Origin of the sequence: Photorhabdus akhurstii (genome assembly GCF_019090985.1) — a bacterium.
Taxonomy (GTDB): Bacteria; Pseudomonadota; Gammaproteobacteria; order Enterobacterales; family Enterobacteriaceae; genus Photorhabdus; species Photorhabdus akhurstii.
This window is the reverse complement of sequence record NZ_CP020335.1, coordinates 2,249,186-2,364,528: the sequence shown is the minus strand read 5'-3', so window position 1 is coordinate 2,364,528 and position 115,343 is coordinate 2,249,186. Positions and strand designations below refer to the sequence as shown.

General features: G+C 40.3%; 111 protein-coding genes, 4 tRNA genes, 4 pseudogenes and 1 CRISPR repeat array (2 of these 120 running past the window's edge). Of the genes and pseudogenes, 68 read left to right on the top strand and 51 right to left on the bottom strand.

The window, feature by feature from the left end; all coding sequences use genetic code 11:
* From B0X70_RS26085 to B0X70_RS10330, 7 genes and pseudogenes are all read right to left on the bottom strand, one after another.
* Positions 1-10: pseudogene (locus tag B0X70_RS26085) on the bottom strand (phage tail protein); it reaches 897 nt to the left of the window's first position.
* 236 nt (positions 11-246) lie between these two features.
* A complete protein-coding gene (locus B0X70_RS10355) occupies positions 247-873 on the bottom strand; it encodes a tail fiber assembly protein (RefSeq protein WP_040152618.1) in 627 nt (208 codons plus the stop codon).
* Between the two features lie 21 nt (positions 874-894).
* Positions 895-1,665 (bottom strand): phage tail protein, encoded by a 771-nt coding sequence (locus B0X70_RS10350; protein WP_217471454.1) that lies wholly within the window; start codon positions 1,663-1,665, stop codon positions 895-897.
* A gap of 369 nt (positions 1,666-2,034) precedes the next feature.
* Positions 2,035-2,730, bottom strand: a complete 696-nt coding sequence (gene aqpZ / locus B0X70_RS10345) for an aquaporin Z (protein ID WP_040152613.1) — start codon at positions 2,728-2,730, stop codon at positions 2,035-2,037.
* Positions 2,731-3,096: 366 nt separating this feature from the next.
* Positions 3,097-3,534 carry a universal stress protein gene (locus tag B0X70_RS10340; RefSeq protein ID WP_036775410.1) on the bottom strand — a complete coding sequence of 146 codons (438 nt, stop codon included), beginning with the start codon at positions 3,532-3,534 and terminating at the stop codon, positions 3,097-3,099.
* 308 nt (positions 3,535-3,842) lie between these two features.
* On the bottom strand, positions 3,843-4,271 hold the full coding sequence (locus B0X70_RS10335; protein ID WP_217471453.1) for a universal stress protein: 429 nt from the start codon (positions 4,269-4,271) through the stop codon (positions 3,843-3,845).
* 575 nt (positions 4,272-4,846) lie between these two features.
* On the bottom strand, positions 4,847-5,071 hold the full coding sequence (locus tag B0X70_RS10330) for a DUF2594 family protein (protein ID WP_036775413.1): 225 nt from the start codon (positions 5,069-5,071) through the stop codon (positions 4,847-4,849).
* Positions 5,072-5,505: 434 nt separating this feature from the next.
* On the opposite strand from B0X70_RS10330, the gene uvrY reads away from it, so the two are divergent.
* The 6 genes from uvrY to B0X70_RS10300 all read left to right on the top strand — a co-directional run bounded on the left by uvrY (position 5,506) and on the right by B0X70_RS10300 (position 9,021).
* Positions 5,506-6,171 (top strand): UvrY/SirA/GacA family response regulator transcription factor, encoded by a 666-nt coding sequence (gene uvrY / locus B0X70_RS10325; RefSeq protein ID WP_036775516.1) that lies wholly within the window; start codon positions 5,506-5,508, stop codon positions 6,169-6,171.
* On the top strand, positions 6,155-7,987 hold the full coding sequence (gene uvrC / locus B0X70_RS10320; RefSeq protein WP_217471452.1) for an excinuclease ABC subunit UvrC: 1,833 nt from the start codon (positions 6,155-6,157) through the stop codon (positions 7,985-7,987). The genes uvrY and uvrC overlap by 17 nt, the downstream gene beginning before the upstream one ends.
* Positions 7,988-8,044: 57 nt before the next feature.
* The gene (gene pgsA / locus B0X70_RS10315) at positions 8,045-8,593 is read left to right on the top strand and encodes a CDP-diacylglycerol--glycerol-3-phosphate 3-phosphatidyltransferase (protein ID WP_036775416.1); all 549 of its coding nucleotides are present in this window, start codon (positions 8,045-8,047) and stop codon (positions 8,591-8,593) included.
* Positions 8,594-8,737: 144 nt separating this feature from the next.
* Positions 8,738-8,813: transfer RNA gene (locus B0X70_RS10310), tRNA-Gly, on the top strand.
* Between the two features lie 41 nt (positions 8,814-8,854).
* A tRNA-Cys gene (locus B0X70_RS10305) sits at positions 8,855-8,928 on the top strand.
* Between the two features lie 6 nt (positions 8,929-8,934).
* A tRNA-Leu gene (locus tag B0X70_RS10300) sits at positions 8,935-9,021 on the top strand.
* Between the two features lie 257 nt (positions 9,022-9,278).
* Here the strand turns inward: B0X70_RS10300 and B0X70_RS10295 are convergent.
* The 4 genes and pseudogenes from B0X70_RS10295 to B0X70_RS10280 all read right to left on the bottom strand — a co-directional run bounded on the left by B0X70_RS10295 (position 9,279) and on the right by B0X70_RS10280 (position 12,959).
* Positions 9,279-9,677 carry a hypothetical protein gene (locus B0X70_RS10295; RefSeq protein WP_217471451.1) on the bottom strand — a complete coding sequence of 133 codons (399 nt, stop codon included), beginning with the start codon at positions 9,675-9,677 and terminating at the stop codon, positions 9,279-9,281.
* Positions 9,678-9,825: 148 nt separating this feature from the next.
* On the bottom strand, positions 9,826-10,455 hold the full coding sequence (locus B0X70_RS10290; RefSeq protein ID WP_217471714.1) for a tail fiber assembly protein: 630 nt from the start codon (positions 10,453-10,455) through the stop codon (positions 9,826-9,828).
* Positions 10,456-10,679: 224 nt separating this feature from the next.
* Positions 10,680-11,310: pseudogene (locus tag B0X70_RS25955) on the bottom strand (tail fiber protein); the annotation flags it as partial.
* A gap of 731 nt (positions 11,311-12,041) precedes the next feature.
* Complete coding sequence (locus B0X70_RS10280) at positions 12,042-12,959, bottom strand: phage tail protein (protein ID WP_217471450.1); 918 nt, start codon at positions 12,957-12,959, stop codon at positions 12,042-12,044.
* Between the two features lie 817 nt (positions 12,960-13,776).
* Here B0X70_RS10280 and B0X70_RS10275 point away from each other — a divergent pair.
* The 4 genes from B0X70_RS10275 (at position 13,777) to B0X70_RS10260 (ending at position 18,762) form a co-directional block, all read left to right on the top strand.
* Positions 13,777-14,349: a serine acetyltransferase gene (locus tag B0X70_RS10275; protein WP_217471449.1), complete on the top strand. Its 573-nt coding sequence runs from the start codon at positions 13,777-13,779 to the stop codon at positions 14,347-14,349.
* A 38-nt stretch (positions 14,350-14,387) separates the two neighbouring features.
* Positions 14,388-15,296 (top strand): WaaZ-like lipopolysaccharide core biosynthesis protein, encoded by a 909-nt coding sequence (locus tag B0X70_RS10270; RefSeq protein WP_217471448.1) that lies wholly within the window; start codon positions 14,388-14,390, stop codon positions 15,294-15,296.
* 189 nt (positions 15,297-15,485) lie between these two features.
* Positions 15,486-15,755: direct repeats of the CRISPR family, unit length 28 nt; unit sequence TTTCTAAGCTGCCTGTACGGCAGTACAC.
* A gap of 931 nt (positions 15,756-16,686) precedes the next feature.
* Positions 16,687-17,361: a LuxR C-terminal-related transcriptional regulator gene (locus tag B0X70_RS10265; protein ID WP_105397809.1), complete on the top strand. Its 675-nt coding sequence runs from the start codon at positions 16,687-16,689 to the stop codon at positions 17,359-17,361.
* Between the two features lie 732 nt (positions 17,362-18,093).
* Positions 18,094-18,762, top strand: coding sequence for a helix-turn-helix transcriptional regulator (locus B0X70_RS10260; RefSeq protein ID WP_217471447.1), 669 nt, complete (start codon positions 18,094-18,096; stop codon positions 18,760-18,762).
* 1,414 nt (positions 18,763-20,176) lie between these two features.
* On the opposite strand, the gene B0X70_RS25765 is transcribed toward B0X70_RS10260, so the two are convergent.
* The gene (locus B0X70_RS25765; protein WP_336246317.1) at positions 20,177-20,443 is read right to left on the bottom strand and encodes a hypothetical protein; all 267 of its coding nucleotides are present in this window, start codon (positions 20,441-20,443) and stop codon (positions 20,177-20,179) included.
* A gap of 935 nt (positions 20,444-21,378) precedes the next feature.
* Here B0X70_RS25765 and B0X70_RS10250 point away from each other — a divergent pair.
* From B0X70_RS10250 to B0X70_RS10185, 14 genes are all read left to right on the top strand, one after another.
* Positions 21,379-22,071: a PAS domain-containing protein gene (locus B0X70_RS10250; RefSeq protein ID WP_217471446.1), complete on the top strand. Its 693-nt coding sequence runs from the start codon at positions 21,379-21,381 to the stop codon at positions 22,069-22,071.
* Positions 22,072-22,116: 45 nt separating this feature from the next.
* Complete coding sequence (locus B0X70_RS10245; RefSeq protein WP_217471445.1) at positions 22,117-22,797, top strand: helix-turn-helix transcriptional regulator; 681 nt, start codon at positions 22,117-22,119, stop codon at positions 22,795-22,797.
* Between the two features lie 298 nt (positions 22,798-23,095).
* Positions 23,096-23,773, top strand: coding sequence for a PAS and helix-turn-helix domain-containing protein (locus B0X70_RS10240; protein WP_217471444.1), 678 nt, complete (start codon positions 23,096-23,098; stop codon positions 23,771-23,773).
* Between the two features lie 280 nt (positions 23,774-24,053).
* On the top strand, positions 24,054-24,734 hold the full coding sequence (locus B0X70_RS10235) for a PAS and helix-turn-helix domain-containing protein (protein ID WP_217471443.1): 681 nt from the start codon (positions 24,054-24,056) through the stop codon (positions 24,732-24,734).
* Between the two features lie 30 nt (positions 24,735-24,764).
* Positions 24,765-24,959 carry a hypothetical protein gene (locus B0X70_RS10230; RefSeq protein ID WP_246593487.1) on the top strand — a complete coding sequence of 65 codons (195 nt, stop codon included), beginning with the start codon at positions 24,765-24,767 and terminating at the stop codon, positions 24,957-24,959.
* Positions 24,960-25,032: 73 nt separating this feature from the next.
* Entirely contained in the window at positions 25,033-25,713 is a 681-nt protein-coding gene (locus B0X70_RS10225) for a helix-turn-helix transcriptional regulator (RefSeq protein WP_036807650.1), read from the top strand.
* Positions 25,714-25,743: 30 nt separating this feature from the next.
* Positions 25,744-26,424 (top strand): helix-turn-helix transcriptional regulator, encoded by a 681-nt coding sequence (locus B0X70_RS10220; RefSeq protein WP_217471442.1) that lies wholly within the window; start codon positions 25,744-25,746, stop codon positions 26,422-26,424.
* A 28-nt stretch (positions 26,425-26,452) separates the two neighbouring features.
* Entirely contained in the window at positions 26,453-27,133 is a 681-nt protein-coding gene (locus tag B0X70_RS10215) for a helix-turn-helix transcriptional regulator (protein WP_105397800.1), read from the top strand.
* A 28-nt stretch (positions 27,134-27,161) separates the two neighbouring features.
* Positions 27,162-27,842, top strand: a complete 681-nt coding sequence (locus B0X70_RS10210) for a helix-turn-helix transcriptional regulator (protein ID WP_217471441.1) — start codon at positions 27,162-27,164, stop codon at positions 27,840-27,842.
* Between the two features lie 28 nt (positions 27,843-27,870).
* The gene (locus B0X70_RS10205) at positions 27,871-28,551 is read left to right on the top strand and encodes a helix-turn-helix transcriptional regulator (RefSeq protein ID WP_217471440.1); all 681 of its coding nucleotides are present in this window, start codon (positions 27,871-27,873) and stop codon (positions 28,549-28,551) included.
* A 30-nt stretch (positions 28,552-28,581) separates the two neighbouring features.
* The gene (locus B0X70_RS10200) at positions 28,582-29,265 is read left to right on the top strand and encodes a helix-turn-helix transcriptional regulator (RefSeq protein ID WP_217471439.1); all 684 of its coding nucleotides are present in this window, start codon (positions 28,582-28,584) and stop codon (positions 29,263-29,265) included.
* 28 nt (positions 29,266-29,293) lie between these two features.
* The gene (locus B0X70_RS10195; RefSeq protein WP_214038990.1) at positions 29,294-29,974 is read left to right on the top strand and encodes a helix-turn-helix transcriptional regulator; all 681 of its coding nucleotides are present in this window, start codon (positions 29,294-29,296) and stop codon (positions 29,972-29,974) included.
* A 29-nt stretch (positions 29,975-30,003) separates the two neighbouring features.
* Positions 30,004-30,675, top strand: coding sequence for a helix-turn-helix transcriptional regulator (locus B0X70_RS10190; protein ID WP_217471438.1), 672 nt, complete (start codon positions 30,004-30,006; stop codon positions 30,673-30,675).
* A gap of 145 nt (positions 30,676-30,820) precedes the next feature.
* Positions 30,821-31,516, top strand: coding sequence for a helix-turn-helix transcriptional regulator (locus B0X70_RS10185; protein WP_040152564.1), 696 nt, complete (start codon positions 30,821-30,823; stop codon positions 31,514-31,516).
* Positions 31,517-31,754: 238 nt separating this feature from the next.
* On the opposite strand, the gene B0X70_RS10180 is transcribed toward B0X70_RS10185, so the two are convergent.
* The 11 genes from B0X70_RS10180 to B0X70_RS10130 all read right to left on the bottom strand — a co-directional run bounded on the left by B0X70_RS10180 (position 31,755) and on the right by B0X70_RS10130 (position 42,703).
* Entirely contained in the window at positions 31,755-32,852 is a 1,098-nt protein-coding gene (locus B0X70_RS10180; RefSeq protein ID WP_217471437.1) for an aminotransferase class V-fold PLP-dependent enzyme, read from the bottom strand.
* Positions 32,853-32,936: 84 nt separating this feature from the next.
* Positions 32,937-34,292, bottom strand: coding sequence for a YhfT family protein (locus tag B0X70_RS10175; RefSeq protein ID WP_217471436.1), 1,356 nt, complete (start codon positions 34,290-34,292; stop codon positions 32,937-32,939).
* A gap of 10 nt (positions 34,293-34,302) precedes the next feature.
* The gene (locus B0X70_RS10170; RefSeq protein WP_036807627.1) at positions 34,303-34,662 is read right to left on the bottom strand and encodes a DUF2620 domain-containing protein; all 360 of its coding nucleotides are present in this window, start codon (positions 34,660-34,662) and stop codon (positions 34,303-34,305) included.
* A gap of 11 nt (positions 34,663-34,673) precedes the next feature.
* Positions 34,674-35,564 (bottom strand): phosphotriesterase-related protein, encoded by an 891-nt coding sequence (locus B0X70_RS10165; protein WP_036775454.1) that lies wholly within the window; start codon positions 35,562-35,564, stop codon positions 34,674-34,676.
* 56 nt (positions 35,565-35,620) lie between these two features.
* Entirely contained in the window at positions 35,621-36,805 is a 1,185-nt protein-coding gene (locus tag B0X70_RS10160; protein ID WP_217471435.1) for a YhfX family PLP-dependent enzyme, read from the bottom strand.
* A gap of 114 nt (positions 36,806-36,919) precedes the next feature.
* Positions 36,920-37,279, bottom strand: a complete 360-nt coding sequence (locus tag B0X70_RS10155) for a PRD domain-containing protein (RefSeq protein ID WP_217471434.1) — start codon at positions 37,277-37,279, stop codon at positions 36,920-36,922.
* 25 nt (positions 37,280-37,304) lie between these two features.
* Positions 37,305-38,210 carry a GntR family transcriptional regulator YhfZ gene (gene yhfZ / locus B0X70_RS10150; protein ID WP_040152551.1) on the bottom strand — a complete coding sequence of 302 codons (906 nt, stop codon included), beginning with the start codon at positions 38,208-38,210 and terminating at the stop codon, positions 37,305-37,307.
* 153 nt (positions 38,211-38,363) lie between these two features.
* Positions 38,364-40,061: a PTS fructose transporter subunit IIBC gene (fruA, locus tag B0X70_RS10145; protein ID WP_217471713.1), complete on the bottom strand. Its 1,698-nt coding sequence runs from the start codon at positions 40,059-40,061 to the stop codon at positions 38,364-38,366.
* A 72-nt stretch (positions 40,062-40,133) separates the two neighbouring features.
* Entirely contained in the window at positions 40,134-41,261 is a 1,128-nt protein-coding gene (fruB, locus tag B0X70_RS10140) for a fused PTS fructose transporter subunit IIA/HPr protein (RefSeq protein ID WP_217471433.1), read from the bottom strand.
* Positions 41,262-41,822: 561 nt separating this feature from the next.
* On the bottom strand, positions 41,823-42,443 hold the full coding sequence (locus tag B0X70_RS10135) for a tyrosine-type DNA invertase (protein ID WP_052105732.1): 621 nt from the start codon (positions 42,441-42,443) through the stop codon (positions 41,823-41,825).
* Entirely contained in the window at positions 42,443-42,703 is a 261-nt protein-coding gene (locus B0X70_RS10130) for a hypothetical protein (protein WP_144408158.1), read from the bottom strand. Before B0X70_RS10130 ends, B0X70_RS10135 begins: the two co-directional genes overlap by 1 nt.
* 575 nt (positions 42,704-43,278) lie before the next feature.
* Here B0X70_RS10130 and B0X70_RS10125 point away from each other — a divergent pair.
* The 6 genes from B0X70_RS10125 (at position 43,279) to B0X70_RS10100 (ending at position 49,520) form a co-directional block, all read left to right on the top strand.
* Positions 43,279-44,820, top strand: a complete 1,542-nt coding sequence (locus B0X70_RS10125) for a PTS transporter subunit EIIC (protein ID WP_217471432.1) — start codon at positions 43,279-43,281, stop codon at positions 44,818-44,820.
* 13 nt (positions 44,821-44,833) lie between these two features.
* Positions 44,834-46,192: a 6-phospho-alpha-glucosidase gene (locus B0X70_RS10120; protein ID WP_217471431.1), complete on the top strand. Its 1,359-nt coding sequence runs from the start codon at positions 44,834-44,836 to the stop codon at positions 46,190-46,192.
* A gap of 310 nt (positions 46,193-46,502) precedes the next feature.
* Complete coding sequence (locus B0X70_RS10115) at positions 46,503-47,279, top strand: MurR/RpiR family transcriptional regulator (protein WP_217471430.1); 777 nt, start codon at positions 46,503-46,505, stop codon at positions 47,277-47,279.
* A 325-nt stretch (positions 47,280-47,604) separates the two neighbouring features.
* Positions 47,605-48,078 (top strand): hypothetical protein, encoded by a 474-nt coding sequence (locus B0X70_RS10110; RefSeq protein WP_217471429.1) that lies wholly within the window; start codon positions 47,605-47,607, stop codon positions 48,076-48,078.
* Between the two features lie 13 nt (positions 48,079-48,091).
* The gene (locus B0X70_RS10105) at positions 48,092-48,769 is read left to right on the top strand and encodes a helix-turn-helix transcriptional regulator (protein WP_336246316.1); all 678 of its coding nucleotides are present in this window, start codon (positions 48,092-48,094) and stop codon (positions 48,767-48,769) included.
* 55 nt (positions 48,770-48,824) lie between these two features.
* Complete coding sequence (locus tag B0X70_RS10100) at positions 48,825-49,520, top strand: helix-turn-helix transcriptional regulator (protein WP_046394695.1); 696 nt, start codon at positions 48,825-48,827, stop codon at positions 49,518-49,520.
* 309 nt (positions 49,521-49,829) lie between these two features.
* Here the strand turns inward: B0X70_RS10100 and B0X70_RS10095 are convergent, their stop codons facing one another.
* The 3 genes from B0X70_RS10095 to B0X70_RS10085 are packed head-to-tail and all read right to left on the bottom strand — an operon-like array spanning position 49,830 to position 51,857.
* A complete protein-coding gene (locus B0X70_RS10095; protein WP_217471428.1) occupies positions 49,830-51,083 on the bottom strand; it encodes a PTS ascorbate transporter subunit IIC in 1,254 nt (417 codons plus the stop codon).
* 13 nt (positions 51,084-51,096) lie between these two features.
* Complete coding sequence (locus B0X70_RS10090; RefSeq protein ID WP_036807598.1) at positions 51,097-51,384, bottom strand: PTS sugar transporter subunit IIB; 288 nt, start codon at positions 51,382-51,384, stop codon at positions 51,097-51,099.
* A gap of 29 nt (positions 51,385-51,413) precedes the next feature.
* Positions 51,414-51,857 carry a PTS sugar transporter subunit IIA gene (locus B0X70_RS10085; protein ID WP_217471427.1) on the bottom strand — a complete coding sequence of 148 codons (444 nt, stop codon included), beginning with the start codon at positions 51,855-51,857 and terminating at the stop codon, positions 51,414-51,416.
* Between the two features lie 306 nt (positions 51,858-52,163).
* On the opposite strand from B0X70_RS10085, the gene B0X70_RS10080 reads away from it, so the two are divergent.
* Positions 52,164-53,204, top strand: coding sequence for a LacI family DNA-binding transcriptional regulator (locus tag B0X70_RS10080; RefSeq protein ID WP_036807593.1), 1,041 nt, complete (start codon positions 52,164-52,166; stop codon positions 53,202-53,204).
* A 72-nt stretch (positions 53,205-53,276) separates the two neighbouring features.
* On the opposite strand, the gene B0X70_RS10075 is transcribed toward B0X70_RS10080, so the two are convergent.
* From B0X70_RS10075 to B0X70_RS10060, 4 genes and pseudogenes are all read right to left on the bottom strand, one after another.
* Complete coding sequence (locus B0X70_RS10075) at positions 53,277-53,741, bottom strand: Rrf2 family transcriptional regulator (protein ID WP_217471426.1); 465 nt, start codon at positions 53,739-53,741, stop codon at positions 53,277-53,279.
* 205 nt (positions 53,742-53,946) lie between these two features.
* Positions 53,947-54,348, bottom strand: coding sequence for a nuclear transport factor 2 family protein (locus tag B0X70_RS10070; protein WP_036807590.1), 402 nt, complete (start codon positions 54,346-54,348; stop codon positions 53,947-53,949).
* A gap of 181 nt (positions 54,349-54,529) precedes the next feature.
* A complete protein-coding gene (locus B0X70_RS10065; protein ID WP_217471425.1) occupies positions 54,530-55,585 on the bottom strand; it encodes an alkene reductase in 1,056 nt (351 codons plus the stop codon).
* Between the two features lie 383 nt (positions 55,586-55,968).
* A pseudogene (locus B0X70_RS10060) lies at positions 55,969-56,079 on the bottom strand (TA system antitoxin ParD family protein); the annotation flags it as partial.
* A gap of 297 nt (positions 56,080-56,376) precedes the next feature.
* Here B0X70_RS10060 and B0X70_RS10055 point away from each other — a divergent pair.
* Positions 56,377-58,098 (top strand): phospholipase D-like domain-containing protein, encoded by a 1,722-nt coding sequence (locus B0X70_RS10055; protein ID WP_217471424.1) that lies wholly within the window; start codon positions 56,377-56,379, stop codon positions 58,096-58,098.
* A gap of 319 nt (positions 58,099-58,417) precedes the next feature.
* Here the strand turns inward: B0X70_RS10055 and B0X70_RS10050 are convergent, their stop codons facing one another.
* Both B0X70_RS10050 and dsdX read right to left on the bottom strand, forming a co-directional pair.
* Positions 58,418-59,749, bottom strand: coding sequence for a D-serine ammonia-lyase (locus tag B0X70_RS10050; RefSeq protein ID WP_214038982.1), 1,332 nt, complete (start codon positions 59,747-59,749; stop codon positions 58,418-58,420).
* A 292-nt stretch (positions 59,750-60,041) separates the two neighbouring features.
* Positions 60,042-61,379, bottom strand: a complete 1,338-nt coding sequence (gene dsdX / locus B0X70_RS10045; RefSeq protein ID WP_217471423.1) for a D-serine transporter DsdX — start codon at positions 61,377-61,379, stop codon at positions 60,042-60,044.
* 241 nt (positions 61,380-61,620) lie between these two features.
* Here dsdX and dsdC point away from each other — a divergent pair, with 241 nt between their 5' ends.
* The 4 genes from dsdC to B0X70_RS25950 all read left to right on the top strand — a co-directional run bounded on the left by dsdC (position 61,621) and on the right by B0X70_RS25950 (position 65,256).
* Positions 61,621-62,559: a DNA-binding transcriptional regulator DsdC gene (gene dsdC / locus B0X70_RS10040; RefSeq protein WP_036775488.1), complete on the top strand. Its 939-nt coding sequence runs from the start codon at positions 61,621-61,623 to the stop codon at positions 62,557-62,559.
* 641 nt (positions 62,560-63,200) lie between these two features.
* Positions 63,201-63,755: an Ail/Lom family outer membrane beta-barrel protein gene (locus tag B0X70_RS10035; RefSeq protein WP_217471422.1), complete on the top strand. Its 555-nt coding sequence runs from the start codon at positions 63,201-63,203 to the stop codon at positions 63,753-63,755.
* Between the two features lie 525 nt (positions 63,756-64,280).
* On the top strand, positions 64,281-65,171 hold the full coding sequence (locus B0X70_RS10030) for a gp53-like domain-containing protein (RefSeq protein ID WP_217471421.1): 891 nt from the start codon (positions 64,281-64,283) through the stop codon (positions 65,169-65,171).
* Positions 65,128-65,256 (top strand): tail fiber assembly protein, encoded by a 129-nt coding sequence (locus tag B0X70_RS25950; RefSeq protein ID WP_217471420.1) that lies wholly within the window; start codon positions 65,128-65,130, stop codon positions 65,254-65,256. The genes B0X70_RS10030 and B0X70_RS25950 overlap by 44 nt, the downstream gene beginning before the upstream one ends.
* Before the next feature lie 257 nt (positions 65,257-65,513).
* Here the strand turns inward: B0X70_RS25950 and B0X70_RS10020 are convergent.
* Positions 65,514-65,589, bottom strand: a tRNA-Lys gene (locus B0X70_RS10020).
* A 251-nt stretch (positions 65,590-65,840) separates the two neighbouring features.
* On the opposite strand from B0X70_RS10020, the gene cycA reads away from it, so the two are divergent.
* The 4 genes from cycA to xylB all read left to right on the top strand — a co-directional run bounded on the left by cycA (position 65,841) and on the right by xylB (position 71,214).
* Positions 65,841-67,247, top strand: coding sequence for a D-serine/D-alanine/glycine transporter (gene cycA / locus B0X70_RS10015; protein ID WP_217471419.1), 1,407 nt, complete (start codon positions 65,841-65,843; stop codon positions 67,245-67,247).
* Positions 67,248-67,626: 379 nt separating this feature from the next.
* The gene (gene wrbA, locus B0X70_RS10010; RefSeq protein WP_046395712.1) at positions 67,627-68,226 is read left to right on the top strand and encodes an NAD(P)H:quinone oxidoreductase; all 600 of its coding nucleotides are present in this window, start codon (positions 67,627-67,629) and stop codon (positions 68,224-68,226) included.
* A gap of 444 nt (positions 68,227-68,670) precedes the next feature.
* The gene (locus tag B0X70_RS10005) at positions 68,671-69,699 is read left to right on the top strand and encodes an NAD(P)-dependent alcohol dehydrogenase (RefSeq protein WP_217471418.1); all 1,029 of its coding nucleotides are present in this window, start codon (positions 68,671-68,673) and stop codon (positions 69,697-69,699) included.
* A gap of 3 nt (positions 69,700-69,702) precedes the next feature.
* Positions 69,703-71,214, top strand: coding sequence for a xylulokinase (gene xylB / locus B0X70_RS10000; RefSeq protein ID WP_217471417.1), 1,512 nt, complete (start codon positions 69,703-69,705; stop codon positions 71,212-71,214).
* A gap of 171 nt (positions 71,215-71,385) precedes the next feature.
* On the opposite strand, the gene putP is transcribed toward xylB, so the two are convergent.
* The gene (gene putP / locus B0X70_RS09995) at positions 71,386-72,870 is read right to left on the bottom strand and encodes a sodium/proline symporter PutP (RefSeq protein ID WP_217471416.1); all 1,485 of its coding nucleotides are present in this window, start codon (positions 72,868-72,870) and stop codon (positions 71,386-71,388) included.
* A gap of 487 nt (positions 72,871-73,357) precedes the next feature.
* On the opposite strand from putP, the gene putA reads away from it, so the two are divergent.
* Entirely contained in the window at positions 73,358-77,338 is a 3,981-nt protein-coding gene (gene putA, locus B0X70_RS09990) for a trifunctional transcriptional regulator/proline dehydrogenase/L-glutamate gamma-semialdehyde dehydrogenase (protein ID WP_217471415.1), read from the top strand.
* 107 nt (positions 77,339-77,445) lie between these two features.
* Here the strand turns inward: putA and B0X70_RS09985 are convergent, their stop codons facing one another.
* A complete protein-coding gene (locus B0X70_RS09985) occupies positions 77,446-77,796 on the bottom strand; it encodes a GNAT family N-acetyltransferase (RefSeq protein ID WP_217471414.1) in 351 nt (116 codons plus the stop codon).
* Positions 77,797-77,825: 29 nt separating this feature from the next.
* On the opposite strand from B0X70_RS09985, the gene B0X70_RS09980 reads away from it, so the two are divergent.
* Positions 77,826-78,866: an IS630 family transposase gene (locus B0X70_RS09980; protein WP_217470325.1), complete on the top strand. Its 1,041-nt coding sequence runs from the start codon at positions 77,826-77,828 to the stop codon at positions 78,864-78,866.
* 4 nt (positions 78,867-78,870) lie between these two features.
* On the opposite strand, the gene B0X70_RS09975 is transcribed toward B0X70_RS09980, so the two are convergent.
* From B0X70_RS09975 to B0X70_RS09960, 4 genes are all read right to left on the bottom strand, one after another.
* Positions 78,871-79,104 carry a hypothetical protein gene (locus tag B0X70_RS09975; protein WP_217471413.1) on the bottom strand — a complete coding sequence of 78 codons (234 nt, stop codon included), beginning with the start codon at positions 79,102-79,104 and terminating at the stop codon, positions 78,871-78,873.
* A gap of 650 nt (positions 79,105-79,754) precedes the next feature.
* Complete coding sequence (gene fliZ, locus B0X70_RS09970) at positions 79,755-80,267, bottom strand: flagella biosynthesis regulatory protein FliZ (RefSeq protein ID WP_011146218.1); 513 nt, start codon at positions 80,265-80,267, stop codon at positions 79,755-79,757.
* 52 nt (positions 80,268-80,319) lie between these two features.
* The gene (locus B0X70_RS09965) at positions 80,320-81,042 is read right to left on the bottom strand and encodes an RNA polymerase sigma factor FliA (protein ID WP_036775524.1); all 723 of its coding nucleotides are present in this window, start codon (positions 81,040-81,042) and stop codon (positions 80,320-80,322) included.
* Positions 81,043-81,288: 246 nt separating this feature from the next.
* Entirely contained in the window at positions 81,289-82,353 is a 1,065-nt protein-coding gene (locus B0X70_RS09960; protein ID WP_217471412.1) for a FliC/FljB family flagellin, read from the bottom strand.
* A 274-nt stretch (positions 82,354-82,627) separates the two neighbouring features.
* Here B0X70_RS09960 and fliD point away from each other — a divergent pair, with 274 nt between their 5' ends.
* From fliD to fliT, 3 genes are read left to right on the top strand one after another with little or no spacing between them, the layout of a single operon-like run.
* The gene (gene fliD / locus B0X70_RS09955; RefSeq protein WP_217471411.1) at positions 82,628-84,049 is read left to right on the top strand and encodes a flagellar filament capping protein FliD; all 1,422 of its coding nucleotides are present in this window, start codon (positions 82,628-82,630) and stop codon (positions 84,047-84,049) included.
* A gap of 12 nt (positions 84,050-84,061) precedes the next feature.
* A complete protein-coding gene (gene fliS / locus B0X70_RS09950) occupies positions 84,062-84,472 on the top strand; it encodes a flagellar export chaperone FliS (protein WP_036807537.1) in 411 nt (136 codons plus the stop codon).
* On the top strand, positions 84,472-84,849 hold the full coding sequence (gene fliT, locus B0X70_RS09945; protein WP_036807533.1) for a flagella biosynthesis regulatory protein FliT: 378 nt from the start codon (positions 84,472-84,474) through the stop codon (positions 84,847-84,849). The genes fliS and fliT overlap by 1 nt, the downstream gene beginning before the upstream one ends.
* A gap of 345 nt (positions 84,850-85,194) precedes the next feature.
* On the opposite strand, the gene B0X70_RS09940 is transcribed toward fliT, so the two are convergent.
* Positions 85,195-86,001 (bottom strand): DUF2829 domain-containing protein, encoded by an 807-nt coding sequence (locus B0X70_RS09940; RefSeq protein WP_217471410.1) that lies wholly within the window; start codon positions 85,999-86,001, stop codon positions 85,195-85,197.
* A 415-nt stretch (positions 86,002-86,416) separates the two neighbouring features.
* Here B0X70_RS09940 and B0X70_RS09930 point away from each other — a divergent pair, with 415 nt between their 5' ends.
* Complete coding sequence (locus B0X70_RS09930; protein WP_214038974.1) at positions 86,417-86,539, top strand: type II toxin-antitoxin system MqsA family antitoxin; 123 nt, start codon at positions 86,417-86,419, stop codon at positions 86,537-86,539.
* Positions 86,540-86,566: 27 nt separating this feature from the next.
* Here B0X70_RS09930 and fliE read toward each other — a convergent pair whose 3' ends face one another.
* Positions 86,567-86,878 (bottom strand): flagellar hook-basal body complex protein FliE, encoded by a 312-nt coding sequence (gene fliE / locus B0X70_RS09925; protein WP_046395721.1) that lies wholly within the window; start codon positions 86,876-86,878, stop codon positions 86,567-86,569.
* A gap of 284 nt (positions 86,879-87,162) precedes the next feature.
* On the opposite strand from fliE, the gene fliF reads away from it, so the two are divergent.
* From fliF to B0X70_RS25115, 15 genes are all read left to right on the top strand, one after another.
* Positions 87,163-88,866 (top strand): flagellar basal-body MS-ring/collar protein FliF, encoded by a 1,704-nt coding sequence (gene fliF, locus B0X70_RS09920; protein WP_217471409.1) that lies wholly within the window; start codon positions 87,163-87,165, stop codon positions 88,864-88,866.
* Entirely contained in the window at positions 88,863-89,855 is a 993-nt protein-coding gene (fliG, locus tag B0X70_RS09915) for a flagellar motor switch protein FliG (protein WP_036783277.1), read from the top strand. Before fliF ends, fliG begins: the two co-directional genes overlap by 4 nt.
* On the top strand, positions 89,848-90,552 hold the full coding sequence (fliH, locus tag B0X70_RS09910; RefSeq protein ID WP_105395737.1) for a flagellar assembly protein FliH: 705 nt from the start codon (positions 89,848-89,850) through the stop codon (positions 90,550-90,552). Before fliG ends, fliH begins: the two co-directional genes overlap by 8 nt.
* Positions 90,552-91,916 carry a flagellar protein export ATPase FliI gene (gene fliI, locus B0X70_RS09905; RefSeq protein ID WP_036807514.1) on the top strand — a complete coding sequence of 455 codons (1,365 nt, stop codon included), beginning with the start codon at positions 90,552-90,554 and terminating at the stop codon, positions 91,914-91,916. The genes fliH and fliI overlap by 1 nt, the downstream gene beginning before the upstream one ends.
* A 41-nt stretch (positions 91,917-91,957) precedes the next feature.
* Positions 91,958-92,401 (top strand): flagellar export protein FliJ, encoded by a 444-nt coding sequence (fliJ, locus tag B0X70_RS09900; protein ID WP_046393985.1) that lies wholly within the window; start codon positions 91,958-91,960, stop codon positions 92,399-92,401.
* The gene (locus B0X70_RS09895) at positions 92,401-93,741 is read left to right on the top strand and encodes a flagellar hook-length control protein FliK (protein WP_217471408.1); all 1,341 of its coding nucleotides are present in this window, start codon (positions 92,401-92,403) and stop codon (positions 93,739-93,741) included. Before fliJ ends, B0X70_RS09895 begins: the two co-directional genes overlap by 1 nt.
* Before the next feature lie 213 nt (positions 93,742-93,954).
* Positions 93,955-94,431 (top strand): flagellar basal body-associated protein FliL, encoded by a 477-nt coding sequence (fliL, locus tag B0X70_RS09890; RefSeq protein ID WP_036807505.1) that lies wholly within the window; start codon positions 93,955-93,957, stop codon positions 94,429-94,431.
* A gap of 5 nt (positions 94,432-94,436) precedes the next feature.
* Complete coding sequence (gene fliM / locus B0X70_RS09885; protein WP_105395740.1) at positions 94,437-95,441, top strand: flagellar motor switch protein FliM; 1,005 nt, start codon at positions 94,437-94,439, stop codon at positions 95,439-95,441.
* Positions 95,434-95,853, top strand: a complete 420-nt coding sequence (gene fliN / locus B0X70_RS09880; RefSeq protein WP_011146202.1) for a flagellar motor switch protein FliN — start codon at positions 95,434-95,436, stop codon at positions 95,851-95,853. Before fliM ends, fliN begins: the two co-directional genes overlap by 8 nt.
* Before the next feature lies 1 nt (position 95,854).
* Complete coding sequence (fliO, locus tag B0X70_RS09875; RefSeq protein WP_217471407.1) at positions 95,855-96,307, top strand: flagellar biosynthetic protein FliO; 453 nt, start codon at positions 95,855-95,857, stop codon at positions 96,305-96,307.
* 49 nt (positions 96,308-96,356) lie between these two features.
* Complete coding sequence (gene fliP, locus B0X70_RS09870) at positions 96,357-97,073, top strand: flagellar type III secretion system pore protein FliP (RefSeq protein WP_217471710.1); 717 nt, start codon at positions 96,357-96,359, stop codon at positions 97,071-97,073.
* A gap of 20 nt (positions 97,074-97,093) precedes the next feature.
* Positions 97,094-97,363: a flagellar biosynthesis protein FliQ gene (gene fliQ, locus B0X70_RS09865; protein WP_011146199.1), complete on the top strand. Its 270-nt coding sequence runs from the start codon at positions 97,094-97,096 to the stop codon at positions 97,361-97,363.
* A gap of 2 nt (positions 97,364-97,365) precedes the next feature.
* Positions 97,366-98,148, top strand: a complete 783-nt coding sequence (gene fliR / locus B0X70_RS09860) for a flagellar biosynthetic protein FliR (protein WP_065389477.1) — start codon at positions 97,366-97,368, stop codon at positions 98,146-98,148.
* Positions 98,149-98,329: 181 nt separating this feature from the next.
* Positions 98,330-98,737, top strand: a complete 408-nt coding sequence (locus B0X70_RS09855) for a cytidine deaminase (RefSeq protein WP_040154662.1) — start codon at positions 98,330-98,332, stop codon at positions 98,735-98,737.
* Positions 98,738-99,135: 398 nt separating this feature from the next.
* The gene (locus B0X70_RS25115; protein WP_246593486.1) at positions 99,136-100,662 is read left to right on the top strand and encodes a phage tail protein; all 1,527 of its coding nucleotides are present in this window, start codon (positions 99,136-99,138) and stop codon (positions 100,660-100,662) included.
* Here the strand turns inward: B0X70_RS25115 and B0X70_RS25110 are convergent.
* Positions 100,604-101,407, bottom strand: a pseudogene (locus tag B0X70_RS25110) (phage tail fiber protein); the annotation flags it as partial. The gene B0X70_RS25115 and the pseudogene B0X70_RS25110 sit on opposite strands and share 59 nt — an antisense overlap.
* Before the next feature lie 824 nt (positions 101,408-102,231).
* Here B0X70_RS25110 and B0X70_RS09835 point away from each other — a divergent pair.
* Complete coding sequence (locus tag B0X70_RS09835; protein WP_217471406.1) at positions 102,232-102,516, top strand: CopG family ribbon-helix-helix protein; 285 nt, start codon at positions 102,232-102,234, stop codon at positions 102,514-102,516.
* Between the two features lie 74 nt (positions 102,517-102,590).
* On the opposite strand, the gene B0X70_RS09830 is transcribed toward B0X70_RS09835, so the two are convergent.
* Positions 102,591-102,788 carry a zinc ribbon domain-containing protein gene (locus B0X70_RS09830; protein WP_157297619.1) on the bottom strand — a complete coding sequence of 66 codons (198 nt, stop codon included), beginning with the start codon at positions 102,786-102,788 and terminating at the stop codon, positions 102,591-102,593.
* A 355-nt stretch (positions 102,789-103,143) separates the two neighbouring features.
* On the opposite strand from B0X70_RS09830, the gene B0X70_RS09825 reads away from it, so the two are divergent.
* From B0X70_RS09825 to B0X70_RS09800, 6 genes are all read left to right on the top strand, one after another.
* Positions 103,144-103,701 (top strand): LemA family protein, encoded by a 558-nt coding sequence (locus B0X70_RS09825; protein WP_217471405.1) that lies wholly within the window; start codon positions 103,144-103,146, stop codon positions 103,699-103,701.
* Positions 103,702-103,718: 17 nt separating this feature from the next.
* Entirely contained in the window at positions 103,719-104,600 is an 882-nt protein-coding gene (locus B0X70_RS09820) for a hypothetical protein (protein WP_214038967.1), read from the top strand.
* An 11-nt stretch (positions 104,601-104,611) separates the two neighbouring features.
* Positions 104,612-105,148 (top strand): LemA family protein, encoded by a 537-nt coding sequence (locus B0X70_RS09815; RefSeq protein WP_040152474.1) that lies wholly within the window; start codon positions 104,612-104,614, stop codon positions 105,146-105,148.
* 5 nt (positions 105,149-105,153) lie between these two features.
* Complete coding sequence (locus B0X70_RS09810) at positions 105,154-105,564, top strand: hypothetical protein (RefSeq protein ID WP_040152459.1); 411 nt, start codon at positions 105,154-105,156, stop codon at positions 105,562-105,564.
* A 439-nt stretch (positions 105,565-106,003) separates the two neighbouring features.
* Positions 106,004-106,264, top strand: a complete 261-nt coding sequence (locus B0X70_RS09805) for a type II toxin-antitoxin system RelE family toxin (protein ID WP_036807473.1) — start codon at positions 106,004-106,006, stop codon at positions 106,262-106,264.
* Between the two features lie 77 nt (positions 106,265-106,341).
* Entirely contained in the window at positions 106,342-106,716 is a 375-nt protein-coding gene (locus B0X70_RS09800) for a type II toxin-antitoxin system RelB family anti-toxin (protein WP_011146193.1), read from the top strand.
* Between the two features lie 307 nt (positions 106,717-107,023).
* On the opposite strand, the gene B0X70_RS09795 is transcribed toward B0X70_RS09800, so the two are convergent.
* From B0X70_RS09795 to B0X70_RS09760, 8 genes are all read right to left on the bottom strand, one after another.
* Positions 107,024-107,944 (bottom strand): hypothetical protein, encoded by a 921-nt coding sequence (locus B0X70_RS09795; RefSeq protein WP_217471404.1) that lies wholly within the window; start codon positions 107,942-107,944, stop codon positions 107,024-107,026.
* A 117-nt stretch (positions 107,945-108,061) separates the two neighbouring features.
* Positions 108,062-108,982, bottom strand: coding sequence for a hypothetical protein (locus tag B0X70_RS09790; protein ID WP_217471403.1), 921 nt, complete (start codon positions 108,980-108,982; stop codon positions 108,062-108,064).
* A gap of 138 nt (positions 108,983-109,120) precedes the next feature.
* Positions 109,121-110,014, bottom strand: coding sequence for a hypothetical protein (locus B0X70_RS09785; protein ID WP_246593485.1), 894 nt, complete (start codon positions 110,012-110,014; stop codon positions 109,121-109,123).
* 109 nt (positions 110,015-110,123) lie between these two features.
* Complete coding sequence (locus tag B0X70_RS09780) at positions 110,124-110,984, bottom strand: hypothetical protein (RefSeq protein ID WP_246593484.1); 861 nt, start codon at positions 110,982-110,984, stop codon at positions 110,124-110,126.
* A 62-nt stretch (positions 110,985-111,046) separates the two neighbouring features.
* Positions 111,047-112,639 carry a hypothetical protein gene (locus B0X70_RS09775; protein WP_217471401.1) on the bottom strand — a complete coding sequence of 531 codons (1,593 nt, stop codon included), beginning with the start codon at positions 112,637-112,639 and terminating at the stop codon, positions 111,047-111,049.
* Positions 112,640-112,648: 9 nt separating this feature from the next.
* Positions 112,649-112,918, bottom strand: a complete 270-nt coding sequence (locus B0X70_RS09770; protein WP_110091297.1) for a type VI secretion system PAAR protein — start codon at positions 112,916-112,918, stop codon at positions 112,649-112,651.
* Between the two features lie 25 nt (positions 112,919-112,943).
* Positions 112,944-113,786 carry a DUF4123 domain-containing protein gene (locus tag B0X70_RS09765; RefSeq protein ID WP_217471400.1) on the bottom strand — a complete coding sequence of 281 codons (843 nt, stop codon included), beginning with the start codon at positions 113,784-113,786 and terminating at the stop codon, positions 112,944-112,946.
* Positions 113,779-115,343, bottom strand: partial view of a type VI secretion system Vgr family protein gene (locus tag B0X70_RS09760; protein WP_217471399.1) — the 3' portion only. 412 nt of this gene lie beyond the right edge of the window; only the last 1,565 of its 1,977 coding nucleotides appear in the window; the start codon falls outside the window, past its right edge; its stop codon occupies positions 113,779-113,781. Before B0X70_RS09760 ends, B0X70_RS09765 begins: the two co-directional genes overlap by 8 nt.

Here is a 115,343-nt window from a genome sequence, read left to right as displayed (position 1 = left end):
TTTTACTCATATACCTTCCCCAAATTAAATAATGCTTATTTATAGTCAAAAATATTCAACATCTTAAAATATCCTTATTAACCTCCCTCCACTTTTGGCGAAAATAAATCTAAAATCGATAACCAGATTAACTTTACGAATCAGAGTTCATTTTTATATGGACTTTTATACGAATTTATTTAATCAAAGCACTGATAAAAAACCAGTGCTTTGTTAATATCTGAGGATTATAAAACTTTAATGATATTATTCTTGCGGCTGTTCAGGCCAATCAATATCTGGCGCCGATGAAGCATCAACCCGACGCAGTAATACCAAATACTTTTTCCAATCTAACAATAGCGCTTTTTCCGCTTCCGATGCCATTTCAGTTTCAACCGCATATTGCAATACAGTGATGGCATCTTCAGCTTGCCGACGGAAAATAGCACGTTGTTGTTCTGCCTGCTCAATTTGACTGACTTTTTGAGCTTCAAAGTCCGTTACCCATTTTTCACCATCCCATTGATCAAAATCGGTGGACGGTTGCTCGAATGTTAATGTTTCTGGTAATTCACCCAGTGCAGCCACTTCTTCCTGTGCGCCTGCTTGCGTGTTGTAAGCTATTTTTCCACGGTGGTCAGGGACAATTTCCCAATAACTTCCGTCCTCGCTGCGACGCACAGCCATATCATCAGAATCGGGAAGGTCTGGCGCGTCTAAATAAGAATGCGCTGACACACCTACACCTTCCGCAACATATTCTAAATCAGAGCCAGAGAATTCTCTCGAATAGGGATTAACATGATAAACTTTTATCCAGCCGGCTTGAATTGCTAATCCGTCTTCACCTAATACAGCGGTTTTAGTATCTAAGATATTTTCTTGTGTCATTATTATTCTGCCTTTACGATATTATTCTGCTTTTACGATATAGTTAAATGCGATATTACGGGGACGATTTTCATTCGCAGTAGGTACAACGCGAGAAGCATCGATTCCCAATTCACTAAATCGATCCTGGGCCATAGATTCATATGTAGTACCGACATTAAAATGACTGTTGGGGTCGGTTCCCGAAGTATAAAAAGCACCACCGGCGGTACTGAACATACGTGATGAAACTCCAACAGTTCGTCCGCTTACACTACCAATAATGTTCCTAATAGCATCCCTCTGATGAGTTAAAATTCCACGACCATTATCAACACCACGCCCATCATCCCAGCCACGAATAAACTCGCCTCTTAAATCAGGTAATCTGCTGTCAGGATAAGCTTCTGCTAACTTCGGATACTGTGATCGACTAAAAGCGGAACCATTACAAGTGAAATAACCGGAAGGTGGATGAGGCAACGGCCAAGGAATAGGAGAGCCAACAGGGGTGCTGGAAATATTTGAAACTTTCTGCTCTAAAGCTTTATCTAAAGCGCTATTGAATCGCACAGTAAGCTTAGCTATATCACCATCATCCAGTACATCCTCACCAGATTGTGTCGCAATAAAATTAGCCACAACAGATGCTATTGTTGAGGATTGACGTAATACCTTATTTAATACATGAGTAGAAACATTCTCAGGTGGAAATCCCGTTCTTAGATTCTGACTTTCTTCATATTTTTCTTGACTCACTACATTAGCATTATCACTAATAGAAAAGGCTTTAAAATCATTTTTTTGGCTCATATACTCCTCTTACATTCAATAATATCATCCAGTAATCAATATATTAAATAATCGTACAGATAGCCTCTATCAATTGACGCTAATTATAGTCTAGTTCAGGAAAAGAATAATGAAATTTATTTTATAACTTATAGGGTTAATTATTTTTATATAATTGGCAGTAATAAATCATCCAACACTCCAACACATTGCAATAAAATACATCCAGATTTATTTGCATTTGTCATCTGTTACCTTATCTTTGCCATTTATAACTGCAAATCTTCATGATAATGTTTCCTACCTTTATTAAAACAGACGAAAAAATAACAATGACAAAAAAGACCACACTACAGCGTGGCCTTAAGCAAGGTAACTCACCAGTAAAAATTATTGTTTTTCAGCGAAAAATAATCTGTAAATTCCCCCGCCAACAATCCCACCAATAATCGGCATCACCCAGAAAAACCATAACTGCTCTAAAGCCCAGGTATTCTGGAATATAGCAACAGCCGTGCTTCGTGCCGGATTAACTGACGTGTTGGTAATAGGAATACTAATCAAATTAATTAAAACCAACGCCAAACCGATTGCTAATGGCGCAAAACCCGGAGGTGCTCGTCTATCTGTCACGCCAATAATGACAATTAAGAAAATAGCCGTTAAAACAATTTCAGCCACAATAGCTGATTGAAGTGAGAATCCACCCGGTGAATGCTCGCCAAAACCATTTGATGCAAAGCCACTCGTAGTCGCATCAAAACCTACCTGCCCACTGGCAATAACATATAATACTGCCGCGGCAAGAACACCACCGATAACTTGAGAAATAATGTAAGGAATAATTTCTACTGCCTTGAAACGACCACCAGCCCAAAGACCAATTGTTACAGCGGGGTTAAAATGCCCGCCAGAAATATGCCCAACAGCATATATCATCGTTAATACTGTTAAACCAAATGCCAAAGATACACCGACAAAACCAATCCCTAATTCAGGAAATGCAGCAGAGAATACAACACTACCACATCCCCCAAAAACCAGAACAAAAGTTCCAAGCAATTCAGCTGCTAATTTTCTTAACATGTTTTGTCCTCATCCAGTTATCAAAACGAGTCACCTTGCTGAAATTAACTATAGCCAATAAATTAAAATCATGCTTATTTTTACTATAACCGTATAAGCCACTGATTTTTGTGGTATCTTTGCCTGATATTCACTTCAAACCGTGATTTAAAGCAACATCTATCCTGTACAGATCAACTTTTCGGTGAAAAATGGATAACTTAAAATCAATTATCGCCAAAATAAGTTCAATATTCTGTTTTAACAATAGAAAAATCCGATGCAAAATACCTGCACCGGATTATCACGTCAGTATTGAATAACATAATACCTATTAAGCAACGAGTACTATGTGAAAACTGGTTTTTTCACTGCTGAACAAATCATTCATCTGACTACCAAAACTGAAATATTTGCATATCCGACAATCCCTGAAGCGTTTGAACCTAATAAATGGGTGGAAATATTAGGTCGCCGGGAACCAATAACAATTAAATCTGCTTTAATCTCATCTGCTGTCGATAATACTTTATCCCTCGGTGAGCCAAAGGCTACGGAGAAAGAGACTCGCTCTTTTGGCAAGTCTATTTTCTCAGCCACTTTTGACAATTCCTCTTCTGATCTTGCAATAGATTTCTTGGCAAAAGAGTTGAGCAAGTCATATTGGTAACTATAACTAATTGAAAATCTTGATATATCAGGAACGGCATGGAAAAGATGTATATTAGCATCAGATAACTTCGCCAAATACTCTGCATGTGCAATCGCTTTATCGGTCAATTCATCTTCTGAAATATCTACCGGTACTAAAATCGTTTTGTACATACGCACTCCTATATTTATATACCAAACCTAACTACTTTAATGAGTATATAAAATACTCCATTATTTGTTGTGAGTTGTTTAACTAAATCAAATAAATTACGGTATAGCTCTATTTTCAATCACTCAGAGTCAAGATGCCACTTATGCAATATTCGATGAATGAAAGGCGTTACAACAAGCCCCAAGGTAATAAAGAACACACTTTCCAAAAATACCCCATATATCGCAATAAAATATTTACCGGATAAGTTATCTAGCAAGCCATCCGAAGATGGCTAGCCAATCTCTCCCATTACGTTTCAATTACCTTATCTGATAACCAAAACAGATGTTGTCGAATATTTAACAACACCAGATGCATTAGATCCTAGCAAGTGCGTTGTAATATTGGGCCTTCTAGAGCCAATAACAATAAGATCAGCATTAATTTCTGTCGCTGTTGATGTTATTTCATCTCTTGGCGACCCAAATGCAATGGAATAGGATAACCTGCCATCAGGAAAATCGATGGTATCAAGCAGCGTTTTCAAATCATCTTCGGCTTTAATTGTCGCTTTATCCTTAATTTCATCATATCCCAACGAATATGCATTAACAATTGCTGATGAAATTGGCAGTACATGAAGAATATGGAGCCTCGCACCTGTTTTTTTCGCCAAAGACAGTGCATGCTTAACCGCTTTACTCGTTAGTTCATCTTCTGAAATATCTACCGGTACTAAAATAGTTTTGTACATACGCACGCTCCTATATTTACATACCACATTTACATACCAAACCAGACTACTACATTTAGTATACTCTATATCCTGTTAATTACTATGAGTTATTCAACTATATAGATGCAATGATAAAAATCAAGAAAATCACTTATATTTCATATCGATATAAAGACATCACCCATACCATTCACATAGAATTAACATTTATAAAAGTAAAAACTAATCATTATCATAACAATGAATCTATTATTGTTTGTCATCAATGATGATTACATTACTTATCTGCAAAAGAAAAAGTTAATTGATACCTTTTTTCAATATATCATTCTGTATATAACGATAAAATAACAATTATAATTTAAAGATTTTTCACAAATCATTCTCCTTAGCGCCCCTTTCTCTATAACCGGACAATTAATATTATTTTTAATTTGTTTATATTACATCTTTAGTTTCATATAGTTATACTAATTTAATGCGCATAATAATATATTTTACAAAAAAACATTATGAAAATAAATACTGTTCATTTCAACCTGTAGCAAAAGTGGGATGTACAGGGGCAATAACATTAACCCCTGAGACCTACCTCACTGCCGATATAACGCTTTTATTTGATGAACCGTATTTTCAAATATCTTAGCCTGTTTTTCATCTCCCATTTCTGCAATAACACGCTCCAAATTCAGTACAACTTTCCCTGCATGAGCTTGCCCCATAGTTTTAAGAATGGAAGCCAACAGAACTTTCAAACATGTCACCTCTGTTGCCAGAGTTTCAGTATCGGATGAAGGAATTAAAACGATTTTATTCATAGTCGTTACCCGTTTACGTATTAATTACGTTATGAAAATAATAATTATACCACATAATTCATCCCCTATTTTTATACATTTTCCAAATAGATCTACGCCAAAAAGCGTTAAATTATTGTTAAAACCATTTATTTTATAAATATTTATTTAGTTATTAATTTCATCATAATCAGAATAGGCAGAATATTCCCATTACAAATAAACAGTACTTGTCATCGTATAAAATAATTCTCTTTTGTCTTTGGAAGAGATAAGTATAATATTCACATTCCTGATGAACTTTTAGGATAATTTATCTATTCTATTGTTTTATATAATCTTTACTAAAAGTCAAAAAATAGACAATTGAAGTTAACTCTTTTGAAACAAATTCAATACACAAGCAATGTCAATGAAGCTCATGTATGAGCATAGAGCCAGTTGGAGATACTTTTTTGATAAATGTTTTGTTAGTCGATGATCACGAGCTGATCAGGGTTGGTGTAAAACGTATTCTTGATGACGTAAAAGGGATAACAGTAACAGGAGAAGCTAACTGTGGTGAAGAAGCGATAAAGTGGTGCCGGGCTAATAAAGTAGATATCGTGTTAATGGATATGAACATGCCAGGCATGGGCGGCCTGGAGGCAACAAAAAGAATCCTGCGTTATTGTCCCGATGTCCGAGTCATCATGTTGACTATCTATACTGAAAATCCTTTGCCAATGAAGGTGATGCAGGCCGGCGCCAGAGGATATCTCAGTAAAGCTTCTACCCCTCAGGACATGATTAATGCAATCCGCGCAGTTAATGCCGGCCAGCGTTATATCGCTCCCGATATTGCTCAACAGATGGCCCTTAGCCAAATTAGTCCACAGAAAGACAATCCATTAAGTTGTCTGTCTGATCGTGAATTACAGATTATGCTGATGATCACGAAAGGACAAAAAGTGAGTGATATCTCTGAACAACTTAATCTTAGCCCAAAAACCGTCAATAGCTATCGTTACCGGATGTTTAGTAAACTCAATATCAGCGGTGATGTAGAATTAACACATATGGCAATACGTTATGGGCTATTTGACACAGAGAGTCTATTAAATAGTGACGGAACAATTTGATTCAAAAACATTTTTACAAACAGTAACCAGTCAGCCTGGTGTTTATCGTATGTATGACGCCTCAGGTACGGTTATTTATGTTGGTAAAGCCAAAGATTTAAAAAAACGGCTTGCCAGTTACTTTCGTGCGCAGGTCGCCAGTCGTAAAACCGAATCTCTGGTTAAAAATATTGTTCAAATAGATGTTACTGTCACGCATACCGAAACAGAAGCACTGCTATTGGAGCATAATTACATTAAGCTCTATCAGCCCCGATATAACGTTTTACTGCGAGATGACAAATCCTACCCTTACATTTTTCTCAGCGCGGATAAACACCCACGGCTGGCAATGCATCGGGGAGCTAAACATTCTAAAGGTGAATATTTCGGCCCGTTTCCAAATGCTCATGCAGTACGAGAATCATTAATCTTACTGCAAAAACTTTTTCCTATCCGACAATGTGAGGATAGTGTCTACCGCAATCGCTCGCGGCCATGCCTGCAATATCAAATTGGCCGCTGCCTTGGGCCTTGCGTTAACGGGCTAGTAAGTGAAGAAGAGTATCAGCAACAAGTTGATTATATTCGTCTGTTCCTTTTAGGCAAAGATCAGCAAGTTTTAACCAGATTAATTAACCGAATGGAACAAGCCAGCCAGCAACTGAAATTTGAAGATGCTGCAAGATATCGTGATCAAATCCAGGCCGTTCGTCAGGTCACTGAAAGACAATTTGTTTCAGGAACAGACGATGACCTGGATGTTATCAGTGTTGCCTTTGAAGCGGGTATGGCTTGTCTACACGTACTGTTTATACGTCAAGGCAAAGTACTGGGCAGCCGGAGTTATTACCCTAAAGTCCCGACAGGGACAAAGCTTGATGAGATTGTACAAACATTCCTTGGCCAATTTTATTTACAGGGCAGCCAGAATCGGACTTTGCCCTCAGAAATTTTGCTGGATTTTACTCTGCCGGAAAAAGATATTTTGTCTGATTCTTTATCTGAAATATCCGGGCGGAAAATTCATATTCAAACCCGCCCTCGTGGAGACAAAGCCCGTTATCTGAAACTTGCTCGCACAAATGCAACCACCGCCCTAACTACCCGCTTATCGCAACAATCAACCATTCATCAAAGATTAGACTCTCTCGCCAAATTGGTTAAGCTGGCAAAAATTCAGAGAATGGAATGTTTTGATATTAGTCACACTATGGGGGAACAAACTGTTGCATCCTGTGTCGTTTTTGATAGCAATGGCCCACTACGTTCCGAATATCGGCGCTATAATATCAGTGGTATTACTCCCGGTGATGATTACGCTGCCATGAATCAAGTATTACGCCGTCGATATGGAAAAGCATTAGATGAGTCAAAAATTCCCGACATTATTTTCATCGATGGAGGTAAAGGGCAATTAGCTCAGGCAATAGATGTCTTTCAATCTCTTGATGTTGGATGGGATAAAACGCGCCCTCAATTGATAGGCGTTGCCAAAGGCAGTGATCGCAAAGCTGGGCTTGAAACACTATTTTTCACGACGGAGGATAAAGGTATCGCATTACCGCCGGACTCTCCCACTCTGCATGTAATTCAACATATTCGTGACGAATCACATAATCATGCAATAACCGGGCACCGCCAGCGCAGAGCTAAAGTTAGAAACACCAGTACACTGGAATCTATTGAAGGAGTCGGCCCCAAACGCCGACAAATGTTACTGAAATATATGGGAGGTTTGCAGCCTTTACGCAACGCAAGTGTCGAAGAGATCGCAAAAGTACCGACTATTTCTTATGCATTAGCAGAAAAAATTTATAATGCATTGAAACACTAAGTACATTGATGCACCATACTTATAAATTCCACTATAGCCAGATAGTTAAGAAGCACTATGCAATTAAATATACCAACATGGCTCACTCTATTTCGTATCGCCCTGATCCCATTTTTTGTCCTGGCATTCTATTTGCCATTTACATGGGCGCCGATGGTTTGTGCCACAATTTTTATTGTCGCTGCGGCGACAGACTGGTTTGACGGCTTTCTCGCCCGCCTTTGGAAGCAGACAACCCGCTTTGGCGCATTTCTTGATCCTGTCGCGGACAAAATCATGGTTGCTGCCGCATTAGTCTTAGTTTCCGAGCATTATCATACGTGGTGGATAACCCTCCCCGCAGCAACCATGATAGCGCGTGAAATTATCATCTCTTCTCTCAGAGAATGGATGGCCGAATTAGGCAAACGCAGTAGTATTGCCGTTTCTTGGATGGGTAAGGTAAAAACGACAGCGCAGATGGCGGCGTTAGTTGCTTTATTATGGCGCCCTAATTTTGAATTCGAATTGGGCGGATTCATATTACTTTATGTTGCCACGGTGATGACATTTTGGTCAATGTTTCAATATGTAAACGCGGCCTGGTCTGATTTGCGTGAAGCTTGATCGAAATGACGTAAAAACCATCGAACAAACACAGCGTAACAATAATTGTGTTGACTCGATACGTGAAGTAAGTAGAATGCAACGCATCGAACGGCACATGAGATTTACGAAAACAAATAAGTAAATCAGCCAGTTCAAAGCGGTGCGGGAATAGCTCAGTTGGTAGAGCACAACCTTGCCAAGGTTGGGGTCGCGAGTTCGAGTCTCGTTTCCCGCTCCAAGTTACTGGTCAGGATTATGGCAAGTAACTAAAGATAGAAAGGCGCGTTGGCAGAGTGGCCATGCAGCGGATTGCAAATCCGTCAACCTCGGTTCGACTCCGGGACGCGCCTCCAGATTCAGCCCAGGTGGTGAAATCGGTAGACACAAGGGATTTAAAATCCCTCGGCTGTAAGGCTGTGCGGGTTCAAGTCCCGCCCTGGGCACCAAATGAAAACTTGCTGTGAAACAGTGAGTTAGGGAAAAGAAAAGGCCACCGCAAGGTGGCTTTTTTGCATTGTGCGATGGCCTGAAAATGATGAAGTGGCGGCACTTTGGCGGCGCTGTATAAATATACATTATCTATTTCAGGCAATCTCTTCCCCCTCAAAACATCATCAGAAAAATATTTTTCACATAAAAAAGTTAAGTAATAATTGCTACATTGCTGTGAAACCTATTTACTGACAGAGTTAGCAGAAAATTATTATCTTTTTATGCAGTTCATGAGCTTTTGTAGGAACAATTTTTTTATTTCAGGTTGGTTTGATTTAGCCCATGACGGATTTTCTAAATCGGTTGGAAGTAAGTACAGACGATCATCGTCATCAACAACTTTTGCATTAAGTTTTTCGGCTATCTGTAACATCTTACAATATAGGGCTGTATCGGGGTGTTTTGTATATATGTTCCCATCAGACCAATTCAGCCAAGGTTCTTCATAGACGCTCTTCCCTGTCCATCTAGCATGAAACTGGCCATTTCTTTCATCAATGAATAATTCGCCATCCTCAGCCACTAATGCGAGCCACTCATCGCTACTAATCTGGCAATCTTCATTCATTGAGAAGCATTCAGCTCTTGTTATATGAAGCTCCCACCCCATAATTACTCCTTAATTATCTGAAAAATACAGCAGTAAAAGGCCACCGCAAGGTGGCTCAGACCGCTGACAAACTACATTTAAAATAACGAGGGTTGTTTCTTTTTTCGTGATGGAAATCACTATTCACTATATCCTTTCATTATACTTTTTACCTCGGCTGTTCTGGCCATTCAATGTCGGAAACCAGCGAAATATTTACTCTATTGAGCATTATCCTGTATTTTTTCCATTCCAACAGAGCAGCTTTCTCTGCTTCGGTAGCGATATCTAAATCAACAGCATCTTGCAGTAATGCAATGGATTCATTAGCGTGTCGCAACAAAGCCATACGCTGCCGCTCCGCTTGTTCAATCTGATCTGCTTTTAGAGCGACATTATCAGTGACCCATTGTGTGCCATCCCACTTATCAAAATCGGTGGTAGGTTGCTTAAAGGTCTGAGTTTCAGGTAATTCACCCAGTTCAGTAATTTCCTGTTGAGTTCGTGTTAACGTATCGTAAGCGATTTTTCCGCGATAATCAGGTACTATTTCCCAACGCTTACCATCTTCACTTCGACAAACAGCCAGGTCATCAGAATCGGGAAAATCTGGTGCATCTAAATAAGAATGCGCTGACAAACTGACGCCGAGCATAACATATTCAATATCAGCGTTAGTAAATTCTCTTGTTATTTGATTAGTATGATAAACTTTTATCCAGCCGGGTTGAATTGCTAATCCGTCTTCACCCAATACGGCAGCTTCATGTTGCTCTAAAAAGTTTTTTTGTTCTGTCATTACGCTGCATGCTGCTGCTCTCACTATGTAGTTAAATGCTATGTTACGGGGCCTTGATACCCCTATAAATGCGGAATTCGCAGTCCAGTCTGTCTGAGCTTTATAATATACAGCTCTTACCGAAATATTGTTATTTTGGGGAATATCCCACTGCAATTTTTTGCGCTCATTGAGTGAAGGGGTAATAATAAAATGACTGGCCCGATCAGCATTCTGTATCAAATAAGCCCCTTCCTGCCACGACAATATTGAACGCGATGGATCTACATTTCTACCACTGTCCCAGCCACGGATAAACTCTCCCCTTAAATCGGGCAATCTGCCGTCAGGATAAGCTTCTGCTAACTTTGGGTACTGCAATTTATTAAAAAATGCACCGTTACAAACAAGGTAGTTGATAGGTGGATAGGGTAACGGCCACGGAATGGGGGAACCCACAGGTATATTAATTTCTTCACGTAACGAACTTATTATTTCCTGAGCAAGCTTTTGTGTAACAGCCAATGTATTACTATTGCCAATCACATTTGTAAGCTGAACAATACCTTTTTGTGTTAATGAAGCATCGGGAACCTTTGTTGCCATTTTTTGTTCCAGCGCTCCATTTAATTGGGCGTTGAGTTTCTCTATATTTCCATCATCCAGAACATCATTGCCAGAGTGTGTGGCGATAAAATTAGCGACTACAGAGGATATCGTGGAAGACTGACGTAATGCCTTATTTAGCATATCAGTGGTAATACCATCTCGTGGAAACCCAGTCTGCAAATTCTGATTTTCTTCATATTTTTCTTGGCTAATTATATTAGCATTATTGCCAATAGAAAAAGCCTTAAAATCACTTTTCTGACTCATGTACTTCCTCCTTAATAAAAATAATATTTTTTATAATCAACATATTTAATTACTGTAAAAACAATCCGCCTGTAAATCATTAAAATTAAAGTCTAGTTCAGAAAGAGGAGTAATACAGCATTCCTATTTATTAGGAGATTGACTGTTTTTATATCATTAGCAGCAATAAGCAATTCAATATCTTAAAATCGGAAATATATCCAAACCATTTATATTTAATATCTGGAAACTATTTTTCTCCTATTCCTTCTATCTCTTCCTGCAACTCCTTCTGTTTTAAATTCCAAACTGAATCTTCCGGCATTCGGACACGAATATCTAAACGACAGCATTCTGGAATGTCACAGGAATCCCTATCTTCATAAAACACACATTCATTGTTCTCATCGACACACTTGAGCCGCCAGTTCTGAAAATGGATTGGCAAGTGAGAATGTTGGTTTTTTAAGCTGCCTGTGCGGCAGTACACAGTTATTGCTGGGTTGAAAGCAACCGCCTCATTTTCTAAGCTGCCTGTGCGGCAGTACACTGTTGCATATTAACCCCAATCTACTGAATGTTAAAGAATAATCATTATAAAAAATAAAAAACCCTTTTTTACGGGGTGAATAATATTTATTTAAAAATCAATAAATTAAAATTTGCCGTTAAAAAAGGGTCAAAATTTCTTTCATTTAAGTAGAGCACCCTCCCCTTCTATTTTTGGTTCAAAAGGTACTTCTATTCAGCCATTATGCTGCTCTCACTATGTAATTAAATGCTATATTGCGGGGGCGGTTCTCTGAGGCCACAGGAACAACACTTGATGCGGCGAACCCAAAACCGTATGCAGTGTATACAGCATCCCGGGTAAAATGATCCACTGATTTAGGATTACCATCTACACCCATTCCAAGAGTTTCACTAGCATAAAAAGCCCCTTTTGTTGCCAGATGATAGTTTGATGCTATTGCCCCAGGAAATGAGCCCTCAATATTTCTGATAGCATCCCCCTGGTGAGTTAAAACTCCACGGCCACTATCAATACCTCGACCATCATCCCATCCGCGGATAAATTCGCCTCTTAAATCAGGTAATCTACCATCAGGATAAGCTTCCGCTAACTTCGGATACTGTAATCTATTAAATGCTGAACCATTACAAGTGAAATAACCGAATGGTGGGTGAGGTAACGGCCACGGAATAGGAGAGCCGACAGGAATTTCATTGGCTGTTTTAATCCGGTTATCTATCTCTTCACGGGTATATTTATGTAATGAATTTATTACTTCCTGAACAAGCTTTTGTGTAACCGCCAATGTATCGCTATTACCAATCACATTTGTAAGCTGGACAATACCTTTTTGAGTTAATGAGGCGCTGGGAATGTCTGCTGTAATTTTCTGTTCTAACGCTTTATTTAATTGAGCGGTGAGTTTGGCTATATTTCCATCATCCAGAACATCATTGCCAGATCCTGCCGCAATAAAATCAGCCACGACAGATGATACCGTTGATGCCTGACGTAATACCTTATTTAACAAGTGAGTGGGAACATTATCTGGTGAAAATCCAGTCTGCAAACTCTGATTTACCTCATATTTTTCTTGGCTGACTACATTCGCATTATCACTAATAGAAAAAGCCTTAAAATCATTCTTGTGATTCATACACCTTCCTTAAATTAAATAATGTTATTTCACAATCAACACATTAAATTATTATAAAAACACCCCATTACAACTCACGCCAATTAAAGTCTAGTTCAGAAAAAAAGTAATGCACTGTTCTTATTACTTATAAGGTTAACTATTTTTGTATAATTGACTACAATAAGCAACTCAATGTCCTACACTGAATATTTTGGTATCTGAACACGAACATCCAAACGGTAATGTCCAGTATTAAAAACCGCATCCAGAAGTTTATTCATTAACACTAATTTCAATATTATTATTGATGCTTTTAACTACTGATAATTTAAAAATATTCCCAATTTTAATTAATATGGTTTGAGTATAAACGATACCAAACTTAGTATCTTTCCAACGGTGAATAATTCCTGCCACTTAGTGCCGTTAACTTATAGGCATCACAACGGAAAGACCAATATCAGATAGCGGTGGATTCCACTAAAATAATTTTTAACCCGTATAGCGATCAAGAAAATCTACAATTCCCCGGATATACGTCTCATTGCCAACCCAGTAATTCCCCTGTTTTTTCTGCGAGATGGTTTGACTGGATTTACGCTGTTTGCACTTGACAGTGACTTTTTTGGGACTCATTTCAAAAGGTTGAGTGGCTAAAAACCTGCCAGAGATAACATGCAGCATAGAAATTATATGATAGCTAGCCTGTATTTTGTGAGCACCAATCCACATATTCTACGTTTGCCAAACTAATCTATTTGGCTGAATTTAACATTTTTAATATAATCCACCTGAAAAATGATACAACTAGCCAATACAAAGTATTAACAGAAAAATGAACAAAACATCACCACAAAAAGAAGAGCTAAACCATTTAAAGGCATGTTTACTCAGTGAAGTTATCTGTTCACGAACATCATTTTCATGGCCCAAAGCAGTCCATCGAGCCCTTAAATGTCCAGATCGCAGGTTCTATTTCTGGTGGAGAATTGCTAATTATTTATACAGGACAAATAAAGCCAAGAAAATCTCTATTCATATAAATAGAAATCTAAGGAATAAATATGGATGTGATTTAGGATTAGGGTCCTATATAGGGAAAAATTTTCGTATATCTCATTATGTTGGCATTGTTATTTCTCGCACATGCATTATCGGTGATAATTTTCATATCTTACAAAATACAACCATTGGCGTTCTTAATGAAGATGTTGATGGAACAATAAGGATAGGCAATAATGTAAAAATAGGCGCAAACTCTTGTATTATAAGTGACAATATAACAATTGGGGATAATGTCTACATCGGTGCAATGTCATTTATTAATAAAGATATCCCTGCTAATTGCATTGTATATACTCCTAAATCTCGAAATGAGATAAAGATAAAAACAGTAAAAAACAATTAACCAAATGTTACACCTTAAAATAAAAATGGAATTACAATATGTTTTTTAAATACAAATATCTCTTAAAATTGGGCATACTCTGTAAGCAGAATATAACAAAATCAATATACAGAAATATAGCCAGCAAAAGAATGAAACACAACATGAACTTTTGGCCTCACATAAAGATTTCAAGAAACATTAATGGTAAAATCAACTCAGTTTCGTTCAATAAGAAAAATATAAGCATCAATGAATTCCCCAAAGAATCAGAAAAACCATTAATCATTATTGCATCTGGACCGTCAGTATCTACCATCAAAACAGATTTTTTTGATGATACTAAATTTGATGTTATGGGCGTTAACGGCTCGTATGAACTATCACCAAAGGTGAAATTCAAATATCATGTTATAATTGACAGAACATTCATTCTAAATAGGAAAAATATTGTTTTAAACATACTAAAAAATAATGAATTAATACTCTTCACAACAATGGATTGCCTCAACGACATCTTAATTCATTATGGTTATCTTGAATTGAAATGTAAGGTAATTATTATTGAGAATATTGATCAACCCGTTTATAAAGAGGAAAAAGAACTTTCTGAGATAAAGAGTGATGAAATAATAATACAAAATGGTGTAGCATTCTCATTGAACTTGAATCTTGGATTTTATAACGGAACAACAGTTGCATATTCCGCTCTGCAAATAGCATTGTTTTTAGGCTATAAAAAAATATATTTCGCAGGTTTAGATATGAACAATTTTTCAAAACCAAGATTTTATGAAACTCAAAATGACAAACTCGATACCAAATTAAATAATAACTTACACGATTTCATCATTCCTTGTTTCAACCTAGCTCATGAAATAGCAATAAGCAAAGGAGTTAAAATTTATAATCTATCGAAAAATAGCGCTATAAATTCATTCGAAAAGTTGGATTATAGGGAAATTTAATCTGATAAAGCTTGCGTAGCTTCATGTAAAACGAGAAAAACCTCAATTAAAACTCAAGCTCATTTATACTCTACCTCATCCTTGAGGTAGAGTATTTACCAATCTCAATATGAAGCCAATATTTTCAGTCTTATCACTCGATAGAAATTCCTTGCTTTTATAACTCTAAACTACACCTAGAACTTTAAGAATTTAAACTGCCTGTACGGCAGTGCACACCAGTATCTCATCTGACCAGTTTTCGGGTTTGTTTCTAAGCTGCCTGTACGGCAGTACACACAAGGCTTAAGTGTTGATTATAAGCACCATTTTTCTAAGCTGCCTGTACGGCAGTACACTACAAGCATTGTCTGCGGCATTAATCGGCATAGTTTCTAAGCTGCCTGTACGGCAGTACACAAGGGAGTACCTTCGTACAAACGTACAATTTATTTCTAAGCTGCCTGTACGGCAGTACACTGTTACATATTAACCCCAACCTACTGAATGTTAAAGTGTAATCATTATAAAAAATAAAAAAACCTTTTTTACGGGGAAAACAATATTTGTTTAAAAATCAATGAATTAAAATTGGTTACTAAAAAAGGGTCAAAAATTAGGTCAAGAGAGGCTCAAGTTTTTAAGTTACCACTGACGCAACTTTCTTAGCTAACGATTACGTTTCAATAAATCTTCTACCTTATCTCATTCATCACTCAACAAAATTGATTTTTTCCCATTCGGAGATATGGGGATATAAGGTAATAACGGCTGTAAGATCTGAATTTTACCTTATACAGATGCTCTCTGTAACAATATATCCTTCATATCGGCCTGATCTTTCAGTAGTTACTATGGAAAAAAATAAGTATTACCGACTATCATTGACCATTCAGAAAAAATATCATGATTAAATAATTTCTCTAAAAAATAATATTTAAAAATATATTTTCATTTATTTAAAATTTTTCGGTTAAAGAATAAATAATTTAATTATTAGTATATTTTTTCTTTAAAAACAAATTGTTTCTCTATGCCATAGAATAAATCTATTTTAAGTGAAATTATTACTTAAATTATTTAGATAATCTCTTAAGTAATCAGCAAGGATTTACTATGCGAAATATAAAAAGTAAACTGAGCAGTATCACTTTAACCTTAAGTTAAATTAAGAATAAAAATAGAGTCATTTAAAAACATAAATTATATTTGATAATATTAGAATATGAATAACAATACCTCCACCAAGATAAAACATACTTTGAAACGATGCCAAGTCATCTTACTAAAAACTCACTCATTCGGAAGCTACCGCAAGAGAAATAACCACCCTCTTCTACACCTTATCAATATTGATCACTTAGGGTCGCAAAGTATTATAAACCTATCATCAGCTATACAGGCATTAATCATGAAAGAAATTAATGGAACATATGTTTCACCACAAATAATAAACACGATGGAAGCAAGCAATGAGCCGTGGGGAATCAAAGATAAAAATTCACGCTTTATTTATGGTAACCTGGCCTTAAAATCTATTCAAAACATTCCAATGTCATTTAATTATGAAGGATTTTTTGATGACGAACTTCCCTGGAGTGGATCGGAGTTTTCGAAAGAATTTATTGATCATGATAAAATTGTAATGACAGAAGGAAAGAGAGTTTGTTCGCTCGAAACCTATACATATGGAAAAGAAAAAATCTTATCGTCTTACTTCCAAGAGAAATTACCACTGTATAACGATGCAAAAGAGTGCATAGGTATCTTTTTTCATGGATGGAAAGCCAAAGATTTTTCATTAATTAATCTATATCAATATTATAATGATCTACCCACATCTATTATATTCCAACCACCAACAGATACTTTTACCCAACGTGAATGGGATATTATTTTTTTCTTTTTGCAAAAATACACCAGGAAACAGATTGGAAAAATATTAAATATTGCTTATCGTACAGTTGAATCCCATATGACCAATATATATTACAAGATAGGTGTCAACTCCAGTCAGCAACTGGAAGAATATTGTCTTATCAATAATTTTAAACGCTATGTACCGGAAAGGTTTTTACTATCTTAATAACACTATTTCCTATTTTTAGTCACAAAAAACATGATTACATAGTTTATCTCTGCCAGTATGATGTAATCCCATCATCAATGGATAATGATATTATCTCAAATTATACTGGCAGCATTTTCATATATAAAAACATTAGTTACACAAACACTTAACGCTTATTTTATTTCTAAGATAAATAATCATTTTCTGTTATATTCCATCACATTTAAAGATTACCTATTAAATGAAAATAAATTTCATTAACAGAAATAATCGGCCTTTTCTCTCTATAATAAAATACTGTTATTTTAAACACCATAAGTAAATCATTTCAATAATTACTTGAATAGTTAAATGGTATTATACCAACTAAAAAATACAATCAAAACAATACCGTTGTTGAACTAATTTACCTGTACAAGAAAGTAATAATCTCCCGGGAAAAGTGATTACCCCCCCTCCCGATTCTCTACCAATATCGACATTTTTCTAAAAATAACGATATTTTGAGATTTTCAACTGATAGATTACCCCCATCTATTGTAGAAAATGCCGTTAATTATATTAAGAAGATTCACCCCAAATAACATCTACAATGACATATACAATTAAACTATTCTCGTAATGAAAATATCCATGATAATTATTTTCTGGAAAAGTCTGTCATTGCGGGTAATAAAGTATTAAACTGACAGTATGATTCAAACATATCACAAATTAAACACAAATCAGGTAAAAAGGAATAATAAGATGAGTAATCACATAACTATATCATCTCAAATTATTAACACACTGACCTCAAGCAATGATCCTTGGGGAATCAAAGATAAAAATTCATGCTTTATCTACGGCAATATGGCATTAAAATCTCTCCAAAATTTTTCAAATTCATTTGAATTTGAGGGGTTTTATGAAAATGAACTTCCTTGGGATAGTGCTAAATTTGCGGAAGAATTTATTAATCATGACAAAAAAGTAATGGAAAAACAACAGAGGATATGTTCAATCGAAACCCATGTATTTGGCAGAGAGCAAGTTTCATCATCTTACTTTTTCGAAAAATTACCTTTTTACCATAAAGATGGAGATTGCATTGGAGTCATATTTCATGGCTGGGAAGCGCAAAATTATTCATTAGCCTATTTACATCAATACCATGATAAACTACCCGCTTCAATTATGCTCCAGCCACCAACCGATCTTTTTACTCAACGTGAATGGGATATCATTTTCCTCTTCTTACAGAAAAATACCAGAAAACAGATTGGACAAATACTAAACCTAGCTTATCGCACTGTTGAATCTTATATGACTCGGATATACCGTAAGATAGGTATTAATTCTAGCCAACAACTAGAAGAGTATTGCCGAACCAATGATTTTAATCACTATATACCGGAAAAATTTTTATTGTCTTAGATTACGTATTTATTCCCGTTTTTTACATGCTGTTCTTATCCATTATTAATGGAGAAAATAGCCAGCTCTGTTGGGATATTTTTATTTAAAAATATGATAGTTATACTCAATAATTTTTAAAAGTTATATATGAACCCAACAGGGCTCCCTTTTCCTTATTACCATTCAGTGAACAAATACATAGGATAGATATTCATAATGATGGTTTATAAAAGAGAAAGAATTCTATTTTATTTATACAAATGCTGAACCTACTAGAGACAATAAATTACCTAAAAACTTTAATATTATTGAGTATACAGAAAAATAATTATCTACATTAGTTAATCATTTCTTACGCCAAAGAAATCGCTCACAATCAAGCTAATATGGATTTTATTACCAGCTTCCTTGCGGACAAATAATTTATTTATTACATGTTAATACTAATTTTCATTATTAATAGCTATAATTTCGTATACAATAGAATAAAATATTACCGTTGAGTGTATTTACTTAGCAAGATAAATAATTTTATATAAAATAGTCTTCTATATTATATTTATTCATTCTTAAATCCTCTTTATAAAACAGTTACACATCTAATTAATAAGCATGTATTTTTTGACGAGCAAGTTATCACCCTCTATTGCATGAATTTACCTGGATAACTATATTCAATCAACTTACTGAATTTAAATTTATATCTCAGCAATATTTGTCACTATTTTCATTAGTGAGTTAAATGGATTATAAATTCAAATCTTAACAATTAAATTTTATGTCCAAAAGAAGAGGAGTGATATTATAAGTAAGTAGAAAAATAATTTTTTCACCTCAAATAATTAATACGTTAGAGCAAAATAATGAGCCGTGGTGAATAAAGGAAAGATATAAATTTTTTATTTATATTAATCAAGTATGTAAACATGTTCAAAATATTCCAAATTATTTTGACTACAAAGGGCTTTATAAAGATAAACTTAAATCCACTTCAAACAATTTCACCGGTGGTTCATCCAAATACACATATACCAAATGAACTTCAAGATGCTTGAGTCGTCAGACGTAAAAGTATTTAAATTCAATAACATAATCGTTTTTCAAACATGCACTTTGAAGTATCTTGAGTATATACCGGCAGCATATTAGGAATAGGGAGCATCACTACCTACTTTATCCAAACCACTTTCTCGGCTGACATGATAGCCCAGAGCCGTCATCCTGCTGATTTTTTCATCTTCTGATCCAGTAAAAATGAACACGAGTCGGTGCCTTATCGAACCGTTCGACAATTTCACTAAGATGATATCGATTTAAGTAATCCTCTTCGCCCTCATTCAATCCTGATAAATAAAACAGTTCCATTAATCCGACTGTCAACGAATTCGGTACCTCCATCCTGCGACCAGCACTGATACGCATCAGCAATGCCTCACCACACTGCGGGTAGTTGCAGCCACAGCGGTAACAACGGCTTCGGCCTTATTTTTGCCACCGTTAAACACCGTTTATACCACGGTAATTTTTTATCCTGCGGTTTATCCGGTTCGGGCAGGTGTTTGTTACCCCGCGGAGGCTGTTCGCGCTTTGGCGCCGTTATTGACGTGAAATATGATATGCCACCGGCAATAATATACGTGCCGGGACGCTTACCACAGGTGGTTTTGTCACCAACGAGTAGATAATACTCTATTGCCATCTATCTATTCACTCCCTATTTACTAATCACATGAAACGTTGGTTTAATCGAAATTTTTACCATATTATTACCACTTAAGCATTAATTTATGATTGATAATGCGAAAAATTTTTTTAAAAAAATATATAAATATTATGAAATTGATGAAAATCGAGTCAATATTTTGTCTCTGACGTTACCCCACCAGTATCGTCAAAGCAGAAAATCATTGATAAAAACCGCAAGAAATAGGGTAAGAATCTGATTGTGACAAACATCTAAGTGGAACTTGAAATGCAACTTTATATCTCGAGCTATACCATTTTAAGTAAGTTTTTTATTTAATTATTCTTCAAAAATTTAATTTCATAGAATTTACCTAACCTTAATTTTATTTAAGAATAACTATTGTCAACAGCAGACAAATTCAGACGCGGTTTTTAGGCTGAAAACTCCATATAGTTGATTATTCTGACAATTCCACAATATATTTTACCAGATTAAAATGACCAATATATGCCGTTTAAAAAGCATTCTTTAATTGATCGAATATTATTCCGATTAAATGCCATTTTTTCGCCTTTATTCTGCTCCAAAGATAACACCTTCTATTTCATTCTATTACCGGTCATCGTTATAACAACCACTCTTTCATACTTCGGTTAATGACAGAAAGTTTTTGACCTACATCACTTAATTAATTATGACTTAAAAATTCCATTCATTAATTTTACTGTTTAGTAATCAAATTAAAATGTTTCCATACAAAATAGTACTTTACGTTATATTCATTAATGTTAAAAGTCTCATTGTTTAACAATAAAAGGTTTAATTAATAAATATATGTATTTTGACGAGCAAGTTATTATATTCTATTATATTACCAAGGCATTCTAAGTATAATTAGTTAGCAAACATGTCAGATAACAACCGAAATAATCGTTCAGGAGTCACCAATGCAACATATAAAAAACAGACCTAACAATATCACTCCACAATTAATTCATATGTGGGAAAACAGTGATGAACCTTGGGGAGCTAAAGATCTCCAATCAAGATTCATTTATGCCAACTCCGCCTTTTATCAACTACTCAATTTGCCGGAAGAGTTCGATATTAGCGGGCTTTCAACAGGTGAATTACCTTCACCTATTGCAGAATATGAAAAAGAATGCCACAGTCAGGATCAAAAAGTTATTCAAACAATGCAACGCGTTAGTTCACTGGAAACGCATCCATTTGAAGAACATAAGATTAAACAAATCTATCTTTGTAATAAATACCCACTTTGTGATGAAGATGGCAATTGTATTGGGATCATTTTTCATATGTGCAAAACCCAAAACTTTTCTACTGCTTACTACCATGAAAAAATTCCTCCGGCAACGTTGGAATTTATCGCCCCTAATGACAAATTGACGCAAACTGAATGGGAAGTTCTCTTTCTGACCCTGCGCTCATTAGATGAAGATAAAATCGGTGAAGAGTTAATGATAAGTACCGAAGATGTGGTTAATCATATTCAATCGATTTACCAAAAATTTAATTTGCCACTACATGCAGAATTGGAAGATTTCTGTAGAAAAAATAAACTTGATCTTTATATCCCAGCAAGATTCGTCACTCTTGGTAGTTTAGAGTTAAATTGATTATAAGATTAAATATCAATGGCTAGAGAAAAAAGGAGTAATAACATGGATAATAAATTAATTATTTCATCTCAAGTTATTAATACATTGAGGCAAAGTAATGATCCTTGGGGAATAAAGGATAAAAACTCATGCTTTATTTATGGTAACCTGGCATTAAAATCTCTTAAGAACTTTTCAAGTTCATTTGAATTTGAAGGACTTTATGAACACGAATTACCTTGGGATGGGGCCGAATTTGCCAAAGAATACATAGATCATGATCGAAAAGTTATGGAAAAAGAAGAAAGAGTATGTTTGCTTCTAACACATACTTTTGGAAAAGAACAAATTCTGTCATCTTATTTTTTTGAGAAATATCCTCTCTATCATGAAGACGGAAGCTGTATGGGAACGATATATCATGGTTGGCAAGCTCAGGATTTCTCATTCACCCGACTATTTCATGGAAAATTGCCAGCCAATATTATGTTCCAAACACCAACTGACCTCTTTACTCAACGGGAATGGGATGTTATTTTTCTCCTATTACAAAAATATACCAGTAAGCAAATCGGTAGAATGTTAAATATTTCCTACCGTACCGTTGAAACCCATATCTCACGCATATATAAACGCATTGATGTTCACTCTAGTCGTCAATTGGAAGAATATTGTCGCACAAATGATTATGATCTCTATGTACCAGAAAGATTTGTGCATCCAGAAAGCAGAATGTTTCTTTAACACTTAGATTACAAAGGAGCTTTTACTAATATGAAAAAGAGCTATGCAATATTACCTCAAAATATTAACACCATAGAAATGAGCAATGAACCGTGGGGAATACAGAATAGCTCTTCGAACTTTATTTACAATGACTCTACTACAAAAAATTTATTCATACTTTTACACAACTATTTGATCATAAATGGTTCTATAATCATGAATTATCCTAAGTTATGGGACAGTCGTGAGTTAAAGTGATTATAAGATTAAACAGCAAAAACCTGATTTTAAGGCTAGAGAAAAAAGGAGTAATAATATGGACAATAAATTAATTATTTCACCTCAAATCATTAATATAATGGAACAAAGTAATGACCCTTGGGGAATAAAAGATGAGAATTCATGCTTTGTTTATGCCAATCAGGCATGTAAACGTATTCTCAATATTTCATGTTCTTTTGACTTTGAAGGGCTTTATGATCATGAACTACCTTGGATCGGGGCCGAATTTGCCAAAGAATACATAGCTCATGATCAAAAGGTGATGGAAAAAGAAGAAAGAGTATGTTCCCTTGAAACTAATACATATGGGAAAAAACAAATTCTATCATCTTACTTTTTTGAAAAGTCACCTATTTACCATGATAGTAACTGCATGGGAATTATATATCATGGTTGGCAAGCTCAGGATTTCTCATTCACCCGACTATTTCGTGGGAAACTGCCAGCATCTATTATATTCCAGCCACCTACTGATCTCTTTACTCAACGAGAATGGGATGTTATTTTTCTGTTGTTACACAAATATACTAATAAGCAAATCGGTAAGATGCTAAATATTTCCTACCGTACCGTTGAAACCCATATCTCACGTATATATAAACGAATTGGTGTCCACTCCAGTTACCAATTAGAAGAATATTGTCGTACGAATGATTATGATCTCTATGTACCAGAAAGGTTTGTGCATCCAGAAATCAGAATATTTTCTTAATTCTTATATTACAAAGGAGCTTTTACTGATATGAAGAAGAACTATGTAATATCGCCTCAGATTATTAACACCATAGAAATGAGCAATGAACCGTGGGGAATACAGGATAGTTCTTCGAACTTTATCCACGACGATTCTGCTACAAAAAATTTATTCGTACTTTTGATCATGAAGAGTTCTATAATCATGAATTATCCTAGGTTATTGAGTAGTTGTGAGTTAAAGTAATTACAAGATTAATAATCGAATTTTAAGATTAGAGAAAAAAGGAGTAATAACAATGGATAATAAACTAATTATTTCACCTCAAGTTATTAATACAATGGAGAAAAGTAATGATCCCTGGGGAATAAAAGATGATAATTCATGCCTTATTTATGTTAATTTGGCATTAAAATCTCTTCATAATGTTCCAAGTTCTTTTAACTATGAAGGGCTTTTCGATGATGAAATTCCTTGGAATGGTGCTGAATTTGCTAAAGAACACGTGACTCAAGATAAAATAGTGATGGAAGAAAAAAAAAGAATATGCTCACTCGAAACGCATCTATTTGGGAAAGAACAAATTCTGTCATCCTATTTTTGTGAAAAATATCCTCTTTACCATGAAGACGGAAGCTGTATGGGAACCATATTTCATGGTTGGCAAGCTCAGGACTTTTCATTCACCCGGTTATTTCATGGAAAACTTCCGGCATCTATATTATTCCAACCACCGACCGATCTTTTTACTCAACGGGAATGGAATGTTATCTTCCTCCTGTTACAAAAATATACCAGTAAGCAAATTGGTAGAATGTTAAATCTTTCCTACCGTACGGTTGAAACCCATATTTCACGTATATATAAACGCATTGGTGCTCACTCTAGTCGCCAATTAGAAGAATATTGTCGCACCAATGATTATGATCTCTATGTACCAGAAAGATTTGTGCATCCAGAAAGCAGAATGTTTCTTTAACGCTTAGATTATAAAGGAGATTTTACTGATATGAAAAAGAACTATGCAATATCACCCCAGATTATTAACACCATAGAAATGAGCAATGAATCGTGGGGAATACAGGATAGTTCTTCGAACTTTATCTACTGTAATTCAGCGACAAAAAAACTTACTCGTGGTTTTAAACAACCATTTAGCTATGAAGAATTTTATGATCATTCATTATCCCAAGCTATGGGATAGTCATGAGTTGAATTGATGATAAGATCAAACATCGAAAATCTAATTTTAAGGCCAGAAAAATAGGAGTAATAACATGGAAAATGAATTAATTATTTCGCCTCAAGTGATTAATACCATGCAGCAAAGCAATGAGCCTTGGGCAATCAAAGACAAAAACTCATGTTGGATTTTTGGCAATTTGGCATTTAGGCAAATCCAAAATCTCCCAGATTTATTTGATTATGAAGGGAAATATGATAGTGAACTTCCGTGGAATGGTGCTGAATTTGCCAAAGAATTCGTTATTCACGATAAGAATGTTATGAAACAAGAGAAAAGAATATGCTCACTTGAAACACATACATATGGGAAAGATAAATTTCTATCATCTTATTTTTCGGAAAAATATCCAATTTATAATGATGAGAACGAATGTATCGGTATCTTTCTCCATGCATGGAAAGCCCAAGATTTCTCATTCACTCGCTTATTTCATGGAAAACTTCCGGCGTCTATATTATTTCAACCACCGACTGATCTTTTTACTCAACGGGAATGGGATGTTATTTTCCTCATGTTACAAAAGTATACCAGTAAGCAAATCGGTAGGATGTTAAATATTTCCTATCGTACGGTTGAAACCCATATTTCACGTATATATAAACGCATTGGTGCTCACTCTAGTCGCCAATTAGAAGAATATTGTCGCACCAATGATTATGATCTCTATGTACCAGAAAGGTTTGTGCATCCAGAAAGCAGAATGTTTCTTTAACACTTAAGTTACAAAGGAGCTTTTACTGATATGAAGAAGAACTATGTAATATCGCCTCAGATTACCAACACAATGGATCAAAGTAATTCACCTTGGGCAATAAAGGATAAAAACTCATGCCACATTTATGTCAATCAGGCATGTAAACGTCTTCTCAATATTTCATGTTCTTTTGACTTTGAAGGGCTTTATGACCATGAATTACCCTGGGATGGAGCCGAATTCGCCAAAGAGTACATCGCTCATGATCAAAAGGTGATGGAAAAAGAAGAAAGAGTATGCTTGTTCTTAACACATACTTTTGGAAAAGAGCAAATTCTGTCATCTTATTTCTTTGAAAAATACCCTCTTTATCATGAAGACGGAAGCTGTATGGGAACAATATATCATGGTTGGCAAGCTCAGGATTTCTCATTCACTCGGCTATTTCATGGAAAATTGCCAGCCAATATTATGTTCCAACCGCCGACCGATCTTTTTACTCAACGGGAATGGAATGTTATTTTCCTCCTATTGCAGAAGTATACCAGTAAGCAAATCGGTAGAATGTTAAATCTTTCCTATCGTACTGTTGAAAATCATATCTCACGCATATATCAGAGAATTGGAGTTCATTCCAGTTATCAATTGGAAGAATATTGTCGCACTAATGATTATGATCTCTATGTGCCAAAAAGATTTGTACATCCAGAAACCAAAATGTTTCCTTAACCATTAAATTAAAAGGAGTTCTACTAATATGAAAAAGAACTATATTATCTCACCTCAGGTTATTAACACAATGAAGCAAAGTAATGAGCCGTGGGGAATCAAGGATAAAAACTCATGCTTTATTTATGTCAACCAAGCATGTAAACACGCACAAAATATTTCAAGCTCTTTTGACTATGAAGGGCTTTATGATTATGACCTTCCCTGGGATGGAGCCGAATTTGCTAAAGAACATGTTATTCAAGATAAAATAGTGATAGAAAAAGAAGGAAGAATATGTTCACTTGAAACACATCCATTTGGAAAAGAACAAATTTTGTCATCCTATTTTTGTGAAAAATATCCACTTTACCATGAAGATGGAAGTTGTATAGGAACGATATTTCATGGTTGGCAAGCTCAGGATTTCTCATTTACCCGGTTATTTCGTGGGAAACTACCAGCATCTATTATATTCCAGCCACCGACCGATCTTTTTACTCCTCGGGAGTGGGATGTTATTTTCCTTTTTCTACAAAAATATAACAGCAAGCAAATCGGTAGAATGTTAAATCTTTCCTATCGTACGGTTGAAAATCATATCTCACGCATATACCAAAGAATTGGTGTTCATTCCAGTTATCAATTGGAAGAATACTGTCGTACAAATGATTATGACCTCTATGTACCAGAAAGATTTGTGCATCGGGAAAGCAGAATGTTTCCTTAACCATTAGATTAAAAGGAGTTCTACTAATATGAAAAAGAACTATGTCATCTCACCTCAGGTTATTAACACAATGGAGCAAAGTAATGAGCCGTGGGGAATAAAGGATAAGAATTCATGCTTTATTTATGCTAATCAAGCATGTAAACATGTTCAAAATATTTCAATCTCTTTTGACTATGAGGGGCTTTATGATTATGACCTTCCCTGGGATGGAGCCGAATTTGCTAAGGAATTCATGATTCACGACAAAATGGTGATGGAGAAAGAAGAAAGGATGCGTTCGCTTATAACACATGTACATGGAAAAGAACAAATTCTTTCATCTTATTTTTTTGAAAAATATCCTTTTTATCATGAAGACGGAAGCTGTATAGGAACGATATATCATGGCTGGCAAGCTCAAGATTTCTCATTCACCCGGCTATTTCGTGGAAAATTGCCAGCCAATATTATGTTCCAGCCACCGACCGATCTCTTTACCCAACGAGAATGGGATGTTATTTTCCTTTTTTTACAAAAATACAACAACAAGCAAATCGGTAGAATGTTAAATCTTTCCTATCGTACTGTTGGAAATCATATCTCACGCATATACCAAAGAATTGGAGCTCATTCCAGTTATCAATTGGAAGAATACTGTCGCACGAATGATTATGATCTCTATGTACCAGAAAGATTTGTACATCCAGAAACCAGAATGTTCCCTTAATCATTATATTAAAAGGAGTTCTACTAATATGAAAAATAACCATGTAATATCACCTCAAGTTATTAATACAATGGAGCTGAGTAACGAGCCTTGGGGAATAAAAGATAAAAACTCATGCTTTATTTATGCCAATCAGGCATGTAATCGTGTTCAAAATATTTCACGCTCCTTTGACTATGAAGGTCTTTATGACTATGACCTTCCCTGGGATGGTGCCGAATTTTCTGAAGCGTACATGACCAATGATAAAATTGTAATGGAAAGAGAAGAACGAACATGTTCGCTTGTAACTCATAAATTTTTTAAAGAACAAATTCTGTCATCTTATTTTTTTGAAAAATACCCTCTCTATCATGAAGACGGAAGTTGTATAGGAACGATATATCATGGTTGGCAAGTTCAGGATTTCTCATTCACCCGGCTATTTCGTGGAAAATTGCCAGCAAATATTATGTTCCAGCCACCGACCGATCTCTTTACCCAACGAGAATGGGATGTTATTTTCCTTTTTTTACAAAAATATAACAGCAACCAAATCGGTAGAATTTTAAATATCTCCTACCGTACGGTTGAAAATCATATCTCGCGTATATACAAACGGATTGGTGTCCACTCTAGTTACCAATTGGAAGAGTATTGTCGCACCAATGATTATGATCTCTATGTACCAGAAAGGTTTGTGTATCCAGAAAGTAGAACGTTTCCTTAATTCTTTAAATTAAAAGGTATTGTTACTAATATGAATAAGAACTATGCAGTATCACCTCAGATTATTAACACAATAGAAATGAGCAACGAACCGTGGGGAATACAGGGTAGTTCTTCAAATTTCATCTACGATAATTCAGTTACAAAAAAATTCATTCATAATTTTAAAGAATCATTTGATTATGAAGGATTTTATGATCATGAATTGCCCTGGGATGGAGCCGAATTCGCCAAAGAGTACATAGCTCATGCTCAAAAAGTGATAGAAAAAGAAGAAAGAGTACGTTCACTTATAACATGTACATTTGGAAAAGAACAAATTCTTTCCTTTTATTTTTTTGAAAAATACTCTCTTTATCATGAAGACGGAATCTGTATGGGAACGATATATCATGGCTGGCAATCTCAGGATTTCTCATTCACTCGACTCTTTCATGGAAAATTACCAATAAATATTATGTTCCAGCCACCAACCGCTCTCTTTACTCAACGGGAATGGGATATTATTTTCATCATGCTACAAAAGTATACCAGTAAGCAAATCAGTAGAATGTCAAATATTTCCTATCGTACGGTTGAAACCCATATCTCGCGTATACATAAACGGATTGGTGTTCACTCTAGTTATCAATTAGAAGAATATTGTCGTACCAATGATTATGATCTCTATATGCCAAAAAGATTTGTGCATCCAGAAAGCAGAATGTTCCCTTAACCATTAGATTAAAAGGAGTTCTATCAATATGAAAAACAACCATGTAATATCACCTCAAGTTATTAATACAATGGAGCAAAGTAATGAGCCGTGGGGAATAAAGGATGAAAATACACGCTATATTTATGTCAATCGGGCATGTAAGCGTCTTCAAAATATTTCAAGTTCTTTTGACTATGAGGGGCTTTATGAGCATGAATTGCCCTGGGATGGAGCCGAATCTGCAAAAGAATACATGGCCCATGATAGAAAAGTAGTGAAACAGGAAAAAAGAATATGTTCACTTGAGACACATGTACATGGAAAAGAACAAATTCTGTCATCATACTTTTTTGCAAAATATCCTCTTTATCATGAAAACGGGAGCTGTATGGGCATTATATATCATGGTTGGCAAGCTCAGGATTTTTCATTTATCCGGCTATTTCATGGAAAACTGCCGGCATCTATATTATTTCAGCCACCAACCGATCTCTTTACTCAACGGGAATGGGATGTTATTTTCTTCATGCTACAAAAGTATACTAGTAAACAAATCGGTAGAATGTTAAGTATTTCCCACCGTACTGTTGAAACCCATATTGCACGAATATATGAAAGAATCGGTGTTCACTCTAGTTACCAATTGGAAGAGTATTGTCGCACCAATGATTATGATCTCTATATGCCAAAAAGTTTTGTCCATCCCAAAACCAGAATGCTTCTTTAACCTTTAGATTAGAAGGGATTGTTACTGATATGAAGAAGAACAATGCAATATCACTTCAAGTTATTAATACAATGGAAATAAGCAATGAACCGTGGGGAATAAAGGATAATTCTTCAAACTTTATCTACGGTAATCCAGCTACAAAGAAATTTATTCATAATTTTAAAGAGTCGTTTGATTATGAAGGGCTTTATGATCATGAGCTGCCTTGGGATGGCGCTGAGTTCGCCAAGGAGTTTATTATCCACGATAAAAATGTCATGGCTAAAGGCGAAAGAGTCTGTTCATTTGAAACCCATGTATTTGGACAAGGGCAAACTCTGTCATCCTATTTCTGTGAGAAACTGCCTCTTTATCATAACAATGGTAATTGTATGGGAATTATGTACCATATGTGGCAAGCCAAGGAGTATTCATTGACCTACCTATACCAATATTATGATAAATTACCCTCATCCATTCTACTCCAACCACCTTCTGATCTTTTTACTCCACAGGAGTGGGATATTATCTTTCTCTTCTTACAGAAGCAATCTAGAAAACAGATCGGGGAAATATTGAATATCGCCTATCGTGAGGTTGAAGAGCATACGGCAAGGATATATCGTAAAATCGGGATTCACTCTAGTCAGCAGTTGGAAGAATATTGCCGTGCCAACAACTTTAACCATTACATCCCAGAAAGGTTTTTATTGTCTTAGATTACGTATTATTTCCCAGTTTCTACACACTACCTTTGTTAATTATTTATTGATAAAATATACGGCCCTATGGAAATAGGCTTTTTTCAACGGAAAATTTCCATCCAATAGTTTAAAAAAGCAATAATTATCTTAAAGGATATTTATGAATAAATCAGGATTAAAAGAAGTCCCTTTGATTACGCCTCAATTTACACATATATGGGACAAAAGCCCTGATCTTTGGTTTGTAAAAGATAAGGAATCGCGTTTTATGTACGCAAATACCAAGTTTATTAAAGCCAATAAGTTACCGGAAAACTTTAATGTTATCGGGTATACCGATTATGAATTACCAACACCAGTTAATGGTTTCGCCCATTATTTTAAAGAACACGATCGCAGAGTCTTAGAATGTATGCAACGAGTATGCTCTGTCGGCACTTATCCTCAAGGTAATGGTCGACCGCCTAAATCCTATTTTTGCGAGAAATACCCATTAATGGGGGAAGATAATCAATGTATGGGCATCATTTCCCATGCCAGAGAAATAGAACACTTCACAGTGTCCCATTATATTAAGAATAATACCCCAATATCTGCCTGTCCCAGACCACCTAATGATTTACTAAATGAGAAAGAGTGGGTGGTTATTTTTCTATTTTGCTGCGGTATGAATAATAATGATACGGCCATTGAAATGAATGTTTCATGCCATTCGGTGGAAAAACATTTTGAAAGTATCTACGAAAAATTATCGGTCAGTTCACTGACAGAGTTACGAGCACTTTGCAAAGAGAATGGCTATGACCTCTATATGCCGCCAAGGTATTTTCTATCTATAGGCCATTTTATATTATAAGTGATTTATTTTACTATTAACTGTTACTCACCTCATTGATTAATTTTATTGATAATTAGGAATGCAATTAATGATATCGCCGACTTTTACATTAATTCAAGGTTTATAAGCCTTGATATCGATTTCCCCATACTCAGAAAATATTGCACATATTTTGGATGACAGACGATATATACCGCCGATTGTGGCGGATGTTGCTGCATCCAGAACAATCTTCTGCCTCTATTTTAGCCTTTTATTACAGCAAGGCGACGGCCTGTGCACAGCTTTGACTCAGGAGCCTTATCACTGTCTCAGCACCGCTTCGATTGGGATTTATCCTTATCATCCGTTTCTCTAACGAGGGATCAGACTGACGGAATGTACCGGACAACCGGTAAAACAGCGGCGGTATGTCGAATTTCGATTCGGCGCCCACCGGATAAGGCAGCGCACCAAGCTTATGAGCAACATGAAGTACCTGTTCGGCAATCTCATCATAAAACTCCACCAGCAATACTTTCGATTGCGCATTGGCGATAAGCACCCGTTTTACCTGTGGAATAACTCCCTGATTAAGCCGGACCACTAATGTTTCATTCACCTGAGCCTGTACAGCATGCATCACCGGGGCAAATACCAATCCACGTAATACCTCCAATGCCTGAAATCCCTGTACCTGACTGCCACCGGAATACATATTACGCCGGATGCGCTCTATTGCCGCTTGCTGGCCGACTACGACACCAACACCTTGCGGACCAAACAGTTTAAAGCTGGAGAAGGCCGATAACGCAGCCCCCCATTCACAACCGATATGTTCCACTTTCATGGCTGCATAGTTATCGTCAACCAGAGCCGGTAGTGATGTAGCATTTAGCAGTGATATAACTTCTGCCAATTCATAAGCATCATCAATTTTCTGTCGCGTGTGTTGTACTAACCCCGCCACCGGCGAATGTTGCAAAATCGCAGCTCGGATTTGTTCAGATTGATTGAAATCGGCCCGTACCAGATGCAAACCCATTTGCTCGGCAGTAACCGCTGTCGAAGGATATAACGGCGCATCATGAACCAGCAGGCTATCGCCCGCGTTAAGTAATGCCGCCAGCCCACAACGTATTGCGCCGGTTCCCGCCCCTTGCACTAATACAGCCGCTTCGGCGGAAAAGAAATCTGCGATAACCTGTTCAACACGTTGTGTCACTTGTGGCCGATTCAATCCCGGCACCAGCCCTAAATCTCCGGTGGTGAGAAAATCCGCACCGGGAAAATGGCGGCAAATAATATCAACTAAACGAAACTGTTTGTGCTGCGCCTGTTCCATGCTCAGACTTGGTAATGGATATGTGTTCAATATCTGTTCTCTCGCACTATCTGTTTTCCCTAAATTCCCCCCCTCTATTTTTATCATCACAAAATAAAGGGGAAATTAATTCAATTAACTGATGCCCACCAGATAGATGATGTTAGCTAGTACACCCACCACAATCGTTGCAATAGGCCCAATCGCCATTTCAACCAAAGGACGTTTAGCCGTGCGGTTGAGTAAATAAATGCCCGCCACCACCATGAAGCCCATGCCCGGCAAAATGGCATTGGAAGCCATCATTCCCCCCACCAATAGGGCAACTTCCAACATGCGGGTAATGACGGTACGAATATGTTCACCACAAGCTTTAACGCCAGGATATTTATCCAACCAGATAGCAATTCTTGCCAGTAGTTTGATTTCCATAAACATAATCACACTGCCAGCAATGAAGGCAATCCACAGATTATTGGTCACTAATCCCGCGACAAATACAAATTTCATGCCGACCGGGCTATAAACCCCTGTAGCAATGGCGGTCATACCAACCAACGGCACAAAGCTGATAGCTCTGGCAAGCGCCACCAGCATAGCGTTAGCCCCTTCCCCCTGCGCCATCAGTTGCAGTGATACCGGCCCTTCCGCCAGCAGACTAAGCGACATCGAAGCCGCTACAGCGGTCAATCCTCCACTGAATACCAGCAACCAGATGTTATTTTGAATACGCTGTATCCGCGTGGAAAATAATCCAACCAGCATCTCGTTCGCGCCTTTGGCCGAAGCAGATCCCTCGCCAGCTTTGGGTGCACGCTGTTTCATAGCAAAATAGAACATTACTATCATCGAAATCAGTAGGGCCATCCCGTTAGGGTCCAATTGCACCGGTTTGCTCAGGGCGCCGCCAAAACTCAATGATCCTACGGCTTTCGTCGTGATATACCCCACCAATGTCGCAATCAGCACCCATATTCCTTTGCCATATCCATATTGATAGGCCACCACAATCGCAGGAAACAGTGCAAAGCAGGCCACGATAGGATCGCCGACTTTACTCAGGTTGCCCATGAAATTAACCGGCAAATGGGCAAAGATATCGACAACAGATCGTAAACCGGTCATCAGGGCAACGGCATATAGCGCCCCCAAGATAGCGGAAAGTATGAAACCTTTTTTACTGTTTGCACACCAGGTACCAATAACATCGGTTCCCAATAATAAACTATGCACCAAAATAATCGGGGCGGTCAGCGAGAACGGAATACCAAAGCCGATAACCAGACCAAAACTTAGGGCAAAACTGGTGGCCGCCAAGGTTTTACGATTCATACGCCCTTCCAGATGTTCCGGCATTAAAGGACGTAGCCCATCATGAAATACCGCAATACCACGGTTAGCCATCATGGCAGATATTCCACCGATCACCGCTAACAAACCGGCCTTAAATGGATCAATTTCCATTAAACGAGTGAAAAATTCATATTCCATTTTCCTGTCCTCATGAAGAAAAAATAGCCCCGATAACAACTGGAATAACCGCGTCTATATCCTGACCAGTAAAACCAAATGCGATTTTCCCCGCGTTAACATGGGCAATAATTTCTTCATCAGGCAGGATCTTGCCTGGCATACTGATGGTCGCGCATTTATCAATACCAACAATAGCAATTACCATCGCCAAAGCGCCTCCACCTGTATTACAGGCCCCCAAATAGTAATCCGCATTACCACTCTTAAGCGCTATCGCGGCATCTATGTCGCCCATCACGGTAATGGACGAGACTTTATCCCCGGCCAGACGGCGTAAAGTTTCAGCAATTTTTTCTTTCTCAATTTGTCCTCCAATAACAAATCTCATATGTTTTTCCTTTAGTTGAAAAATAGCGTTGGGTTATCACGTAACATCAAATCAATATCGGTTTGCGTTAATCCAGCCTCTTTTAACATCGGCACAAAGGTGGTGATCAAATAGGCAAAACCATTGCCGCCATTAGCTCTTAAGTGAGAACGACGGGTAATATCCATCGATAACATGACGCGGTTAAGTAAGCCACGTTGGGCCAAGGTCTTTAACATAGCGATCCGCTTTTCATCCGGGTAGTAATCGTTTTTGCCAATCGTGTCGAACTGGATGTAGGCACCCTGCTCAATGATACGCAAAATATTGTCCAGATTATCTTTAAGATCACAGTGACCAATAACTACGCGTTCAGCATCTACACCGTGCTTTTTCAATAATTTCAGTTGTTCAAAACCCATCGTGCTTAATGTCGTATGCGTCGAAACAGGCCGCCCAGTTTCCAGATGGGCTATAGCCGCAGCATGGAATACTTTCTCTTCATCAGGCGTAATTACTCCTTTGCTGGAACCAATTTCCCCAATTACTCCGGCTTTCAACGTTGTACCATCGATACCCTGTTCAATCTCAGTGATCATTTCATCCGCCAGTTGTCGAGCGGTGGTATGTGCTACATGCTCAGGAAAAAAGGCAGATTGGTAATAGCCAGTAGAAACTATTACATTAATGCCGGAGTCCCGCATCAGATCCAGCATAAACTGTGGGTTACGTCCCATGTAACGATTGGTCATCTCCACAATATTGTGTACACCCAAGCTGACCAGTGTTTTCATCTCTGCACAAATCAGGTCGTACTGATCCAATCGGCAGTCAATGTTGTTTTTAAATGATGATAAATCGAGATGCAGGTGCTCATGCGCATAGGTATAGCCAGATGCGTCAATTCTGTTTTGCTGAGTCATAAGTAAGACGGTCCGAAGATAAAAAGAGGATGAAGGTGAAGAGGATGGAAGTGCATCTATTCACAGGTCATTTTTTCTCCATTAATCAGAATAGGGTTTCCCTGGCTGTCATAAAGCCCTTCCAATACTGGGTGTCCTGACTGAATACCGCTAACCAACGCCACATCACTGCGAGTAGCAAATATCTGGGTGCGAAAGCACAACATAACAGCACAACCGACCGGAAATTCACCGCTCAGGGGAAAATGGTAATCAATACTGGCGTCATCCATCGGTAACAGGCGAGTGGAGGTGATCTGACCGTTTGGCAGGAATATCAGTGCATTATGCGCCCGTCCACGACGATAATAACCGCCGCCATAACAGTAGCTGTTGCCGTTAAATCGGTGAGATATTTCTGTCAGATAGAGCATAGCAATGCGTTCTGGTTGTTCTCCCCGATAATTGGCAAGGATTGTTCCTGTTAGCGCATGTCCCGGCTCGGTATGGGTAACACCATACTTTGCCAGTAACGGCAGTGTGCTACAGCTTGACGCCGACGGCGCATTTATCTGCGTCACCTCAACCCCTGCCTGTCGTAAAATGTCCTTTGCTTTCAGTAAAGTAAATAAGTTTGGCGCCGGCAGTGTCTGCTGCTGGACGTCTTGCCACAACAAGCAAGGAAAATGTGTCAACCCTGTCAGTTTTACACCGGGCATTGCCATAATGCGCTGAACGACGGCGCTCAATTCCGATAAATGAAAACCCGCTTCCTGACCAGGATATAAATGATCATGATCATCATAGACTTTCAGCATAATACGTTGCACATTTCCCTCACGTTGAGCCAGACTGGAAATTTCCTCCGCTTTTTCTAACGAAAATACTGTGATCACTTCCGGATGTTGTTGCATCACTGAAGAGAGCATATTGCGAGGGATCTGTACCAGATGGCCTACATGAGTCACCGGGATCTTCCCGTTCATCAAGACTCTGGCTTCTTTAAAATCCACCGCAGTGACGCCCTGATAACCCAGTTCTAGCAGTTTACGTGCCAACCAGGCGTTACGACCAACCTGTTTGGTCATCAGATAGAGAGCAATACCATGACGCTCCGCTACCGCAAGTAATCGTCTGGCATTGTCTAAAACCTGATCAACGTCAATAACATAAGTATCTGGTAGTAAGGCTCCTTGCGCCCATAACATCTGGGCTGCCTCAATTAGTGCCGGATTTTGTTTGTTCAGCGCATGCATAAACATGCTGTACCTCCTGTACTTCTTCGGCGATCAATGCCACTATAAAAACCTAGATGTTAAATCATCATTTTTTTGAATATTTGATGGAAAAAAAAATTTCCCTCATCTCTGTTGGAGTTACCACTGCCCCTTAGCCGCCCAAAGGCTAAACAAATTTACCAGAAGGTACCCCTCCTCACAGGGATGTAATTGCACGTCAAAATGTGCCAACAGCGAAGCGTTAATCTCTTGCAAATGAGAAAAAACACTCGATTGACGCACTTCCATCAACAGCTCAATATCCATTGAACTGATTTGTTCTCCCCGGCGTGAGCGCATCAACGCATTAGCCATATGTGTTATTACTGTTTCCCCTAGCGCATTCCTGACTGGAATTTTCCAATCATTTTCAAGCTGCGCCACAACCTGTAGCATGCCATCATAGATATCCTTATCAATGACATTTCCCTGACAGAGTAGATTCAGTCGATTTTCCATTTCGTGAACCTCCCTACATGCCAAATTAATAACTTGGGTCCTGCTGGCCTGCCAATACACGTTGTTGATGGGACAACAACTCTGTTTTATTCACCATAGTACGTACAAGTTGTTGAATCAGAATGTCATCAGTTCTGGTTAAAACCACCGCCTCGGAAGCTTGGATAAAACATGCGCTTCCACGGAGCGGCACTGCGATAAGCTCCCTAGAACTAAGTTCAATTTCTCTGCTAACGTTCCAGATCACCGCGTCAATGTCACCTTTCGCCACTTTATACAAGCTCTCGTGGTAAGAAATATCCACCAACGTGATATCCTGCCCGGCAAAGTACACTTCAGTCATGATCTTCTGGTCGGCAGAACGATGATCCAGCCCAACACGACGAATATTATGTTCACCCCCTTTGCGATAAATCAGTTGGTGTGCGCCAACATAGGTCTGTGGCCCCAATTCAAGTACAACGCGGACATCACCCTGCTCCAGATAAGTCTGCGCCGCCAAATGTGATACCACCGCCAAGTCATAAATACCGCTACGCAAGCATTCCATCCTGGCATCTGAACCTCTCATATGGGCGAAGTAAAACGGAATGCCCTCAAATTGCGCTTTCAAGCCGCTCGCCAATCCCTCATACAATCGGGTATAGGGCAGCGGCATCGCACAAACCACGTTACTAATGTCAGCATGGGCTAACAGCGCTTTGTGATCCACACTAACCAAATAGCTGCCATTGCGCCCCCGCCGTTCCACGTAAACCGCGCCAGAACTCTCCAGTTTTTTTAATGCAAACTGAACTAGCCCAACAGATAACCCATAGTCAGATGACAGCTCTTCAATCGTCTTCAACCGATTACCGCAATGCTCACCTAGCAGATAACGCGCCAGACACGCCTGAGCAACCCCCTCTTTTTTTAACAAACCGCGACTCATAATAATTCTTCATTTTTTTGAATGTATTTATATCTAATTTAAGCAGGCAAATAACAATCGGAAAATAGCAAAAATGCGAATGAGGTCACGAATAAGTAGATAATTTCCTGTAATTTCAATGAGTTTAATTCAATAACTAATAATTTCTGTTTTTTATGCTTTAGTTGTGGTCGTTTCTGGACGCTCAATTTCTGGGCGCTTAAGCAGTGCATAGATCAATCCTGCCAACAGGGTACCGATAATAATCGACATCAAATAACCCAATATTGGTGTGATAGCTCCTGGGATCAACAGTACAAACAGGCCACCGTGCGGCGCCATCAATTGCGCACTCACTGCCATAGAGATCGCTCCCGTCACCGCGCCGCCAACGATACAACATGGGAGCACTCGCATCGGATCGCGGACAGCAAAAGGAATCGCGCCTTCGGAGATAAAACACAGGCCCAACACCAATGCGGCTTTACCACTTTCCCGCTGAACGTTATCGAACTTCTGCCGGGCAATCAGGGTCGCCACCCCCATTGCCAGCGGTGGAACCATCCCCGCGGCCATAATGGCAGCCATTGGCGCATAGGCTTGCGAACTAAGCAAACCGACACCAAACGCATAGGCCGCTTTGTTTATCGCTCCCCCCATATCAGCACACATCATTCCACCCAAAATAGCCCCTAGCAGGAGCGCGTTGGTTGTCCCCATATTAGAAAGCCAGTACGTTAGCCCCGCCATGATACCGGCGACGGGTTTACCAATAACGTAAATCATAATCAGACCGGTGATCAGGCTGGCAAATAGCGGAATGATCAAAATCGGTTTCAACGCTGCCATACTCTGCGGCAATTTCACCTTGGTACTGAGAAACTTCGCTACGTAACCGGCGAGGAAACCCGCAATAATACCGCCAAGAAATCCCGCGTTGGTGCTAGTTGCCAGCATGCCGCCAATCAAACCAGGCGTCAGACCTGGGCGATCAGCGATCGAGAAAGCAATGTAACCTGCCAATACGGGGACCATCAGGGCAAAAGCTGAACCACCCCCAATTTGCATCAATGCGGCTGCCAATGTACCCGGTTCTTTAAATGCAGTGATGCCAAAAGCAAATGAGAGCGCGATACACAGACCACCCGCCACCACCATCGGCAACATATAAGAGACGCCGGTCAACAGGTGACGATAGATGCCGTTATTCTTTTCTCCTTGTCCGCTTTTAGTACTATTCTGCATACTATTCTGCCCTGTCGGCTGGAAAGGTTTAGCTTCGACCAGCGCTTTATCAAACTCTTGCGCTGTTTTCTTCAATGCCAGCCCGGTGGAGGTACGGTACATAGGTTTTCCTGCAAATTTCTCCAGATCTACGTCAATATCTGCCACGATCAGCACCAAATCCGCTTTTGCCACCTCTTCCGGTGTAATAACATTGCCCGCCCCTACCGAACCGCGGGTTTCCACCTTTACCCACCAGCCGCGCTTTTTGGCTTCGATTTCGATAGCTTCCGCGGCCATAAAGGTATGTGCCACACCAGTAGGACAAGCAGTAACCGCGACAATGCGTTTTATATCACCACCGCTGTCAGTTGCCGGTATCTGGTGCGGTTGTGCATCGGTTTTTGCCTGCTGAAAGAAATCTTTCGGCGCATGCAATGCCTGTTCCGTATCGCCGAGATAAACAAGCTTACCGTTCAGTGCGTTATCGGTGGGAACGCAATTGCCGGTCACGACCACCAAATCGGCTTCGGCTGGATCTTCTGTTAGTATCAGTCCGTTTTCCTCCGCAGAGGCGCTGAGAATTGTTTTCACCAGATAACTTCCGGCAAGTCCGAGTGAAGGATCAATGATAAGCAATGTTTTCATCATGCTTCTCCTGCTATTAGCTAAAAGAGTTGTAGATCGACGCGCGCCATTTTCACAGCCAACTGGGGATTTTTACTTACACGGCCCTTCCCCCAAACCGGAAATAATCGCTTCACCAATGGCAGCTATCGCCTGCTGCGCATCATCGCCATTAGCAGTAATATGAAGCCGGTGCCCTTTTTTAGCGCCCAATGCCATGATTTTCATCAGACTACGGCCATTTACCGGTTGACCGGCGCCATCAAGGTTGATAATGGTAATTTCACTGGAAAATTGCCGAATAACATTAACCAACACGGCGCCAGGGCGAGTATGTAAGCCATGTTCGTTGCACAGGACAAATTCTCCACTGGATATCGCGCTCCGCGCCTGTACGCCACTGGTCAGTAATGCCAGCACTGTCGGCGCATCAGCTTTCAGCAAACATTCCGCTTTTTGTGCTAATAACAAGTTACCCAGGCGATGTAACACGTTTAGCGGCTGGTCGTCAGCAACCGCAACGGTCAATAACATCACCACCGGTTCGTTGTCCCGCGTGAACAATCGGCTCACTGCCACAGCGCTGGTTAAATTACCGTCGGGACTATCGCTTAACCAAATGCCCTGCCCAAGATCCAATGGCTTACTGTTAATCACTTTGCTGACAAAAGTTGTATCCACCGCCCCCACTTGCTGTAACCGCCCGGCATTTAATGCCTGTAGCGTCATCAAATCGCGGGCGTTAACATCTAGCGTAATCAGGCTGGTATCGAATTTAAACTCAGGCTGCTGAACTTCGCCCATTAGCAATCTATGCAGCGCCTGCGCTGACTTAACAGTTTTTAGCTGTTCAGCAATACGATCATCGCTCAGTAGGTGCGTTAACTGACGCAGTAGTGCCAAATGCTCATCGGAACGTGCGGCGATACCAATAACCACATAACACATCGCCCCTTGATCCCATTCAACACCCTGTGAAAAGTGAAATACCTGTACATCGGTTTTCATGACCAGATCGCGAGTATCTAGCGTGCCATGTGGAATGGCGATACCGTTGCCAAGGTAGGTAGAAATTTGATTTTCACGTTGCAACATGCCGTCAACATAGGCATCGCTGACATTACCATTAGCGGCTAGCATAGCCGCTACCTGACGAATAGCATCCTCTTTACTGGTTGCAATTGCGCCAGTATGAATATTTTGCAGAGCCAACTGGAACATAATTTTCTCCCTATTACCAAAAATAGAATCGTTTCAGTTTACGCAGAGAAAAAAGCATTAAGTCCATAAAAAGAAAAAGAGATAAAAAAACTGAAACGTTTCAACGAGTGTGAAACATGAATAATTTTCATTCAATACTTATGTGAAATAAAATCGCAATTTTTTGAGATTACTCACATTTTTCCTGCCATCACTTTTTGCCTACCTCCCCCAAGGGATTTGGTAAACCAATAACTTTGCCATTCACCAACCCTCCTAAATTGGTACAGACCTACGTCAGAACGGGTAGTTAAAGAAATAAATTATTAAACCAAAATCGATAAGATATTAGGGAACGACTAGCAGAATGAGTTACGCCGGAGAAATATCATTTTTTCCAAGATCAGGAACAATTATTTGAAAAAATGCTGTATGAAAGGTCTGATATTATTTCAGAAATTTGTCAACGCGATACTTTATTTTTACAGACAGATCTTTGTCATCCCTATTCTCTAAATACAATCACGCTGTTTAAGAGGGTTTTTATGTATGCGCCTTAACAGGCGCATACATCAGAATCGCTTATTCAGTTGAACAAGCATTTTCCTGTGGGACATAATCAAAGTGTAATTCTCGTTGCCGATTCCTTTTTACACCCCAAACACCGTGGAAACGCTCCGCATTACTGGCGGTATATCGTACAGTATGGCGAATATTACTGTGCCCAAGATAATCTTGTATCAACCGAGTATCTATCCCTCTATCTGCCAGCGCAAAACCACAGGCATGGCGCAACATGTGCGGATGCGAATCTATGGAAATCTTAGCCAATCGTCCGAATTGGTTAATAAGTTGATAAACGCGCTGGCGAGTCAGTGCGTTTCCGCTGCGTGACAGAAACAACCAATCACTTTCTGCCCCTCGGAAGGTTTTACGGACTTTTAACCACTCCTTGATCGCTTGGATCTCATAACCCAAAAGAGGATGAATAGTAGAAAATCCGCCTTTTAAACGCCGGATATACAAACTGCCATCATCCAAATCCAGATCAGATAACCGTAGATATCTGGCTTCACTAACACGTAAGCCATGAACAAAGCTCATGTATACCAGACAATAGTCGCGCTCCCCATTAGGACTCTTTTTCGCCACTTCCAGTATTCTTTCCACTTCGTATTGCGTTAGATGTCTTCGTTGACCCATTATGGTCTATCCCAAATATTCTTTATTTTAACGCATGTAACACACTGCGTTATCTGTAACTGATTGAGACCCAGAACCAACCCTAAATCCCCCATAGTAAATAAACCTGCGCCGGAATGGCGGCAGATGACTGTATGAAACTCCTGTTTCTGTACTTGATCTATGTTCAAGCTGCGTAACGGATAGATATTCAATGTCTGTTCTCCGGTAATTCCCCCTATTCTTACCATCCCTAGGTTAAAAGAAAAATAGTGATTCAATTAACCGATTCCCACCAAATAAGGCTTTTCGGCTAGAAATACCAACAAAAATCACTGCAATAAGTTCAATAACCATTTTAACAAAAGGACGTGTCAGTCGATTAATTTCTGGTTCAAATCACTAAGGAAGGATGTTGATGCAGCGATGTTTGTCGGCTTTCGATAAACATTCAATCTCTCTATCTCGCCGGAGAAAACCCGGCCGACAGTAAATTTAACAAACTGGTAACATGAGTAGATGATCCTCTATGTAGAATGATTTGGTATATCAGCTAGATACAATATTCAGCTTTCCAAATCACCCCCAGATTTCAGCCATGTCACCACAATGATGTTATTTACTATCTAAACCCCGAACATTATGACTCATTATTGTCCTCTTCCGCCAATCCTTTGTAACAAAAATTGATTTGCGAATGCACTCACACGTTTAAAAGTTACATGTTACTTTTTCAGTCATTTGTTATTTAAAACAATCGGATAAGTGTCATTTTACCTTCCTGAGCTGTTATTCTTAATCTGTATCTTTAGTTTTATGTAACCAAATAATATTTCTAGCAAGGAACAGAAGTTTAATGAAAAGGATCATTAATGCGTTGCAAAACCTTGGCAAATCTTTGTACGGCCCGGTGCTAATTCTCCCTATCGTCGGGCTATTTATTGCTTTTGGCAATGTATTGGGAAACGGTAACCTTGCAGAATATTTTCCATTTTTAAACCATTGGTTAGTTCAGCAATCTGGGAAATTGATCTCCCAATCTGCTGTTTCAATATTGAGCAATCTGGCGTTGATTTTTGCTGTTGGAATCCCTATCGGGCTGGCAAAACGCAATAAAGGTTATGCCGCATTGATCGGTCTGGTCACTTTCGTTATTTTTATCAATGCTATGCACGTTACTTTAGCATTACAGGGAAAATTGGCGGCAGAAACGCAAATGCGCAATGTTGGCCAAGGCATGGTTCTGGGTGTGCAAGTGTTGGAAATGGGCGCTTTTGCCGGGATACTGATCGGTGCATTGGCTGGTTATTGCTATAACCGCTATTCGTCAAAACAGTTTAATGGTGTGATGGCAATTTATTCCGGGCACTGTTTTGTCGCCATTCTGATGATCCCTCTGGCCGTTATATCGGGTTACTTAATGAGTGATATTTGGCCCTATGCACAACGGGGCATCGGCGCCCTTGCTCACGGTATTCATGAGTCCGGGCCATTTGGCGTCGCCATATACGGCTTTCTGGAACGCATTCTGATCCCATTAGGCTTACATCATCTGGTTTATACGCCCTTTTTGTATACCGAATTAGGAGGCGTTGCAGAGGTATGCGGCACTGTACATCAAGGAGCACGCAATATCTATTTCGCTGAAATGGCTTGCCCGACTGTACATCAACTCAGTAACAGTGTGGTATGGGATGCGCGAGGGATCAGTAAGATGTTTGGCCTGACTGCCGCTGCGCTGGCAATGTATGTGACTGCCCACCCAGCAAAGAAAAGTGCGGCAAAAGCTGTTCTCATCCCTGCCGCTATGACCACTTTTTTGTTAGGCGTAACCGAACCACTTGAATTTTCTTTCCTGTTTGTTGCTCCGCTACTGTTTGGCGTTCATGCCCTGTTAACTGGTTTAGGTTTTATGCTGTTCTATCTACTCGGCGTACATGCTATCGGCGCTAACGGTATAATCGACTTCATACTATATAACTTACCGCTCGGCACCGAAAAATCTAACTGGCCAATGTATATCGCCGTAGGGCTAATCATGTCGGTGATTTATTTTTTCGCATTCCGTTTCCTGATTTTACATTACGACCTGAAAACCCCTGGACGAGAAAGTGACGATCAAGAAACACGCCTCTATAGCAAGAAAGAGTATCAAGTTGCCGATGATGACAAACCAGGACAACAAATCATCTGCGGATTAGGCGGTACAGCGAATATTGTCGCTATCGACAACTGCTACACCCGACTGCGCATAACGGTATATGACACCACGCTCATTGACGAAAACAGGCTTAAATCGACCGGCGCAAAAGGTGTCATCTGTCAGGGAAATAACGTTCAGGTAATTTACGGTCTGCACGTCAAAAAGATACGTGAAGCTGTAGAAGAAGCACTTTAACAGGAGCATAAATATGGCTAGCGCCCCTTTCGTTTTAACTATCGCCGGCGGCGGTAGTACCTATACGCCAGGTATCGTAAAAAGCCTGATGGTACGGCTAAACGACTTCCCACTAGCGGAAATTCGTTTGTATGACATCGATACTCACCGGCAAGACACCATTGCGCCGGTAGTGGAAAAAGTGATACGTGAGCATAGCCAGACGATTCGCTTTGTCGTAACAAACGAGGCAAAAACCGCTTTTAGCGGCGCCCATTTTGTCTTTGCCCAAATACGCGTTGGTCAGTACAAAATGCGAGAACAGGACGAAAAGATCCCCTTACGTCACGGCGTAATTGGTCAGGAAACCTGTGGTCTTGGCGGATTGGCTTACGGCCTGCGTACTATCATGCCAATGGTGGAACTGATCGATTTGGTGGAGCGCTATGCAGATAACGCTTGGATCGTAAATTACTCTAACCCCGCCTCTATCGTTGCTGAAGGAATACGCCGTCTACGTCCACAAGCCAGAGTACTCAACATCTGTGATATGCCAGTGGCCGCTATGCGCAATATGGCAGCAATTTTAGGTGTGGATCGTCACGATATCACCGTCGATTACTTTGGTCTGAACCATTTCGGCTGGTTTACCAAAGTGTGGGTGAACGGAAAAGATCATTTGCCTGAATTGCGTCGTCATATCGCCCAGCATGGCCTGCTGACTGCTGATGCAGCACAGACAGACCCGCAACATGCTGATCCGTCATGGGTTAAAACCTGGCGTAATATCAAGCCGATCATGGACCATTTTCCTGATTATGTGCCTAATCCCTATTTGCAATACTATCTGATGCCAAACCACATTGTTGAGCACCAAAATCCTGACTATACCCGTGCCAACGAAGTGATGGACGGTCGGGAAAAGAAGTTGTTTAAAGCAGCGGCTGAGTTTAAACGCACAGGCATTTTACCCGACGCTTTCCATGTCGGGGTGCACGGCGCTTTTATTGTTGACGTAGCATGCTCACTGGCTTTTGATTTGCGTCAGCGCCATCTGGTGATTACCGAGAATAGGGGCGCTATCGCTAACTTACCTTACGATGCAATGGTGGAAATACCCGCTTACATTACCGCTCAAGGTCCTGAACCAGTACGTATAGGGAACGTCCCCCTGTTTCATCAAGCGCTGCTAGCGCAACAACTGGCTTCAGAACAGTTGTTAGTGGAAGCCGCATTAGAAGGTAGCTATGAGAAAGTGCTGCAAGCCTTCACACTGAATCGTACCGTACCTACTATGCAACAAGCCAAAGCGATTCTGGATGAAATGATCGAAGCTAACCAAGGTTATTGGCCTACACTTAACCAAGCCTGGCACCAAGGTGAAGCAATTTAACCAATATTTAACCTATAATCTGCCTTTTTTACATAAAAAAGAAGATTTTTATGCGAGCCGGCTCACTGTCCGGCAATCATTATCTTGTGGAGATTAAGAAAATTCACCACAATTCGATTATCGAACAGCCGAACATACATACCCTATGGATTTCAATATGCATCGCGACGGCGAGGGAGCGAATCCCCGGGAGCATAGATAACTATGTGACCAGGGTGAGCGAGTGCAGCCAACAAAGAGGCAACTTGAAAGATAACGGGTATATGATATGGCTGCCTGCTATCACTGGATAAATAATGGATAATAGATAATGGATAATCGGTTAACCCCCTTGTTACAGCGCAGCGAAAAAATAACTCGCGCGGAATACCGCGTATTATCCTATTTAACCGCGCATCCATTGTTAATTGGGCAAATTACAGTACGTGAGCTGGCAAAAGCCACGTTCATTTCTCCCGCCACTATTATGCGTCTATGCCAGAAACTGGGATTCAGTGGCTATAGTGAATTTATTTGGTACTGCAAACAACTGTTGTCCGGTGGAATGTCCATTTTCGGGAATACACAACCCCATCATGATGAGATAATTCCTGATGCATTTGAACACTTCGTGACTAATTACCGTAAAACTTTCACTTTGGTCACACCAGAAAGAATGTCGTGTTTTAGCACGCTGCTACGTGAGAAAGAGAGTTTTTTTCTCTATGGTGCTGGTTTTTCCGGGCTATTTGTCAATTATTTGACGCAAAAATTGCAAGTGCTAGGGAAAACAGCTTTTAGATCCGACCCAGGAGATAGCCGTAAAATCTTCCTAAGTAATGCGATGAAATATGAAGTTTTTATCGCTATCTCTCGCAGCGGTCAGACAGAACAGGTGTTGGATAAAGTACGCATTGCTCATAATATTGGTATGACAGTCATTGCATTCACCCGCTCATCTGCTAATCCATTGGCTTCACTAGCTGATGTGCACTTTGCACTATATGACGAGGCAATTTATTTTGATGCGGAAATCAACGAGATCACTTCATTCGAGTCTAATCTTATCATGCTCATTGATTTATTATTATTACAGGCAACGTCTTAATTCACAGAACAAAAACCATACAATATGATCTCGACAGCCAAGGAAAATAAAAATACAGGAAAGGATGTTAACTATTAAATCAAACTGGCATGAAACGATTTAAATAATTTTAGTACTAAACAATACTGATGTTTATATATTCTCATATAGAGGTATTTTTACATAAAATAATAAACTATTTGATTAACGGATTTAGGTAAAAATCGATAAATTTTATCTTTATACGAATTAATTATTGCAATCTGTTATATAATCAGGTTATTTTAAATGGAATCAATAGAAAAACTCTTCAGATAATGATTAAAATACTCATTAAGGAGTTGTCATGTTAAATATAAAAAACAAACAAAATAATATCACTCCGCAATTAGTTTACCTGAGAGAAAAAAACTATAATCTTTGGGAAGCTAAACATTGCCAGCCAAAATTTATCTATGCCAATCCGTTTTTTTACCAACAACTCAACTTATCTAAAAACTCTGATATTACCGAACTTTCAGCAAGTGAATTACCTGCACCGATTACAGAAGATAAGGATTCACAGCACTGTCTTGGTACGCTCTTTCATGTAAATAAAGCAAAAGTTTTTTCTCTAACCTGTCTGTTTTATGGAAAATTACTAGCATCCGTTATGTACCAAACACCATATGAACTTTTTACTCAAGTTAAGCATGCTATTATTTTCCTCTTTTTACAAAAATATACTATCCAAAAACTAGAGGGATATCGTTGTCTCAATGACTTTGAGCTCAACGCATCAGAGAAATTTTTGCAACAAGAAAGCATGATGTTTTCCTAAATCAAAATATTACATGAATATGACTAGAAAAAATTCCACTACTTCGCTACAAATAATCAATACCCTGGAAGTAAGCAATGAACCTTGGGGAATAAAGGATAAATCTTCCTGCTTTCTCTATGGTAATGATGCATTAATTAAACTCCAAAATATGAATGCAAACTATGATTATGAAGGTAAATACGATAGTGATATCCCCTGGAAAGGCAATGAATTTGCCAAAGATTTTATTATACATGATTTGCAGGTCATAAAAAATAGAGAAAGTATTTTATCATTAGAGACACATGTATTTGGCCGAGATAAAGTTTTATCATCTTATTTCCAAGAGAAATTTCCATTCTATGATGATAAAGATGAATGCATCGGTATTCTTTTCCATGCCTGGAAAGTTCAGGATAATTCATTGACTCGGCTATTTCATAGTAAACTGCCTGCTTCTATTAGGTTTCAATCACCAACTCATCTCCTTACTGAACAGGAATGGGAAATTGTTTTTCTTTTTCTACAAAAATATAATAGAACACAAATCTGTCAATTACTCAAAATCTCAGATAAAACCATAGAGGAATATATAAGAAAGATTTATAATAAATTGAAAATTAACTCAGATTCACAATTGGAGGAATATTGCCGACTAAATAGTTTTGATCTCTATGCGCCAAAAAGGTTTTTATTGTCTTACTTATAAATATCGTCTATTTATTCAAATTTTTTATAAGGTAATAATGTTATAAAGGTCAAATATGAGTCAATCAGGATGTAAAAAAGTCCCTTTTATTACTCCTCAATTAACTAATATGTGGGATAAAAGCTCAGAACCGTGGTTTGTAAAAGATAAGGAGTTCCGCTTTATTTATGCAAATAAAATGTTTATTAAAGCTAATAAATTACCTGAAAATTTTGATATTATTGGGTATACTGATAAAGAGTTACCTTCACCCGTTAATCAATTTGCTCATCTTTTTGAGGAACATGATCACAAGGTATTGCAGGGTATGCAACGAATATCATCTCTTAGCACTTTCCCTCAAACCAAAAACGAGCAAACTACATCCTATTTCTGTGATAAATATCCATTAATGGATGAAAATAAACAGTGTATTGGCATAATTTCTCATGCCAGAGAAATACATAACTTTACCGTATCTCATTATATGGAGAATAATATTGCTATATCAATCCGATTTCAGCAACCTAACAATCTATTAAAAGAAAAAGAATGGATAATCATTTTTTTATTCTGCCGTGGAGTTAGCAATAAATATATCGCTGACGAAATGAAAATTTCATATCGCACTGTGGAAAAATATTTCGAAAGTATCTATGAGAAACTATCAGTTAACTCAGCTATTGAGCTAAGAACACTTTGCAAAGAGAATAATTATGATCTTTATATTCCCCCCAAATACCTTCAATCCATAGGCCATATTTTGCTATAAATAATCGATTTCATTGCTACATATTTCTCTCTGACCTGTTTAATTAACCTGGATTTTGCTTAAGTTCCCCTAATTAATATATGGATAACAATTTGACAAATTAAAATAAAGGGCTAAAAACGTGACTAAATAATCATTTTTTTGAAAATTTGCATTCTTATTTCTGTTGAAGACTTTATATGAAAAACGATGAAACCAAGAGATTTTTATGAGCATTGACCGATGCCTTACCACAGTCAAATGGTTTACATCAACATTTTGGCAAGAGACAGGGTGTTTTAACCCCCTGTTTCACTGCCAAATCCACAATCAACGAACAATAATACCTAACAGAATGCCCAACGCACCAAAATCAGCATCACTGAATGTCGTGTTGGCAATACCAATATCCCCCAAGACGGGCAACAGGAACACGGGTAAAAAGGTGATCAGAAAGCCCTGAGCAAAAGCCCCGAGAATAGCGCCTCTACGCCCCCCTGTCGCATTACCAAAAACTCCAGCCGCTGCACCAACAAAGAAGTGTGGCACTACGCCGGGAATAATAACTGTCATACCTAGTGCATACAGTATAAACATACCGATAACACCAGCCACAAAACTGCTTAAGAACCCTACCAATACTGCATTAGGCGCGTAAGGGAAGACAACCGGGCAATCTAATGCTGGTTTAGCATTTGGTACCAGTTTGTCAGAAATTCCTTTAAACGCGGGAACGATTTCTGCAATGACCATTCTCACACCTTGCAGAATAATGTATACACCAGCGGCAAAAGTAATAGATTGCATTAGCGAGAACATAAATCCATTTTTCCCACCACTGACTTCTCTCACAAAATCACTACCAGCGAATAAACAACTGATCATAAAAATAATCGCCATCGTAAAAGAGATGGCAACCGGTGTATCACGCAGAAACAGCAAGCTTTTCGGAACATTCATCTCTTCTGTTGAATACGCTTTATTTCCCAGTTTACTGCCAATAAAACCAGATAGGACATAGGAAAGCGTGGAAAAATGCCCAATGGCAACATCATCAGAACCTGTTACTTTCTTCATATATGGATGGGCAATCGCCGGGAAAAAAACCATAGCAACACCGACAACCACAGAACCAATAGCCACTAGCATAGTGCCTTTAATCCCTGCTGTTGCCAAAATCACCGCGACCATCATGGACATAAATAATGTGTGGTGCCCGGTCAGAAAGATAAATTTCCACGGGGTAAAACGTGCAATTAAAATATTAATCACCATAGCAAAGAACATGATCATTGCCATTTCTTTACCAAAACTTTTCTGCGCAATGGAAACAATGGCTTCGTTGTTTGGCATTACCCCCTGAATACCAAAAGCGTGTTGGAAAATCTCAGCAAAATCCCCCAGCGAAGAGACGACTAATCCAGCCCCCGCTCCCAAGATCACAAACCCCATAATGGTTTTTATAGTGCCTTTGATACATTCCGTCACCGGTTTCCTTTGCATGATCAAACCAATAAGCGCGATAAGACCGACCAAAATCGCAGGTTCTGATAGGACACTCATCAGAAAATGGAAAAATTCCATGACGTCCTCCCAGTTACAGTGCGCCAAGTTCTGCTAATGCCGCGGACAAACGTACTTTCATTGCCGATTTATCCACCATATTGTCCAGTGCAACAATTTTGCCATCGACGGCCTGCACAACTAGTTGTTCCGTAATATCTTTAGTACCGACAAAAATATCGCTTTGAGTTGCTTTTGCTGACCCTAGATCGACGTGATCAACACTGGCATCGATTCCCATCTCTTTCAGAATACTTTTGATACTCATTTCCATCATCAAACTGGTACCTAACCCATGCCCGCAAACGACTGTGATTTTCATACTGTTTCCCCATAGCAAAAAATAGCGACTTAATACTGGTTAACCACGGCAAGAATCTCTTCTTTACTTTTGGCACTCATCAACAATGCAACATCCTGTTGATTATCAAACAACTCAGCAAGCTGAGCGATCACCTCAATATGACTATGGCTGTCAGTTGCTGCTAGGACAATCAACAACTTGATCGGATCATTTTCCGCAGACCCAAACTCCACTCCCTTACTAATCACGGTTAACGCTAAAGCTAATTTATTGACCCCTTCTTCCGGTCTGGCATGTGGCATAGCGATTCCGGGACCGACAACATAATAGGGACCAATTGCCTCATGCGAACGATAAATAGCATCAATATAGCGAGAAGAAATGGCGCCATTTTCCACCAAAGGCTGACAAGCAACCGCGATTGCTTCGCGCCAATTTTCAATATCCGGTATCACTTGGATCACATCCTGGGTAAGTAACCTCTTTAGCATCAATTCCCCCTGACAAAAATCTCATTCCGCTCTACCTACTTTCTGCCCTCTGTCTTCTATCTTCTGTCTTCTGTCTTCTGTCTTCTGTCTTCTGTCTTCTGTCTTCTGCTAGTGATATTAGTCACAAATGATAGCGCTATCTATGATCGTAATTCATTATTGTGATAGCGCTATCATTTGTTATCTGATTAATTCACCAAAAAGCGAAAGTACATTCATGGTTTTTTCCCACGAATTGCCTGAGATCAGGTAGAATCCCATCGTCAAATTCATAGCAGTTAATTAAAAAAACAGAAAAATATTTTGATGAAAAAGACACGAAAACGCCGTAATACAGGGCGAGTAACATTACAAGATGTTGCTAAGTATGCCGGTGTCGGTTCAATGACAGTTTCACGCGCATTGAGAACACCAGAAATGGTATCGGATAAATTACGAGAAAAAATTGAACAAGCCATACAGGAATTGGGATATATCCCAAATGGCGCTGCCGGCGTACTCGCTTCAGGTCAAAGTAATATTATCGCGGTGCTTGTGCCCTCACTGACAGATAAAGCCAGCGCTACATTTATACAGTCACTGCAACAAGTGCTGAATAAACATGCTTTTCAAGTTTTGCTTGGATGTCATGAATATGACCATAATAAAGAAGCCGAAATTATCATGACACTACTGCAAAGCAATGCAGCAGCACTGGTGATTTTCAGTTCGCAATTGGCAGATAAAACCTACAGCAATATTTCTCATATCAATATTCCCATTATTAATGTTGCAGGCTCTCATCAACAACAAACAGCAATTAATATAGAAACCGATTTTTCCGCGGCCGCCTATACGTTGACTGAACATATGTTAAATAATGGCCGCAAGCATATCGGTTATATTGGCGCCCAAATGGACAACCGTTTACGCAATCAGCAAATTAATGGCTGGCATAAAGCCATGCTGCATCACTATCAGAATGCTGACCAAAATATCACTACCTCGGATACGGCTAGCATGCAATTTGGCCGCCAGGCAGTTACTGAGATGTTATTACGTCAACCTGAACTGGAAGGTGTAATTTGCAGTCATGAAGTGATTGCCTTAGGTGTCATATTTGAATGTCAGCGACGTCTACTTAAAATACCTACTGATTTGGCTGTTGCTTGTCTGGAAGGTTCAGATAACTGTGACCATACACAACCAACACTGACATCAATTCGCATTGATTATCCCCAAATAGGCAGGGACACCGGAAAATTACTAATAAAACTGCTCAATCAACAAGGTGAAGATGAAACAAAACATCAAAACAACCAATATCACCTATTTTCGTATAAGTTCGAGCCCAGGCAAAGTGCTTAACAAAAAGCGCTTAACAAAATGATAACGCCATAATGAGACATCCATTGTGATTAAAGCCTGTAATCGTGGTAACTATTTTACCTGCTGGCATAGGTCATGCGAGGTGAAAGGAAAACCCGCGCAATCCTCGACCTTATTTACTATGTCAGCCACCGTCGTTTCAGCTAAAGCGGTTTCTAGCACACAGGTAACACGCGAAAATTCATCTTCTAATACTGGCGTGATATTGTGCCCAATATAACACTTGGGATTAGGTTTAGAACGGTGCAAGGTAAAGTACTGAGGATCTTCAACTGCGCGATAAATATCTAACAATGAGATTTGCGTCGACGGCCGGGCGAGTAACGCTCCACCGCCCTGCCCCATTTGCGAATAAGTCAGACCAGCCTCCGCAAGAGCGCCTAAGAGCCGACGAACAACAGTCGGGTTAGTATTCACACTTTTTGCGATATCCTCAGAACGCACAGCTTGTCCGTGGTGAAGCGCGATATCGGTGAGAATATGAATAGCAACAGCAAAACGGGTAGATGTTGGCACTGGAAAATCCTGTATACCTTAAGGATGTTACGGAAGAATAGCAAAATATGAACAAAAAGGCCGCGTAGTATGTCACTAATTTCGTCACATAACAAGAAATGAAATTCAGAATGTTAACTTGCCTGATTAACATTCCTACTCCTCCCGTTTTGCCATCGTATGCCATTGTTCGGCTCAGTTAATATTACAAGCATGGCAACCGACGTTACCGAATAGAATAATCTGCATGAGCACGTTCAATTTTAAGCGTATCGGCAGTTTGTTGTAATTTAACTAACCGTCCATCCCGCACTGTCCATATATGAACGAAACGAGCAATGAACCGCTTACCACTCTTCACTCGCCCCAAATAATTCCCCAGAACAATGACATGATCATCTGATTCAAAATATTCAGAACTGTCCACAACAAAATCATCAATATCATTTAAAAATGGCACAAAGAAATTATTTAGTATATCTTCGATTCCTTCATAAATCCCACCATACCGAGATCCTTCAGTAATATCCCAAATAACATCACTTGCCATGATCTGGCGAAGAACATCAATATCACCCATAGAGTCATAAAAACGGCGAACAATAGATACATTTAATGAATCTGACATTATCATTCTCCTTCAAATTATCCTGCAATGAAATATGACCGGCTCTTATAAAATGAGCCGGCCGGATATCTTGGGACATTCAACCAAAAAGCGCCATTGACGCTTTAAATTAACATCCCCGGAAAACAATTCGAACATCTTTCATGTTAGGCTATCCATTGCGGGTAAGATATCCCCTTACCTAGGTAAGCGCTGGATAATCAGTATAGCCTATAGCGCCAGGAACCATAAAAGTTTCCGGTTGTTGTTCATTAAATGGCGCTTCAATTAAAAACCGGTGAGGTAAGTCTGGATTGGCGATGAATAATTGACCAAAAGCCACTGCATCAGCCTGGCCGTCAGCAAGAACTTGCTCGGCACTTTCTTTAGTAAGTTCCTCGTTAGCAATATAAGTTGACCCAAAAGCTTCTTTTATCACCTTACTTAAATCACCATCAACCACAGCATCACGTGAGAAGATAAAAGCAATACCTCGTTTACCAAGTTCACGTGCTACATATCCAAACGTCGCCACAGGATTAGAATCCGCCATAGAGTAGTAGCCGCCACGTGGGGATAAATGCATACCAACACGTGATGATCCCCAAACCGAAATACAAGCGTCTGTCACTTCCAGCAGTAATCGCGCCCTATTTTCGACTGAACCTCCGTACTGATCTGTACGCAGATTAGCATTATCTTGCAAGAATTGATCGAGCAAATATCCATTGGCGCCATGTATTTCTACTCCATCAAACCCTGCCGTTTTCGCATTTTCCGCTCCGCGCCTGAATGCTTCGACAATACCGGGAATTTCCTCAGACTCAAGCGCCCGTGGAACTACGAAAGGACGTTTTGGACGTAATAAGCTAACATGACCATCAGCCGCAATTGCACTTGGCGCCACCGGCCGTTCTCCATTAAGGAAAATAGGGTCCGATATCCGCCCTACATGCCAAAGCTGTACAAAAATACGCCCACCGGCAGCATGCACGGCATCCGTGACCAATCGCCAACCAGCAACTTGTTCATCTGACCAAATACCCGGCGTATTCTCGTAGCCAACTCCCTGTGGGGTTACGGAAGTCGCTTCACTGATAATCAAACCCGCGGAAGTGCGTTGAGCATAGTATTCCGCCATCAACGCATTAGGGACACGTCCCTCTCCTTCTGCACGGTTGCGTGTCAAAGGAGCCATAATGATGCGATTTGGCAAGTCGAGATCACCAATGCGAATTGGGTCAAAAAGTGTAGGCATATCTTTTCTCTCATATAGATTAATAAATGCACTTCGTTGCAAATCATCAATAGATGCATAGCCAGGTCATACCAGAAACAAACAGCGTTAATTAGGGAGTGTGAACTTTTTCTCTTGATTCTGTTTCTCTTGATTCTGTTCCCGAGTCTTTAGTAGCAGGCTGCTTCTCTGACGTGAATTAATGTAACTTACACAGTTACATAATACAACAAAATAAAAATGTCAGATATTAAAATATTTGCAAGATAATAATGTTATGACACAACAATGACTTTGCTTGAACATGATATAAGCTGCTTATAGCCTTTGATTTGAGTTAATAAATGAGTGGCATAAAAAAGGCCACGCAATACGCAGCCTTGAAATGCTCTTTAATAGAACCTCTATCCAATGAGTTTTCTTTTTGCCAGCAAAGAATCAAGGATAAAAGAGTACGGCAAATCAGGGTTATCCTCCGCAATGCGACCAATCTTAGTCCAATGTTCAATTTGCTTAGATAGCCATAGTTTAATTTGCCCCTCTGAGATTTTGTACTACATGCGATATAAAACGCATTTGTATGAAATGCAACATTTTATCGCACTATGCAATCATTGATTTCGATATGTCTATTCCCATGATAAACATCCTTTAATGAATAGACGCAATAACCTAATTTGAAAATACGTGATCCCAGTTTTATCTTTTTTAGCCTCCCCCTATCAAAAATTAGTTATGATTATAAATGGTTTGTCTGATGCTGGCAGGCTGTTGGTTGATATGTAAAAAAATTGTTGCCGGAGGATACATATATGAATTTATTGGATGGTTTACAAAAAAAACTGGACGGTTACTTTCATAAAACAAGTGAAATCAACTATGTAAAAATATTTGATACTTCCAAAATATGGGGATTTCCTTTTGGAAAAGAGATAATGCCACAGGCTATTAAAAGGGAAGCAGAATTTGAGGATGCTATTGTAAGTATTCTGGAAAAAATGCGTTATCGCTGTGATATTTCCTCCTTAAATGCCCCGGATGCAGAGTGGAGAAAAGTTATCCTATCAGCTATTGATCGCGCATTTACCAAAAAAATAAACAGGAAGGACAGAACTCAAATAAGGTTCTTATTTGCTCAAACACCGACATCTTTGTTAAACGGTGTGAATTCATACTTCGAAGGCACCCCTGAATATCTGGCATTGAAAAGTGATATTATTCAATTAATTCAGGAAAGGAGAAAGCATTGGGAGTGTATACCTGAAATATGGATTGGTCGGTTTTTCAGAATAGTAGATGGGCTTAAAGTATCATTACAGAAGAAGGTGCTACCAGAGGAAATGTTTCCAGAAGATGACACCAGAATGACATGGAATCATACAAAAATTATCGCAGTTGATGGAATTGAGTCATTTGTCGGGGGCCATAATTTAAATATGGATCTCTTTAAAAATTACCCTCCAGTTCATGATGTCTCTGTTAAAGTTATAGGAACGGCATCATTAAGCTCACAATTATTTTTAAATAACATGTGGGAGTCTGATACAGACCTCTTAACTAAAGAATTCTTTGATATAGATGAAAATAAATGGGTTAATGCAAATGGTATTGTGGGAAAGCCAAAAGATCCATTAAAAAAAGAGCACATTACTAAATATATAGACAGAAAAAAAGAAGAATGCCTAAAAAATCCACCTAAGGACCCAGAATATAAGAAAGCAAGCAGGATATTATCCGTAGGTAAATATTGGTCTGGGCCTGATATGCGAACAGATTATAAAAAAGGCTCTGAAATAATGAAAGAGTTTATAATAAAGAATGCAAAGAAGAAAATTCGCATGTCCCAACAGGATCTTGTCAGTGCATGGAAAAAACAGTGGCGAGATCATCATGTGTGCCGATGGTTGATCGAAGCATTACTTGCCAACCCCGAACTGGAAGTTCAAGTTGTTGTATCGCCACTTGATGCAGCCGCAGGCGCCGCTGGTGATCAATATTCTTTTGGTTCTGGCGCCAAAAGAACGTTTGAAATATTTAAATACTATTTAACACATGACGAGCACACCGATGAGAAGCTGGAAGATCCGGATGGAATCAGGCTAGCCGCACTGAAAAGAATAGAGATTGCCCCTTTTTTCTTTACAGACAAAGTACCTGAAGAGCTTTCGATTGAAGGTACTACATACAAATGGCCAACCCCGGATGAAAATTCTTATACTGCTACGCTAAAAGAACCGCCTCTTGCTGAAAGACCTCCACAGGTAGGTTCTATAGGACGCCCATTCCGGTCTTTAATTAAAGCAAGTGGTCCAGTATATCCCAAAGTTGCCCCTGCTCCTGGGAATCATGCAAAAGTAACAATAATTGACGATGAACTCTACGTGGTTGGTTCTGATAATCTCTACCCGGGATATCTTTCAGAGTTCAACTATCTTATTGAGGGAAAAGATGCGGTAAAAACTTTCATCGAATCCTACTGGGAACCATTGTGGAAATATTCAAGAACACATTCATTTAATTATAAAAATGTTTGATGTAAGCAACCAGTGTACTGATATATTCCCGCCAACTGCTGGCGGGAATATATACCCGTCATCTTTCAAGTTGCTTCTTTGTTGGCTGCACTCACTCACCCCGGTCACATAGTTATCTATGCTCCCGGGGATTCGCTCCCTTGCCGCCGCGATGCATCTTGAAATCCATAGGGTATAACTTGAAAAATATTAAGAAAATGACTTTTCAACGTAGGAAACCAAATCAACGCGTTTTTCAGTAATAACCTGGAGGCCAGCAGGACATTGGACCTGAGAAACCAGATGCCGATAACCGGATCGCCCCTGTGAAAGACGCCAATTAGATTTTGGCTGTCGCTAAATACTTTGTCATTTCATCATCGGGCACCATACCGCCGCCGGTTGCCCAAACCAGATGTGTAGCCTGCTTCATCTGTTCTACTGAAAGGTTTTTGTTATTCAGATAATCACGGTTTCCACTCACACGAGCGGGACCCGCCATACCAGCTAATGCCGACGGCTCTAACCGGATACCCTCATCACGATTCAGTAACCCCAACAGATTATACATTTCCTGATCTTGAATAGTATAAAATCCATCCAGCAAACGTTCCATCGCACGCCCAACAAAGCCAGAAGCCCTGCCTACCGCAAGACCATCAGCAGCAGTGATATTGTCGATACCGATGTCCTGTACACAAATATTGTCATGCAAACCAGTATATACCCCCAATAACATACTGGGAGAATGGGTAGGTTCAGCAAAAATGCAGTGCACATGATCACCAAAAGCCAATTTCAGTCCAAATGCAACACCACCGGGACCACCACCAACGCCGCACGGCAAATAAACGAATAATGGATGATCTTCATCAACCACAATATTCATCTGCTCAAACTGCGCCTTTACCCGTCCACCTGCGACAGAATATCCCAGAAACAACGTTTGGGAGTTTTCGTCGTCGATAAAGAAACAGTTCGGATCAGATTCGGCTTCTTTACGCCCTCTGGCTACAGCTACCCCATAATCCAGTTCGTGTTCCACGACATTGACCCCATGCGAACGTAGCTTTTGCTTCTTCCATTCACGAGCATCGGCAGACATATGCACACTGACATTAAAACCCAGTTTCGCACTGACAATACCAATGGACAGCCCCAAATTGCCGGTAGAACCTACAGCAATGCTGTATTGATTAAAGAACCGTTTAAATTCTTCCGAGAATAGTTTGCTGTAATCATCGTTTTTAGAAAGCAGCCCCGCCTGTAATGCCAATTTTTCCGCGTGAGCTAACACTTCATAAATTCCACCACGGGCTTTAATCGAACCTGAAATTGGCAAATGGCTGTCTTTTTTAAGCAAAATTCTTCCCGTGATACCCACACCATAATATTGTTCCAGTGTTTTCTGCATCGTAGGAATAGCCACTATTTCTGATTCAATAATGCCATGTGTGACGGCTGTTTCCGGGAAAGCTTTACATAAATAAGGCGCAAAACGATCCAGGCGTGCTTTAGCATCCCTGACATCATCAGCGTCCAAACTGACAAAAGGCAATCCCTCTTTAAAGGTGGTGTTACAAGGGTTAAACCAAAAGATTTCCTCTAATTCCATTAAATTTTTTACTAACGGATATTCATTTAGTAATTGCTGAATTTCAGTACTTTTCATGTATGTATTAACCCAAGATAAGTGTTTCCCTGGTATATAAAACAACTCTTACTTGCTTGATTATTAGAATTTTTATTATATTCAATATGTTATGTTTACTACAACTTCCTACAATATATCAGCACATCATACTTTGTTTATTTTTTATCTTCCCCTTATTTTAATTACTACGTTAATGTTCATTTTGTTTATTATTTTAGCTATAAAAGCTGCCTGTTTTACAGGCTTCCCTGGTATTGACACTTCGCACGTCTTATTCTTATTTTTCAAGTTGAGCTGTTACTTCTTTCCATTACACAATAGTAGAAAGAAGAAACGTCCCAACCAACGCAACTACAGACGCAATAAATGTCGCAGTTGTGTAGTACTTAAAAGTTTCACTGAGCGTTGCTCCGCAATATTGCTTAACCAACCAAAACAGTGAATCAGTCACAATAGTACAGCCGATAGCACCAGAACCAATTGCCAATGTAATGATTTCGGGGCTAATATCTGGATATAACGGCAACATAGGCGAAACAATCGCTGTTGCGCCCATCATTGCGACTGTTGCTGAACCAACCGCCGCATGCAAAATAATAGCAACCAACCAAGACAAAAGAATTGGGTGCATATCCAGACTCGACAAAATAACGGCTAACGTATCACTAAGGCCGCTTACTTTTAAAATACTATTAAATGCTCCGCCCGCGCCGATAATCAATAAGATATTAGCGATGGAGGAGAAACAATCTTCTGTTTTCGTCAACAGCGTATTCATTCCCATATTTTGCTTGATGCCCAAGGTGTAATAGGCAACAAAGGCGGCAATAAACATAGCTGTAATAGGATTACCAATAAATTCCAGCACCGCATAAAACATGGTGCCTTTTTCTATATTTAATTCAGCAATCGTTTTAATCAACATCAACCCAATTGGCAATAACACCGTACACAATGTCATGCCTAAAGAGGGTAAATTCTCTTCTTTACGAACTGCAATTTCAGAAAATTCAGCCGGAACCGATTTAAAAGGCAGACGGCTGCCGAGAAGCTTCTGAAATAATGGACCACCTACCAAAGCTGCAAATAGACCAACTATCAGCCCATAAACAATCACCGAACCAATATCCGCACCCAGTTTATTCGTCACAAATAATGCAGCCGGGTGTGGAGGAACAATACAGTGAACCGCCATCAACGCTGTACATAATGGAATCGCTAATTTCAGCAGTGACGTATTGGTTTTCCTGGCAATAGAAAATGCCAGTGGAATTAACAATACCACCCCTACTTCGACAAACAGCGTAATACCACAAACCAAACCAATCAGTACCATAATGATGTCAGGTGACAACCACCGGCATTTTTGCAATGTGATACCAATACGCTCTGCCGCGCCGGATATCTCCATCATCTTACCAAGAATGGTTCCCAGACCAATCACTACAGCCAAAAAACCTAACGTATCTCCGACCCCCCTTTGAATGGCGCTCACCATTTCAACAGGGTTCATTCCCATTAAGACACCGACATAAAAACTGGCTAACAATAGCGCGAGAAAAGGGTGAATTTTTAATTTAATTATCGTAAATACGATTAACACAATACTTGTAAGTAACGTACCAATCACCCAAGGTTGTGAATCCACTTAATCATTCCCCACAGTCAGCCTCTGTTCGTCATACGAATTTTCATTATTGAATATGAATATTCAATTTTTGACAAATGATTAATACATAGCCATGCATGAATCAGATTGAGCCAATTCAGTGATACTGATCAAAATTTTCACTTTATTTGCGATTTAAATCACTAAAACTATCTGAAACACACCGCCTTAATGATACGGTTGCATTATCCGTCGTCGATGAATTAGAAACACTATAAATATGTACACAGATGATAATTTCATGGTTGTAAATAAGTTACTCAATGGAAGCCAGTTATCAAAGCTGCATACATTTGAGATAGCCGCTCGCCACTGCTCCTTTGTTCTGGCCGCTGACGAATTAGCGATCAGCGCCAGCGCAGTCAGCCATCGAATCAGTTCTCTGGAACAAGAATTGGGATTCAAACTCTTCCAACGTTTTCACAGAAAAATTGAATTAACCTGTGAAGGAAAGCGTTTATTTTGGACAATTAAATCGACGCTGGAACATCTCAATCAGGAAATTTTGGAAATAAAAAATCAGGAGTTATCGGGTAATCTGACTATTTACTCCCGCCCGACCTTTACTCAATGCTGGCTAGTGCCTAAATTGGCTGATTTTAATCAGCTATATCCATCCATTAACCTGAACATCTTAGTCGGTAACGAAAATGTGAATTTTCGCGGTTATGGTATCGATCTTGCGATTTATTTTGATGATATTATATCCAACGAGTTATCACATCAATACCTGATGAGTGAATATATTACCCCGGTATGTAGCCCGCAATATGCCGAAAAGCATAACCTAATGGGAAATATCGATAATCTACAATACTGCACACTATTACACGATAAACAAGCATGGAGCTATGACTCCGATACCAAAGAGTGGAATACATGGGCAGAACACTTTAACGTTACATTGGACCCATCACACAAGTGTATTGTCTTTGATCGCTCCGATTTAGCTGCTGTTGCCGCAATACACCATGCGGGTGTTGCAATGGGCAGAAAAAATATGATTTGGGAAAAAATTGAAAACAATGAATTAGTCGCCCCCTTTCCTAACACTGAAGTATTATGTAAACAATATTACTATACCTGTACCCTGCCTCAACAACAGAATGAGAAAGTCAACGCCTTTGTCCAATGGTTAAAATCAACTATAGACGAATAAAAATATAGCCAACCATTAACGGATATAACAAACCTGCCTTGTTTTAAGTGGTGATTGAGCTTTAAGTGGCGATAGTGAGTCGCCACAGAAATTTAACATCGGATTCTATCCTATCATTAGTAGCAGTTATTTCATTTAGCGCTGCTGCTAAAAGTCAAGTCGATGTCTCAAAGATCTTTAAAAAGATTAAAATCATTGAATAATTTCATGACTACAAAGTAAATATTGTTGATAATTTCACAGACTGAAAGTCAAAATTGTCGATAATTCCTCTAACTCACCTGAAAAATGGAAATTTATTAATTCATTTCCTGATGACAAAATTCAGTCTTCTACAAAATTCCAGTCTTATTAAGTTAATCTTAACCCCTTGGTAATGAATAAATATTGCAGCAGTAGAGATAATTCTATCGACCACAATAACCATTTATTATTGCCACATTTTTACTGGAATTTCTTTATCACTATTTCTATCCTTAAAAAACCAGCAATAATGTAATGATTTGAAAATAACATCTAAATTTAATCAAAAAATATATACTGATGATGTAAGTTATGATATTTATCACAACTGCTAGTAAGCAAATCGTTTAAATGAGTTATAAAGTCGTTTATTTTAGAAGTATATAGAGTGTAATGAAATGCAAAAATTGTTATTAAGCTGTGGAGTTATCTTTTCTGTATCTGTGATAACTTTACCTGTCCAAGCTGAACAAAATACAGCTTCTATCGGATACGCCTACGTGAAACCACAAGATGTAAGTGCACTAAATGGTGCAACATTGAGTTACCGATATGAGCTTGATGATCAATGGGGGCTATTATCATCATTTACCTTTGCTAAAGGAGATGATAAAGAGACAACAAAAAATTATCACTCAAAAAGTGATATTAAGTATTATTCATTAATGGCAGGCCCAACCTATAGGATTAATGATTATGTTAGCTTATATGGTCAACTGGGATTATCCAGGATTAATGCAAAATCCTCCACTCACTTTAGTACTGGAGATACCGAAAAGGATGAAGCAAGCAAAAACACGTTAGGTTGGGGAGCGGGTTTTATTATCAACCCAACCACCAACACCTCAATTACCGCCGGTTATGAAGGTAGCCGTTTTAGTATTAAAGATGGAAACGAGAAAGATCATTTATCTACTAACGGTTTTAATATAACTGTCGGCTATCGTTTCTAACTTAATCAATGATCAATGTATCATCACCAAGGTTGAATATCGTATTTACAACCTTGGTGGTTTTCAAAAATATTGAATAGAAATAATTACTTATAATAAAAAACCGGTAAATACCTAGAATTAAAGATAATTGGACTAATTCTGCTATTACGAACTACAAACAATTAAGAAATAAAACCAATAAGGACTTAGAGAAAACAAACAATAACTTATAGGTGCTTTTACACTAGTCATTTTAATCAAGTTAGAAAGCATTATCAGAAAAAATGATAGAAACAAACCGAAGGGATGAAAGAGAAATAACTTCCAAACGTTGAATATATATGATTCAAATATATTTTTATTTACAATACTTTTGATTTTTTATTTCCATCAACAATATAAAAACAGTTAATCTTCTGATCTAATAAAAACATATCATTATTCTTTATCTGAACTAGACTATGGTTGATACAAATGATGAGTAATCATCTGTACAACAATTTAATATATTGATTATAAATCAACATTATTTAAGGAATATATATGAGCCAGAAAAATGATTTTAAAGCGTTTTCTGTTAGTAATGACGCTAATGTAGTTCACCAAGAAAAATATGAAGAAAACCAGAGTTTGCAGACTGGATTCCCACCAAATACTATTTCTATTGATTTATTAAATAAAGTCTTACGCCAGTCGTCAATTATATCATCTGTTATAGCTGATTTTATCGCTACACAATCTGGCAATGATATTCTAGATGATGGAGATATAGTTAAGATCACTGCTCAATTAGATAAAGCGTTAGAACAAAAAATCACAACAGCAGCGCCAAATGCCTCATTAACCCAAAAAGGTGTTGTTCAGCTTACAAATGTAGTTGGTAATAGTGACACATTAGCTGTTACGCAAAAACTTGTTCAGAATATAATAAACTCATTGAATGAAAATATTAATGGTAAAGTACCCAATACTCGTAAAATCAATGGAAAAGTGTTATCCAGTGACATTAGCATAAACTCCAGTGATGTAGGGAGTTATGATAAATCTGAATCAGACGGGAAATATCAACCACGTGGTAATTATCAACCTGTAGGACTGTCGTATACTAAAGATGAATCTGATTATCGCTATGGCAGTAAAAATACAGCTTTAAGAGCTGCAAATGGTTGGTGGAAATGTGGTGATACCGGGATGATTTATCAATGGGGACGAACGCCTAGTAGTCTTAGTGAGTCATCCGCTAGTTACTCCTTCCCTATCGCATTTCCTAGTGCTTGTGCTATAGGAGTAGCAACACCTGATTACTATAAATCTGAAAAAGGTTCCCTTTCTGCATACTTTAACATTATTAACAATGCGGTTTTTAGATTAACCCTTGATCAAGCTTCAAATGATCAACCCGCTGGAGTTTTTTGGCTTGCTATTGGATGGTAAGGAATGCATGACTTTGCAGACTTGGAAAAAATACCGAGTCATGCTAGATCGGATTAATAATTCAAAAATACCAGAGATTGATTGACCAAATCTACCATTATAATTACCAAAAAGGCCGGGAACAGAAGAACACTCGGCCTAACAATTTTATTTATTTGTATTAGATGATTCATTAATTTCCTTGGGAGATAGTCCTCGTTGATAAATTATCCCAGTATCACTACATCATCTTTTAAGAGCATATAAAAAATATCAAATCAGACCCGATATGATTATGACACACGAATAAGTTACCTAGAAAAATAAGTTGTCAGTGAAATATTCACAACTCATTAATTTGATTGGTGGGTTGTCGGGGGCTCGAACCCCGGACCAATTGATTAAGAGTCAACTGCTCTGCCGACTGAGCTAACAACCCAATACGAGTAATTATTCCTCTATACAAAGCTGTCGTCAATATATTATAGCCACTTTTTTCCGAACGAATAATTCATACTCAATTCCAACAGCATTAACAAGTTAAATTGTAACCAATTTGTTTTTAAAGTGAGATCAGGCTGTTATTACTATAGTAATCTGTGTCACAATATTTTTCGCAAACATCATCATATAAAGGCCACTTAAAGAGCCGTAACAATTTACCGAAGAAAATATTGGATACTACATACTATGGCAGAAAATATACACACCTCACTTTCCGCTAAAACCGGGGAAACGCAGTTGCAACGCAATCTAAGCAACCGGCATATACAACTTATCGCTATTGGCGGCGCCATCGGCACGGGTCTGTTTATGGGATCAGGGAAAACAATCTCTCTCGCCGGACCATCGATCATATTCGTTTATATGATTATCGGTTTCATGCTGTTCTTCGTGATGCGAGCAATGGGTGAACTATTGCTTTCGAACCTGAATTATAAATCATTCAGTGATTTTTCCGCTGATTTACTCGGGCCTTGGGCAGGTTTTTTCGTCGGCTGGACTTACTGGTTCTGTTGGGTCATTACCGGTATCGCCGATGTGGTCGCTATCACGTCCTATATCAGCTATTGGCAACCGGATTTTCCACAATGGCTCACTTCCCTACTCTGCGTTTCACTATTGCTCTCCCTGAATCTGGCTACAGTGAAATTATTCGGAGAAATGGAATTCTGGTTCGCCATGATAAAAATCGTTGCCATTATCGCTTTAATCGCGACAGGTGCTGCTCTGATTGGCATGCATTTTCAATCTCCAGCCGGTCATACCGCTTCATTGGCAAATATATGGAATGATGGCGGATTCTTTCCCAAAGGATTAAGCGGATTTTTTGCCGGATTTCAGATAGCCATATTCGCCTTTGTGGGCATTGAATTAGTGGGTACTGCCGCCGCGGAAACTAAAGATCCAATGAAATCCCTTCCCAGAGCCATTAATGCCATTCCGATTCGTATTATCACCTTCTACGTGCTGGCGCTGATAATTATTATGTCAGTCACACCGTGGCGTTCAATCATTGCAGACAAAAGTCCTTTTGTTGAGCTGTTTGTTCTCATCGGTTTACCCGCAGCCGCCAGTATCGTGAACTTTGTGGTATTAACCTCTGCCGCCTCTTCAGCCAACAGCGGTGTTTTCTCCACCAGCCGTATGCTATTTGGGTTAGCAAAAGAAGGCGATGCGCCACAGCAATTCAGCCGCCTTTCACGCCGTTCTGTACCCGCATCGGGGTTAATTTTCACCTGTTTATGTTTATCCTGTGGTGTGGTGCTGATTTATTTAATTCCTGATGTTATGCATGTATTTACCTTGGTAACCACCGTTTCAGCCATTCTGTTTATGTTTATCTGGAGTATGATCCTATGCTCATATCTGGTTTACCGGAAACGTCGCCCGGCATTACATAAGGCTTCAACCTATAAAATGCCATTGGGTATTATCATGTCATGGGTCTGTCTGGCATTTTTTGCATTTGTTCTGATATTACTCACTTTACGGGATGATACCCGCCAGGCATTAATCATCACGCCTATCTGGTTTATGGTTTTAATTATCGGTTTTCAAATTGTAAAAAAACGTAGAACACGTTTGTACAGTTAACTTATTCAAATCCTTAATATCTATATGACCTGTTGGAATAATACTCCACAGGTCTTTTTTATTGCTGCAAGCTGAAAAATTACCACTACACTTAACTCTACCGGTTAAGAAAATCTTCCTTACAAAAGCATTAGGCAATTTTCATAGCATGATCATTTCACCTTATTCCATCAATAATATTTACCCAATGGATTTCAAGATGGATCGCGACGGCAAGGGAGCGAATCCCCGGGAGCATAGCAAACTATGTGACCGGGGTGAGTGAGTGCAGCCAACAAAGAAGCAACTTGAAAGATGAAGGGTATTGATGAATTTAAATAACAGGCTGCTATTATTGTAAACTTCGCAGCCACTTTTTAACCTTGTAGGAGAAAGTAATATGACTAAAATTCTTGTGCTTTATTATTCCATGTATGGTCATATTGAAGCGCTGGCATCCGCAGTGGCAGAAGGCGCTAAAAAAGTCGCTGACGTAGAAGTCACGATTAAACGCGTGCCAGAAACCATCCCACCAGAAGCATTTACCAAAGCAGGTGGTAAAGTAGATCAATCTGCTCCGGTTGCATCCGTACAAGAGCTGGTTGATTATGATGCCATAATTATCGGCACCCCAACCCGCTTTGGTAATATGGCCGGCCAAATGAGAAACTTTCTAGATCAGACCGGCGGCCTGTGGGTCGAAGGTAAACTGTACGGCAAAGTCGCTAGCGTCTTCACTTCCACAGGCGTTGGCGGTGGTCAGGAGATGACGATTACTTCAACCTGGACAACACTCGCCCACCACGGCTTTATTATTGTACCGATTGGTTATGGTATTCCTGAAATTGGCGATATCTCGCAGATGCAAGGAGGAACACCCTACGGCGCCAGTACTATTGCTAACGGTGATGGTTCTCGCATCCCCAATGAAAATGAATTGAAGATCGCTCGTTATCAAGGTGAGCATGTAGCGAAGATCGCTAAAAAACTGAAAGATTAACATGATACGAAGGCGAAGCGACTGAGCTGACGCGCCAGACTCTGGAGGTAAGGCTTACTGATGCGATGCATAAACCCACTTTCCGGATCGGTTGTGCTCACCTTCGTCTTTTTCTGCCGCCCCTTTATGGCTGACCTGAACATATCGAATTCAAATATCCAAGCAATTTACTCTTGAATTTAATATGCCTTTCGAAAAAAACCATTATTTTTCAATATAAGGTTGTTTATTCATACTTATATTCTTATTATTGAAATTGATATCATTATATTGTCAATATACATATTAAAATAATGACCAAGTGGACAATTCACTTTTTAATATTGACACAAAAACATCACCATTTAATAAGACCTTAACTTAAATCACATAAATATAATAATTTTCGATCTAATATCCCTCCAAATAAATGATATCGGTAATATCAAAATAAGAGGACAGATCATGAAAGCATTAGTATTAGAAAAAGCAGGTCAGATTTCAATTCAAGACTGGGAAGCCCCCGAAATAGTGGGTGAAAATGATGTTGAGATAAAAATTCATTCGGTGGGAATTTGCGGCAGCGATGTGCATTATTACCAATACGGGCGTATTGGGCCATTTGTTGTCGAAAAACCGATGATCCTCGGGCACGAAGCATCAGGCGTCATCACAGCAGTAGGTAAAAATGTGACTCACCTAAAAACTGGCGATCGTGTCTGTATGGAACCTGGCATTCCTAATCTGCAATCACCACAATCACGGACAGGTATTTATAACTTAGATCCAGAAATCCGTTTCTGGGCGACGCCCCCTATTGATGGCTGCTTACGAGAAAGAGTTATTCACCCAGCGGCATTTACGTTCAAATTACCTGATAATGTCAGTTTTGCCGAAGGTGCAATGGTTGAACCATTATCTATCGGTATGCAAGCAGCCACAAAAGCAGAAATTAAACCTGGAGATATCGCATTAGTTGTTGGTGCCGGCACGATCGGAATTGTTACCGCACTTGCTGCATTAGCCGGTGGTTGTTCTGATGTCATTATTTGTGATGTGTTCGATGAAAAACTAGAAATTGCAAAGCAGTACCCAGGTCTCCACCCTGTTAATAACAAAGTACTTGCTGAGAAAGTTAACGCATTAACCGATGGTAATGGCGTCAATATTCTCTTTGAATGTAGTGGCGCAAAACCGGTCATTGCCACTATTTCAGAACACATTGCACCAGGAGGAATAGCTGTTCTGGTCGGTATGCCTATTGATCCAGCACCACTTGATATTGTCTCTGCTCAAGCTAAAGAGATCACATTCAAAACTATTTTCCGCTACGCAAATATGTATCCTCGTACTATCCGTTTACTGAGTTCTGGCAAGCTCAAAGTAACCCCCTTATTATCCGCAACCTATAAATTTAAAGACAGCGTTCAAGCTTATGAACGAGCCGCAGAGGGTCGCCCGACAGATATCAAAATTATGTTGGAAATGGAGTAACGCATGGCGCTCTACGCTGGTATCGATTGCGGTACACAAAGTACTAAAGTCATTATTGTCGATAGCCAAAAAGCGCATATTTTGGGGGAAGGCAGCTCGCCTCATCCAATAATTAGCGACTCAAACGGCCGTCGTGAACAACAGGTTCACTGGTGGACAGAGGCATTGGAGAGTGCCTTTTCTCAAGCGATTGAGCAAGCAGGAATTTCTGGTACAGAAATTGTCGCTCTTGCCGTATCAGGTCAACAACACGGTTTTGTTCCTCTGGATGCAGAAGGCCATGTTTTAGCACCGGTAAAACTGTGGTGCGACACTGAAACAGCTGTCGAAAATCAGGAAATTATTGATGCACTCGGTGGTACGCAAGCTGCTTTAGCACAACTCGGATTAATGCCGCAAACAGGTTATACCGCGTCTAAAATTCTTTGGTTCAAAAAATACCATCCTGAATTATGGGAAAAGCTGGATACCGTTTTATTACCTCATGATTATCTCAATTATTGGCTAACAGGCAGATTAGTCGCCGAATATGGTGATGCTTCAGGAACCGGATTACTGAATATTCGTAAACGCGAATGGGATAACCAAACTGCCCAATTAATTGATCCGGATGGCCGTCTTTGGCATGCATTGCCTGAATTGGTTTCCGCTGAGACCTGTATTGGCACAGTAAGGCCCGAAATAGCAAGAAGATTAGGGCTTTCACCGACAACCAAAGTTGCGTCTGGCGGGGGCGATAATATGATGGCTGCAATTGGAACGGGCAATATCATTCCCGGCATCACGACCATGAGTTTAGGCACCTCTGGCACCCTATTCACTTACTCTGACAAACCAATTGTCGCTGATTCTGGAATGATCGCGGGTTTCTGCTCCTCTAATAATGGATGGCTACCATTGATTTGCACGATGAATGTGACTTCAACAACAACCACTATTCAGAAGCTGTTTAATATGGATATTCAGGCTTTTAATGACACATTGAACCAGAGTAAACCCGGTGCTAATAGTTTGATGATGCTACCGTTTTTTAATGGTGAACGTGTCCCGCCACTTCCCCACGCTAAAGCGAGCTTCCATAACTTGGATACTAGCAATATGAATCAACAAAATTTCATTTTGGCGGCAGTTGAAAGCGCCACCTACGGGCTACGTTTTGGTATTGAATTATTTCGCAAACAAGGGATTGAAATTAATGAGATCCGTTTGACCGGCGGTGGCGCTCGCAGCAAAAAATGGCGACAAATTGTAGCTGATGTCATGAATACGCCGGTTATTTGCGCCACTAATCAAGAAGCGGCCGCCCTAGGTGCTGCCATTCAAGCGATGTGGTGTGATTCCTTGACAGAAGAAAAAGACAAACAAGCGCAGCTCGCCCACCTTTGCCAACGTTTTGTTCATCTTGATGAGGAAACCCGCACCGTTCCAACTCCCGAAACAGTCGCATTATATGACGTGCTTTATCAAGATTATTTATCTCTGTTGACTGCTGAATATCCCGAGGTGAAGCTATGACAACATTGGCCGCCAATAATTCTCCTAGTGAATGACTCAAAGTTACCGTCATCCAATAATTTTTCATGATGAAAAAACAAACCTCGCTATTTTAAACGAGGTTTGTTAGTGGTCTGGTGAAGGCATTTCGCCTTCACACTTTTTACCTTTATTTCAATACCTTATCTCAATTCATTTAGTCTTGTATTGCGCCTCAGCATCAATAAAACGCTGTTGCGCTGTTCTGCTCGGCGCTTTACCCAACAGACTCACAACCACGATCGCAATAGAAGCTAAGATAAAGCCAGGAATAATTTCATACAACGCAAACCATTGGTACTTCATCCATACCAATACCGTAACGGCCCCTACCAACATCCCCGCTAATGCGCCATTACGAGTCATACGTTTCCAGATAACAGAAATCAGTACCACCGGGCCAAACGCAGCGCCAAATCCAGCCCATGCATTACTAACCAAAGCCAGCACTTTATTGTCCGGATTGGTTGCTATCACCATCGCAATAACCGCCACCAGCAACACCATGAAACGCCCTACCCACACCAACTCTTTCTGACTGGCAGATTTACGGATAAAGGGTTTGTAAAGATCTTCCGTCAAAGCACTTGCACACACCAGCAACTGACAGCTTAAGGTACTCATCACCGCGGCCAAAATAGCGGAGAGTAAAATGCCTGCTATCCACGGATTAAACAAAACAACCGCCAATTCCATAAAGATACGCTCACGGTTGGCTGTGACCGGGCCAGACAGTTCAGGATGCATCTCAAAATAAGCAATACCGAAGAAACCGACAGCAATCGTACCTGCCAGACATAACACCATCCAAGTCATACTGATACGACGAGCCTTACGGATAGTATGATGAGAATCTGCCGCCATAAAACGCGCGAGAATATGCGGTTGACCAAAATAACCCAACCCCCAACCTAGCAACGAGATAATGGCAATAAAGTTCAACCCTTTAAACATGTCCATATAAGCCGGACTTTTTGCCGCTATCATCGCCAGAGAGGTATCAACGCCACCCACAGAGAAAATAACGATAATTGGGGTCAAAATAAGCGCAAAGATCATTAATGAAGCCTGAACCGTATCGGTCCAACTGACCGCCAGGAAGCCGCCAAGGAAAGTATAAGCAATCGTTGCGGCTGCACCGAGCCACATGGCTTTCTGATAACTGATACCGAACGTACTTTCAAATAACAATCCTCCGGCAACGACGCCAGAAGCACAATAGATAGTAAAGAAGATCAAAATAACCAACGCAGAAATAATACGTAGGATCTTACTGCTATCGTCAAAACGACTGGTGAAATAGTCCGGCAATGTTAGCGCATTATTATTGACTTCGGTCTGGATTCGTAACCTGCCTGCCACCAATTTCCAGTTCAGGTAAGCGCCTAAAGCAAGACCAATGGCTATCCAGCTTTCTGAAATCCCCGCAAAATAGACTACGCCAGGCAAGCCCATTAATAACCAGCCACTCATATCCGAAGCACCGGCAGACAAAGCCGTTACCACGCTACCTAATCGCCTTCCTCCCAAAATATAATCATCAAAATTTTTGGTTGAGCGATAAGCCAAAAAACCTATCAACAACATACCAGTAATGTAGACAATAAAGGTGATTAGCATTGGTGTATTTACTGTCATGCAAGTTCTCCATAGTGTTATCTGTGTTTTGCAAATCCGCAGTTCTCCTGGGTACACAGAGTTTTCCCTGTCAGGTTCAGGAACGTTGCACCTGATTGCACCTAAAAATGGTCCATAATTCTAAATTGAAATAATTATTTTTGTAACCAATTAGAAAGTTACAGTGAATCCTAGATTAGCATCAGGTAATTTAACAACTAATTAACGCCATTTTTTACAAGAAACGTCTACTGAATCACATTTATTTGCTTTAAAAATTATACTTTTTAACCATTTCAGGGTTACACCCCTATATTTCACTACAAAATATTAAACCAATGTGTATCAATCAAATAAAGTCACAAAAATAAATATATCCACCTAATTATAATAACTAGATTAATTTCACAAAAATAAAACAAGCGATTCTCATAAGGTTGCACAAAGTTGCAACATGTCAGATATTATCATGCAATTTTAGATAAACCTTACCTATTAAGGAGCAAGGATGGGTAGTACAACAATGGGCGTGAAGCTTGATGAAGCAACGCGCGATCGCATTAAAGCTGCGGCACAACGGATTGACCGCACTCCACATTGGCTAATTAAACAAGCTATTTTTAATTACCTTGAACGTCTTGAAAATGATGAACAGATCGCTGAACTCTCTGCTAATCAAGATATTAAAGAAGAGAAGATAATCGCCGAAGAAACGGCACCAGATTCTGCTCATCAACCTTTCCTCGACTTCGCAGAGCATATCCTGCCTCAATCAGTAAAACGTTCCGCAATTACTGCGGCCTATCGCCTGCCAGAAACACAAGCAGTTCCCATGTTGCTACAACAGGCGCAATTACCAGAAGATCAGGCACAAGCAACTCATAAGCTGGCTTACAGCATTGCAGAAAAACTGCGTAACCAAAAAAACAGCATTGGTCGTTCAGGTCTGGTTCAAGGGTTATTACAGGAATTCTCGCTCTCATCTCAGGAAGGCGTTGCGCTAATGTGTCTTGCGGAAGCCTTGCTCCGTATTCCTGATAAAGCCACTCGCGATGCGCTAATCCGCGACAAAATCAGTAACGGCAACTGGCATTCCCATCTGGGCCAAAGTTCATCCATGTTTGTCAATGCAGCAACCTGGGGGCTGCTGTTTACCGGCAAACTGGTTTCTACCCACAACGAAGCCAAACTCTCCAATTCGCTGAATCGCATTATCAGTAAGAGCGGAGAACCATTAGTGCGTAAAGGCGTAGATATGGCAATGCGCCTGATGGGTGAACAGTTTGTTACCGGAGAAACCATCGCTCAAGCGCTGGCAAGTGCACGTAAACTGGAAGAAAAAGGGTTCCGTTACTCCTATGATATGTTAGGTGAAGCCGCTTTAACTGAGGAAGATGCTCAGAATTATATGGTTTCCTACCAACAAGCAATTCATGCTATCGGTAAGGCATCTAACGGCCGCGGCATTTACGAAGGACCGGGAATTTCCATTAAGCTTTCAGCCCTGCACCCGCGTTATAGCCGTGCTCAATATGAACGCGTCATGAACGAGCTATATCCACGCCTGCTTTCCCTGACATTACAGGCACGCCAATATGATATTGGTATTAATATTGATGCCGAAGAAGCCGATCGTCTGGAAATTTCTCTCGATTTGTTGGAAAAACTCTGTTTTGAACCACAACTGGCTGGCTGGAATGGCATTGGTTTCGTTATTCAGGCTTATCAGAAACGCTGCCCCTTTGTTATCGATGCAGTCATTGACTTAGCACAACGCAGCCGCCGTCGGTTGATGGTGCGACTGGTAAAAGGCGCTTACTGGGATAGCGAAATTAAACGCGCTCAAATCGATGGGCTGGAAGGCTATCCGGTTTACACCCGCAAAGTTTATACTGACGTTTCTTATCTGGCTTGCGCCCGCAAATTATTGTCAGTACCCAATCTGGTTTATCCTCAGTTCGCTACCCATAACGCTCATACTTTAGCTGCCGTTTATCATATGGCCGGCCAAAACTATTATCCTGGTCAATATGAGTTCCAGTGTCTGCATGGCATGGGAGAACCCTTGTATGAACAAGTGGTCGGGAAAATCGCTGACGGTAAATTAAACCGCCCATGCCGTATTTATGCGCCAGTAGGCACTCACGAAACACTGTTGGCTTATCTGGTCCGTCGCCTGTTGGAGAACGGCGCTAACACCTCCTTCGTCAACCGTATCGCCGATACCACATTACCACTGGATGAACTGGTCGCTGATCCGGTGAACAAGGTTCAGAAGCTGGCCGAAACCGAAGGTCAAATCGGTCTTCCACATCCGAAAATTCCTCTGCCTCACAATCTGTATGGCAAAGATCGCGCAAACTCAGCCGGTCTGGATCTTGCCAACGAACATCGTCTGGCATCTCTTTCCAGCGCGCTATTAAGTTCTGCCACCGAAGAACGGTATAGCGAGCCACTACTGGGCGGCAATTATCACCATCAAGGTGAATTACCGGCCGCTAAACCAGTTATTAACCCGGCGGCACCTTCGGATATTGTCGGCTATGTTCGTGAAACCACTGAACAGGAAGTCGGTCATGCGCTTGATGTCGCAACAGAAGCCGGCGCAATCTGGTTTGCGACTCCCCCATCAGAACGAGCTGCTATTCTGGTTCGCGCTGCGGAATTGATGGAAAACCAGCTGCAACCGTTATTAGGTATTTTGGTTCGAGAAGCCGGCAAAACCTTTAATAATGCAATTGCCGAGGTACGCGAGGCGGTCGATTTTCTCTATTACTATGCGGGACAAGTTCGTCATGATTTCGCTAATGATACCCATCGTCCACTGGGGCCGGTTGTCTGTATCAGCCCGTGGAATTTCCCATTAGCCATTTTTACCGGGCAGATAGCGGCTGCATTGGCTGCCGGTAACAGTGTATTAGCAAAACCTGCGGAGCAAACCCCATTAATTGCGGCAACGGCAGTCAAAATACTGCATCAAGCAGGTATTCCCCACGATGCATTGCAATTATTACCTGGCCGAGGTGAAACCGTTGGTTCTCTTCTGGTGGGAGATGAGAGAGTACGCGGCGTGATGTTTACCGGCTCCACCGAAGTGGCTAGTCTGTTACAACGTAATATTGCCGGAAGACTCGATGCACAAGGGCGCCCAACCCCTCTGATTGCCGAAACCGGTGGTCTGAACGCCATGATTGTCGATTCTTCCGCTCTGACAGAACAAGTTGTTACTGATGTGGTCGCCTCTGCTTTTGACAGCGCCGGTCAACGTTGTTCCGCCCTGCGTATCCTCTGTATTCAAGATGATGTTGCAGAAAGAACCCTCACCATGCTGAAAGGCGCCATGTCTGAATGCCGGATGGGTAATCCTGAGCGCCTGTCCACCGATATCGGCCCGGTCATTGATGCGGAAGCCAAAGCCGGTATTGATCGCCATATTCAAGCAATGCGTACCAAAGGACGCACGATTTATCAGGCAGCACACGATAATGTGGTTGACAATCAAGAGTGGGATCAAGGCACTTTCGTTAAACCAACGCTGATTGAATTGGAAAATTTCAATGAATTAAAACAAGAGATTTTCGGTCCTGTTCTGCATGTTGTCCGTTTCAAACGTGACGAGCTGGATCAATTGCTGGATCAGATTAATAACTCCAACTATGGTTTGACCCTTGGCGTCCATACCCGTATTGATGAAACGATTGCACAAGTTACCGCTAAAGCGAAAGTCGGCAATCTGTATGTCAACCGCAACATGGTAGGCGCTGTTGTTGGCGTGCAACCGTTCGGTGGTGAAGGCTTATCCGGTACCGGGCCGAAAGCAGGCGGCCCGCTCTATTTGTACCGTCTGCTCTCTTGCCGTCCTCAAAACGCGATCAACCAAACGTTGGAACGTCAGGATGCTGAATATCCACTGGATGCCAATGTTCGTCTATCGCTGATGACCCCTTTTGATGCATTGACAGAATGGGCGACCAAGCAGCACAACGAAGAGCTAAATCAGTTGATTCAACAATATAAATTGCTGGCACAAGGCGGCACTACCCGCCTGTTGCCGGGGCCGACCGGCGAACGCAATACCTACACTCTGTTACCTCGTGGTCAAGTGTTGTGTCTGGCGGATAATCAACAGGATACATTCATTCAACTGGCAGCAACATTATCTGTGGGCTGTCAGTTACTATGGCAAAATGATGAACTACATCAGCAACTGTTTCGTCAATTGCCAGATAGCGTCCGTAAATCAATCAATTTGGTTCAGGACTGGCAAAGTGAAGATACGGTATTCGAAGCGGTTATTTACCACGGCGATTCTGATCAATTGCGCCAAGTTTGCGAACAAGTCGCTCAACGTAAAGGCGTTATCATTTCCGTACAAGGTTTTGCCCGTGGAGAAACTAATCTGCTGTTAGAACGTCTGCTACATGAACGTTCACTGAGCATTAACACCGCAGCGGCGGGGGGTAATGCCAGTCTGATGACTATCGGTTAATTTCGGCTGTAGCTAAGGGGAGCACATCAAAAATGTGTTCCCCAAGAATCTAAGCTTAATCACCGGTTGTTTGCCCACAGTCCATTACTGTTTCAGTATTCCTTTATTCATATTTCTTTATTCATATAGTATTCATCTATCAGTTCACCATTTATAAATAGTGAGCCAGTTCTGATGCCAGAAAAAATAAAACCTGATGACAAATACCGCTTTATTGCCAATGTGTTTTTTATTGCAACGGTTAATTCAAGTCTGCTAATTCCATTTTTCCGGGACCAATCTTGCGCTTTGTCGAGTAGATTTCTCGCTATGCCTTTGTTTCTATATTCTTTTTTTACTCCAAGAACAATAGAACCCAGATGCCTGTTTCTATTACATACTCCTCTAAATAAATTTTCAAAATAATAGATCACTGGAAGGGAACTCAGTCCGATTTTTGCGATCTGATCAATTGCCAAAAATCCCAAACCTCAACACGGACTGAGTGATGCCTATCATAGCACCCATACCTCAAAATGAATGCCAGAAAATGAGAAAACTTATCCACAAAACCCGTGATAAGAACTATTCCCGTCGATTGACGGCGTTATTGATGCTCAATGAGGGATTGACGGTGACTTATGTCGCCAAAACCCTTCATGCCGCACGCTCTTCCATCAATCGTTGGGTTGAATGGTTTACATTATATGGACTCGAAGGACTCAACAGTTTACCGGCTGGCCGACCTGCTGTCTGGGATCTCACCCCTCTCTATAGCCTGTTGCTTTTCTTATTACAGCAATCTCCCCAAGAATTCGGCTATCTTCGCTCTCGCTGGAGCCTTGAGCTTATGACTCATACTCTTAATGAATTACTCAACCTCTCTCTGACACAAAGTGTCCTCTATCGTTATTTTGCTCAGGTGGGAATTGTCTGGCGCAGAGCGGCGCCCACGGTAAAACAACCTGATCCTGAACATGAGGAGAAAATGGCAAAGATCGCAGAAGCCAAAGCGAATATTTCAGAAAAACATCCCGTTTTCTATGAAGATGAGGTGGATATTGATTTCAACCCGAAAATCGGCGCGGACTGGTGTTTCAAAGGACAACAAAAACGGGTTATCACCCCGGGAAAAAATGAAAAACATTACCTTGCGGGTTGCCTCAATGCTCAGACAGAGCAAGTCACCTATGTTAAAGGAATAAAAAAGAACTCTGATTTATTTATCAAAATGTTAGATGAACTGAATCATCAATATCCCCATGCGGAAACTCTCACATTAATCTTAGATAACTACGGTATTCATAAAAGTCAGAAGGTAAAGGAGTGGCTGGCACGACATCCCAAATTTACCCTGTTGTTTTTACCCGTCTATTCACCGTGGCTAAATAAAATAGAACGGTTATGGCAATCGCTCCATGAGACAATAACGCGAAATCACCGTTGTCAATTTATGTGGCAGTTGCTTAATTATGTTGATGCCTTTTTGGCATCGTTTTCATCACAGCAAAAACCAGGAAGACAAAAAATGAGTGTAGCACTATTATGAAATCTTATTTAGATATAACAATAAATCCAACAATACTTTTGTTATCTTCACATATTAACATTTGCCTGTCTTTTCCTAATCCTTTTATTATATCCGCCTGTTCTTCAACGCTTGTTTTTCTTTCCCCCGGCTCAAGTAACATAAATTCCGATGTGTTATCCAAATCATTTAAAAAGACAACCAGACTGTTTGCGTCTTCTACGTTAACTTCTCTAAAAATAAATATTTCTTTTTCCATAGCAAATACCATATTAATGAAATTAACATATACAATATATTGCCATATACAAAAGTCAATAAGATTTAAGATGATGTTAGGCTAATTAATGGTGAGACAACTGAAAAGATAACAAGGCAAAATAAGTTGGTTCCTATAGCGATATTTAAAATAACTACTTTCATCACCTCCGCAACCCCAACCCAATGAAATAATAACAAAAAATCTTGTGACAAATAGTTAATCCGCAACCATTATATAGAAAATAATTAAGCCTATTATCGTCCCTGTTATTAAAAGCCAAGCTTGTATTATATTATTATCTCTTCTTTGTCGATTTTATCAAAATAAGTCCATTGGCTTGCTGAGAGGATTAATAAATCATTCATCATCTCATCTGTAAGGGATTTTTATTTTCACGTCTGAAAGATAAAAAATATGCAAATATTCTCCAATCGAGATGATATCTCCTTTTGTTTGCCTAACGTATAAACTCTTCTACACGCCCAGACGGGCAATTAAACCGAATTAATGAAGAAAATGAGTTGCATGATTATGCATAATGAAAACAACCTCGTTATTTTTAACGTGGCTTGTCAGCGGTCTAAGGGGAACACACCAAAATGTGTTCCCCCAAAATTAATCATCTCTTTGCTGTTTATATTTCCAGCTTAGTGACCGCCCTGTTGCCAGCTCAAATACTGTTCATACTTGCGCAAAGCAATGTTGTAGTTACTGAATGCCGACTGTGACAGCTTTTCACTCAGTTTTTCCTGAATTTTCTCTGTTGTGAACTCTTTTACAGGGTAATTGCTTGAAGTGAGCAATTCATCCAAACGTCGTAAACGAACCACATACTCACGAACAGTACTATGACTCATTTCAGTCTGTTCAAACAGGTACTGTTTGAACGACATGATGTCAAAATAATCTGTCTCGCTATTGCAATAAATCTCACTGCAAAAACGACATAACGCGACAAATTTATCTTGCAGCTCATCCCAAGTCTTGTCATCAATCAACTCCGTCATCTCGGAGATGGACTCTTTGTTGATCACTTGGCCATTAAAAACCAAAGAGATACGGTCAAGAGCTTTGTGACAATGCAAGCAATGAGTTTGACTATGTTTGTAGTCTTTAATGTAACGGCTGAGCGGCCGTTTCTTTTGTGTTGTAACAGACATAAGAGATAAGCCCTGTGTGTAGTCTTAAACAAAAAACAAATAAGCAAAAAAGTTACTTTTCCGGATTTAAGCGTGCCCGCAAGCGTTTAATCGCCTGGCTGTGTAGCTGACTTATACGGGACTCCCCGACTTCAAGTACTGCGCCAATCTCTTTCAGATTAAGTTCTTCCTGATAATACAGCGTCAGAACCATTTTTTCTCGCTCAGGTAACGAATCAATAGCTTCAATTACCCGTTGACGAACGTCACTCTCCAGCAATTGTTGTAAGGGATTAGTTTCATGCCCCTCTTCAATGACAGGTTCACAGCTTTCACCATGAATTTCATGCCATTCGTCATACGAAAACAATTGACTGTTATTCGTATCTAACAGTATCTGCCGATATTCTACCAGATCAATCTTTAATTCTTTAGCAACTTCCTGCTCACTGGCTGGACGGCCTAAGTCTTGCTCAAGTTTACGGATGATTTGCGTCACTTCGCGCGCATTACGGCGCACGCTACGCGGAGCCCAATCGCGGCTCCTTAACTCATCCAACATTGCACCTCTGATGCGTTGTACCGCATAAGTGGTAAACGCGGTTCCTTGTAAGGAATCAAAACGTTCCACCGCATTTAGTAAGCCGATTCCCCCGGCCTGAAGTAGATCATCCAGCTCCACACACGCGGGTAACCTAACTTGTAGCCTTAACGCTTCATGGCGAACTAATGGTACGTAGCGCTTCCAGAGGCTGTTTTTGTCCATCACGCCTTCGGCGGTATACAAATCGCTCACAACAACAGACACCTTTGGAAAAAGAGACTAACCATCATTATCCAATCCCCTAACAAGGGCAATCGTTTGAACAATGTAGTAAAAACGCTTCTTTTTCACCTATGCGAAATTTATTGTCTGCCTAATAGTATCACAAATTTTAGGCTGTTCCTGATAAACTCCTAAAAAGAAGGACCGGCGAGCCGATCCTTGATTTTATTTGGATTTTTATGTGAATCAGGTTCACATATTGCCCTAACTGAGCGATTAACGCAGCAGAGACATTACATTCTGAGGCACTTGGTTAGCCTGAGCCAGAACCGCAGTACCCGCTTGTTGCAGAATTTGACCACGGCTCATGTTAGACACTTCGGTCGCGTAGTCAGCATCTTCGATACGGCTACGAGCGGCGCTCAGGTTGTTAACGGTGTTGTTCAGGTTGTTAACGGTAGATTCCAGACGGTTCTGGATAGCGCCCAGAGAACTGCGCAGGCTGTCAACTTTTGCCAAAGCCTTGTCTAAAGTATCCAGAGGATCTTTTGATGTTTCTGGTTTGATTTCATCCGATGCAGTGACTTTACCATCAGTACCGACTTTAGCTTTATAATACTTTGTACTACCTGAACCATCTTTACCTTCTAATACATATTCACCAGTCTTCGCTTTGCCTTTATCATCAACCGCTTCATAGACTTTATGGCCAGACAGATTTTTACCAGCAACAGAAGCTTCAGTAAAATCAAGTCCTTTCTTAGCACCAGCAGCACCGACTTCTTTTATTTCTGTACCATGTGGAACTTCCTTAGAAACAGTGAATTCCTTCAGTCCCAGAATCTCGCTGTCAATTTTTTCCAGATTAATTTTGATAACTTCGTTATCGTTAGCACCAACCTGAATAGTCATTTCGTTCTTTTCACTTAGAACATGAACACCGTTAAATTGAGTCTGTTTAGAAATACGATCAATTTCCTTTAAACGCTCAGTAACTTCTTCCTGGATAGATTTGGTATCACTCGCAGAGTTGGTTTCGTTTTTCGCCTGAACAGCCAATTCACGAATACGTTGTAAGTTGGTATTAATTTCGTTCAGCGCACCTTCGGTAGTCTGTGCAATAGAGATACCGTCGTTAGCGTTACGTGCTGCCTGAGTCAGACCTCTAACATTTGCAGTGAAACGGTTAGCGATCGCTTGACCAGCCGCGTCATCCTTCGCGCTGTTGATACGCAGGCCAGAAGACAGACGCTCAATAGCGCTACCCAAAGTACCCTGGGATCTATTCAGGTTATTCTGAGTCAGCTGGGAGAGGATGTTAGTTCCGATGACTTGTGCCATAGTTAGAGTTCCTTTTTAAAATCAAGTCGATATATAAGTTTGGGGTTTACCCACGGTGTTCATCACCGCCAACAGTTTTATCGGCGCCCCTCAAAGAACCTTTAATTTTTCTTGAAAAAACTTTTTCTTTTTTATCACATTGCCTTGATAAGCCAAACAGCGTCGGTTCTTCACGACTATTCCTACCATAGAAAAATTATTTTTATTAGTAAACTTTTCTAAAAACTTACCGATAACCGGTTCAATAAAGATTTACTAATAAAGGAGTCAATAAATGGCTAGCATTTCTTCATTAGGCGCCGGATCGGGGATGGATTTGGGCTCTATATTGGATAAACTTCAGGCAGCAGAACAAAAGCGTTTAGTCCCTCTGACACAACAGCAAACCAGTTATAAAGGTAAGCTAACCGCTTTTGGTACGTTAAAAGGCAGTTTAGAAAAGCTGGAAACCGCGTCTGAGTCACTGAAAAAGTTCGATAAACTTAATACAACCACTGCCAGCGAAAAACATGATGCATTCGTTGCCAGTACTGATTCTAAAGCCAGTCCAGGTAACTACAGTATTGAAGTTAAACAATTGGCACAGGCGCAATCATTACAAACAGAAAAAGTTCGTAATATCAAAGAGCATATCGGTGAATCTTTGGGCGAAGGTAAAACCCGGACAATTACCATTACTCAGCCTGGCGAAAAAAAGCCGATGAAAATCGAGCTGACAGACGGACAAACATCCATTATTGAGATCCGTGATGCCATTAATAAGCAGGAAGGTAATGTCAACGCCAGTATTATTAAAGCCAAAGATGGCGAAAACTATTTAGTGCTGACGGCCAAAAAAGCGGGCACTGAATCGGTGATGACCATCACTGTTGAAGGTGATAACAAACTTAGCGAGTTTCTAAACTATCCGGGTACAACGAGTAAACTCACTCAAACGGTTGAAGCGAAAAATGCGAAATTGACCGTCAACAAAATCGAAATTGAGCGTCAGACAAACCATATTACCGATGCACCCGAAGGCGTTAAGCTGGATCTGAAAAAAACGACTGAGGATAAAGATAAACCAGGGGAACATAAGCCAGAAATACTGGTCATATCCCGTGATATTGAGCCGATGAAAGAGGCGATTAAAAACTGGGTTGATGCTTATAATGAATTACAAACGACATTTGATTCACTGACCAAATTTAAGCCAGTAAAACAGGGTGAAGAACCGTCGAAAGATAATGGCGCTTTATTAGGCGACAGCACATTACGCGGAATACAGAACCAACTAAGAGGCCAGATTTTCAGCTCTCAGGCAGCTAATGATATTCCAACCCTGAATAAGCTGGGCATTAAACAAAAGCCTGACGGCAAGCTGGAAATTGATAACGAAAAACTGGAAAAAAATCTAAAAGAAAAACCAGCTAATGTGAAAGCGTTCTTTATGGGTGACGGTAAAGAAACGGGTTTTGCCACTCAGACACATAAGCTATTAAAAGATGCTCTGGATAGCCATGAAGGTACCTTAGTTACCGCGACTAATGGCATTAACAAGCGTCTAAAAACCCTTGAGAAACAAGTAGACAGGACGAAAGAAAATATTAACGAAACAATTGAACGTTATAAACGCCAATTTTCACAACTGGATAAAATGGTCTCTTCCTTGGGAAAAACCGGTAACTTCCTCTCACAATTACAGCAAATGAGATAATTAAAGGAAATTATGTATCAACGTTCGGCAAGTCAATTGTATGCCCAGATAGATATGGAGAGCGAAATTATGAACGCCTCTCCCTATCAGTTGATTCAGATTTTGTTCAACGGGGCGCTTAGCGCCCTGCGTCGAGCAATTATTCTGATGGAACAAGGTAATATCGCGGAAAAAGGCGCAGCTATTTCCAAAGCGATCAATATCATCGATAATGGCCTCAAACAGGGGTTAGATAATGAAAAAGGTGGAGAGCTGGCACACAATCTCGCTTCCCTTTACGACTATATGACCCAACGTTTACTCCACGCTAATTTACGCAATGATGAGCCAGCCATTACCGAAGTAATAAAGTTACTCACCGAGATTTCAGACGCTTGGCGGCAAATTGGCCCTCATTACAACGCCAGTCAGGATATTGTTTAATGGATAATAAAATGGATCTTTTGTCAGCTTACCAACAGATCCTAAGTTTAAGTGAGCAAATGCTTAATTTAGCTAAAAATGAAAAATGGGATGAACTTGTTGATATGGAAATCACCTACCTCAAAGCAGTAGAAGTGATCAGCCACTCTTCAATATCATCGACGACTTCTCTTTCGTTACAGCAAAAAATGACCAACATTTTGCAGATAATTTTAGATAATGAAAATGAGATTAAAAAACTACTACAGAAAAGACTTGATGAATTAAGTAAACTCATCAAACAAGCAAGCCAACAGCAATTAGTAAATGATAGCTACGGCCAATTCCCTGTTGAACCCTATCATAATACCCTTATGAACTCTACGGAACAAAAATAATTGAGAAATAAAGGTGATGTACTCTCATCACCATTATTTACCCATTTTGTGAGCTTGGTTTAGGATGTATTGATTTCAATTCAGATTATAAGGAATAGATAAGAAATCTTGGTGATTAAATTGCGTCTGTTGAGCGTGAAAATTTTAACTTTCTCTTGTGTTTTTTAAGGATAAATACTATTTTTATCATAATTTACCTAATATCAAATAAAGAAAACAACCTCTCATCAGAATAAATGTAAATTGGATTTAACTTGTGACAGCAGATACGAAAAAGGCCGCTATAAAGCAGCCTTAAAATGTTTTAATACAGCATTAAATTAAAAATATGGCTATCTATTTAAATTAATCATCAAAAAAATTGAATTCAATTTCAAAGGTTTTACCCACTGATGAAACAAATAATTCTTCTAACGCTGATGAATCTTCAGTCTGCTTATACAATAGAGTAATAACATAATATATTTCAGCCACTCCTAAATCATATTCTTTATTTAAACATTTGATGATTAATCTTTTTGAGCCAAGTTGTTCTTTAATTTCACTAGAATTATTTTTTTCACTAATAACAAAGCGATGTGGCGGAGAACGATTAGAATGAGCCACACTGAATTCTCTAATATTTTTTGGAATTAATGTATTATTACTAATTTCTTCCCACCTTCCCATACTATAATCAGTGGTAGTACCATGTATATCAGCATAACCGAAATACTGAGATTTATGTTCACCGACAGTCAATCGCGCTTTCAGCTGATATGCAGGTTTGGCAGGTGGTTTTGGTTTAGGCTTCACTGTTTCTTTTACAAATTCCCAATCACAAGCCATCATATCTTCTTGCGTTGGCTGCCACGGTACAAAGTTACCGTGCTCATTGCGTAGATCAATATGCGTCAAATAATCATATTTAGTGCCAACGGCGACACCATCAACAGAGTAAGCACTACCTTCTTCTATTGTTAAATCATTCACACGAGGAGTAATAGCCAAATATACCTTTTTATCGCGCCAAACAGAACGAGCGACAAGCTTGCGTAGTTTTAATTGAATCAAAGCCCAAGAAAAAGAACCAACCGGAGCGATAACACCGTGGCATTCATATTGCTTAGGATCAAACTGGCATTCATTTTCAGGCTTAATAACCTCAGACATATTATTTCCTTATATCTATAAATAATTAAAAATTAAACCACATGATTTAACTTTTAATCTATTATTAAACATTCAGTAAATTTTTATGAATTAATGCAACCGGCATAAAACTAAGATTCAATTATAACAGGATATACCGCTCATTCTCCTTATCGTTTTTTGATACTTATCAACAAATTAACATTAATCTCAGAAATTGGAGTTAAAAATTATTATTCGAAACCGTGACACCTTAAATATTTTATTGACTATGAGTTTTACAACATTTAATTAAATCGCTAACTACAACAAGCATTCAACCAAAACATACGGTAAAGTTGCAAATTCAGTTAACCACAATAAACACGGCTAAAAAACCAGATGATATGAACGCTCCGAGTTGGAAATTTCATCCGTTAAAAGGGGCTTTAACAAAATGGGCAGCGCTGAAATGTGGACAGAAATGCAATCTCAACACAAAAGACCAGAAATAAAACCGATGGAATATCCTGTTTGCAGCGCCGCGGAATTTATCCACGACACTCGCGATCTGTCTTAAACTATAGACATCAATAGCTTAATATACCTACACCTGCATATTCATAATCTCCTGATAAGAAGCCACCAGCTTATTTCTTACCTGGACGCCCATTTGCAAAGCGATACTGGATTTCTGCATCTCCACCATCACATCATTCAATTCAACACCGGGTACACCCAGGGTAAAATCCTGAGTTTGTTTTGTCGCATTTAAACGTGTTTGATTAATTTTACCAATAGCCGCCGTTAGTTGACTGGCAAATCCACCCTGTAACGGCATGGGTTTTGCGATACTGGCTGCCTGTAGCGCCTGAGCCTGCATCTGTTGCAGCACGCCTTCAATTGCTTGAATTGACATAAAAACCTCGTGTTAAACCACCCTATAACCTACGCAATTCAATGCCATATTAACCCAAGGTTTATACGGCATATTTTCAGACCGCCACCCTAACATAGCCCTCTCGATCTAAAGCGGGTAATTAAAGTAAAAAGTCAGGGCTTATTGTGCCATTAAAAGATGAGTGAACAGCGAATAATGACAAAACTGAAAATAGGAAGAATTTTTTCGCTTGCGTATGGGGAGTCTGTTTTGTTACGCCACGCTTTTAGTATTCATGTTGAACAGCAAGGCAAGGATCGTCTATGAGTGCCGCAACAACCGACGTTGAAAATCAAACTAAAGGTTTCAGTGCTATCATTAACCAGATAAAAGCTGATCCTAAAGTGCCATTATTAGTTGCCGGCAGCGCAGCCGTTGCGATTGTCATTGCCCTTTTCCTGTGGTTACGCAGCCCCGATTATCGGGTGCTTTACAGTAATCTGAGCGATAAAGATGGTGGCGATATTGTCACCCAACTAACCCAATTAAATATCCCTTACCGTTTTGCCGAAAATGGCGCTGCGATCATGATCCCTGCCGAACAGGTGCATGAGACACGGCTAAGATTGGCGCAACAAGGGTTGCCTAAGGGTGGGGCTGCGGGATTCGAGCTACTCGATAAAGAAAAGTTTGGCATCAGCCAATTTAGTGAGCAAGTTAACTACCAAAGGGCATTGGAAGGTGAACTGTCACGCACCATTGAATCTTTGGGGCCGGTGCAAAATGCCCGTGTTCACCTTGCACTGCCAAAACCCTCGCTGTTTGTCCGTGAACAGAAATCGCCCTCAGCGTCCGTTACTGTCGGATTACTGCAAGGCCGTACTTTGGATGAAGGCCAGATAAACGCCATCGTCCATATGGTATCCAGCAGTGTCGCCGGCTTACCGCCGGGCAATGTCACCATCGTTGATCAGACCGGACGTCTGTTGACACAAGCCGACGCCACCGGTCGCGATCTGAATACCAGTCAACTGAAATACATTCAGGAAGTGGAAAATCGTTTCCAGCATCGTATCGAAGCGATTCTAACCCCGGTTGTCGGTCGTGGTAACATTCACGCCCAAGTGACGGCACAGGTGGATTTTTCACGCCGTGAAGAGACGGCGGAAGAATATAAACCGAACCAACCCCCTAATCAGGCTGCGGTTCGCTCAAAACAGTTGAGTGAAAGCGAGCAGAGTGGCGGCTCTCAGGTCGGCGGTATTCCCGGTGCGCTTTCCAATCAGCCTAGCCCGCCACCGAGTGCGCCGATTGATAAACCGAATGCCAAAGATGGCAATAAAAACGATAAGAGCGATAAGAAAGCATCATCCGCAAGTAACAGTAATGAGCGCATGGTGAACAATAATCGCAATAACCGCCGTGACGAAACCACAAACTATGAAGTGGACCGGACTATTCGCCATGTGCAACAGCAAGCGGGCGGTGTTGAACGCTTATCCGTCGCCGTTGTCGTCAATTATGTCACGGTAGAAGGCAAAAACAGCCCGGAAACTCAGGCGCTAACCCCTGAGCAATTGGCAAAAATAGAAGCGCTGACCAGAGAAGCGATGGGCTTTTCTAAAGAGCGTGGCGATAGCTTGAATGTGGTTAACACGCCATTTACTGAAAGCAAAGAAAATATCGAGGTTATTCCTGTCTGGCAGAACCCGGTTCTGCTGGAAAAAGCCTTCGATTTTGGCCGCTACCTGCTATTGATTCTGGTGGCATGGCTGCTGTGGCGCAAAATGGTGGTTCCTCAACTTGCTAAAAAACGCGCCGCGGAAAAAGCCGCCCTCGAAGCACAGAAAGTTCAGAAAAGACAAGTGACTGAATCTAGCGCGGAAATGGATGAAAAAACGCGCCAGAAACTGACACGTCAACGAGTCAGTGCTGAAATTCAAAGCCAACGCATTCGCGAGCTGGCAGAAAAAGATCCTCGCGTAGTGGCGCTGGTGATCCGTCAATGGATGAGTAACGAACAATGAGCCTGAACGGAACAGAAAAAAGCGCCGTCATGTTAATGACCCTGGGAGAAGATCAGGCGGCCGAGGTGTTTAAACACCTGAACTCCAGGGAAGTCCAGCAACTCAGTATCACAATGGCTGGTATGCGCCAAATCTCTAACCAACAACTGGTGGATGTTTTGGCTGAATTTGAAGAAGATGCCGGTCAGTATGCGGCACTGAGTATCAACGCCAGTGACTATTTGCGCTCGGTGCTAATTAAAGCGCTAGGTGAAGAACGCGCTTCCAGTCTGCTTGAGGATATTCTCGAATCCCGTGAAACCACCACCGGTATTGAGACCCTCAACTTTATGGAGCCTCAAATGGCAGCCGATATGATCCGTGAAGAGCATCCACAGATTATCGCCACCATTCTGGTTCACTTAAACCGCGGACAGGCAGCCGATATCCTGGCGCTGTTTGATGACAAATTACGCAACGACATCATGCTGCGTATTGCCACTTTCGGTGGCGTACAACCGGCGGCACTGGCTGAACTGACAGAAGTGCTCAATAACCTGTTGGACGGCCAGAATCTCAAGCGCAGCAAAATGGGCGGCATTCGTACCGCGGCTGAAATTATCAACCTGATGAAAAGCCAGCAGGAAGAGAATGTCATCGAAGCTATGCGCGCCTACGACAACGAACTGGCACAAAAAATCATCGATGAAATGTTCCTGTTCGAAAACCTTATCGATGTGGATGACCGCAGTATCCAGCGCCTGTTGCAGGAAATCACCACTGACTCCCTGCTCATTGCACTGAAAGGCTGCAACCAGCAACTGCGCGATCATTTCCTCAACAATATGTCTCAACGTGCCGCAGAGATTATGCGCGATGACCTGGCAAACCGTGGTCCGGTGCGGATGTCGCAAGTGGAGAGCGAACAGAAAGCGATTCTGCTTATTGTTCGTCGTCTGGCAGAAAGCGGCGAGATTATCCTGAATGGTGGCGACGATAGCTATGTCTGATAAGTTAAACAAGGCTGACTGGCAACCCTGGAAACCAAACGAGCTGACACAGTGGGAAAAACTGCGTGCCAAACCCGAGCCCGTTGATGACTCACAGCAAGATTCTGAGCGTAATGAAATCCTTGAACAGGCGGCAATGCTGGATAACCTGAAAGAACAGGCTCGACAGGCAGGTCATGAACAGGGATTTACCGAAGGTCAAGCACAAGGTTATGAAAAAGGCTACCAAACCGGCTTAGAGGCCGGTCTGGAACAGGGACGAAAAGATGCCATTCAGCAGCAGCAACCTATCACCGAGCAATGGCAAAATCTGCTAGCGGATTTCCAACATTCACTGGAAGGACTGGACACGATCATTGCCTCCCGCTTGATGCAACTAGCACTGACCGCCGCAAAACAGATCTTGGGCCAACCGGCGATCTGTGATGGCACTGCCCTACTCAATCAAATCCGTGAATTTATTCAACAGGAACCAATGTTGAGTGGTAAACCCCAATTGCGGGTTCACCCACAAGATATGCCAATGGTTGAGCAACAATTAGGCAATACGCTCTCACTACACGGCTGGCGCTTACTGGCAGATAACAAGCTACATCCTGGCGGTTGTAAAATCAGCGCAGAGGAAGGCGATTTAGATGCCAGTCTGGCAACCCGCTGGCATGAATTATGCCGACTGGCGGCACCGGGGGAATTGTAATGACAGCAAGACTCGGGCGCTGGCTGGCGACACTGGATGCTTTTGAGAAGAAATTAGCGAAAACTTCGCCGGTTCGTCGTTATGGGCGTCTGACCAGAGCGACCGGGCTGGTTATGGAGGCAACAGGTTTACATCTGCCTCTTGGGGCAACCTGCCTGATTGAGCGACAAAATGGCAACAATATTGAAGAAGTTGAAAGTGAAGTTGTCGGTTTTAATGGCGAAAAACTTTTACTGATGCCGCTTGAAGATCTGGAAGGGATTGTACCCGGCGCCCGGGTATACGCTCGTCCGTACAGTGAAGATTGTGGCAGTGGCCGCCAGTTACCCCTTGGCCCGGAACTGTTAGGACGAGTTTTGGATGGCGCCGGTCGTCCACTGGATGGTTTTCCTTCACCGGATACCGGCTATCGCGCTCCACTCACCACACCGCCAATCAATCCTCTACAACGTACGCCAATCAGTGACGTACTGGATGTCGGCGTGCGGGCGATTAATGCCCTGCTGACCGTAGGTCGCGGGCAGCGTATGGGGTTGTTTGCCGGTTCCGGGGTCGGTAAAAGTGTCCTGCTTGGCATGATGGCCCGTTACACACAGGCTGATGTGATTGTCGTCGGCTTGATCGGTGAACGTGGCCGCGAAGTTAAAGACTTCATTGAAAACATCCTTGGCGCCGCTGGCTTAGCCCGCTCAGTGGTTGTCGCCGCACCCGCCGATATCTCGCCTCTGTTGCGCATGCAAGGCGCCTCCTACGCCACCCGTATCGCCGAAGATTTTCGTGATCGGGGTAAACATGTATTGCTGATTATGGATTCATTGACCCGTTACAGTATGGCGCAACGTGAAATTGCCCTGGCAATTGGCGAGCCTCCGGCAACCAAAGGTTATCCGCCTTCGGTTTTCGCCAAACTGCCAGCGCTTGTGGAACGTGCAGGGAATGGGGTAAACGGTGGCGGCTCAATTACCGCGTTCTATACCGTACTCACCGAAGGTGATGATCAACAAGACCCGATAGCCGATGCTGCCCGAGCAATTCTGGATGGACATATCGTCCTTTCCCGTTCGCTGGCAGAATCAGGACATTACCCGGCCATTGATATTGAAGCCTCTATCAGCCGCGCGATGACCTCACTCATTGATAAGCAACACTACCGACGGGTACAGCAGTTCAAACAACTACTCGCAAGCTATCAACGTAACCGTGATCTGATTAACGTCGGTGCTTATGCGGCTGGCAGTGATCCGCTACTGGACAAAGCCATTGAACTTTATCCCTACATGGCGCAATTTCTACAACAAGATATTGAAGAACGTAGTGAATATGAAGCGGCCTGCATTCAATTACAACAGTTGTTACCTACGTAACGTAACGATTTCTGTGTGTTGCCATTAAAGCGAGGAATAAGATGCAGCAACAATCACCTCTCATGACCTTGCGTGACCTAGCACAAAATGCAGTGGAAAAAGCCGCCACTCATCTGGCGCAAGTTCGTCAGAACCATCAGCAAATGGAGCAACAACTCGCAGCATTGATGGGCTATCAGGATGAGTATCGGGAACGCCTGAACGATACGTTGAGTAACGGTATGCCGTGCACCACCTGGCAAAATTATCAGCAATTCATGAAAACGCTGGAAAAAGCGATTGAGCAGCACAAATTACAGCTCAATCAATGGCAACAGCGGCTTGATACCGCTTTATCACAGTGGCGGGAAAAACAACAACGCCTCAATGCTTTCGATACTTTGCAACAACGGGCAGATAACAACCGAAGATTACATCAGAACAGAACGGAGCAGAAACAGATGGATGAGTATGCCCAACGTAGCGCACAACGGAGAAATAAATAATGAATCTCACTCTTTTGCCTGCCGACCTGAAACCGACAGAAAACCAACCAGCACGTAGTGATTCACTCACTGATGCCGATCAGCCTTCGGCTTTTGCTCAGTTTCTTAATTTGGAAAATGAACTGGCGCAAAAAGGTGCGCTCAAACCAGAAAAAGCGTCATCCAAGGAAGAAGAGACTACAGATGATACAGACAACGGTTTGTCGCCGCTATTATCTATTTCCAACGAACTATCCATTTCCAATGAATTATCTATCGCAAATGAATCATCTATTTCACATGAAATATCAACGGAGTCTATTACCTCCTCGCAGATTCCCCTTGATGTAAAAGCCGATGCAAACAAACAACTGGTTTCCATTGATGAGAAACTTATGTCAGCGGAAGAGCTGGCGGCAAGTTTACCTATACAATTATCCGGGTTAGCCATCAAATCAGAAAATCCGAAAAGCGGCCTCCAGCCTGACGGACTCATCAAACATAATGATAAAAACCGTCAAATTAGCGCTCAAGAATTAGTCGCCACAGGATTATCGACTGAGGAAAACCCTCTGACAGCGATTCCAGAACAGCTAAAACAGGAAGCAGAAAAAGCGGAAATGCCTTTTAAAGCCAAACCTGAAAACGGACTGGTGCAACATGCTCCAGTAAAATCCAAGCTTGCCTCAGCAGCTATTCAACACGGTATTCAACCTGAAAGTGCAACGCAAAATCATTCTCGCGAATCCGCACTGATTCAGACCACCGCTCAAGCTGAGAGCCAGCACGCACCAGCCGCCACTGAAAACCAGCAAAACGGGCAAATCTCCTCTGTAACAACCTCTCCCCTACTCTCCGCAGGGCACAATCAGACAGCCCAGTTTCAATTATCCAGTGCCTCTACCCCTTTACTGAATGCCCAGTTGGGTAGTGAAGAGTGGCAACAACAATTAAACCAGCAAATTATTTTGTTCAATCGCAACGGCCTGCAACAAGCAGAGTTACGCCTACATCCACAAGAGCTAGGAGCCTTGCAAATCCGTATGTCCATTGAAGATAATCAAGCGCAATTACATCTGGCATCGGCTCACAGCCATGTCCGGGCGGCACTGGAAGCTGCATTACCTGGACTTCGCCACGCACTGGCGGAAAGCGGCATTCAACTGACCCAAAGCAGTGTCGGCAGTGACAACGCCAGTCCGTGGCAACAAGAACAACGTTCTGATTCACAACATTCAGGCGGAACCGCAAGTCGTAATGCTGATACCACTTCAGAAAACCACTCCGCTACTGAATCCACCGTACGTTTAACCCCTCATCAACTGGCGTCGGTTCGGGGAGGTGTGGATATTTTCGCCTGATAGTGAGTGCAGCCAACAAAGAGGTAACTTGAAAGATAACGGGTATAAACCAGATTCACAACAAACGAACGAGTTAGTAGTTTTTTCCCCGTTTGTTCCAGCTATTGCCGACGGAAATACGCGGGATAATGATTATCGATATTGATGGATAAGTCAGTCCGCCACGGAACGCGAGGGCACTTATCCGCAACAAAAACAGGAATTTGTCTGTCCATGTCTGACTATAGCTACGAGCATAAACGCAAAAATCCATTTGGGATGATACTGTTAGTACTGATTGCCGTTATCGGCGTCGCCATCGGGGGATACAGTTGGTGGGCGCTTAAACAGGCAAAAGAGAGTGATTCTACAGCATCCAAAGTCATAAAAGTCCCTGTCTTTATGACTCTGGAACCTTTCACCGTCAACCTGATCGACAATGAAGATCACTTTGACCGAGTGCTCTATATCGGCGTGACTTTACGTTTAGCCGATGAAAAAACTCGTCAGCGCTTCCATGAGTATCTGCCGGAAGTTCGTAGTCGTATGTTGTTACTACTATCACGCCAGAAATCGGCAGATCTGGCGCATGACAGCGGTAAATTGCGTCTGATGGACGACATCAAGCAAACACTTCGCCCAACCTTGGTGCCCGGTGAGCCGGATCAGGTCATCACCGATGTGCTGTTTACCACGTTTATTCTGCGATAATCACCATGAGTGACAATATTCTTTCACAGGCAGAGATTGATGCTCTGCTCAATGGCGACAGCGCCAGTGACGACGCAGAAAATACCGCGTCCAAGGAAAATGAGGTTCGCCCTTATGATCCCAATACCCAACGCCGTGTTATTCGGGAACGTCTGCAAGCACTGGAAATTATTAATGAACGCTTTGCCCGTCAGTTCAGGATGGGGTTGTTTAACATGCTCCGCCGTAGTCCTGACATTACCGTCGGCGCAATAAAAATTCAGCCCTATCATGAATTCGCCCGTAATTTAGCAGTACCGACCAACCTTAATCTGGTTCATCTAAAACCGTTGAGAGGGACAGCGCTGTTTGCATTCGCCCCAAGTCTGGTTTACATCGCGGTAGATAACCTGTTTGGTGGTGACGGACGTTTCCCGACCAAAGTAGAAGGCCGTGAATTCACCCACACTGAGCAACGAGTGATTAACCGGATGTTACGCATGGCGCTGGATTCCTATCGTGACGCCTGGAGCGCCATCTTCAAAATTGAAGTGGAATACATTCGCTCTGAAATGCAGGTGAAATTCACCAACATTACGACATCACCGAACGATATTGTGGTGACAACGCCGTTTCAAGTGGAAATTGGCGCGTTGAGTGGTGAATTTAACATCTGTATTCCGTTTGCCATGATCGAACCCCTACGGGAGCGCCTCACCAATCCACCGCTGGACAATGTGCGGCAAGAAGACAGCCTGTGGCGGGAAAGTCTGGTAAAACAGGTTCAACATTCAGAGCTGGAATTAATCGCTAACTTTGCTGATATCCCGCTGAGGCTGTCAAAAATCCTGCAACTTCAACCGGGCGATATCTTACCTATCGATAAACCCGAACGCCTGATCGTTCACGTCGATGGCGTGCCCGTACTCACCAGTCAGTACGGAACATTAAACGGGCAATATGCCCTGCGTGTCGAACATCTTATTAACCCTGTTTTAAATGCTCTGGATGAGGAAAAGCCCAATGAGTGATGCTAAGCAACCCACAGATACCGCTGCAACCGGATCTGCCGAAGATATGTGGGCAGAAGCTCTGGAACAACAGGCCGCGCAACAACAAACCTCGGACAGCAGCGCGGCAATATTTGAATCTCTGGAGCCTCAGGATGCACTGGCCCACTTATCGGATATCGATCTGATTCTGGATATTCCGGTCAAACTATCCGTAGAGTTGGGCCGGACAAAAATGACCATCAAACAACTCCTGAGACTGTCTCAAGGTTCGGTCGTTTCCCTTGATGGCCTTGCCGGGGAGCCGTTGGATATTTTAATCAATGGATATCTGATTGCTCAGGGTGAAGTTGTGGTTGTATCCGATAAATACGGTATTCGTATCACCGATATCATCACCCCTTCTGAACGTATGCGTCGCCTGAGTCGTTAATATGGCTTTCCAGCCCTCTCTGCATAATGGCGCGGCACAACCTGCCGCGCAAACCCAAGCGGTTACTCAAGTCGCCACATCCGCGCCGCTTCCCGCAGGTCAGACGCTGATGCAAGTCAGCAGCGCGCTGGCGGGAGTGTTGCTGTTAATCTTCACCCTCACTTGGTTAATACGCCGCATGGGGCTGTTTGCCAACAAAGGAAAAAGCCAGCAACAATTAAGTATCAAAGCCAGTTGTTCTCTGGGACAGCGTGAACGCGTCGTCATTGTGGAAGTTGAAGATAACTGGCTGGTACTGGGCGTCACTGCTCAGCAAATCAATTTATTACACCAGATGCCAATACCTGAATCCAACCGCGATACCACCGAAGGGCAAGCGATAAAACCGGCACTGTTTGGTCAGATTTTAAAAAACACGCTGATGCGACAAGGCAAGAATGATGAGAAAAAGTAGTTCTCTCTTTATGACAAGGGATAAGTTTGCATTGTCATGCCGCCTGGGGATGATACTCGCTGCGCTTATTTTACCAATGGATGCCGTGGCACAGTTACCGGGCATAATCAGTCAGCCGCTGGCAAACGGCGGACAAAGTTGGTCATTGCCGGTTCAGACGTTAGTTTTCATTACCGCCCTGACTTTTATTCCCGCCGCCTTGCTTATGATGACCAGTTTTACCCGCATTATTATCGTGTTGGGTTTATTGCGGAATGCTTTAGGCACCCCATCGGCACCGCCTAATCAGGTTTTACTTGGACTGGCGCTATTTATGACGTTTTTCATTATGTCACCGGTTTTCGATAAAGTTTATCAAGATGCTTATCTGCCTTTCAGTGAAGATAAAATCAGTCTGGAAACCGCATTAGAAAATGGCGCCAAACCATTACGGCAATTTATGTTGCGTCAGACAAGGGAAAACGATTTAGCGCTATTTGCTCGTCTTGCTGATCAACCGCCATTTGAAACCGCCGATTCCGTTCCTATGCGAGTACTGATGCCGGCATTTATCACCAGCGAATTGAAAACCGCTTTCCAAATTGGTTTTACGCTGTTCATCCCATTTCTGATTATCGACCTGGTGGTCGCCAGCGTATTAATGGCATTAGGGATGATGATGGTGCCCCCCGCCACCATCTCACTGCCCTTCAAACTCATGTTATTTGTACTGGTTGACGGCTGGCAATTACTATTGGGTTCTCTGGCACAAAGTTTTTACGGTTGACCTGAAAAGAGGCAAACATTATGACTCCTGAATCAGTCATGGCATTGGGAACAGAAGCCATGAAAGTCGCTCTGGCGCTGGCTGCGCCGTTGCTGTTAGCGGCTTTATTATGTGGTTTAATCGTGAGCTTGCTGCAAGCGGCAACACAGGTTAACGAAATGACACTCTCATTTATTCCCAAAATTCTGGCGGTATTTGTCACTACCGTTATCGCCGGACCTTGGATGCTAAACCTATTTCTGGACTACATGCGTGAACTCTACAGCAGCATACCAGTGATAATTGGCTAATTATGATCTCTTTTAACAGTGAGATGCTGATCCAGTTCGTCAGTGAATTTTTCTGGCCGCTGGTTCGGGTGCTTGCGCTGTTCAGCACTGCGCCATTATTCAGTGAAAAACAGGCGCCTAAGAAAGTCAAAATCGGGCTGGCAGTGATGGTAACACTGCTTTTGATGCCAAACCTGCAACCTGCGCAAGTGCCTATTTTCTCTGTTGCGGCATTCTGGGTGATGCTCCAGCAAATCCTGATTGGGGCATCCCTTGGCCTGACGATGCAAATTGCCTTTGCCGCCGTGCGTCACGCCGGTGAAATAATTGGTTTACAGATGGGGCTTTCATTCGCGACCTTTTTTGATCCCTCCGGCGGCCCCAATATGCCTATTTTGGCACGAATCTTTAACCTCTTGACCTTACTGTTATTTCTGGCCTTTGACGGTCATCTATGGCTATTATCGGTTCTGGCAGATACATTCCGCATTATTCCCGTACAACCATTGCAACTCAGCGCCCAAGGATTTTTACTACTAGCACAAAGCGCCAGTATGATATTTATCAACGGCATGATGCTGGCTCTGCCATTAATTACGCTGTTATTAACACTGAATTTATCATTGGGGATTTTAAACCGGATGACACCACAACTCTCCATCTTTGTGGTCGGTTTTCCGTTAACACTGACTACCGGTATATTAGTACTCACGCTTTTAATCCCGATGTTAGCGCCATTTACCGAGCGTATGTTTAGTGAATTATTTAATCGGCTGGCAGTCATTATAAGTGGAATGGTTATTTAAAGGCATTTTTTAAACAAAGTTTATCTAGAAAAAACCTTCCGTATTTTATACGATATAAATCGTACTGTTTTATGCTATAATATCTTATCGATAAGTAAAAGAATGCGTATTTTAATTACTTTCAGAGATTTTATTAACACAGAAAAATAAAATAGGTTAACGAGATAGGAGCAGTAAATTAATGAATATAGAACAAGAGCTATATCATGCCGCAGTTAACTTAATTGAAAAACGATACCCAAAGGGATGGGGTGGCGCTGCCGCGGTACGGACAGAATCGGGCAAAATCTTAACCAGCATTGCCCCTGATACCAAAAATGACGCCTTATCCCTTTGTATGGAAGTTGGCGCCTATTTAGAGGCGCATAAACTGAATGAAGCGGTAACACACTCTTTATGTCTCTGCCGCGAAGATGCCGGTTGTGAATATATCATTTTGACACCCTGTGGAATATGTCAAGAACGTCTGGTTCATTGGGGAGGCTCCGTAAAAGCGGCGGTAACTAATGAGAAAAACGAGCTGTTATTTAAAACCATACGTGAACTGCAACCTTATCATTGGTCAGCCGTTAATGGAGAAAAGCTCTAATATATGTGATTTATTTTAACTTAATTATTTTCTTTTATTTTTAAGTATTCCAAATAATTAATACTCAGTACCACAGTTGTATTTTCTTTTTTCAACAAAATAGACACTCATCGGAAAGCTTAATTCGTTTAGATTCTAAGCATTCTAATTATCAAAAGAAGTGCAGATTTTTAATTTCTATGGCTATAGCATTAAATATTTCGGGTATATTTTGATTGCAAAATATCAGGTTATTTATTACTACCAACTGTACAAAAATAGTTAACCATCTGAGTTATAAGAACATTTAATTATTCCTTTTGTGAATTAAACTATAATTAACGCGAATTATGACAAATCATCTACCATAATTCAATATGTTGCTTATGAAATAATATTATATAATTTAAGGAAAAAACATGAGTCTCAAGCCCCAGAATGATTTTAAAGCCTTTTCTATCAGTAATAATGCAAATGTAGTGAGCCAAGAAAGATATGAAGAAAGTCGGAGTTTAAAAAATGGGTTTCCGCCAGATAATGTGACTACTCATGAATTAAATAAGGTGTTACGTCAGTCGTCCACGATATCCTCTGTTGTTGCTAATTTTATCGCAACACACTCCGGAGGAGATGATGTTCTGGATGATGGTGATATAGCTAAACTCACGGCCCAATTAAATAGTGCGTTAGAGAAAAAAATCACAACAGAAATTCCCAGTACCTCATTAACACAAAAAGGGATTGTTCAACTCACTAACAAGACAGGCGATAGTAACACACTCGCGGTAACGCAGAAGCTGGCTTCCGATATAAATGATAATGCTAATAATAAACTGGCAAAAGACCGAAACGGCGCAGACATTCCTGATAAAAATGAGTTTGTGAAAAACCTCGGTTTAGTGGAAACCGTGGAATTGGCTAAAAGCGCTGCTCCGAAAAAATCTCGTGATGCGTTTACATGTGGCAGTCTAGACGTAGACGCAGATCATGAATATGCAGGATTGAGATTGATAAAAAAGGACGGAAAATATGTACAGATAGCAACTAATCCCGATGGTCAGGACCCATTAACCATCTATTATCGTGACAATGCAGGTAATACCATCTATTACGCAAATTTACAGAAGAAATCCGGCACGTTAGCAACACTTGATGATGTTATTAACACGGATGGCGGAGTTGTTGGTGAAAATTCATATTCTACGATAAATAACTTTGATAACGTTCGTCCAAACTCAACATATTTCGGCTATGCCGGAGTAATGAATGCTCCGGCCGAAACTGGGTCGGGAATTAGATTTTCACATTCAGCGACTGGACCATTTAAATTGTACGATTTAATGATCCACTCAGCGTATGGAAGCGGTACTTTATATTACAGGTCGAAAAACGGCGATGGCGCTGGCAAATGGAATCCGTGGTACATGATCTGGTCAACACTCAACGCTAAACCTGACTCTAATGGATTCCTCAAGAGAGCCTCCCCGATTATTGAAATCTACCCCAATGGCACATTCTCAACTAACGAAGAATCAAAGGGAGCAGAAGTCACAAAAGAAGGAGTTGGCATTTACCATATATCTAATGTTTGTGGCTATAACTTAGATATGGCTTGGGGAGTGCACGGTGGTATCTCAGTACCGAAAGATAACAACAACCTAGAGTTAATTTTTGTTGATGACAGAGTGCAGAGTGACGGCTCTGTCATCATTGAAACCTTTCATCGTCAGCACTTACATTTACCAACCCGTTTTCAGAACTGGCGACTTAAATGTATCGATGAGAACAATGAACGTGTTTTCTACAAAGATGGAGAGCCTTGCAATATTCCTGAACACTGTAGATTAGATGTTAGAGTCCAAATGCCTGAAGATTCAGTGTGGAACGTTAAGCAGAGGGAGATGCAGGATCATCATCAGATGCCGGCAGTTGTACCCGAACATTAAGCACTCGCCCATCGGGGATGTCGCATAGCTCACCCTCATTGTAATAAACGACTTCCCCTGTTGCAGTTATACTTTTGACGCGCTTATTTTGTGCAAATTTCGGCGCGTCTGTATTTTGACGATGGTAACACTCAATTGTTATATCACCACTGGATGTATCTACATATTCATTAACCCAGATAAGATTTAACCCGTTGCTGTCTGCCGGGACGATGGTACCACCGTGAATTCCCCATGCTCCATCTTTGGCAAAACCATTACAACCGCTGATGCGATATTTCCCTGTTTCTATCCGCATAACAGTCACCCCTTCAGCTTCGCTAGTTAACTCATAAGTTCCGTCTGGGTGAATATCTACAACTGGGCTGGAGACTCTCAGATTGCCGTTAGCGTCCGGCTTTGCGTTGTAGTCCCTACGCCAACCGGGTCGATAATCTTTACCGTGATTAATATAAGTAAATTGTACGCTTGCGATACCGTTTCCGCTTGTTGTCGTCGGTGTTGTAACACGGATAGTCATTGCAGATTCTACGCCCATAACTTCAACCACAGCCCCCGCAAGACAGATATTGCCGCAGCCTGTATCGTTGATTATGCGATTGCTGGCATATGACCATGAGCCTTTGCACACCCAGTATGGAACATCAAAGGCCCCGTTCTGCTTAAGCCATACGATAAACTCTTTAGTAGTCCATGTTCCACCGCCGGTATTGATCGAGCCGCTATAAGCACGACATGCCCCCACATCCCCCGCACTCAAACTGACATCCCCACTCAACGCCTTGCCATTAATTTTCCGGCTATTCGGCACCGCATAATTGGCCTTTTGCACTGTTTCTGTTAAACCGAGGTTTTATATAACCATCAACTGACATCAATCATTAGTTAAGCAACATTTAAACGGTATGGAATAGTGTCAAAATCAGATTCATCTGTATGTCAATTAATGACCAAAATGACGATTTACTGTGAAAAGTAGTGATAAGATCAAATTGTAAGCGAAAAAATAAAGCCGACTAGTTCAAGCTTCATCCTCAACCCTACCCCGAAGGTGGGATTCTACTTTTGTATGGAAATAGGCGCCTATTTAGAAACTCATAAACTGAATGAAGCGGTAACACACTCTTTATGTCTCTGCCGTGACTTACTTTATCGCCAAGTATTAACTATTTCCAATGGTTAATACTTGGTTATATTAAATGCAATCATCTTTATATTTTAACAAATATTATCACCAAGATACTAAACCAATAAATCAATCATCAAGATATGTTAATTTAAAACTTTAATAAACTAGAATTAAAAGCAATAATTATCATCTTCATTTATTAATTTAACCAAGGATTTTCAATATATTATTTAACTTATTAAAGATACTTTAAATAAATAATTCACAATATTATTTATGAGAATAAATAAGAGACAATAATAAATTTTTTACAATAGGTGACACTATTCGGATTTAATTTTATCTAAATATTATATTTTACCGTCCTTCTGGTAGTATTCTACTCATTTAAGTACTACACTGTACTTACTTTGTAACACATTACGATGGAATCATTAGCTATGAGCGAAACTACTTTTACCTTTAGGGTTGATGATACCCTGAAAAATGACTTTACCGCGGCAGCGAAATCACTCGATCGCAAAGGTTCACAGCTACTACGTAACTTCATGCGCGATTTCGTGCGTCAGCAACAAGAAGCGAGCGTTCATGATGCTTGGCTCCGCAGACAAATAGAAATAGGCCAAGCTTCTGCCAATGCCGGCAATCTAGCGCCAGCCGACCAAGTTGAGGCTAAATTTTTAGCCCGCCGCAAAACCACACTCCGCCGTTTTGAGGCCAAGTAATGTAATTATTCTGGACGCCAGAAGCCATTCAAGACCGTGAAGAAATATATAACTACATTGAGGCAAGTAACCCTTTAGTAGCTATGCCCTGCTGTTTGATATTTAATGTGGCATTGATGTCTCTTATCATGTTCAAGACCGTATTCAGGGCAGTGCCAGAAACGCACTTTTAAGGGTATTTCCGGTATTTTGTCACCACAGCAACGACACGTTTTCAAACTGGCGTACCATTGTTCAAACCTGACGATATACACGCCTTTCTGCATATCCATTAATTCATTTTTCAAAGTGTTAAAAACGATAAAAACAACGGTAAAACGTTATACCGATTAAAACCATAATTAAAACAATAACTTTTAATAACAGTTTAAAACCTGCCTGTCATAAAGCCCAGGGTGGGATTTAATTTTTTTCTTGCCTTAGATTCACATAGTAAATGCAATTAAATCTTCTTTTAAAAAATTGCATTTATTGAATTAAATCTGTCCTCGATATAGTATGCTTAATACTCTTGTATTCTCATTTCTAAATGATTATGGCAGGTTAAACCAAGTGGGGGGCTACCCCAGTCAGCAGGGAGGGCATGACTTATATAGTAAATATAACCGGATTTTCGTGGAGAAAAAGATGACAGTAACCACTATTATTATCTCTCTCATTGCTGTAGGACTTATCGGCTGGGGGATCACAATTTATAACCGGCTGGTTGCTCTGAAAGAGCAGACAAGCAATACATTTGCCAATATCGATGTTATTTTAAAACAGCGTGCAGAACAGATCCCGCAGCTTGTGACCGTGCTGGAAAAGTCTATGGAACATGAACGTGATATTTTTACTCGGTTAAGTGATGCACGGCAGGGATATCTTAATGCCAATACCCTCACGGATAAAATCAAAGCCTCCAATGAAATGAGCAATGCATTCCGATCTGTACTGGCGGTAGCTGAAAACTATCCGACATTGATTTCAGGTTCCCAATTTTCACAATTGCAGACATCGGTGACGGATCTAGAAAATAAAATTGCTCATCGCCGCGAAATGTTTAATGATGCAGTAACGGAGTATAATACGGCGATTTATCTATTCCCTGATCTGATTTTTGCCCGCATGTTTCATTATCAGAGGCTGCCTTTGTTAGAAATCAGTCAGACAGAAAAAGCCTATGACGGTATCAAGTTTAAATAAATCAGATGGTAAACCTTATGATGACTATGATATTTTTTACTTTTATTTTTGTTTTCTCCTGTGTATTAATCTTTTCGTTTGGGAAAAACGCGGCAGAGTATTATAGACAAGCACGGCAGTCCGGTAAATTTGCCAGCAAGGAAATTTGGAAAGTGATTTTAGGCTCGGCGGCTATTGCCATTTTTCTGATTGCCTTTTTTGTTTCACCCGGCGCCTTATTTGGCTTAATTTTATTACTATTTATCTATAACGGTCTGAAAACAACACCGGAAAAAAAATTCCTTAAATTTCAGAAAATTTTGCCCACATCAAAAATCCGTTCAATCGCTATGGGCTTGGTAAAAGTAGAAGGAAGAATAACAGCGGGAACTCACTTTAAAAGCCCTCTGAGTAGAAAGCTATGTTATGGCTATCGCTATTATGAATATGATATCACAGAAGATTCAGAAGGCGATAAACGTTATTCTTTACGTCATTCGGAAGAAAAAATCCGTCGGTTTACTTTAACCGATGATTCAGGATCAGTCCGTATTGATGCAACTCCAGAAACGTTGACACTTGTGAATTTTTCTTCTTATCAGAACTATGAAACCGATTCCGTTTCTTACCAAGAGTACTTGTTATTTCCAAATGAAGAGTATTCAATTATTGGTACAGCTATTGAAAAAGACGATCAAGTTGTTATTACTCAGGCGGCTCCTCACAGATTACTGGGGATTGCCTCTAAAGGATATTTAGGTGCCTGGAATGAAGTTGCGCCAATGCGCCGTAATCTTGCAATTACTGTCATTAGCGCGGCAATCCTGATTGCTTTTATTCTGACCGTTCCTTATGAGTATCAGTCTCATCATTTAACGGTTTTTTATCGTGAATCTCCATTATTGAAATGGTTATTTTAGAGATAACAGCAATGGGTGGATATATTCTCGCTTTTCTTATTCTGGCCGTCATTCTGATGATCGCGGTTCGTTATCTCGTAGGCGTTTTTAATAAAATCGTTATGTTAAAAAGATACCGGGATAAAGCGTTTGCCAATATTGATATTTTACTGAAAAAACAGGTTGATTTAATTCCTCAGCTTATCACGATAACAGAACAAGCAATGGCCCATGAAAAATCGCTCTTTCTGCAACTATCAGAAGTCAGGAGAAACTACCCCAGTGCAAAAATAACTGATGAAAAAGTGAAAATAGGTAATACATTAGCACACCAGTTGCTGTCATTTCTGATAATTGCAAAAAACTATCCGGCCCTAATTAGTCAGCCATCTTTTCAACATTTGCAAGCGCAGATCACTCTGCTGGAAAATCAGATTGCAGACAGACGTGAATTCTTTAATGAAAGTGTTACTCTTTACAATACCGGAATCCGGCAGTTTCCCAATATCATTTTCGCCCGGATATTAAGATATAAACCTAGCCCAATGCTGAACCCCATGCAAGGATAAAACCCATGTTTACCATTCCATTTGATTTATTCGGATTTGTTGATGCCATCCGTGGTAATCCGGGTATTTTAATCGTCACGGCGATTTTCGGCCCTGTGGGTGCAATGTTATGCCTAATTCCCTTTGCTCGAATACCGGTAATTAGCCAGGTTATTCAGACACTGGCTATCAGTCTATTAACCTCTGCTTTTATTAATTTACTCTGTGTCGCGGTCATTTATTTAATCTTTAAAAACGATATTATCCGCCTGTTCTGGAGCTTGATTATTGTCCAAACAGCCTGTTTGTCTTTTTGGTTTATTAATAAAGAAGCCGTGTTTGAACTGGCTGAAGAGGATGACGCCATGCGCCAAAGACATTCGAAAATAGAAAGAAAAAATAATACCAAGAAAAAGAAAAGAAAGCAGAGGAAATAAACATATATACTCTATGGATTTCAAGATGCATCGAGACGGCAAGGGAGCGAATCCCCGGGAGCATAGCGAACTATGTGACTGGGGTGAGCAAGTGCAAACAACAAAGAGGCAGCTTGAAAGATAATGGGTATAAACAACAATCTTTTATTTAAGGGGTAAACCCCTTTAGTTTAATTAGGAATAAAATCAATATAAAAAAACAAATAGAAACTAATCTTCATTTCTATAATCACATTTAAAACAGAGAAAGAATTTTATTAAAAAATAAACTCCAATCATCATAAAATTTATATCTGATTTCATCATAAAAAATTGAACTCTACTGGACGCAACCTTATTTTTCTTCTTAAAATATAAGACTTTACCTTGATGACATAAGAATAAATACTTATATTTTGAGTATCCAAAGCGGATATGCTCTTTTAAAATAGGGAAAGAAATGGTTAAAGTCATTTGGTCTAAGGCTGCAATCAAACAGCTAACGAGGATCGATACTCGATATCAGAAGACGATAAAACAAAAGGTGAGTTCGCTAACAGATTTTCCTCTTGTTGGCCTGGATATCAGAAAATTATCAGGATTCGATAACAGACATAGGCTCAGAGTTGGCGATTATCGGGTTTTGTTTGAATTACTGGATGGAGAACCTAATATCCTAGAAATTCAGGAAATTAGGCGACGCCAGATAAAAACCTATTAACAAATAGGTGAATTTTCCCATTTAACCATTTACCTCTAAGGGCTACGTAACTACGTAAATATACGGAGCAAAAGAATATGGCTAGTATTCAATTTATTACAGACGAGCATGGCAAAAAACAAGCCGTTATTTTGCCAATGGACGAGTACGAAAGACTGTTGGCAGCTGCGGATCATGATGAAAATTATCAAATTATTCCCTATACAACGGGACCAAATGACGATGAAACTATTCCTCATGAAGTCGTTTCTATCATGGTAGACGATGAAGTTTCACTACAAGCCGCTTGGCGCATTTATCGTGGACTATCACAAGCTGAGGTAGCGGAAAAACTGGGTATAAAACAAGCTGCCGTTTCTCAGTTTGAGAAATCAGATCGCCCACGCAAAGCAACGATTGAAAAATTAGCGGATTTATATGATTGCCGAATAAGTCAACTAGTGCTCGACTGATTAAAGTTAGTAAAAAGTTACCAATACGACCAGGGTGAGATCTCACCCTGCTGTTTTCCCACCAATGAAATTGCTGCCGGTATACCACCCGCTTCATCAACCACTCAAATATCCCCTATCGGTTCAATCTGATTATAATGAAAAACCCATTTCCCGACTTTTAACACTAATTTTGTGAATATAAGGGTCCGGGGTTTTACAATCACAAATGGCACTCTTCATGTTAATCGAAAGCATAGTCTTTCCTTACCTCTCAGTATTAACTATCGGAAACAGTTAATACTGAGTTATTTTAAAAAGGCCATAGTTATCTAGAAATAACCACTTTTCCATTGATTAGAGAAAAATAGGGACTGAATGTACGACCGTTTTCACCATTTTTATCTCTAATTAACAATGGAGAATTATTACTATTTTCAATTTCAAACCGGAATAACCGCCCTCCAAAATAACGTACTAACTTATACTTTTTCCAGTCTATCGGTATAGCCTGATAACCGTCATCAAAATTTCTCCCAAAGTCTAAAGAATCAAAATAACTTTGTTCCGTACTGTCATTAGCCTGTGCATGTTCATACAACATTATTTTGGCGGCATGTTGTAAAGCCACCGAATCTTTATTTTTCATTATTTGCCAGATATCTTCATAGGCTTTTTTAACCAATTCAGTACTTGCCACTGTCTCAGGCAAAGGGGTAGCCATTGTCCAAGCCCAAACAGGCAGATCATTTAATGTCACTATTCGTTGCGCATAATAAAACCCCCTATCTTTAAGATTTTTTTCTGTGATTTTACTGTACTGAGCGGTATCAATATTAAAATTAACAGATTTCATACTGGTTGGCTCCAACGTGCCATTTTTATCTGCCACACTGGCGATAATATTAGTCACTTCATCAGATTCATAAGGAGTTACCCTTACCAGTTTGACCTTACACTCCGTACCCTTTTCTTGATAAACATATTTCTCGTCTACATCAATAAACGGAGCCATTTCGATATAAATAGTATTCTTACCATTTTGCAATACTGGTGCAACATTGTAACCCGTTGATATGGTTCCAGTCCTTGAACCCAGATTGCTTAAAATATAGATCCCATTGACTCTGAGAACACAATAAGCACGGTTTGTTTCTAAATAAGTGATATATTTAACTTTATCCATAGTGTTTTTCCCATAAGCTGATAATGAAAATAAGATCATAAAAAACAGAATGAATTTTTTCATTGCAATAACCTCAGTTTGTATGTTGATTTCTATATTTTTATTTTAGTCATATTTCCTTACTCCTCAGTATTAACTACAAAAAACAGTTAATACTGAGTTATTTTAAAAAGGCCATAGTTATCTAGAAATAACCACTTTTCCATTGATTAAAGAGAACAACGGGTTAAATGTAAATCCATTTTCGCCATTCTTGTCCCTAATTAATAATGGAGACTGTATCCCATCTTTAACTTCAAATCGGAATAATCTTCCTTCCATATAGCGCACCAGTTTATATTTATTCCAATCTATCGGTACAGCCTGATAGCCTTTATCAAAATAATGTTTAAAATCCAACGAATCAAAATGGACTTGTTCAGTACTGTCATTGGCTTGAGATTCTTCATGCAACGTTAATTGATAGACTGATTTTAGTGCCGTTAAATCCTGATTTTTCAACATTTGCCAGATATCTTCATAAGCTTTTTTAACCAATTCAGTACTTGTCGAAGTTTCCGGTAAAGGGGTAGCCGTAGTCCAAGCCCACACAGGCAGATCATTTAATGTCACTGTCCGCTCTGTATGATAATAAAACTCATTTGGGTATTCTTGCGTAGTAATTTTACTAGATTGTGCAGTATTAATATTAAAATTAACAGACTGCGTGCTATTAGGTTTCAATATTCCATCTTTACCTACTACTTTGGTGATAATATTAGTAATTTCATCGGAATCATAAGGAGTTACCCTCACCAATCTAACCTTACACTCCGCATTTTTTTCTTTATAAACATATTTATCATCCCGAGCACTTAATGGCCCCATATCAAGACTGAGAATGTTATTACCATTTTGCAACAATGGAGCAATATTGTAACCTGTCGATATGGAACCAGATCTTGAATCAAAATTATCTAAGATAAAAATCCCATTTAATTTTAACATACAAAGTGCTTGGTTTGTTTCTAAATAGCTAATATATTTAACTTTATCCACAGTGTTTTCTCCATAGGCTGATAGTGAAAATAATACCATAAAGAATAGAAAAGATTTTTTCATTGCAATAACCTCAGTTTATATGTTGATTTCTATTTTAGTTATATTTCCTTACTCCTCAGTATTAACTACAAAAAACAGTTAATACTGAGTTATTTTAAAAAGGCCATAGCTATCTAGAAATAACCACTTTTCCATTGATTAGAGAAAAATAGGGGCTAAATGTTCGACCATTTTCACTGTTATTTTATCTTCAATTAACAAAGGTGAATTATTGCTATGTTCAAGCTGGAACCTAAATAACCGCCCCCCCATATAACGTATCAGTTTATATTTACTCCAGTCTATCGGTACTGCCTGATAATTATTATCAAAATCTTGCTTAAAATCTAGAGAATCAAAAAAAACCTGCTCTGTGCTGTTATTGGCCAATGCATGTTCATGTAACATTAATTTGGCTGACGATTGTAAAGCTACCAAATCTTTATTTTTCATTATTTGCCAGATATCTTCATAGGCTTTTCTAACTAACTCGGTGCTTGCTTCCGTTTCCGGCAAGGGAGTAGCCATAGTCCAAGCCCAGACAGGCAAATCATTTAATGTCACTGTTCTCTCTGCATAATAAATACCTTCATCCTTGAGGTTTTTTTCCGTTATTTTACTATACTGTGCTGTATCAACATTAAAATTAACAGATTTCATACTATTAGGCTCTGCTATGCCATTTTTATCTGCCACGCTAGCAATAATATTCGTGATTTCATCCGACTGGTAAAGCGTCATCCTTACCAACCGGACTTTACACTCCGCATCCTTATCTTTATAAATATATCCTTCTTTTGCATCACTAAATGGAGCCATTTCGATATAAATAGTATTCTTACCATTCTGCAATAATGGTGCAATATTATACCCGGTCGATATAGTGCCGGTAATTGAATGCAAGCTACTTAATGTATACATCCCATTGACTCTAAGGACACAACGTGCCCGATGAGTTTCTAAATAAGTAATATATTTAACTTGATCCATAGTGTTTTTCCCATAAGCTGATAATGAAAATAATACCATAAAGAATAGAAAAGATTTCTTCATTGCAATAACCTCAGTTTATATGTTGATTTCTATTTTAGTTATATTTCCTTACTCCTCAGTATTAACTACAAAAAACAGTTAATACTGAGTTATTTAAGAAAGGACATAATTACCTAGAAATAACCACCTTCCCATTTATTAGAGAAAATAAAGGATTATATATAAACCCATTCTCACTATTATTTTTATCTTCAATTAACAATGGTGACTTTATACTATCATTAAGCTCAAATCGAAATAATCTTCCTTTCATATAGCGCACTAATTTATATTTATTCCAATTTATCGGTACTGCTTGATAGCCTTTATCAAAGTAATGTTTAAAATCCAATGAGTCAAAATGGATTTGTTCAGTACTGTCATTGGCTTGAGATTCCTCATGCAGCGTTAACTGATAGGCTGATTTCAGTGCCATCAAATCCTGATTTTTCAACATTTGCCAAATATCTTCATAAGCTTTTTTAACCAACTCTGTACTTGCCGCAGTCTCTGGTAAGGGAGTTGCTATTGTCCAGGCCCAGATAGGCAAATCATCTAATGTGACTGTTCGTTCTGCATAATAAAAACCTCTATCCTTAAGATTATTTTCCGTGATTTTACTATACTGCACAGTATCGGTATTAAAACTAATGGATTTCATACTATTAGGCTCTGCTATGCCATTTTTGTCTGCCACACCAGCAATAATATTCGTGATTTCATCCGACTGGTAAGGAGTCATCCTTACCAAGCGAACTTTACACTCTGCATTCTTATCTTTATAAATATATCCCTCTTCGGCATTACTAAATGGAGCCATTTCAATACGAATAGTATTTTTACCATTCTGCAATAATGGTGCAACATTATATCCTGTCGAAATGGTGCCAGTCATTGAATTCAGATTACTTAAAGTATAAATACCATTTACCTTAAGGACACAACGTGCCCGATTAGTTTCTAAGTAAGTGATATATTTAACTTTATCCATAATGTTTTTCCCATAAGCTGATATTGAAAATAATGCCATAAAGAACAAAAAAACTCTTTTCATTATGATAATCTCAATTTATATGTCGACTTTTCTTTTGGTAACTTCGGGTATATCTCCCATTTTTTTTGTTTCTTATCATTTGATTTACTCTTTTGCTCGATAGAATCATTGTTAATTTTAGCTATACCTTTCCCCACCCCATACTCCACATAATAACTGGCGGTGATGCCCTCATGAAAAAACACCAGAGATAACTCCTTATCCTGTTTATCCAGTTCAAAACATCCTTCTGCTTCAATATCCGCTTCCGCGTTAAAATATCCCTCCACCAGATAATATTTAAACCCGGCTTGAATATTGGTTTCCGCTTTTATCGCTAGCGTGCCTCTTACCATATCCCCCAGTTGAAATTCCATTTTATGCTCTTCATTACTGGCATATTTAAATGACAGATTTAACGCCCCTTCCAGAATCATATCTAATTGTGCCCCCAGATAAGCCCCATTCCGTCCCTCTTTTACCGCCTCCTGACCTTTTAATCCCTGTTCACGAATTAAGGCGATTAATTTCTCACCCCCGAATTCCGTCGCAAAAGCCTCAATTAAATCCAGCCGCAGTTTCATCCCAATCAACGGCGCTAACGCTACCGAAACCGCATGCTCAAAATAAGCCTCGTTGCCATGTGTGGCATTCACCAGTTTACTGCCGCCGCTTAATTTTATTTCCGGAGTCTGAATTTCCACCTCCAACAGTTTAATTTCCTGACTACCTTCACTGGAAAATAGTTTTTGCAACGTCTCAACCGCCTGAAAACCTTTATTCACCAGACCCAGTTTTTTACGTTTTTCTTTAAATTCTTTTTCCAGTTCACGAGTGACTGTGTGGGAATAAGGACCTAGTGTATAAGCAAAACTCCCTTCGGCAGTTAACGTGTCCGTTAATTCATAACCCGCCGTGTGTTTATGCCAGTTTTGACCGGGCTTTTTCGCGTTCGGATTGATTTTCTTTCTCTCCTTCAGCGCCTCCGCTTTTCTTTCCGCCGCACTTCTTTCCCGTGCCTCTTGTTCTGCGCCTATCGTTATATCCAGTGTCCATTCATATTGCGGCAACACATGGATTTTGGTGTCAAGTGCGTTCACCAGCCCCAATAACACCGTCTTCATTTTATCATCCGGCAAGAGAAATGAGCGCTGGGCAAAAGGCTGACCGTAACATTGCGTCAGGGTCAGAATATAATCCGTATGCGGTAAATAATTCAGATCACCCTTCTGAAACAACCACGATGCAATAAAACCTAACGGATCATTTGCTATGGGATCGACCGACAAGCTATGACGGGAAAAACTGATTTCATAATCTACTCCCGGTCCCTTAATTGGATTTTTACTCAATTCATAAAATTGAAATGCCGGGTTATCCGGGCTATAGAAAACCGCTTTAGGGCAGTGTGCGTTTTCCGTTATACACTGTTTTCCCACCAATGAAACAGACACCGGTATTCCCCCCGCTTCATCAACCACCCAAATATCCCCTATCGGTTCAATCTGGTTATAGTGAAAAACCCGTTTCCCGACTTTTAACACTAATTTGTGAACACAAGGGTCCGGAGTTTTACAATCACAAACCGCACTTTTCATGTTAACTGAAAGCATGTTTTTTCCTTAACCAATATTAACACTACCACCACCAATCACAATTCCACCACAACTCACCGCATCACCGGTTCTTGCCGCAGGTTTACCATCAACAAAAACGGTACTGGAACCACCGGCAATTATGCGTGAATGAGATGAGTGTGGCGCCAAGCTATCGCCCTGACGAGCTAAAGGAATACCGTCAACTTTCACACTGGTCGATCCCGAAATAACCGATGTCGCTCCACAATCACCATGCGCTGTGCCAATATCACCAATCTTTACCGCATTACCCATATTTCTTCCTCCATTCCTGGCAAAATTAAAATAATTTGTCTTTAAAATGGAACCAAGGTACTGATGAATCACCTAGTTCCTGCAATAACAATCTTTCGGCCCGTATATGTCCCGGTTCACAGATATTATTCAATATGCTTTTACAGCGGGTGGGCGATCTTTCAACAGATAGATATCTTCGTAAGAAGAATAATTTTAATATTCCCCGAACACTGTGATCATCCGTAATACCGATATTTTTTAACTCGGTAAGTATCCCCCGGATATAACCAACGTAATCAAAATCCTCAATAGTTTCCCATTCGATAATTAATGCTGCCAATGTCTGTACATAACGTTCAGCAAAAGCGATTTCAATCTTTTCCAGTTGTTCTGGCGTAATCGATAATAGCTTTCTTTTGCTGCTGGCGCCCCGTGGATATTGCTCTCTATTAGCCATAAAATCATGACTTTGAATATTGCCCTGATAGTTGGTGGCAATTTTATCTATCGGCCCCATGAAACAGTGAATTTCCCAGTCACTGAGGACATTGAGAAACTCCCAGATATTACGCGGATCATAAAACCGGAAAAATACCGGTTTATCCTGTTCAGGTAATAATACTTGTAAATATTTACGCAAATGTCGACGTAATGTTTTCATATCCGCCTGAGAGCTTAAGAAAATCCCCCAAGGGATTTCACAGTTTTCCAGATAAAGTTTTAACTTTTCTGTCACTTCCACTAAATAAGGCGCCACCTTAAGCAATTCAGGCGGTAAAGATTCATCATAAAGACAGGTAAAAGGCGGATCAAAATACTCCAATATAAGAAACCATTTGGATTCTGTCGCGGCGTCAACGACAGCATACAGTTTTTCTTTAACCATTTTTATCTTTCCCCTTCGGGCAATGTGCGACAAACATCGAACCGGCATGAGCCGCACTCTGCAAAATCGCCGGATTAACCGGTTGCAATAAGACGCCGGGATTACCACCTGAATTTAAGTTAATAGACGCACCTTTGACATCTACGCCGCCACCATGAATAACAATAAAATTATCACCTACTTTCAGGGTGATTTTGCCGCCGCCTTTTATCGTAATGTCATCATTGGTATCGATGCTGAATACGCCCTGTATTTTCTGTATTACATCGCCTTTGACCTGCAAGGTTTTGTCACCATCAACCTGATCGATATAGTCACCAGTGGTTTTATGTTCCTGCTGCCCATCAACAGTGACTTTACGGTTATTGGCAATCACCAGTTCATCATCATGGCCAATGCTGGTTGTACGGTTGTAATTAATTCGTTCATCCCGGGAATTCAGCACCTTAATCGCCAGATTCTTCTGAGCACGAATAAATACCTCTTCCCGATCTTTTTCATCTTCAAATCTCAGTTCATTAAAACCATCCCCTTTATAGGTTTTTGAACGAATTGACATCTGGGTCTTTGCTATCGGCAAATCGTTAGGCACAACGTTACTGGTATGATAGGTACGCCCAATAATAATTGGCTGATCTGGATCGCCATGCAGAAAATCCACCAGTACTTCCTGACCCACACGAGGGATAGCGATCATACCCCAACGCTTGCCGGCCCAAGCCTGACTGACTCTGATCCAACAGGAACTTCGGTCATTGAATTCGCCATATTGATCCCAGGCAAACTGTACCCGAACACGCCCGTATTCATCACAAAAGATCTCTTCCCCCTCCGGGCCAACCACTGTCGCAATTTGTAGGCCGTCAATGCGCGGTTTGGGATAAGGCGAAGGACGCCATACCCGGTTGCAATCGCCAAAGGTGAAATCGTTCGTTAAGGTCGTTCCTGCATTACCGAAAAGAGATTCATCCGCCTGCGACTGTCTACCGTAATGGCTGATTTTAATCACCAGCCACTGGGTATTAAATTGCTCTTTCGGATGATCAGTAAGTGTAAACCCTGATGCCGGCGCCAGAGCAAAACAGTCACTTTGTGCGCGGCCAAACATAGTGTCAGTGCGGAGTGCTTCCAAACGAAATTGACTCAGGCGTTCGCCAATCGCACCTTTTTTAAAGCGTCCGGGAAAATCATAGTAAGTGTAACTGGGCAAATCTGAACGCTGGTGATTAATTTGGCGTTCGTGATAGTAATAGTCAGCCCCCCACAGTGGATTTTTAAAAGTACGATCCTTCAACTCAATATTGGCAATCCCGACTTGTTCACGCCAGCAGAATCGATTGATACTGCATTGGCTTCCTGTATCGTCCAATTCTGGGTGATAGGGCAATGAAAATGTTTTATGTATCCGCTGAGTATCACTAAAAGCAATTATCGATTCACCCGGCTTGTGGTCAAAACTAAAATAATAAAATATCCCTTCATCAGCCAATAAACGATGGAGAAACGCCAAGTCACTCTCATCATATTGCACACAAAACTCCCGTTCAGGATGTTCAT

What these genes read in the sequence shown, in the direction of transcription:
- putA (WP_217471415.1), top strand. Translation starts at nt 73,358, where the DNA reads ATGGGTAGTACAACAATGGGCGTGAAGCTTGATGAAGCAACGCGCGAT.
- fliI (WP_036807514.1), top strand. Translation starts at nt 90,552, where the DNA reads ATGACAGCAAGACTCGGGCGCTGGCTGGCGACACTGGATGCTTTTGAG.
- B0X70_RS25950 (WP_217471420.1), top strand. Translation starts at nt 65,128, where the DNA reads ATGATCAACCCGCTGGAGTTTTTTGGCTTGCTATTGGATGGTAAGGAA.
- B0X70_RS10245 (WP_217471445.1), top strand. Translation starts at nt 22,117, where the DNA reads ATGGATAATAAATTAATTATTTCATCTCAAGTTATTAATACATTGAGG.
- aqpZ (WP_040152613.1), bottom strand. Translation starts at nt 2,730, where the DNA reads ATGTTAAGAAAATTAGCAGCTGAATTGCTTGGAACTTTTGTTCTGGTT.
- B0X70_RS10065 (WP_217471425.1), bottom strand. Translation starts at nt 55,585, where the DNA reads ATGCCTACACTTTTTGACCCAATTCGCATTGGTGATCTCGACTTGCCA.
- fliE (WP_046395721.1), bottom strand. Translation starts at nt 86,878, where the DNA reads ATGTCAATTCAAGCAATTGAAGGCGTGCTGCAACAGATGCAGGCTCAG.
- fliS (WP_036807537.1), top strand. Translation starts at nt 84,062, where the DNA reads ATGTATCAACGTTCGGCAAGTCAATTGTATGCCCAGATAGATATGGAG.
- fliZ (WP_011146218.1), bottom strand. Translation starts at nt 80,267, where the DNA reads ATGTCTGTTACAACACAAAAGAAACGGCCGCTCAGCCGTTACATTAAA.
- B0X70_RS10225 (WP_036807650.1), top strand. Translation starts at nt 25,033, where the DNA reads ATGGAAAATGAATTAATTATTTCGCCTCAAGTGATTAATACCATGCAG.
- B0X70_RS09770 (WP_110091297.1), bottom strand. Translation starts at nt 112,918, where the DNA reads ATGGGTAATGCGGTAAAGATTGGTGATATTGGCACAGCGCATGGTGAT.
- B0X70_RS10355 (WP_040152618.1), bottom strand. Translation starts at nt 873, where the DNA reads ATGACACAAGAAAATATCTTAGATACTAAAACCGCTGTATTAGGTGAA.
- fliF (WP_217471409.1), top strand. Translation starts at nt 87,163, where the DNA reads ATGAGTGCCGCAACAACCGACGTTGAAAATCAAACTAAAGGTTTCAGT.
- pgsA (WP_036775416.1), top strand. Translation starts at nt 8,045, where the DNA reads ATGCAATTAAATATACCAACATGGCTCACTCTATTTCGTATCGCCCTG.
- B0X70_RS09800 (WP_011146193.1), top strand. Translation starts at nt 106,342, where the DNA reads ATGGCTAGTATTCAATTTATTACAGACGAGCATGGCAAAAAACAAGCC.
- B0X70_RS10215 (WP_105397800.1), top strand. Translation starts at nt 26,453, where the DNA reads ATGAAAAAGAACTATATTATCTCACCTCAGGTTATTAACACAATGAAG.
- B0X70_RS10105 (WP_336246316.1), top strand. Translation starts at nt 48,092, where the DNA reads ATGAATATGACTAGAAAAAATTCCACTACTTCGCTACAAATAATCAAT.
- B0X70_RS10085 (WP_217471427.1), bottom strand. Translation starts at nt 51,857, where the DNA reads ATGCTAAAGAGGTTACTTACCCAGGATGTGATCCAAGTGATACCGGAT.
- B0X70_RS10155 (WP_217471434.1), bottom strand. Translation starts at nt 37,279, where the DNA reads ATGGAAAATCGACTGAATCTACTCTGTCAGGGAAATGTCATTGATAAG.
- B0X70_RS10335 (WP_217471453.1), bottom strand. Translation starts at nt 4,271, where the DNA reads ATGTACAAAACTATTTTAGTACCGGTAGATATTTCAGAAGATGAACTA.
- B0X70_RS10235 (WP_217471443.1), top strand. Translation starts at nt 24,054, where the DNA reads ATGGATAATAAACTAATTATTTCACCTCAAGTTATTAATACAATGGAG.
- B0X70_RS10185 (WP_040152564.1), top strand. Translation starts at nt 30,821, where the DNA reads ATGAATAAATCAGGATTAAAAGAAGTCCCTTTGATTACGCCTCAATTT.
- B0X70_RS10200 (WP_217471439.1), top strand. Translation starts at nt 28,582, where the DNA reads ATGAATAAGAACTATGCAGTATCACCTCAGATTATTAACACAATAGAA.
- B0X70_RS10230 (WP_246593487.1), top strand. Translation starts at nt 24,765, where the DNA reads ATGAAAAAGAACTATGCAATATCACCCCAGATTATTAACACCATAGAA.
- fruB (WP_217471433.1), bottom strand. Translation starts at nt 41,261, where the DNA reads ATGTTCCAGTTGGCTCTGCAAAATATTCATACTGGCGCAATTGCAACC.
- B0X70_RS09835 (WP_217471406.1), top strand. Translation starts at nt 102,232, where the DNA reads ATGAGCGAAACTACTTTTACCTTTAGGGTTGATGATACCCTGAAAAAT.
- B0X70_RS10195 (WP_214038990.1), top strand. Translation starts at nt 29,294, where the DNA reads ATGAAAAACAACCATGTAATATCACCTCAAGTTATTAATACAATGGAG.
- B0X70_RS10275 (WP_217471449.1), top strand. Translation starts at nt 13,777, where the DNA reads ATGAACAAAACATCACCACAAAAAGAAGAGCTAAACCATTTAAAGGCA.
- B0X70_RS09785 (WP_246593485.1), bottom strand. Translation starts at nt 110,014, where the DNA reads ATGAAGAAATCTTTTCTATTCTTTATGGTATTATTTTCATTATCAGCT.
- fliR (WP_065389477.1), top strand. Translation starts at nt 97,366, where the DNA reads ATGATCTCTTTTAACAGTGAGATGCTGATCCAGTTCGTCAGTGAATTT.
- fliQ (WP_011146199.1), top strand. Translation starts at nt 97,094, where the DNA reads ATGACTCCTGAATCAGTCATGGCATTGGGAACAGAAGCCATGAAAGTC.
- B0X70_RS10175 (WP_217471436.1), bottom strand. Translation starts at nt 34,292, where the DNA reads ATGGAATATGAATTTTTCACTCGTTTAATGGAAATTGATCCATTTAAG.
- fliP (WP_217471710.1), top strand. Translation starts at nt 96,357, where the DNA reads ATGATACTCGCTGCGCTTATTTTACCAATGGATGCCGTGGCACAGTTA.
- fliN (WP_011146202.1), top strand. Translation starts at nt 95,434, where the DNA reads ATGAGTGATGCTAAGCAACCCACAGATACCGCTGCAACCGGATCTGCC.
- B0X70_RS10070 (WP_036807590.1), bottom strand. Translation starts at nt 54,348, where the DNA reads ATGTCAGATTCATTAAATGTATCTATTGTTCGCCGTTTTTATGACTCT.
- fliL (WP_036807505.1), top strand. Translation starts at nt 93,955, where the DNA reads ATGTCTGACTATAGCTACGAGCATAAACGCAAAAATCCATTTGGGATG.
- B0X70_RS10290 (WP_217471714.1), bottom strand. Translation starts at nt 10,455, where the DNA reads ATGACAGAACAAAAAAACTTTTTAGAGCAACATGAAGCTGCCGTATTG.
- B0X70_RS10330 (WP_036775413.1), bottom strand. Translation starts at nt 5,071, where the DNA reads ATGAATAAAATCGTTTTAATTCCTTCATCCGATACTGAAACTCTGGCA.
- cycA (WP_217471419.1), top strand. Translation starts at nt 65,841, where the DNA reads ATGGCAGAAAATATACACACCTCACTTTCCGCTAAAACCGGGGAAACG.
- fliH (WP_105395737.1), top strand. Translation starts at nt 89,848, where the DNA reads ATGTCTGATAAGTTAAACAAGGCTGACTGGCAACCCTGGAAACCAAAC.
- B0X70_RS10260 (WP_217471447.1), top strand. Translation starts at nt 18,094, where the DNA reads ATGAGTAATCACATAACTATATCATCTCAAATTATTAACACACTGACC.
- wrbA (WP_046395712.1), top strand. Translation starts at nt 67,627, where the DNA reads ATGACTAAAATTCTTGTGCTTTATTATTCCATGTATGGTCATATTGAA.
- B0X70_RS10050 (WP_214038982.1), bottom strand. Translation starts at nt 59,749, where the DNA reads ATGAAAAGTACTGAAATTCAGCAATTACTAAATGAATATCCGTTAGTA.
- B0X70_RS10090 (WP_036807598.1), bottom strand. Translation starts at nt 51,384, where the DNA reads ATGAAAATCACAGTCGTTTGCGGGCATGGGTTAGGTACCAGTTTGATG.
- B0X70_RS10160 (WP_217471435.1), bottom strand. Translation starts at nt 36,805, where the DNA reads ATGTTTATGCATGCGCTGAACAAACAAAATCCGGCACTAATTGAGGCA.
- B0X70_RS10270 (WP_217471448.1), top strand. Translation starts at nt 14,388, where the DNA reads ATGTTTTTTAAATACAAATATCTCTTAAAATTGGGCATACTCTGTAAG.
- B0X70_RS09780 (WP_246593484.1), bottom strand. Translation starts at nt 110,984, where the DNA reads ATGGATAAAGTTAAATATATCACTTACTTAGAAACTAATCGGGCACGT.
- B0X70_RS09855 (WP_040154662.1), top strand. Translation starts at nt 98,330, where the DNA reads ATGAATATAGAACAAGAGCTATATCATGCCGCAGTTAACTTAATTGAA.
- B0X70_RS10080 (WP_036807593.1), top strand. Translation starts at nt 52,164, where the DNA reads ATGAAAAAGACACGAAAACGCCGTAATACAGGGCGAGTAACATTACAA.
- B0X70_RS10295 (WP_217471451.1), bottom strand. Translation starts at nt 9,677, where the DNA reads ATGGGGTGGGAGCTTCATATAACAAGAGCTGAATGCTTCTCAATGAAT.
- B0X70_RS10250 (WP_217471446.1), top strand. Translation starts at nt 21,379, where the DNA reads ATGCAACATATAAAAAACAGACCTAACAATATCACTCCACAATTAATT.
- B0X70_RS10220 (WP_217471442.1), top strand. Translation starts at nt 25,744, where the DNA reads ATGAAGAAGAACTATGTAATATCGCCTCAGATTACCAACACAATGGAT.
- B0X70_RS09930 (WP_214038974.1), top strand. Translation starts at nt 86,417, where the DNA reads ATGGGCAGCGCTGAAATGTGGACAGAAATGCAATCTCAACACAAAAGA.
- B0X70_RS10210 (WP_217471441.1), top strand. Translation starts at nt 27,162, where the DNA reads ATGAAAAAGAACTATGTCATCTCACCTCAGGTTATTAACACAATGGAG.
- xylB (WP_217471417.1), top strand. Translation starts at nt 69,703, where the DNA reads ATGGCGCTCTACGCTGGTATCGATTGCGGTACACAAAGTACTAAAGTC.
- B0X70_RS09980 (WP_217470325.1), top strand. Translation starts at nt 77,826, where the DNA reads ATGCCTATCATAGCACCCATACCTCAAAATGAATGCCAGAAAATGAGA.
- B0X70_RS09960 (WP_217471412.1), bottom strand. Translation starts at nt 82,353, where the DNA reads ATGGCACAAGTCATCGGAACTAACATCCTCTCCCAGCTGACTCAGAAT.
- B0X70_RS10120 (WP_217471431.1), top strand. Translation starts at nt 44,834, where the DNA reads ATGGCTAGCGCCCCTTTCGTTTTAACTATCGCCGGCGGCGGTAGTACC.
- fliJ (WP_046393985.1), top strand. Translation starts at nt 91,958, where the DNA reads ATGCAGCAACAATCACCTCTCATGACCTTGCGTGACCTAGCACAAAAT.
- B0X70_RS10280 (WP_217471450.1), bottom strand. Translation starts at nt 12,959, where the DNA reads ATGAATCACAAGAATGATTTTAAGGCTTTTTCTATTAGTGATAATGCG.
- B0X70_RS10205 (WP_217471440.1), top strand. Translation starts at nt 27,871, where the DNA reads ATGAAAAATAACCATGTAATATCACCTCAAGTTATTAATACAATGGAG.
- B0X70_RS10125 (WP_217471432.1), top strand. Translation starts at nt 43,279, where the DNA reads ATGAAAAGGATCATTAATGCGTTGCAAAACCTTGGCAAATCTTTGTAC.
- B0X70_RS09775 (WP_217471401.1), bottom strand. Translation starts at nt 112,639, where the DNA reads ATGCTTTCAGTTAACATGAAAAGTGCGGTTTGTGATTGTAAAACTCCG.
- B0X70_RS10350 (WP_217471454.1), bottom strand. Translation starts at nt 1,665, where the DNA reads ATGAGCCAAAAAAATGATTTTAAAGCCTTTTCTATTAGTGATAATGCT.
- fliG (WP_036783277.1), top strand. Translation starts at nt 88,863, where the DNA reads ATGAGCCTGAACGGAACAGAAAAAAGCGCCGTCATGTTAATGACCCTG.
- B0X70_RS09820 (WP_214038967.1), top strand. Translation starts at nt 103,719, where the DNA reads ATGATGACTATGATATTTTTTACTTTTATTTTTGTTTTCTCCTGTGTA.
- B0X70_RS25115 (WP_246593486.1), top strand. Translation starts at nt 99,136, where the DNA reads ATGAGTCTCAAGCCCCAGAATGATTTTAAAGCCTTTTCTATCAGTAAT.
- B0X70_RS09795 (WP_217471404.1), bottom strand. Translation starts at nt 107,944, where the DNA reads ATGAAAAAATTCATTCTGTTTTTTATGATCTTATTTTCATTATCAGCT.
- yhfZ (WP_040152551.1), bottom strand. Translation starts at nt 38,210, where the DNA reads ATGAGTCGCGGTTTGTTAAAAAAAGAGGGGGTTGCTCAGGCGTGTCTG.
- B0X70_RS09815 (WP_040152474.1), top strand. Translation starts at nt 104,612, where the DNA reads ATGGGTGGATATATTCTCGCTTTTCTTATTCTGGCCGTCATTCTGATG.
- fliD (WP_217471411.1), top strand. Translation starts at nt 82,628, where the DNA reads ATGGCTAGCATTTCTTCATTAGGCGCCGGATCGGGGATGGATTTGGGC.
- B0X70_RS10005 (WP_217471418.1), top strand. Translation starts at nt 68,671, where the DNA reads ATGAAAGCATTAGTATTAGAAAAAGCAGGTCAGATTTCAATTCAAGAC.
- B0X70_RS09895 (WP_217471408.1), top strand. Translation starts at nt 92,401, where the DNA reads ATGAATCTCACTCTTTTGCCTGCCGACCTGAAACCGACAGAAAACCAA.
- B0X70_RS09825 (WP_217471405.1), top strand. Translation starts at nt 103,144, where the DNA reads ATGACAGTAACCACTATTATTATCTCTCTCATTGCTGTAGGACTTATC.
- fruA (WP_217471713.1), bottom strand. Translation starts at nt 40,061, where the DNA reads ATGAAAACATTGCTTATCATTGATCCTTCACTCGGACTTGCCGGAAGT.
- B0X70_RS10135 (WP_052105732.1), bottom strand. Translation starts at nt 42,443, where the DNA reads ATGGGTCAACGAAGACATCTAACGCAATACGAAGTGGAAAGAATACTG.
- fliT (WP_036807533.1), top strand. Translation starts at nt 84,472, where the DNA reads ATGGATAATAAAATGGATCTTTTGTCAGCTTACCAACAGATCCTAAGT.
- B0X70_RS10095 (WP_217471428.1), bottom strand. Translation starts at nt 51,083, where the DNA reads ATGGAATTTTTCCATTTTCTGATGAGTGTCCTATCAGAACCTGCGATT.
- B0X70_RS10190 (WP_217471438.1), top strand. Translation starts at nt 30,004, where the DNA reads ATGAAGAAGAACAATGCAATATCACTTCAAGTTATTAATACAATGGAA.
- B0X70_RS09805 (WP_036807473.1), top strand. Translation starts at nt 106,004, where the DNA reads ATGGTTAAAGTCATTTGGTCTAAGGCTGCAATCAAACAGCTAACGAGG.
- B0X70_RS10110 (WP_217471429.1), top strand. Translation starts at nt 47,605, where the DNA reads ATGTTAAATATAAAAAACAAACAAAATAATATCACTCCGCAATTAGTT.
- fliO (WP_217471407.1), top strand. Translation starts at nt 95,855, where the DNA reads ATGGCTTTCCAGCCCTCTCTGCATAATGGCGCGGCACAACCTGCCGCG.
- B0X70_RS09975 (WP_217471413.1), bottom strand. Translation starts at nt 79,104, where the DNA reads ATGGAAAAAGAAATATTTATTTTTAGAGAAGTTAACGTAGAAGACGCA.
- B0X70_RS10170 (WP_036807627.1), bottom strand. Translation starts at nt 34,662, where the DNA reads ATGAGATTTGTTATTGGAGGACAAATTGAGAAAGAAAAAATTGCTGAA.
- B0X70_RS10240 (WP_217471444.1), top strand. Translation starts at nt 23,096, where the DNA reads ATGGACAATAAATTAATTATTTCACCTCAAATCATTAATATAATGGAA.
- B0X70_RS10165 (WP_036775454.1), bottom strand. Translation starts at nt 35,564, where the DNA reads ATGACTCAGCAAAACAGAATTGACGCATCTGGCTATACCTATGCGCAT.
- dsdC (WP_036775488.1), top strand. Translation starts at nt 61,621, where the DNA reads ATGTACACAGATGATAATTTCATGGTTGTAAATAAGTTACTCAATGGA.
- B0X70_RS25765 (WP_336246317.1), bottom strand. Translation starts at nt 20,443, where the DNA reads ATGGCAATAGAGTATTATCTACTCGTTGGTGACAAAACCACCTGTGGT.
- B0X70_RS10340 (WP_036775410.1), bottom strand. Translation starts at nt 3,534, where the DNA reads ATGTACAAAACGATTTTAGTACCGGTAGATATTTCAGAAGATGAATTG.
- B0X70_RS10265 (WP_105397809.1), top strand. Translation starts at nt 16,687, where the DNA reads ATGAAAGAAATTAATGGAACATATGTTTCACCACAAATAATAAACACG.
- B0X70_RS10115 (WP_217471430.1), top strand. Translation starts at nt 46,503, where the DNA reads ATGGATAATCGGTTAACCCCCTTGTTACAGCGCAGCGAAAAAATAACT.
- putP (WP_217471416.1), bottom strand. Translation starts at nt 72,870, where the DNA reads ATGACAGTAAATACACCAATGCTAATCACCTTTATTGTCTACATTACT.
- B0X70_RS09810 (WP_040152459.1), top strand. Translation starts at nt 105,154, where the DNA reads ATGTTTACCATTCCATTTGATTTATTCGGATTTGTTGATGCCATCCGT.
- B0X70_RS10030 (WP_217471421.1), top strand. Translation starts at nt 64,281, where the DNA reads ATGAGCCAGAAAAATGATTTTAAAGCGTTTTCTGTTAGTAATGACGCT.
- B0X70_RS10035 (WP_217471422.1), top strand. Translation starts at nt 63,201, where the DNA reads ATGCAAAAATTGTTATTAAGCTGTGGAGTTATCTTTTCTGTATCTGTG.
- B0X70_RS09765 (WP_217471400.1), bottom strand. Translation starts at nt 113,786, where the DNA reads ATGGTTAAAGAAAAACTGTATGCTGTCGTTGACGCCGCGACAGAATCC.
- B0X70_RS10100 (WP_046394695.1), top strand. Translation starts at nt 48,825, where the DNA reads ATGAGTCAATCAGGATGTAAAAAAGTCCCTTTTATTACTCCTCAATTA.
- B0X70_RS09940 (WP_217471410.1), bottom strand. Translation starts at nt 86,001, where the DNA reads ATGTCTGAGGTTATTAAGCCTGAAAATGAATGCCAGTTTGATCCTAAG.
- B0X70_RS10055 (WP_217471424.1), top strand. Translation starts at nt 56,377, where the DNA reads ATGAATTTATTGGATGGTTTACAAAAAAAACTGGACGGTTACTTTCAT.
- fliM (WP_105395740.1), top strand. Translation starts at nt 94,437, where the DNA reads ATGAGTGACAATATTCTTTCACAGGCAGAGATTGATGCTCTGCTCAAT.
- B0X70_RS09830 (WP_157297619.1), bottom strand. Translation starts at nt 102,788, where the DNA reads ATGGATATGCAGAAAGGCGTGTATATCGTCAGGTTTGAACAATGGTAC.
- B0X70_RS09790 (WP_217471403.1), bottom strand. Translation starts at nt 108,982, where the DNA reads ATGAAAAAATCTTTTCTATTCTTTATGGTATTATTTTCACTATCAGCC.